At 68.1% G+C, this 113,346-nt stretch carries 99 protein-coding genes, 2 pseudogenes and 2 riboswitches (2 of these 103 running past the window's edge); of the genes and pseudogenes, 34 read left to right on the top strand and 67 right to left on the bottom strand.

Annotated elements, in window-relative coordinates; all coding sequences use genetic code 11:
* The 7 genes from eat to QFZ47_RS22965 all read left to right on the top strand — a co-directional run.
* Positions 1-1,039 carry the 3' portion of an ethanolamine permease gene (gene eat / locus QFZ47_RS22995; RefSeq protein ID WP_307657830.1) on the top strand. It extends 383 nt beyond the left edge of the window, so the window shows 1,039 of its 1,422 coding nt (coding positions 384-1,422); its start codon lies off the left edge, out of view; it ends in the stop codon at positions 1,037-1,039.
* Positions 1,040-1,052: 13 nt separating this feature from the next.
* Positions 1,053-2,447: an ethanolamine ammonia-lyase subunit EutB gene (locus QFZ47_RS22990; protein ID WP_307657829.1), complete on the top strand. Its 1,395-nt coding sequence runs from the start codon at positions 1,053-1,055 to the stop codon at positions 2,445-2,447.
* Entirely contained in the window at positions 2,444-3,235 is a 792-nt protein-coding gene (gene eutC, locus QFZ47_RS22985; RefSeq protein WP_307657828.1) for an ethanolamine ammonia-lyase subunit EutC, read from the top strand. The genes QFZ47_RS22990 and eutC overlap by 4 nt, the downstream gene beginning before the upstream one ends.
* Before the next feature lie 69 nt (positions 3,236-3,304).
* On the top strand, positions 3,305-3,649 hold the full coding sequence (locus QFZ47_RS22980) for a helix-turn-helix domain-containing protein (RefSeq protein ID WP_307657827.1): 345 nt from the start codon (positions 3,305-3,307) through the stop codon (positions 3,647-3,649).
* Positions 3,639-4,901: a type II toxin-antitoxin system HipA family toxin gene (locus QFZ47_RS22975; protein WP_307657826.1), complete on the top strand. Its 1,263-nt coding sequence runs from the start codon at positions 3,639-3,641 to the stop codon at positions 4,899-4,901. The genes QFZ47_RS22980 and QFZ47_RS22975 overlap by 11 nt, the downstream gene beginning before the upstream one ends.
* A 98-nt stretch (positions 4,902-4,999) precedes the next feature.
* Positions 5,000-6,268 carry an HAD family hydrolase gene (locus QFZ47_RS22970; RefSeq protein WP_307657825.1) on the top strand — a complete coding sequence of 423 codons (1,269 nt, stop codon included), beginning with the start codon at positions 5,000-5,002 and terminating at the stop codon, positions 6,266-6,268.
* A gap of 65 nt (positions 6,269-6,333) precedes the next feature.
* Positions 6,334-6,912 (top strand): peroxidase-related enzyme, encoded by a 579-nt coding sequence (locus QFZ47_RS22965; protein WP_307657824.1) that lies wholly within the window; start codon positions 6,334-6,336, stop codon positions 6,910-6,912.
* 13 nt (positions 6,913-6,925) lie between these two features.
* On the opposite strand, the gene QFZ47_RS22960 is transcribed toward QFZ47_RS22965, so the two are convergent.
* The 3 genes from QFZ47_RS22960 to QFZ47_RS22950 are packed head-to-tail and all read right to left on the bottom strand — an operon-like array spanning position 6,926 to position 10,016.
* Entirely contained in the window at positions 6,926-8,677 is a 1,752-nt protein-coding gene (locus QFZ47_RS22960; RefSeq protein WP_307657823.1) for a phosphoethanolamine transferase, read from the bottom strand.
* Positions 8,678-8,734: 57 nt separating this feature from the next.
* Complete coding sequence (locus tag QFZ47_RS22955; protein ID WP_307657822.1) at positions 8,735-9,304, bottom strand: phosphatase PAP2 family protein; 570 nt, start codon at positions 9,302-9,304, stop codon at positions 8,735-8,737.
* Complete coding sequence (locus tag QFZ47_RS22950) at positions 9,291-10,016, bottom strand: phosphatase PAP2 family protein (protein ID WP_370880605.1); 726 nt, start codon at positions 10,014-10,016, stop codon at positions 9,291-9,293. Before QFZ47_RS22950 ends, QFZ47_RS22955 begins: the two co-directional genes overlap by 14 nt.
* Before the next feature lie 150 nt (positions 10,017-10,166).
* Between QFZ47_RS22950 and QFZ47_RS22945 the strand changes: the two genes are divergently transcribed.
* Together QFZ47_RS22945 and QFZ47_RS22940 are read left to right on the top strand one after the other, a co-directional pair.
* Positions 10,167-10,841 carry a winged helix-turn-helix domain-containing protein gene (locus tag QFZ47_RS22945; protein ID WP_307657820.1) on the top strand — a complete coding sequence of 225 codons (675 nt, stop codon included), beginning with the start codon at positions 10,167-10,169 and terminating at the stop codon, positions 10,839-10,841.
* Positions 10,838-12,190 (top strand): sensor histidine kinase, encoded by a 1,353-nt coding sequence (locus tag QFZ47_RS22940; RefSeq protein ID WP_307657819.1) that lies wholly within the window; start codon positions 10,838-10,840, stop codon positions 12,188-12,190. Before QFZ47_RS22945 ends, QFZ47_RS22940 begins: the two co-directional genes overlap by 4 nt.
* A 9-nt stretch (positions 12,191-12,199) precedes the next feature.
* Here QFZ47_RS22940 and QFZ47_RS22935 read toward each other — a convergent pair whose 3' ends face one another.
* Together QFZ47_RS22935 and QFZ47_RS22930 are read right to left on the bottom strand one after the other, a co-directional pair.
* Positions 12,200-12,622, bottom strand: coding sequence for an acyl-CoA thioesterase (locus QFZ47_RS22935; RefSeq protein WP_307657818.1), 423 nt, complete (start codon positions 12,620-12,622; stop codon positions 12,200-12,202).
* A 22-nt stretch (positions 12,623-12,644) separates the two neighbouring features.
* On the bottom strand, positions 12,645-13,427 hold the full coding sequence (locus QFZ47_RS22930; protein WP_307657817.1) for an SDR family oxidoreductase: 783 nt from the start codon (positions 13,425-13,427) through the stop codon (positions 12,645-12,647).
* Positions 13,428-13,532: 105 nt separating this feature from the next.
* Between QFZ47_RS22930 and QFZ47_RS22925 the strand changes: the two genes are divergently transcribed.
* Positions 13,533-15,236: an electron transfer flavoprotein-ubiquinone oxidoreductase gene (locus tag QFZ47_RS22925; RefSeq protein WP_307657815.1), complete on the top strand. Its 1,704-nt coding sequence runs from the start codon at positions 13,533-13,535 to the stop codon at positions 15,234-15,236.
* A 213-nt stretch (positions 15,237-15,449) separates the two neighbouring features.
* Here the strand turns inward: QFZ47_RS22925 and QFZ47_RS22920 are convergent, their stop codons facing one another.
* The 4 genes from QFZ47_RS22920 to QFZ47_RS22905 form a co-directional block, all read right to left on the bottom strand.
* Positions 15,450-19,106, bottom strand: a complete 3,657-nt coding sequence (locus QFZ47_RS22920; RefSeq protein WP_307657814.1) for a hydantoinase B/oxoprolinase family protein — start codon at positions 19,104-19,106, stop codon at positions 15,450-15,452.
* Positions 19,107-19,140: 34 nt separating this feature from the next.
* A complete protein-coding gene (locus tag QFZ47_RS22915) occupies positions 19,141-20,433 on the bottom strand; it encodes an MFS transporter (protein ID WP_307657813.1) in 1,293 nt (430 codons plus the stop codon).
* A 39-nt stretch (positions 20,434-20,472) separates the two neighbouring features.
* A complete protein-coding gene (locus tag QFZ47_RS22910; protein ID WP_307657812.1) occupies positions 20,473-21,288 on the bottom strand; it encodes a putative hydro-lyase in 816 nt (271 codons plus the stop codon).
* 91 nt (positions 21,289-21,379) lie between these two features.
* Positions 21,380-22,285 carry a LysR family transcriptional regulator gene (locus QFZ47_RS22905; protein ID WP_307657811.1) on the bottom strand — a complete coding sequence of 302 codons (906 nt, stop codon included), beginning with the start codon at positions 22,283-22,285 and terminating at the stop codon, positions 21,380-21,382.
* 68 nt (positions 22,286-22,353) lie between these two features.
* Here QFZ47_RS22905 and denD point away from each other — a divergent pair, with 68 nt between their 5' ends.
* From denD to gcvP, 8 genes and pseudogenes are all read left to right on the top strand, one after another.
* Positions 22,354-23,370 carry a D-erythronate dehydrogenase gene (gene denD / locus QFZ47_RS22900; protein ID WP_307657810.1) on the top strand — a complete coding sequence of 339 codons (1,017 nt, stop codon included), beginning with the start codon at positions 22,354-22,356 and terminating at the stop codon, positions 23,368-23,370.
* A 63-nt stretch (positions 23,371-23,433) separates the two neighbouring features.
* Positions 23,434-24,405, top strand: coding sequence for a TRAP transporter substrate-binding protein (locus tag QFZ47_RS22895; RefSeq protein ID WP_307657809.1), 972 nt, complete (start codon positions 23,434-23,436; stop codon positions 24,403-24,405).
* 81 nt (positions 24,406-24,486) lie between these two features.
* Positions 24,487-24,981, top strand: a complete 495-nt coding sequence (locus QFZ47_RS22890; protein WP_307657808.1) for a TRAP transporter small permease — start codon at positions 24,487-24,489, stop codon at positions 24,979-24,981.
* Positions 24,978-26,256, top strand: a pseudogene (locus QFZ47_RS22885) (TRAP transporter large permease). The gene QFZ47_RS22890 and the pseudogene QFZ47_RS22885 overlap by 4 nt, the downstream one beginning before the upstream one ends.
* A 151-nt stretch (positions 26,257-26,407) precedes the next feature.
* Entirely contained in the window at positions 26,408-26,956 is a 549-nt protein-coding gene (locus QFZ47_RS22880) for a hypothetical protein (protein WP_307657807.1), read from the top strand.
* A gap of 32 nt (positions 26,957-26,988) precedes the next feature.
* A riboswitch (glycine riboswitch) is annotated at positions 26,989-27,079 on the top strand.
* A gap of 12 nt (positions 27,080-27,091) precedes the next feature.
* Positions 27,092-27,207: riboswitch (glycine riboswitch) on the top strand.
* 46 nt (positions 27,208-27,253) lie between these two features.
* Positions 27,254-28,432, top strand: coding sequence for a glycine cleavage system aminomethyltransferase GcvT (gene gcvT, locus QFZ47_RS22875; protein ID WP_307657806.1), 1,179 nt, complete (start codon positions 27,254-27,256; stop codon positions 28,430-28,432).
* Positions 28,433-28,479: 47 nt separating this feature from the next.
* Positions 28,480-28,851, top strand: a complete 372-nt coding sequence (gene gcvH / locus QFZ47_RS22870) for a glycine cleavage system protein GcvH (protein WP_307657805.1) — start codon at positions 28,480-28,482, stop codon at positions 28,849-28,851.
* A gap of 50 nt (positions 28,852-28,901) precedes the next feature.
* Positions 28,902-31,808 (top strand): aminomethyl-transferring glycine dehydrogenase, encoded by a 2,907-nt coding sequence (gene gcvP / locus QFZ47_RS22865; RefSeq protein ID WP_307657804.1) that lies wholly within the window; start codon positions 28,902-28,904, stop codon positions 31,806-31,808.
* Between the two features lie 49 nt (positions 31,809-31,857).
* On the opposite strand, the gene QFZ47_RS22860 is transcribed toward gcvP, so the two are convergent.
* The 20 genes from QFZ47_RS22860 to QFZ47_RS22765 all read right to left on the bottom strand — a co-directional run bounded on the left by QFZ47_RS22860 (position 31,858) and on the right by QFZ47_RS22765 (position 52,234).
* A complete protein-coding gene (locus QFZ47_RS22860) occupies positions 31,858-32,106 on the bottom strand; it encodes a hypothetical protein (protein WP_307657803.1) in 249 nt (82 codons plus the stop codon).
* A gap of 129 nt (positions 32,107-32,235) precedes the next feature.
* Positions 32,236-33,183, bottom strand: coding sequence for a DUF3014 domain-containing protein (locus tag QFZ47_RS22855; protein WP_307657802.1), 948 nt, complete (start codon positions 33,181-33,183; stop codon positions 32,236-32,238).
* Positions 33,184-33,309: 126 nt separating this feature from the next.
* Entirely contained in the window at positions 33,310-33,987 is a 678-nt protein-coding gene (locus QFZ47_RS22850; RefSeq protein ID WP_307657801.1) for an alpha/beta hydrolase, read from the bottom strand.
* Positions 33,988-33,991: 4 nt separating this feature from the next.
* Positions 33,992-35,050 (bottom strand): NAD(P)H-dependent flavin oxidoreductase, encoded by a 1,059-nt coding sequence (locus QFZ47_RS22845; RefSeq protein WP_307657800.1) that lies wholly within the window; start codon positions 35,048-35,050, stop codon positions 33,992-33,994.
* A gap of 147 nt (positions 35,051-35,197) precedes the next feature.
* A complete protein-coding gene (locus QFZ47_RS22840) occupies positions 35,198-35,944 on the bottom strand; it encodes a tRNA-uridine aminocarboxypropyltransferase (protein ID WP_307657799.1) in 747 nt (248 codons plus the stop codon).
* A 54-nt stretch (positions 35,945-35,998) separates the two neighbouring features.
* Positions 35,999-37,210: a DUF1501 domain-containing protein gene (locus tag QFZ47_RS22835; protein WP_307657798.1), complete on the bottom strand. Its 1,212-nt coding sequence runs from the start codon at positions 37,208-37,210 to the stop codon at positions 35,999-36,001.
* Positions 37,211-37,361: 151 nt separating this feature from the next.
* Entirely contained in the window at positions 37,362-38,927 is a 1,566-nt protein-coding gene (locus QFZ47_RS22830; RefSeq protein ID WP_307658995.1) for a DUF1800 domain-containing protein, read from the bottom strand.
* A gap of 38 nt (positions 38,928-38,965) precedes the next feature.
* Positions 38,966-39,436, bottom strand: a complete 471-nt coding sequence (locus QFZ47_RS22825) for a hypothetical protein (protein WP_307657797.1) — start codon at positions 39,434-39,436, stop codon at positions 38,966-38,968.
* Positions 39,437-39,559: 123 nt separating this feature from the next.
* A complete protein-coding gene (locus tag QFZ47_RS22820) occupies positions 39,560-40,243 on the bottom strand; it encodes a DsbA family oxidoreductase (protein ID WP_307657796.1) in 684 nt (227 codons plus the stop codon).
* 38 nt (positions 40,244-40,281) lie between these two features.
* The gene (locus QFZ47_RS22815) at positions 40,282-41,691 is read right to left on the bottom strand and encodes an MFS transporter (RefSeq protein WP_307657795.1); all 1,410 of its coding nucleotides are present in this window, start codon (positions 41,689-41,691) and stop codon (positions 40,282-40,284) included.
* Between the two features lie 30 nt (positions 41,692-41,721).
* Positions 41,722-43,614, bottom strand: a complete 1,893-nt coding sequence (locus QFZ47_RS22810) for a bifunctional sugar phosphate isomerase/epimerase/4-hydroxyphenylpyruvate dioxygenase family protein (protein WP_307657794.1) — start codon at positions 43,612-43,614, stop codon at positions 41,722-41,724.
* A 141-nt stretch (positions 43,615-43,755) separates the two neighbouring features.
* A complete protein-coding gene (locus tag QFZ47_RS22805) occupies positions 43,756-44,520 on the bottom strand; it encodes an alpha/beta fold hydrolase (protein ID WP_307657793.1) in 765 nt (254 codons plus the stop codon).
* The gene (locus QFZ47_RS22800; protein WP_307657792.1) at positions 44,517-45,737 is read right to left on the bottom strand and encodes an MFS transporter; all 1,221 of its coding nucleotides are present in this window, start codon (positions 45,735-45,737) and stop codon (positions 44,517-44,519) included. Before QFZ47_RS22800 ends, QFZ47_RS22805 begins: the two co-directional genes overlap by 4 nt.
* A complete protein-coding gene (locus QFZ47_RS22795; RefSeq protein ID WP_307657791.1) occupies positions 45,734-46,174 on the bottom strand; it encodes a carboxymuconolactone decarboxylase family protein in 441 nt (146 codons plus the stop codon). The genes QFZ47_RS22800 and QFZ47_RS22795 overlap by 4 nt, the downstream gene beginning before the upstream one ends.
* The gene (pcaB, locus tag QFZ47_RS22790) at positions 46,171-47,382 is read right to left on the bottom strand and encodes a 3-carboxy-cis,cis-muconate cycloisomerase (protein ID WP_307657790.1); all 1,212 of its coding nucleotides are present in this window, start codon (positions 47,380-47,382) and stop codon (positions 46,171-46,173) included. The genes QFZ47_RS22795 and pcaB overlap by 4 nt, the downstream gene beginning before the upstream one ends.
* A gap of 100 nt (positions 47,383-47,482) precedes the next feature.
* Positions 47,483-48,316, bottom strand: a complete 834-nt coding sequence (locus QFZ47_RS22785; RefSeq protein WP_307657789.1) for a shikimate dehydrogenase family protein — start codon at positions 48,314-48,316, stop codon at positions 47,483-47,485.
* A 15-nt stretch (positions 48,317-48,331) separates the two neighbouring features.
* A complete protein-coding gene (locus QFZ47_RS22780; protein WP_307657788.1) occupies positions 48,332-49,336 on the bottom strand; it encodes a TRAP transporter substrate-binding protein in 1,005 nt (334 codons plus the stop codon).
* 47 nt (positions 49,337-49,383) lie between these two features.
* The gene (locus QFZ47_RS22775; RefSeq protein ID WP_307657787.1) at positions 49,384-50,664 is read right to left on the bottom strand and encodes a TRAP transporter large permease subunit; all 1,281 of its coding nucleotides are present in this window, start codon (positions 50,662-50,664) and stop codon (positions 49,384-49,386) included.
* A 1-nt stretch (position 50,665) separates the two neighbouring features.
* Complete coding sequence (locus QFZ47_RS22770) at positions 50,666-51,274, bottom strand: TRAP transporter small permease (RefSeq protein ID WP_307657786.1); 609 nt, start codon at positions 51,272-51,274, stop codon at positions 50,666-50,668.
* A gap of 36 nt (positions 51,275-51,310) precedes the next feature.
* Positions 51,311-52,234 (bottom strand): shikimate dehydrogenase family protein, encoded by a 924-nt coding sequence (locus tag QFZ47_RS22765; RefSeq protein WP_307657785.1) that lies wholly within the window; start codon positions 52,232-52,234, stop codon positions 51,311-51,313.
* A 200-nt stretch (positions 52,235-52,434) separates the two neighbouring features.
* Here QFZ47_RS22765 and QFZ47_RS22760 point away from each other — a divergent pair, with 200 nt between their 5' ends.
* Together QFZ47_RS22760 and QFZ47_RS22755 are read left to right on the top strand one after the other, a co-directional pair.
* On the top strand, positions 52,435-53,229 hold the full coding sequence (locus QFZ47_RS22760; RefSeq protein WP_307657784.1) for an IclR family transcriptional regulator domain-containing protein: 795 nt from the start codon (positions 52,435-52,437) through the stop codon (positions 53,227-53,229).
* A 77-nt stretch (positions 53,230-53,306) separates the two neighbouring features.
* The gene (locus tag QFZ47_RS22755; RefSeq protein WP_307657783.1) at positions 53,307-54,317 is read left to right on the top strand and encodes a Bug family tripartite tricarboxylate transporter substrate binding protein; all 1,011 of its coding nucleotides are present in this window, start codon (positions 53,307-53,309) and stop codon (positions 54,315-54,317) included.
* Between the two features lie 94 nt (positions 54,318-54,411).
* Here the strand turns inward: QFZ47_RS22755 and QFZ47_RS22750 are convergent, their stop codons facing one another.
* The gene (locus QFZ47_RS22750; protein WP_307657782.1) at positions 54,412-55,053 is read right to left on the bottom strand and encodes a hypothetical protein; all 642 of its coding nucleotides are present in this window, start codon (positions 55,051-55,053) and stop codon (positions 54,412-54,414) included.
* A gap of 196 nt (positions 55,054-55,249) precedes the next feature.
* Here QFZ47_RS22750 and QFZ47_RS22745 point away from each other — a divergent pair, with 196 nt between their 5' ends.
* The gene (locus QFZ47_RS22745) at positions 55,250-55,714 is read left to right on the top strand and encodes a DUF2846 domain-containing protein (RefSeq protein WP_307657781.1); all 465 of its coding nucleotides are present in this window, start codon (positions 55,250-55,252) and stop codon (positions 55,712-55,714) included.
* Positions 55,715-55,846: 132 nt separating this feature from the next.
* Here QFZ47_RS22745 and QFZ47_RS22740 read toward each other — a convergent pair whose 3' ends face one another.
* The 9 genes from QFZ47_RS22740 to QFZ47_RS22700 form a co-directional block, all read right to left on the bottom strand.
* Positions 55,847-57,076: an ROK family transcriptional regulator gene (locus QFZ47_RS22740; RefSeq protein WP_307657780.1), complete on the bottom strand. Its 1,230-nt coding sequence runs from the start codon at positions 57,074-57,076 to the stop codon at positions 55,847-55,849.
* Positions 57,069-57,866, bottom strand: a complete 798-nt coding sequence (locus QFZ47_RS22735; RefSeq protein ID WP_307657779.1) for an ATP-binding cassette domain-containing protein — start codon at positions 57,864-57,866, stop codon at positions 57,069-57,071. Before QFZ47_RS22735 ends, QFZ47_RS22740 begins: the two co-directional genes overlap by 8 nt.
* Complete coding sequence (locus tag QFZ47_RS22730) at positions 57,866-58,825, bottom strand: ABC transporter permease (RefSeq protein WP_145744595.1); 960 nt, start codon at positions 58,823-58,825, stop codon at positions 57,866-57,868. The genes QFZ47_RS22735 and QFZ47_RS22730 overlap by 1 nt, the downstream gene beginning before the upstream one ends.
* Positions 58,826-58,844: 19 nt before the next feature.
* Complete coding sequence (locus tag QFZ47_RS22725) at positions 58,845-59,849, bottom strand: sugar ABC transporter substrate-binding protein (RefSeq protein ID WP_307657778.1); 1,005 nt, start codon at positions 59,847-59,849, stop codon at positions 58,845-58,847.
* A 190-nt stretch (positions 59,850-60,039) separates the two neighbouring features.
* Positions 60,040-61,233: an MFS transporter gene (locus tag QFZ47_RS22720; RefSeq protein ID WP_307657777.1), complete on the bottom strand. Its 1,194-nt coding sequence runs from the start codon at positions 61,231-61,233 to the stop codon at positions 60,040-60,042.
* Complete coding sequence (aroC, locus tag QFZ47_RS22715; protein ID WP_307657776.1) at positions 61,233-62,363, bottom strand: chorismate synthase; 1,131 nt, start codon at positions 62,361-62,363, stop codon at positions 61,233-61,235. The genes QFZ47_RS22720 and aroC overlap by 1 nt, the downstream gene beginning before the upstream one ends.
* A gap of 33 nt (positions 62,364-62,396) precedes the next feature.
* Entirely contained in the window at positions 62,397-62,582 is a 186-nt protein-coding gene (locus QFZ47_RS22710) for a hypothetical protein (RefSeq protein WP_018905556.1), read from the bottom strand.
* Between the two features lie 79 nt (positions 62,583-62,661).
* Positions 62,662-63,129, bottom strand: coding sequence for an SRPBCC family protein (locus QFZ47_RS22705; RefSeq protein WP_307657775.1), 468 nt, complete (start codon positions 63,127-63,129; stop codon positions 62,662-62,664).
* Positions 63,018-63,464: an ArsR/SmtB family transcription factor gene (locus QFZ47_RS22700; protein ID WP_307657774.1), complete on the bottom strand. Its 447-nt coding sequence runs from the start codon at positions 63,462-63,464 to the stop codon at positions 63,018-63,020. Before QFZ47_RS22700 ends, QFZ47_RS22705 begins: the two co-directional genes overlap by 112 nt.
* 129 nt (positions 63,465-63,593) lie before the next feature.
* On the opposite strand from QFZ47_RS22700, the gene QFZ47_RS22695 reads away from it, so the two are divergent.
* Positions 63,594-64,016, top strand: coding sequence for a cupin domain-containing protein (locus QFZ47_RS22695; RefSeq protein ID WP_307657773.1), 423 nt, complete (start codon positions 63,594-63,596; stop codon positions 64,014-64,016).
* A 34-nt stretch (positions 64,017-64,050) separates the two neighbouring features.
* On the opposite strand, the gene QFZ47_RS22690 is transcribed toward QFZ47_RS22695, so the two are convergent.
* The 7 genes from QFZ47_RS22690 to QFZ47_RS22660 form a co-directional block, all read right to left on the bottom strand.
* Entirely contained in the window at positions 64,051-65,163 is a 1,113-nt protein-coding gene (locus QFZ47_RS22690) for an acyltransferase family protein (RefSeq protein ID WP_307657772.1), read from the bottom strand.
* A 50-nt stretch (positions 65,164-65,213) separates the two neighbouring features.
* Positions 65,214-66,176 carry an NAD(P)H-dependent flavin oxidoreductase gene (locus QFZ47_RS22685; RefSeq protein ID WP_307657771.1) on the bottom strand — a complete coding sequence of 321 codons (963 nt, stop codon included), beginning with the start codon at positions 66,174-66,176 and terminating at the stop codon, positions 65,214-65,216.
* Positions 66,177-66,254: 78 nt separating this feature from the next.
* A complete protein-coding gene (locus tag QFZ47_RS22680) occupies positions 66,255-68,045 on the bottom strand; it encodes an acyl-CoA dehydrogenase (RefSeq protein WP_307657770.1) in 1,791 nt (596 codons plus the stop codon).
* Between the two features lie 74 nt (positions 68,046-68,119).
* Positions 68,120-69,052 carry an electron transfer flavoprotein subunit alpha/FixB family protein gene (locus QFZ47_RS22675; RefSeq protein ID WP_307657769.1) on the bottom strand — a complete coding sequence of 311 codons (933 nt, stop codon included), beginning with the start codon at positions 69,050-69,052 and terminating at the stop codon, positions 68,120-68,122.
* A gap of 2 nt (positions 69,053-69,054) precedes the next feature.
* Complete coding sequence (locus QFZ47_RS22670; protein ID WP_307657768.1) at positions 69,055-69,804, bottom strand: electron transfer flavoprotein subunit beta/FixA family protein; 750 nt, start codon at positions 69,802-69,804, stop codon at positions 69,055-69,057.
* Positions 69,805-69,942: 138 nt separating this feature from the next.
* Positions 69,943-71,223, bottom strand: coding sequence for a mechanosensitive ion channel family protein (locus QFZ47_RS22665; protein ID WP_307657767.1), 1,281 nt, complete (start codon positions 71,221-71,223; stop codon positions 69,943-69,945).
* 41 nt (positions 71,224-71,264) lie between these two features.
* A complete protein-coding gene (locus QFZ47_RS22660) occupies positions 71,265-72,218 on the bottom strand; it encodes a histone deacetylase family protein (protein WP_307657766.1) in 954 nt (317 codons plus the stop codon).
* Positions 72,219-72,304: 86 nt separating this feature from the next.
* Between QFZ47_RS22660 and QFZ47_RS22655 the strand changes: the two genes are divergently transcribed.
* From QFZ47_RS22655 to QFZ47_RS22635, 5 genes and pseudogenes are all read left to right on the top strand, one after another.
* On the top strand, positions 72,305-73,225 hold the full coding sequence (locus QFZ47_RS22655; protein ID WP_145747315.1) for an AAA family ATPase: 921 nt from the start codon (positions 72,305-72,307) through the stop codon (positions 73,223-73,225).
* 25 nt (positions 73,226-73,250) lie between these two features.
* Positions 73,251-74,222: a DUF58 domain-containing protein gene (locus QFZ47_RS22650; RefSeq protein ID WP_307657765.1), complete on the top strand. Its 972-nt coding sequence runs from the start codon at positions 73,251-73,253 to the stop codon at positions 74,220-74,222.
* A 46-nt stretch (positions 74,223-74,268) separates the two neighbouring features.
* Positions 74,269-76,290 carry a transglutaminase TgpA family protein gene (locus QFZ47_RS22645; RefSeq protein WP_307658994.1) on the top strand — a complete coding sequence of 674 codons (2,022 nt, stop codon included), beginning with the start codon at positions 74,269-74,271 and terminating at the stop codon, positions 76,288-76,290.
* 52 nt (positions 76,291-76,342) lie between these two features.
* On the top strand, positions 76,343-77,434 hold the full coding sequence (gene mltB / locus QFZ47_RS22640; RefSeq protein WP_307657764.1) for a lytic murein transglycosylase B: 1,092 nt from the start codon (positions 76,343-76,345) through the stop codon (positions 77,432-77,434).
* A gap of 3 nt (positions 77,435-77,437) precedes the next feature.
* Positions 77,438-78,064: pseudogene (locus QFZ47_RS22635) on the top strand (HD domain-containing protein).
* Between the two features lie 31 nt (positions 78,065-78,095).
* On the opposite strand, the gene QFZ47_RS22630 reads toward QFZ47_RS22635, so the two are convergent.
* From QFZ47_RS22630 to glpD, 16 genes are all read right to left on the bottom strand, one after another.
* A complete protein-coding gene (locus QFZ47_RS22630; protein WP_307657763.1) occupies positions 78,096-78,599 on the bottom strand; it encodes a hypothetical protein in 504 nt (167 codons plus the stop codon).
* Positions 78,596-79,675 (bottom strand): beta-ketoacyl synthase N-terminal-like domain-containing protein, encoded by a 1,080-nt coding sequence (locus tag QFZ47_RS22625; RefSeq protein WP_307657762.1) that lies wholly within the window; start codon positions 79,673-79,675, stop codon positions 78,596-78,598. The genes QFZ47_RS22630 and QFZ47_RS22625 overlap by 4 nt, the downstream gene beginning before the upstream one ends.
* On the bottom strand, positions 79,672-79,950 hold the full coding sequence (locus QFZ47_RS22620) for an acyl carrier protein (protein WP_124961133.1): 279 nt from the start codon (positions 79,948-79,950) through the stop codon (positions 79,672-79,674). The genes QFZ47_RS22625 and QFZ47_RS22620 overlap by 4 nt, the downstream gene beginning before the upstream one ends.
* Positions 79,944-81,101, bottom strand: a complete 1,158-nt coding sequence (locus tag QFZ47_RS22615) for an ABC transporter permease (RefSeq protein ID WP_307657761.1) — start codon at positions 81,099-81,101, stop codon at positions 79,944-79,946. The genes QFZ47_RS22620 and QFZ47_RS22615 overlap by 7 nt, the downstream gene beginning before the upstream one ends.
* A gap of 8 nt (positions 81,102-81,109) precedes the next feature.
* On the bottom strand, positions 81,110-82,018 hold the full coding sequence (locus QFZ47_RS22610; RefSeq protein ID WP_307657760.1) for an ABC transporter ATP-binding protein: 909 nt from the start codon (positions 82,016-82,018) through the stop codon (positions 81,110-81,112).
* 338 nt (positions 82,019-82,356) lie between these two features.
* On the bottom strand, positions 82,357-83,337 hold the full coding sequence (darH, locus tag QFZ47_RS22605; protein ID WP_307657759.1) for a BtrH-related acyltransferase DarH: 981 nt from the start codon (positions 83,335-83,337) through the stop codon (positions 82,357-82,359).
* Positions 83,334-83,729, bottom strand: coding sequence for a DarG family dialkylresorcinol biosynthesis protein (locus tag QFZ47_RS22600; RefSeq protein WP_021008035.1), 396 nt, complete (start codon positions 83,727-83,729; stop codon positions 83,334-83,336). The genes darH and QFZ47_RS22600 overlap by 4 nt, the downstream gene beginning before the upstream one ends.
* Positions 83,730-83,764: 35 nt before the next feature.
* Positions 83,765-84,898, bottom strand: a complete 1,134-nt coding sequence (locus QFZ47_RS22595; protein ID WP_307657758.1) for a beta-ketoacyl-ACP synthase III — start codon at positions 84,896-84,898, stop codon at positions 83,765-83,767.
* Positions 84,888-85,868, bottom strand: a complete 981-nt coding sequence (locus QFZ47_RS22590) for a dialkylrecorsinol condensing enzyme (RefSeq protein ID WP_307657757.1) — start codon at positions 85,866-85,868, stop codon at positions 84,888-84,890. Before QFZ47_RS22590 ends, QFZ47_RS22595 begins: the two co-directional genes overlap by 11 nt.
* Before the next feature lie 163 nt (positions 85,869-86,031).
* The gene (locus tag QFZ47_RS22585; RefSeq protein ID WP_307657756.1) at positions 86,032-87,762 is read right to left on the bottom strand and encodes an ABC transporter substrate-binding protein; all 1,731 of its coding nucleotides are present in this window, start codon (positions 87,760-87,762) and stop codon (positions 86,032-86,034) included.
* 100 nt (positions 87,763-87,862) lie between these two features.
* A complete protein-coding gene (locus tag QFZ47_RS22580) occupies positions 87,863-88,171 on the bottom strand; it encodes a DUF2160 domain-containing protein (protein WP_307657755.1) in 309 nt (102 codons plus the stop codon).
* Positions 88,172-88,186: 15 nt separating this feature from the next.
* Complete coding sequence (locus QFZ47_RS22575; protein ID WP_145747294.1) at positions 88,187-88,999, bottom strand: carbohydrate ABC transporter permease; 813 nt, start codon at positions 88,997-88,999, stop codon at positions 88,187-88,189.
* Between the two features lie 330 nt (positions 89,000-89,329).
* On the bottom strand, positions 89,330-90,220 hold the full coding sequence (locus QFZ47_RS22570; protein WP_307657754.1) for a carbohydrate ABC transporter permease: 891 nt from the start codon (positions 90,218-90,220) through the stop codon (positions 89,330-89,332).
* Positions 90,217-91,287, bottom strand: coding sequence for an ABC transporter ATP-binding protein (locus QFZ47_RS22565; RefSeq protein ID WP_307657753.1), 1,071 nt, complete (start codon positions 91,285-91,287; stop codon positions 90,217-90,219). The genes QFZ47_RS22570 and QFZ47_RS22565 overlap by 4 nt, the downstream gene beginning before the upstream one ends.
* A 2-nt stretch (positions 91,288-91,289) precedes the next feature.
* On the bottom strand, positions 91,290-92,363 hold the full coding sequence (locus QFZ47_RS22560) for an ABC transporter ATP-binding protein (protein WP_307657752.1): 1,074 nt from the start codon (positions 92,361-92,363) through the stop codon (positions 91,290-91,292).
* Positions 92,363-94,036: a glycerol-3-phosphate dehydrogenase gene (gene glpD / locus QFZ47_RS22555; protein WP_307657751.1), complete on the bottom strand. Its 1,674-nt coding sequence runs from the start codon at positions 94,034-94,036 to the stop codon at positions 92,363-92,365. Before glpD ends, QFZ47_RS22560 begins: the two co-directional genes overlap by 1 nt.
* Before the next feature lie 121 nt (positions 94,037-94,157).
* Between glpD and QFZ47_RS22550 the strand changes: the two genes are divergently transcribed.
* The 3 genes from QFZ47_RS22550 (at position 94,158) to QFZ47_RS22540 (ending at position 98,616) form a co-directional block, all read left to right on the top strand.
* A complete protein-coding gene (locus QFZ47_RS22550) occupies positions 94,158-94,925 on the top strand; it encodes a DeoR/GlpR family DNA-binding transcription regulator (RefSeq protein WP_018907393.1) in 768 nt (255 codons plus the stop codon).
* A 424-nt stretch (positions 94,926-95,349) separates the two neighbouring features.
* Entirely contained in the window at positions 95,350-96,843 is a 1,494-nt protein-coding gene (gene glpK, locus QFZ47_RS22545) for a glycerol kinase GlpK (protein ID WP_307657750.1), read from the top strand.
* Positions 96,844-96,951: 108 nt separating this feature from the next.
* Positions 96,952-98,616, top strand: coding sequence for a phosphoethanolamine transferase (locus QFZ47_RS22540; protein WP_307657749.1), 1,665 nt, complete (start codon positions 96,952-96,954; stop codon positions 98,614-98,616).
* A gap of 25 nt (positions 98,617-98,641) precedes the next feature.
* Here the strand turns inward: QFZ47_RS22540 and QFZ47_RS22535 are convergent, their stop codons facing one another.
* From QFZ47_RS22535 to QFZ47_RS22525, 3 genes are all read right to left on the bottom strand, one after another.
* Entirely contained in the window at positions 98,642-99,598 is a 957-nt protein-coding gene (locus QFZ47_RS22535) for an alpha-E domain-containing protein (protein WP_307657748.1), read from the bottom strand.
* An 11-nt stretch (positions 99,599-99,609) separates the two neighbouring features.
* The gene (locus QFZ47_RS22530) at positions 99,610-101,106 is read right to left on the bottom strand and encodes a circularly permuted type 2 ATP-grasp protein (protein ID WP_307657747.1); all 1,497 of its coding nucleotides are present in this window, start codon (positions 101,104-101,106) and stop codon (positions 99,610-99,612) included.
* A gap of 91 nt (positions 101,107-101,197) precedes the next feature.
* Positions 101,198-103,675 (bottom strand): DNA internalization-related competence protein ComEC/Rec2, encoded by a 2,478-nt coding sequence (locus QFZ47_RS22525; protein WP_307657746.1) that lies wholly within the window; start codon positions 103,673-103,675, stop codon positions 101,198-101,200.
* Positions 103,676-103,862: 187 nt separating this feature from the next.
* Between QFZ47_RS22525 and QFZ47_RS22520 the strand changes: the two genes are divergently transcribed.
* The 4 genes from QFZ47_RS22520 to QFZ47_RS22505 all read left to right on the top strand — a co-directional run bounded on the left by QFZ47_RS22520 (position 103,863) and on the right by QFZ47_RS22505 (position 111,683).
* Positions 103,863-107,399, top strand: a complete 3,537-nt coding sequence (locus tag QFZ47_RS22520) for a transglutaminase family protein (protein WP_307657745.1) — start codon at positions 103,863-103,865, stop codon at positions 107,397-107,399.
* An 83-nt stretch (positions 107,400-107,482) separates the two neighbouring features.
* Positions 107,483-110,239: a circularly permuted type 2 ATP-grasp protein gene (locus tag QFZ47_RS22515; RefSeq protein WP_307657744.1), complete on the top strand. Its 2,757-nt coding sequence runs from the start codon at positions 107,483-107,485 to the stop codon at positions 110,237-110,239.
* A 2-nt stretch (positions 110,240-110,241) separates the two neighbouring features.
* Positions 110,242-111,228, top strand: coding sequence for a transglutaminase family protein (locus QFZ47_RS22510; protein ID WP_307657743.1), 987 nt, complete (start codon positions 110,242-110,244; stop codon positions 111,226-111,228).
* Positions 111,225-111,683 carry a RidA family protein gene (locus QFZ47_RS22505; RefSeq protein WP_307657742.1) on the top strand — a complete coding sequence of 153 codons (459 nt, stop codon included), beginning with the start codon at positions 111,225-111,227 and terminating at the stop codon, positions 111,681-111,683. The genes QFZ47_RS22510 and QFZ47_RS22505 overlap by 4 nt, the downstream gene beginning before the upstream one ends.
* A gap of 13 nt (positions 111,684-111,696) precedes the next feature.
* On the opposite strand, the gene QFZ47_RS22500 is transcribed toward QFZ47_RS22505, so the two are convergent.
* The gene (locus tag QFZ47_RS22500; protein WP_307657741.1) at positions 111,697-112,722 is read right to left on the bottom strand and encodes a LacI family DNA-binding transcriptional regulator; all 1,026 of its coding nucleotides are present in this window, start codon (positions 112,720-112,722) and stop codon (positions 111,697-111,699) included.
* A gap of 124 nt (positions 112,723-112,846) precedes the next feature.
* A protein-coding gene (locus tag QFZ47_RS22495) for a 2-hydroxyacid dehydrogenase (RefSeq protein ID WP_307657740.1) crosses the window boundary here: on the bottom strand, positions 112,847-113,346 show its 3' portion. The gene runs 484 nt beyond the window's last position; the window shows 500 of its 984 coding nt (coding positions 485-984); its start codon lies off the right edge, out of view; its stop codon occupies positions 112,847-112,849.

Genomic DNA, 113,346 nt, shown 5'->3' with positions numbered 1-113,346 from the left:
CGTGCAGTTCCCGGGCATCAACCCGAAGTGGTTCGCGCTGGGTGCCTACGTGATTTTCATAGCGCTCAACTGGGTCGGCATCGGCATTGCGGCGGCCTTCGAGCTGTTCGTGACGGTGCTGGCCATCGTCGAGCTGCTGGTGTTCATGGGCGTGGTCACGCCGGGCTGGACCATGGCCAACTTCGTTGCCAACGGCTGGGCCGGCGGCAGCGTGCTCAACGGCGCGGCCATCTCGGGCATCTTCGCGTCGATACCGTTCGCGATCTGGTTCTTCCTGGCCATCGAAGGCGCGGCCATGGCCGCGGAGGAAGCGCGCGACCCGCACCGCACCATTCCCATCGCCTACACCACGGGCATCGTCACGCTGGTGGTGCTGGCCTTCGGCGTGATGATCTTCGCGGGCGGCGTGGGCGACTGGCGCAAGCTCGCCAACATCAACGACCCGCTTCCGCAGGCCATGAAGGCGGTGGTGGGCGACAACAGCGGCTGGCTGCACATGCTGGTGTGGATCGGCCTGTTCGGGCTGATCGCCTCGTTCCACGGCATCATCATGGGCTACTCGCGCCAGATCTTCGCGCTGGCGCGCGCGGGCTACCTGCCGCGCTACTTCGCCGGCCTGAGCCCGCGTTTCGACACGCCGCACCGCGCGCTGCTGGCGGGCGGCGTGATCGGCGTGGTGGCCATCTTCAGCGATGAGTGGGTGCAGTTCGGCGGGCAGACGCTCACCGCCAACATCGTCACCATGGCGGTGCTCGGCGCCATCGTGATGTACCTGATCTCGATGGCCGCGCTCTTCAGGCTGCGCCGCACCGAACCGAACCTGCTGCGCACCTACCGCGCGCCGTTCTACCCGGTGTTTCCCGCCATTGCGCTCGGACTCGGCGTGGTCTGCCTAGGCGCCATGGTGTGGTTCAACGCCATGCTCACGCTGCTGTTCCTGGTGCTGATGGCGGCGGCCTACGGCTATTTCCTGCTGACATCGGCGCAGCGCAAGGCGGCGGCGCCCGACGAGATGCTTTCCTCGACGCGTACCCTGTGAAGAAGAAGGAAAGATGCGCTATCGCACCACCATCGCTGGCCAGGTCTTCGTCTTCGACGACCTGAAGCAGGTCATGGCCGTGGCCAGCCCGGCGCGCTCGGGCGACTACCTCGCGGAAATCGGCGCGGCCACCGCGCAGCAGCGCATGGCGGCGCGCCACGTGCTGGCCGAAACGCCGCTCAAGCAGTTCCTGACCGAAGCGCTGATTCCCTATGAGAGCGACAACATCACGCGCCTCATCATCGACAGCCACGACGCGCAGGCCTTCGCGCCGGTCTCGCACCTCACGGTGGGCGACTTCCGCAACTGGCTGCTCTCCGAACAGGCAACCACCGAGTCGCTCACCGCGCTGGCGCCCGGCCTCACGCCCGAAATGGTGGCGGCCGTGTCCAAGCTCATGCGCAACCAGGACCTGGTGTCGGTCGCGAAGAAGTGCAGCGTGGTCACGCGCTTTCGCGACACCATCGGCCTGCCCGGCCACCTGGCCGTGCGCCTGCAGCCCAACCACCCGACCGACGACCTGCGCGGCGTGGCGGCCTCCACGCTCGACGGGCTGCTCTACGGCGCGGGCGACGCGGTGATCGGCCTCAACCCGGTGTCCGACAGCATGCAGGTGCTGGGCCGCCTGCTGCACATGCTCGACGAGGTGATCCAGCGCTTCGAGATTCCCACCCAAAGCTGCGTGCTCACGCACGTGACCAACACGCTCAGGCTCGCCGAAGCCGGCGCGCCGGTGGACCTGGTGTTCCAGTCGATCGCGGGCACCGAGAAGGCGAACCTGTCCTTCGGCGTCACGCCCGAGCTGCTAGCCGAAGCACACGCCGCGGCGCTGGCACTGAACCGGGGCACGGTCGGCAACAACGTGATGTACTTCGAAACCGGCCAGGGCAGCGCGCTCTCGGCCAATGCCAACTTCGGCGTCGACCAGCAGACCTGCGAGGTGCGCGCCTATGCGCTGGCGCGGCGCTATAAGCCGCTTTTGATCAACACGGTGGTCGGCTTCATCGGGCCCGAATATCTTTTCGATGGCAAGCAGATCATCCGCGCCGGGCTCGAAGACCACTGCTGCGGCAAGCTGCTGGGCCTGCCCATCGGCTGCGACATCTGCTACACCAACCATGCCGAGGCCGACCAGGACGACATGGACAACCTGCTCGTGCTGCTGGGCACCGCGGGCATCAACTTCATCATGGGCATTCCGGGCGCCGACGACGTGATGCTCAACTACCAGAGCACCTCCTTCCACGATGCACTGTTCCTGCGCCAGACGCTGGGCCTGAAGCGCGCGCCCGAATTCGAAGCCTGGCTGCAGCGCATGCAGATCACCAATGCGGCCGGGCAGCTCGCGCCGCCCTCGGCCAACCGCCTGCTGGCGGACATGAGCGGGCTGACCGCGCTCGCGCCATGAGCAGCAGCATCGACCCCGTCACGCCGAACCCCTGGGCGCAATGGCGTTCGGCCACGCCCGCGCGCCTGGCGCTGGGCCGCGCCGGCGCCGGCATGCCGACCGACGAAACGCTGCGCTTCGGCTGGGCCCATGCGATGGCGCGCGATGCGATCCATGCGGCGCTCGATGTCGACGCGCTCGAAGCCACGCTGCGCGAACAGCACTGGGAGGTGGCGCGGGCGCGCAGCCGTGCCGAAGACCGCACCACCTACCTGCGCCGCCCCGATCTCGGCCGTCAGCTCGACCCCGCCGATGCGCAGCGCCTGCGGGCCGCCGCGAAAAGCGATTGCGATGTGTGCCTCGTCATCGGCGACGGCCTCTCCTCGCTCGCCGTGGCGCGCCATGCCGCTCCGCTGCTGGCCGCGCTGCGCCCGCAGCTGCCGCCCGAGACGCGCTTTGCCCCCGTGGTCATCGCCACCCAGGCGCGCGTGGCGCTGGCCGACGAGGTCGGCGAGCTGTTCGGCGCGGCGCTCTCGGTGATGCTGATCGGCGAGCGCCCGGGGCTCAGCTCGCCCGACAGCCTCGGCATCTACCTGACCCATTCGCCCAAGCGCGGCCGCCACGATGCCGAGCGCAACTGCATCTCGAACGTGCGCCCCGAAGGCCTGCCCTGCGAAGCCGCCGCGTTCAAGCTGGCATGGCTGATGCGGGAGGCCTTGCGCCGGGGGCTGACCGGCGTCGGGCTCAAGGACGAGAGCGATCTCGCGGTGCTCGAGCCCGGCCGCCGGGGACCGTCCTTGCCTGGCTAGCCCTAGTTTTGCGGCGATAACAAATAGTCAATATAATGGTTATTAAGTGACTTAATGACCATTTTATTGATGCCAAGAAGCAGCAACAGCCTTTCCGCCCTGCCCCAGCAGACCGCTGAGCCCCTGAGGAATCTCGGCCTGCGCCTTCGTGCGCACCGGGTGCATCGCGGCTGGACGATCGCGGAAATGGCCGAACGCCTGCTGTGCTCGCCCACCACCCTGCGCTCGCTCGAATCGGGCAAGCCAGCGACCAGCATCGGCTTGCTGGCCCACGCGCTGTGGCTGTTCGGCGAGATCGACTCGCTCGATGCATTGGCTCCCGCACCCGTGGGCCTGGCAGCCAGGCGCCGCGTCCGCAGGTCTGCTGCACGCGGGCCCGCCGGGGTGATCGCGGAGGACGAGCGTGATTTCTGACGAGGCCGGGGACGAACGGCGCATCTATGTCGGGCTCGCGCGCCACACGGGCGACGAGGTGCAGCCTGCCGGCCTGATGAAGCTCGTTCGCCGCGGCGTCGTGGAGTCGGGCGAATTCGCCTATGGCCGGCGCTACCTCGAAGATCCCCCGGCCATGCCGCTCAACCCTGAGCACCTGCCGCTGCGCGACGCAGCCTTCGCATTGCCGGAGCGGCGCATCCGCGAAGGTGGCGCCATGCCGCTCACGCTGCGCGATGCCCTGCCCGACAGCTGGGGACGCAAGGTGCTCGAGATCCGCCACGGCAACCCCCTGTCGGACGTCGACGCACTGCTGCTGACCAATGAGGACCGCATCGGTGCGATGGTGTTCGCCGAGGCATTGCCCATCCGAAGCGAAGAACCGCCTTCCATGCTCTGGTCGCTGGAGGAGCTTGCCGAAGCGTCGCGCCGCGTCGAGGAAGGCATGGAGATCGGGCCCGACATGCATCTGCTGCTGCGCGGCGGCAGCCTGGGCGGCGCGCGCCCCAAGGCGGCCTTTGCACACGAAGGGCGGCGCTACATCGCCAAGTTTTCCTCACGCGGCGACGACCACGATGTGGAGGTGATCGAGGCGGCCACCCTGTGGCTGGCCAGCGCCTGCGGCATCGACGTGCCTGCGTTCCTGCTGCAGCCCCTCGCGTTCGGCCACGCCCTGCTGGTGGAGCGTTTCGACCGCACCGGCCCCGTGGACGACGAGCAGCGCCATCACTACCTGTCGGCCTCGGCATTGCTCGATGTGCCCTATGAATCCAGCCGCGGCAGCTATGTCGAACTGGCACAGCTGCTGCGGCGCATTTCGGGGCGGCCGCAGGAAGACCTGACCGAGCTGTTTCGCCGCTTGGTGTTCAACCTGGCCGTGGGCAACAGCGACGACCACGTCAAGAACCATGGCGCCTTGCGGCAGGGCGACGGCCTCTGGCGCCTGGCGCCTGCCTTCGATCTCGTCATGCAGCTGGGCGGCCATACCGGCTATCAGGAGCTTGCCATCCTGCCGGGACAGCACGCATCGAGCCTCGCGCTGGCGCGCACCGCGGCGCCCCACTTCGGCCTGGGCGCGGCAGACGTGGACGACATCATCCGCCGGACCGAAGAGACCGTTTCGGTGCAGGCCGCGGCCAGCGTCGAAGCGGCCGGCGGCAACCGCGAGTTGGTGCGCCGCGTGGCGGCCTTCATTGAACAGCAGTACGACCGCATCCGCGCGCAGGGCCTGTGAATCGGGCTGGCATGGCTGATGCGTAGGCCTGCATCGAAGTGTCACGAGCGTTCTCTACGCTCGGCCTTCCATCAACGCCGCACAACAACAGGAAACCCATGCAACGTCGCCTGATTCTTCTCACGCCGCTCGCCGCCGCGCTCGTCGCCACGGGCTGCGCCAGCCTGGCCCCCTCTACGTCCGCGACGCTTTCGCCCGGGCACTGGGACGCCTTCAACCGCGCGCAGATCGAAGGCCTGATCGCCAGCCTCGGCAAGGCGAGCCCGGGCTACAGCGCCGCCCGGCCGCCCTACGTGGTCTTCGACTGGGACAACACCAGCGTGTTCCTCGACATCGAGGAAGCCTCGCTGATCTACCAGCTCGAGAACCTGGTGTTCGGTGCCACGCCAGCGCAGCTCGAAGTGGCGCTGCGCAAGAACATCCCGAAGAAAGACTTCCTGCCGGCGTACAACAGCGCGGCGGGCAAGCCCGTCAACATCGACCTGCTGGTGCCCGACATCGTGGCCAGCTACACCTGGCTCTACCAGAACTACAGCGGCCTCAAGGGCAGCCAGCCGCTGGCCGCGGTGAAGCTGAGCCCGCACTACATTGCCTTCACCACCAAGGTACGCTTTCTCTACGAAGCCATCGGCGACACCTTCGACCACGACACGGCCTACCCCTGGGTGACCTACCTCTTCGTCGGCATGACCGAAGCCCAGGTGCGCAAGCTCACGGCCGCGACCGTGGCCTGGCAGCTGAAGGAGCCCGTGGCCAAGGTGAAATGGACCTCGCCGGCCGCGCTGCCGGGCCAGGCGGGCGTGGTCTCGGTCAGCTGGAAGAACGGCCTGCGGCTGCAGCCCGAGATGCAGGAGCTGTATGCCGCCTTCCGCAACGCGGGCTTCGACGTGTGGGTGTGCTCGGCGTCCTTCGTCGATGTGATCAAGGAGATCTCGTCGAACCCGGCCTTCGGCTACAACAACCCGCCCGAGCGCGTTCTGGCCATGGAGCTGGAGCGCGACGCCAACGGCGTGATCCAGCCCGAGTACCGGCGCGGCTACGACCAGACGCAGGGCCCCGGCAAGACCAAGAACATCCAGCGCTTCCTGGTCAGCAAGTACGGCTACGGGCCCTGCTTCATTGCCGGCGACAGCGAGGGCGACCAGAACATGATGGCCGACTTCGCCGACACGAAGAAGGTGCTGATCGTGAACCGCCTGCGCGACCCGAAGACCGACATCGGCAAGTTCTCGGCCATGGCGGTGCAGAACTACGGCAAGCCCGACACCCGCTACCTGCTGCAGGGCCGCGACGACAACACCGGCCAGTGGGTGGCTTCGCAGCTGCACACTCCTTTGGGTGCTGCCCAGGGGAAAGCGCTGAAGTAGACATCGGGCCCAGTGACGGCGGGCGGTTGCCTATGATCCTGGCATTGCCACCCAGGAGACAGAACATGGCCGACCGCTATCCCCTCGCCGAGCTCAAAGACCTGCCGGAAGACATCCGCACCGCCATCCTCGCGGTGCAGGAAAAAGCCGGCTTCGTGCCCAACGTGTTCCTCGCGCTGGCGCGCCGCCCGGCCGAGTGGCGCGCCTTCTTCGCCTACCACGACGCGCTGATGCTGAAGGAGGAAGGCTCGCTCACCAAGGGCGACCGCGAAATGATCGTCACCACCACCAGCGCGGCCAATCAGTGCCTCTACTGCGTGGTGGCGCACGGCGCGCTGCTGCGCATCTACGAGAAGAAGCCGCTGGTGGCCGACCAGGTGGCGGTGAACTACCGCAAGGCCGACATCACGCCGCGCCAGCGCGCCATGCTCGACTTTGCGATGAAGGTCTGCGAGCGCTCGCATGAAGTCGAGGACGCCGATTTCACCGCGCTGCACGCCCACGGCTTCGACGACGAGGACATCTGGGACATCGCCTCCATCACCGCCTTCTTCGGCCTGAGCAACCGCCTCGCAAGCTTCAGCGGCATGCAGCCGAACACCGAGTTCTTCCTGATGGGGCGGCTGCCCCGCGAGAAGAAATAGACAGCGCGGTGCCTCAGGCCTTGCTCCGGCAGGACGCGAGCGCGTCCAGCGCGGGCTTGTAGGTGGGGTTGCTCACGTCCATCAGCCCCAGCACCGTGTGGTAGAGGTTGTCGTGCGTGAGCGGCGCGTCGAGCTCCGCCTCCATGCACGAGCGCGACAGCTTGCGACGCTCGCTGATGCCGGGGCTGAACCAGGTGACCATGGGCACGTGCTTCTGCGCCTCGGGCGCAAAGCTGTAGGGCACGCCATGCAAAAACAAGCCGTATTCGCCGAGCGACTCGCCATGGTCGCTCACGTAGAGCAGCCCCGGATCGTACTGGCCCGATTGCGCCTTGAGCCAGTCGATGGTCTGGCCGAGGAAATGGTCGGTCTGCGCAATCGAGTTGTCGTAGACGTTCTGCAGCTCCGCATGGCCGCATTCGGCCAGCGCATTGGTCCTGCACTCGGGCAGGTAGCGCTTCACCTCGGGCGCCGAGCGCTTGTAGTAGGCCGGCCCATGGCTGCCCATCTGGTGCATGACCAGCACCACGCCTTTGGCGCGGCGCTCGGCGGGCAGTGCGGCAATGCGCGCGTCCAGCCCCTTGAGCATGACGTCGTCCAGGCATTCCTCGCCGTCGCACAGCGCGCTCTTCTGCGCGGGAGACAGGCTGTCGAAGGCGGAGGCGTTGGGAACGCGCGTGCACACGTCCTTGCAGCCGGCCTGGTTGTCGAGCCACAGCACCGCCAGCCCCGCGGCCTGCAGCACGTCGACCAGGTTCTCGTAGTCGTCGCTGCGCGACTCGTAGCCCTGCTTGCCCAGCGGCGAGAACATGCACGGCACCGAGGCAAGCGTGTTGGTGCCGCACGAATGCACATCGCGCCAGCTCAGCACGCCGCGCGCCGCCAGCTCGGGCGTGGTGTTGCGCGCATAGCCGTTGAGGCCGAAGTGGTCGGCGCGCGCCGTCTCGCCCACCACCAGCACGAACATCGGCGGCCGCGCCTGGCCCGCATAGCTCGCGCCCAGCGCCGTTCCGGCCGTGATGGGAATCAGCTTGCGGCTGCGCTTGAACATCGGCCTGATGACCACCGAGCCGGCCGAATAGAGGCTCGCGACCGGGTTCATCATGTAGCGCAGGTGGACGTTGTTGCGCATCAGCGGCGCGAGCTGCCGGTTCATCGACACCGCGGCCACCAGGGCGAGCGCCACCGCCAGCAGCAGCAGCGCCGCGTTGCGCCAGAGCTTGGAGGCGAAGCGCATCGGCATGATGCGCGCGCGCCAGAGCGCCAGCGCCGGCAGCAGCGCCACCAGCAGCACGTGCCAGGCCATGCGCCAGCTCATCAGGTCGCGCGCCTCGTTCGGGTCGGTCTGCAGCACGTTGGCGATCATGGTCGGGTCCATCACCACCCGGTACTCGAGCATGTAGTGCTGCACGAACGCCGCCAGCAGCACCACCGCGAACCACAACGGCTTCATCCAGCGCGACCAGGCCGTGAAGGACAGCAGCGCCACCGTGGCGCACACCATGAGCACTGCCATGGCGGCGCTCGTGGGCAGGTAGGTGCTGGGTGCCCCGCCGATGCGCGCCAGTTCGTTCCACAGCGGCCAGTTGGCGGCCACGGCAAGGTAGATGGCGAGCCACACCACCACGCGCTGCGCCGAGCGGGGCCGCACCAGCCACAGATCGATGCGCGCCCAGAGAGCGCGCACGGACGCCAGCTGCGGCGCACCGGCTGCCCGCAACTCCACGCCCCGCGCGGGCGCGGGTTCGATTCTTGAAAAAGACATGGACCGACTGTAGGAAGCGCAACTGAAGGCAGCCTGAATTGCGCGTTCAGCCGGTGTTCAGGTTCGCGCCCTTCTCGCCCTGAGCCGGGGCCGCATGAAGGCCCTGAGCGCCAGGTTCAGCGGCCGGCTGACGCCGCGCTCCACCACGATCGACACCAGGGCGGCAAGCACCACCCCGGCAGCCACGTCGAGCGGAAAGTGCAGCCCGAGGAACACGCGGCTCCATCCGACCACCGCGGCCACCGCCAGCGCCGCGAACATCGGCGCGCGCCATGGGAGGCACCAGAGCGAAAACGCCGCCGCGAAGGTGCACGCGGCATGCAGGCTCGGGAAACCCGGCCGTGCGCCCTGCGGCGCCCACTGCACGCCCAGCCCGTAGAAGGCGGGCCGCTGGAACGGCATGGCCGAGCGGAACACGTTCACGAAGATCCAGACCGCCAGCACGCTGACCAGCGCGGTGAAGCAGGCATAGCGCAGGCGCCGGTCGAGCGCCGCCGCGCCGATGATCGCGGTGGCCAGCAGGACCGGCAGCACATCGGAGGCAAAGCGCGCGAAATGAATGCTCCACGCCGGCGCCGCGGCACTGGCGTTGATCAGCGCGAACAGGGCGGCATCAAGGGCCTGCATGCACGACGGCAGGTTCGGCTGCAGGCGATCGGGAGGCGCGAGGCGCGGCGGCCAGGTCGATGGCAAAGCCCACCACCCAGCAGATCCAGGCGGTCCAGAGCGTATGGCTCATGTAGTGCGCGCCGCGCAATTGCTGCGACAGGCCCAGCAGCAGCCCCGCGGCCAGGGACACGCCGAGCCAGACGGTGGCGGCGCGCGGCGACACCCGGCGCAGCGCGAAATAGCCGCCTGCGTAGGCGAATGCCGCGGAGGCATGGCCCGCCGGGAAGCACCCGCCCGAGCCGCCGTCATAGACCTTCCACGCCCAATGCGACACGTGTGTTGCCACGCCGCCGAACTCCTTAAGGTCCCAGGGGCAGCTCGTGTGGCTCGCATGCTTGAGCAGGCTGATGGCGATGACCGAGAGCAGCACGGTGAATGCCAGCTGCGCCCGCGCACGGACGGGCAGCCGCCGCAGGATGCCGAGCGGCCAGCGGATGCCGGCGAACAGCGCCATCACGAACAGCCAGCTCAGATCCTTCGCGCCCTCGTGCATCACGTGAACCAGGAAGGCGTTCTCGCGCCACGGAAAACCCATGGGGGTGCCCGACAGGCGTGCCAGCGCGAGATCGCCCCCCGTGGCGTCCCACGCCAGCAACAGGGCCAATGCAAGGAGGGTCAGGCCTCCCAGGCGGAGATTCGAGGGACTGGGAAGATTCGGGACACGCATCATGGGCGGAAAGAAACAAAGCAAGCCTGAAAACCCCTAGAGCCTACGTTCATGGCCTGAACCGAGCCTGAAGCGGCCCTGAACGGGAACTGACGCCGCCCGGCCCCGCGACAGTCGGCGCTAGACTGCGTTTTTTTGGAAAGACCACATCGCGTGCGCATATTGCTCGTCGAAGATGACACTGCGTTGGCAGACGCCGTCTGCAGCTATCTGCTCGCGAAGGCATTCGTGGTCGACGTGGCGTCCAGCCTCGCCGAGGCCCGCGGCGCCCTGCTTTCGGTGCAGTACGCCGCCGTGCTGCTCGACCTGCACCTGGGCGACGGCGACGGCCTTTCGCTGCTGCCGCAGGTGCGCGCGCTGCGCGAGCCGCCCATCGTCATCGTGCTGACGGCGCGCGACCAGGTCACCGACCGCATCCGCGGGCTCGACGCCGGCGCCGACGACTACCTCATCAAGCCCTACGACCCGGCCGAGCTGCTGGCGCGGCTGCGCGCGGTGGAGCGGCGGCGCAGCGCCGGCAGCTCGCCGGTGCTGCATCTCGGAACGCTGGAAATCGACCTGGCACACGACCGGGTCCGCAAGGACGGCAACCCGGTCGTCCTCACCCAGAAGGAATGGGCGCTGCTGCGCGTGATGGCCACGCGGCCCGAGCGCATCCACACCCGCGAGAACCTGGCCGACGCGCTCTACGGCTTCGGCGACGAGGCCGACAGCAACACGCTCGAGGTGTTCATCAGCCGATTGCGGCGCAAGCTGGGCAAGAGCCACATCCAGACGCTGCGCGGGCTCGGCTACCGGCTGTCGACCTCGGCAGGCGACGACGAATGAAGGCGCCACGCCCGCCGGACGGCCCCGAGACGCTGGCCGGCCGCCTGACGCGCACCCTGATCCTCTGGGTCGGCGGCGTGTGGATGCTGTGCGTGCTGGCGGTGGTCTGGTATGTGGACCGCGAGATCAACCACAACTTCGACAACGAGCTGGTCGAGGTCTCGCACCGCATGTTCGACATGGCGCTGCAGGAGCTCGGCAAGCTGCAGCATCCGGGCGCCACGCCGGACACGCCGATGATCGCGCCGAAGCAGCTGTTCTCCGAGGACGCGGTGATGTACCAGGTGGTGGACATCCACGAGCACGTGCTGCTGCGCTCGGCCGAGGCGCCCACCGATGCCTTCGACGTTCCGCTGGCCGCCGGCTTCGCCAACAACCAGACCTGGCGCATCTATACGGTGCGGCATCCCGCGCAGGGCCTTTACTTCCAGGTGGCCGATCCGCTCGACGAGCGGCGCTCGGCGCTGAACCGCACGCTGTTCGGGCTGATCATTCCGCTGGGTGCCGTGCTGCCGCTGCTGGCGCTGGTGCTGCGCAAGGTGGCGCGCAACGAACTGCGCGTGCTGCAGCAGCTCGCGGGCGAGATCGAGAAGCGCAGCGGCTCCGACCTGCGCCCCATCACGCTGCCCGGCCTGCCGCGCGAGCTACGCTCGGTGGGCGACCACGTCAACAGCCTGCTGGAACGCCTGTCGCACTCGCTCGACGTCGAACGCGCGCTGGCCGCCAATGCGGCGCATGAGCTGCGAACACCGCTGGCTGCCGCCCGGCTGCGCCTGCAGACCGCACTCGAACACGATCTGCAGCGCAACGACGTCCAGGCGGCGCTCGACGCCCTGCAGATGCTCAGCCATCGCACCGAGAAGCTGCTGCAGCTCTCGCGCGCGGAATCGGCCGCATCGCTGGCGCGCGCACGGGTCGACCTGGTGCAGCTGGCCGGCGCCGTGGCGCAGGACTTCTGGAACGACCCGCAGATCAGCGAGCGGCTCGCGCTCAAGGTGCCCGACGACGCCGCGCCGCTCGCCTCGGGCGATGTCGACGCGCTGGCGATCGCGCTGCGCAACCTGGTGGAAAACGCGCTGCGCTACGGCGGCAGCGGCCGGGTGGTGATCGAGGTGATGGCGCCCTGCACGCTCGCGGTGCGCGACTTCGGCGCGGGCGTCAGCGCCGGTCAGCTCGCCACGCTGCAGCAGCGCCATGTGCGCCACAGCTCCGATCGCGCGGGGTACGGGCTCGGGCTGTCGATCGTGAGCACCATTGTCGAGAAGCACAACGCAAAGCTCGAACTGGCGTCGCCACCGCCGGGCGCCGCCAGCGGCTTCGAGGCGCGCATCGTGCTGCGGCCGGCGTAGCGGCCCGCCCTACTCGCTCACTACTGCGCGCAGCCAGTCGGGCAGCGCCAGCGCCTTCTGCTTCGGAAAATCGACCCAGATCGTGGTCGCCCCGCCCGCCGCGCAGACCAGCTCGGGCGCCTCGGCGCGCGCCATGGTGGCCCAGCTCTCGAAAGTGGTGCGGGCCGGGTCGCTCACGTACATCTTGAGCAGCACGTCGCCCGGGTATTCGATCTGGCGGTAGAAATTGCAGAAGGCATTGACGATCACCATGCCCTCGCTGCCCGGTTCGGGCGCGACGCCGAGCGAACGGATCCAGTCGATGCGCGCGGTTTCCAGGTAGCGGAAGTAGGTGCCGTTGTTGAGGTGGCCCATGGCGTCCATGTCACCCCAGCGGATGGGGATCGACATTTCGTACACGAGCTTCTTCTTTTCGGGGATCTCGATTCTCATCGGTGGGCCTGGATGGAGAGGATCAGAGCGCGAACCCGTCGTCGGCCGCAATGACCGCGCCGTTCACGAAGTGGCTCTGGCCGCTGGCCAGCAGCACGATCAGGCCGTCGAGGTCTTCGGGCTTGCCCACGCGCTTGCGCGGCAGCATGTTCACGAGCTTGGCGCCGCCCTCGGAGACCCAGTGGTCCTCGTTGAGCTCGGTCGTGATGTAGCCGGGGCACAGCGCGTTCACGTTGATGCCGAAGCGGCCCCATTCGAGCGCCATGGCCTTGGTCATCTGCACCACGGCGGCCTTGCTCATGCAGTAGGTGCCGATCTGCGGCAGCACCTTGAGCGCCGCCACCGAGGCGATGTTGATGATGCGCCCGCCGATGTAGGTGCCCGGCGCCGATCCATCGGCGCGCGCCAGCATGCGCTTGCCCACCTCCTGCGCGACGAAGAAGGAGCCCTTCACGTTGGTGTCGAAGATGTAGTCGTAGTCGTCGGGCGTGACATCCGAGAGGCGCTGGGTTGTGCTCACGCCCGAGTTGTTGACCAGGATGTCGATCGGGCCCACCTCGGTTTCGGCGCGCGCCACGGCGGCCCTGATGCTGCCGATGTCGGTGACGTCGAGCTCGACGGCATGCGCGTCGCCGCCCTCGCCCTCGATGCGTGCGCGCAGCTCCTTCAATTTCTCGAGCCGGCGGCTCGCAAGCACCACCGCGGCGCCGGCGCGCGCCAGCGTCTTGGCAAACTGCGCACCCAGTCCGCTGGAAGCGCCGGTGACGAAGGCCACGCGGCCCGAAAGATCGATGCTGTAAGCCATGAAAACGGGTCCTGTTGAGTCGCCAGGGCGACGCCCTGCACTCCACATAAAATGTTTCGCGCCCTCGAAGCGTCCGAGCCTCCAATCATTATCGACGAGACCCACATGACCCACGACGAAATCCTCGCCCAGTTCGGCCCCCGCGAATCCATGGAATATGACGTGGTGGTCGTCGGCGGCGGTCCCGCCGGCCTCTCGACCGCCATCCGGCTCAAGCAGCTCGCGGCCCACCACGAGAAGGAAATCTCGGTGGTGGTGCTCGAGAAGGGCTCCGAGCCGGGTGCGCACATTCTCTCGGGCGCCATCATGGACCCGCGCGCGCTCAACGAGCTGCTGCCCGACTGGAAGGAACAAGGCGCCCCGCTGAACCAGCCCGTGACCGACGACGCCATGGTGTTCCTCGGCGAGAAGTCCGGCCTGCGCACGCCCAACGCCTTTTTGCCGGCCTGCTTCCAGAACCACGGCAACTACATCATCAGCCTGGGCGCCTTCACCAAGTGGCTGGCGCAGCAGGCCGAGAACCTGGGCGTGGAGATCTTCCCGGGCTTTCCGGCGGCCGAGGTGCTCTACAACGAGAACGGCTCGGTGCGCGGCGTGGCCACCGGCAACATGGGCGTGGGCAAGGACGGCGAACCCACCGAGAACTTCCAGCTCGGCATGGAGCTGCTGGGCAAGTACACGGTGTTTGCCGAAGGCGCGCGCGGCCACCTCGGCCGCCAGCTGATCGCCAAGTTCAAGCTCGATGAAGGCAAGGATCCGCAGACTTACGGCCTCGGCGTGAAGGAAGTGTGGGAAATCGACCCCAAGCGCCATCAGCCCGGCTTCGTGCTGCACACGGCCGGCTGGCCGATGAAGAGCGACACCTACGGCGGCGCTTTTCTCTATCACATGGAGGACAACAAGGTCACCATGGGCTTCATCACCGGCCTGGACTACAGCAACCCGTACCTGAGCCCGTTCGAGGAAATGCAGCGCTGGAAGCTGCACCCCAACATCCGCTGGTATCTCGAAGGCGACGAGGCCCAGGGCATCAAGCCCGCCAAGCGCATCGGCTACGGGGCGCGCGCCATCACGGCCGGCGGCCTGATGTCGCTGCCCAAGACGGTGTTCCCGGGCGGCGCGCTGGTCGGCTGCGAGGCCGGGTACCTCAACGTGAGCCGCATCAAGGGCAGCCATGCCGCCATCAAGACCGGCATGCTGGCCGCCGAAGCCGCCTTCGACGCCGTGCAGGCCGGCCGCCAGCACGACGAGCTCACGGCCTACCCGGCCGCCTTCGAGAAGAGCTGGCTCTACACGGAGCTGAACAAGGCACGCAACTTCAAGGCCTGGTTCAAGAAGGGGCTGGGCATTGCCACCTTCATGAACGGGATCGAGCAGTGGCTGCTCAAGGGCCATATTCCATGGACCCTGCACCGCCACAAGCCCGACCACCTGTACCTCAAGCCCGCGGCGGAGTGCAAGCCCATCGCCTACCCGAAGCCGGACGGCAAGCTGACCTTCGACCGCCTCTCGAGCGTGTTCATCAGCAACACCAACCACGAGGAGCAGCAGCCGGCCCACCTGACGCTCAAGGATGCGTCGGTGCCCGTGAACATCAACCTGTCGAAGTTCGCGGGCCCCGAAAGCCGCTACTGCCCGGCCGGCGTCTACGAGTTCGTGCCCGACGAAGCCAACGCCGGCAAGGAGCGCCTGCAGATCAATGCGCAGAACTGCGTGCACTGCAAGACCTGCGACATCAAGGACCCGACGCAGAACATCGTGTGGGTCACGCCTGAAGGGGGCGGCGGGCCGAATTACGTGGGGATGTAGTTCTTCCCTTGGGGCGCTGTTGTTCTTGGCGCTCTTGTCCAGGGCGCGTGCACGCTGCTGGTGAACGGCTGATCAACGACCGCTGCGCATAACGCTCCCGTCGATGGGGTGCCTTGCGCAGCGAAATAAAGGAGGAGCCCGAAGGGCGGGGGACATTCGCGGAGCAAGGTACCCCGTCGGCGGGAGCGTGCCCCAGCCGGGAGAGCGCACAGTTCAGCGCAAGACTTCGCCCCACCCGCCCCCACCCGGCGTCTCGATCACGAACACGTCGCCCGGTGCCATCTGCACCTGCCCGATGTGGTCTAGTTCCAGGGCCGTGCCGTCGGCCCGCTCCACGCGGTTGATACCCACCGCGCCGGCCTCGCCGCCCGCACCGCCGAACGCGCCGTGGCGGCGGCCGTTGCTGAGGATGGACGCCGTCATCGGCGCCAGGAAGCGCACGCGCCGCACGCCGCCGTCGCCGCCACGCCAGCGCCCCGCCCCACCCGAGCCGGTGCGCAGGCGATAGCTGTCCAGGCGCACCGGGTAGCGGAATTCGAGCACCTCGGGGTCGGTCAGGCGCGAATTGGTCATGTGGGTCTGCACCACGCTCGTGCCGTCGAAACCCGGGCCCGCGCCCGAGCCGCCCGAGATGGTCTCGTAGTACTGGTGCTCGCCGTCGCCGAAGGTGAAATTGTTCATGGTGCACTGGCTCGCGGCCATTGCGCCCAGCGCGCCGTAGAGCGCATTGGTCACGCAGCTCGAGGTTTCGACATTGCCCGCCACCACCGCGGCCGGCGGCAGCGGGTTGAGCATGCAACCGTCCGGCACGATCACGCGGATGGGCTTCAGGCAACCCGCGTTGAGCGGAATGTCGTCGTCCACTAGCGTGCGGAACACGTACAGCACGGCCGCCATGGTGATGGCCCGTGGCGCGTTGAAGTTGTTGGGCAGCTGCGCGCTGGTGCCGGTGAAGTCGACCGTGGCCGAACGCGCGACGGCATCGACCGTGACCCGCACGCGAATCTGCGCGCCGTTGTCCAGCGGCAGCGTGAACTCGCCGTTCTTCAGCGCCGTGATGATGCGGCGCACCGACTCCTCGGCGTTGTCCTGCACGTGGCCCATGTAGGCGGCCACGGTCTCGCGGCCGAACTGCGCGACCATGGCCTGCAGCTCCTGCACGCCCTTCTCGTTGGCGGCGATTTGCGCGCGCAGGTCGGCCAGGTTCTGTTCGATGTTGCGCGATGGATGGGCGCCGCTGCCCAGCAGCGCGCGCAGCTCGGCCTCGCGCAGGCGGCCGCCCTCCACCAGCTTGAAGTTGTCGATCAGCACGCCCTCGTCGCCGATGGTGGCCGAGAATGGCGGCATCGAGCCCGGCGTGATGCCGCCCACGTCGGCATGGTGGCCGCGCGAAGCCACGTAGAACGACGGCCGCTCATCGCCTGCCTCCAGGTACACCGGCGTGACCACCGTGATGTCGGGCAGGTGCGTGCCGCCGTGATAGGGATCGTTCAGCACGAAGACGTCGCCGGGCTTCATGCCGGGGTTGCCGTCGATCACGGTCTTGATCGACTCGCTCATCGAGCCCAGGTGCACCGGCATGTGAGGCGCATTGGCGATCAGGTTTCCCTCGACGTCGAACAGCGCGCAGGAAAAGTCGAGCCGTTCCTTGATGTTGACCGAGTAGGCCGTGTTCTGCAGCCGCAGGCCCATCTGCTCGGCGATGTTCATGAAGAGGTTGTTGAACACCTCGAGCATCACCGGATCGGCGCTGGTGCCCATGGCCTGCGTGGCCACGCGCGGGCGCACGCGGTGCAGCTCGATGCCGGCCGCGGTGGCGCACGCCTGCCAGCCGGGCTCGATCACCGTGGTGGCGTTGCGGCCCGCGAGGATGGCGGGACCGTCGATGGAAGCGCCGGGCTTGAGCGCCGCTTCGTCGAACAAGGCGGCGTCGCGCCAGCCCGCGGCTTTCTCGTCGGCCTCGCAGTACATGCGGACGGCCGCCAGCGGCTCCGGTGCATGAGGCGCGGTATCGGCCTGCGCGGCCGGCGGCGCGGCGCGCTCGCCGGCGCCCACGGCTTCGACCGTCACGGCCTCGATCACGAGCGCCCGCTCTGCCATCAGGAAGGCAAAGCGGCGGCGATAGCCGGCTTCGAACTCCTCGCGCATCGCCGCGATGGCTTCTTCGGCCGAACCCGCCATGGGCAGTGCGCAGGCCAGCGCGGTGTCGGTGCCTTCGTAGCGCAGCTGCACGCGGTGTACCGCGGCAATGGCCGCATCGGCCACGCCCTGCTCGCGCAGTTCGCCTTTGGCCTGCGCCGCCAGCGAGCCTGCGGCATCGCGCGCCGCCGCCAGCCCCTGCGCATCGAGCCTGCGTTCCAGCGCGAGCTCGCGCATCGCGAGCTGGTCGGCCAGCCCCATGCCGAAGGCCGAGAGCACGCCCGCGAGCGGATGCAAATAGACGCTGCGCATGCCCAGCGCATCGGCCACCAGGCAGGCATGCTGGCCGCCTGCGCCGCCGAAGCACTGCAGCGTGTACTGCGTGACGTCGTAGCCGCGCGCCACCGAGATGCGCTTGATGGCATTGGCCATGCTGGCCACAGCGATGCGCAGCGCGCCGCTCGCCACTTCTTCGGCACTCACGGTGCGGCCCGTGGCCTCCGACATGCGGCGCGCCATGGCGTCGAAGCCGCGCCGCGCCGCGGCCAGGTCGAGCGGTTCATCGGCGTTCGGCCCGAAGACATGCGGAAAGTGCGAAGGCTGGATCTTGCCGAGCAGCACGTTCGCATCGGTGGCGGTGAGCGGCCCGCCGCGCCGGTAGCTGGCCGGCCCCGGGTTGGCGCCGGCCGACTCCGGCCCCACGCGCAGCCGCGCGCCGTCGAAGGCAATGACCGAGCCGCCGCCCGCGGCCACGGTGTGGATGCTCATCATCGGCGCGCGCATGCGCACGCCCGCCACCTGGGTCTCGAAGGAACGCTCGAACTCGCCGGCGTAGTGCGACACGTCGGTGGAGGTGCCGCCCATGTCGAAGCCGATCACGCGCGCGTGGCCGGCGTCGAGCGCGGTGCGCACCATGCCGACGATGCCGCCGGCCGGGCCCGAGAGAATCGCGTCCTTGCCCTGGAAGCGGTCGGCCTGCGTAAGCCCGCCCGAACTCTGCATGAAGAACAGCGGCACGCCCGGCATCTGGCGCGACACCTGCTCCACGTAGCGCCGCAGGATCGGGCTCAGGTAGGCATCCACCACCGTGGTGTCGCCGCGCGGCACCAGCTTCATGAGCGGGCTGGTCTTGTGCGACACCGACACCTGCGTGAAGCCGATGCCGCGCGCAATGCGCTCGGCCGCCAGCTCGTGCGCGGTGTGGCGCCAGCCATGCAGGAAGACGATAGCGCAGGCGCGCAGGCCGGCATCGAAGGCCTGCTGCAGCTCGGCACGCAAGGCGCCCTCGTCGAGCGGTTGCACGACGCCGCCCTGCGCATCCATGCGCTCATCGGCCTCGATCACGCGCTGGTAGAGCAGTTCGGGCAGCACGATGCGGCGGTCGAACAGCCGCGGCCGCGCCTGCGTGGCGATGCGCAGCGCATCGCGAAAACCCGCGGTGGTGACCAGCACCGTGGGCTCGCCCTTGCGCTCCAGCAGGGCGTTGGTGGCCACGGTGGTGCCCATCTTCACGCACTCGACGCGCTCGGGCGTCACGGGCTCGCCGGGCGCGAGCTTCAGCAGGCGGCGAATGCCCTCGACGGCGGCGTCCTTGTATTGCTCGGGGTTCTCCGACAGCAGCTTGAGCGTGTGCAGGCCGCCCTCGGGGTCGCGGCCGACCAGGTCGGTGAAGGTGCCGCCGCGGTCGATCCAGAACTGCCAGCGGGACGGGAGAAGGGAATGCGTGGTCATAAAAAGAAGGGTTCCGAAAAAAGAGCGATACGGATCAGTTCTGGCGCAGGTCGCGTCCGCGCGTTTCGGGCAGGCACAGCGCCACGATCACCACCATGGCGTAGGCCACCGCGGCGCACACGCCGATGGCGGTGCCCAGCGGAAGGTGCGTGCGGTCGCTCAGCACCCCGACCAGCGCCGGAAAGGTGGCGCCGATGCCGCGCCCGAAGTTGTAGCAAAAGCCTTGCCCGGAGCCGCGCAGTTCATTGGGAAAAAGCTCGGCCAGGAAGGCGCCCGCGCCGCTGAAGATGCCCGACATGAAGAAGCCGAGCGGAAAGCCGAGCAGCAGCATCAGGCCGTCGGTGATCGGCAGCAGCGTGTAGGCGTAGACCAGCGATCCGGCGCCCACGGCAAACAGGATGAAGGCGCGGCGCCGGCCGAGGCGGTCCGACAGGTAGGCGCCGCACAGGTAGCCGATGAAGGCCCCGATGATGAACATGAACTGGTAGCCGCCCGAACCCAGCACCGTGAGATGGCGTTCGTTCTTCAGGAAGGTGGGCAGCCAGACGCCGATCGCGTAGTAGCCGCCCTGCATGCCGGTGAACAGCAGGCTCGCGAGCACCGTGGTGCCCAGCATGCCGGGCTTGAAGATCGCGAGGAAATTGCCGCTGCGCTCGCCGCGCGCCACCGCGGCGCGGCTCTGCACGTAGATCTCGGGGTCGCGGATGGAGCGGCGGATGAAGACGATCAGCACTGCCGGCAGCAGGCCCAGCATGAACATCACGCGCCATGAATACTCGGGTGGCAGGAACGAGAACAGCGCCATAGACACCAGCACCGCCGCGCCCCATCCCACGGCCCAGCTGCTCTGCACCAGCCCCACCGCCTTGCCCCGGTAGGCCGGCCGGATCATCTCGGCAATGAGCACCGAGCCCACCGCCCATTCGCCGCCGAAGCCCAGGCCCTGCAGCGTGCGGGCGACCAGCAGCTGCCCGGGCGTCTGCGCCAGGCCGCAGGCAAAGGTGAAGATCGCGAACACCAGGATGGTGAGCTGCAGGATGCGCACGCGGCCGTACCTGTCGGCCAGGATGCCGGCCGCCCAGCCGCCGATGGCCGAAGCCACCAGCGTGGCGGTGCCGATCAGCCCCACCTCGGTCTTGCTCATGCCCCACAGCGACAGCAGGATGGGCGTGACCAGCGGCAGCGTGTAGTAGTCGAAGGCATCGACCGCGTAGCCGCTGAAGGAAGCGGTGAGCGTGCGTTTCTCGTTCGGGTTGAGCGTGCGCAGCCAGCTGCCTTCGGCCGCCGCGCCGTCGCCTGCCTGGGCGGCTTCGAGGGTGGTTTTCATGGGTTTGTCTCCAGGTATGAATGGGTGAAAACGGCGGGCCTAGAACGCGGCCAGGCTGTGATGCAGCAGGTCGGTCACGAGCATCGAGCCCGGCGCATGCGTGATGGCGAACGGCAGCCTGGCGGCGGCCAGCGCGGCCTGGGGCGTGACGCCGCAGGCCCAGAACACGGGCAGCTCATCGGGCATCACCTCGACCGCGTCGCCGTAGTCGGGATTGGCGATCGACCCGATGCCGATCAGCGCCGGATCGCCGATGTGCACCGGCGCGCCGTGCACCGCCGGAAAGCGCGAGGTGATCTGCACCGCGCGAATGGCATCGGCCGCCCGCAGCGGGCGCATCGACACCACCATCGGCCCATGGAAAGGACCGGCCGGCGTGGTGGCGACCGAGGTGCGGTACATCGCCACGTTGCGGCCCTGCGCCACGTGGCGCAGCACGATGCCCTCGGCCATCAGCGCATGCTCGAAGGTGAAGGAACAGCCGATCACGAAGCTCACCATGTCGTCGCGCCATAGCGCGCGCACGTCGGTGGGTTCGTCCACCAGCACACCGTTTCGCCACACCCGGTAGCGCGGCAGGTCGGTGCGGATGTCGATGTCCTCGCCGAGCGCCGGCAGCGCCGGATCACCGGCTTCCGACACGCCGAGCAGCGGACACGGCTTGGGGTTGGCCTGGCAGAAGCGCAGGAAGTCGGCGGCATGCTCGCGCGGCAGGATCACGAGGTTGCCCTGCACGTGGGCGCTCGCGAGCCCGCTGGTGTGGGCGTTCAGCGCGCCGCCGCGGCAGGCATGGCGCACGGCCAGCGCGCTGCTGCCGGCGCCGGGCTGCTCTGCAAAGGTTGGACGGTTCGACATTTGGCGTTCTCGATGCCCGATGCATCGCTGTGGTGTGATGCGCCGGATTGTGGGAATCCGCGCTCACGAACGCCAACGCAAAGTTTCTCGCTCAGCTCATCGATTTTTTCGATGACCCCATGCGGTGCGACGCATGCACCACGGCGGAGCCGAGCGCGGCCTCGGGCAGCGGCGAAGACGGGTCGTCGCGGTAGCTCGCGTAGATGGGCAGCGGCTCCAGCGTGTCGTCGCAGGGCAGCACGCGCAGCGGCAGGCGCCGCGCCAGCGGCTCGACCACCGCGCGCGGCAGCGTGGCCACGCCAAAGCCCGCCTCCACCAGCTGCGCCATCGCCGAGATGGATGAAATCGCATGCACACGCGGCGGCGGGCTGCCGGCGTCGCGGAACATCTCGAGCAACGCCACGTGGGGCTGCGAGCCGCGCTGGAAGGTCAAGAGGTCGAGCGAGAGCAGGTCTGCCATGCGGTAGCGCCGCTTCAGGTGCAGCTCGCGGTGGCCGACGAAGCACATGGGCATCGGCGGCACGGCCCGGGTGCGCACGCCATCGCCGGCCGCCGGCAGCGCGGCAAATACCAGGTCCTGCTTGCCGCGCTGCAGCTGGTCGACCAGCACCGGCGTGGTTTCGACGGTGAGCTCCAGCTCGAAATCCGGATGCGTCGCCTGCATGTGCTTGAGCCACCCCGTGAGCCAGCTGTGCACCACCGATTCGATCGCACCCACGCGCAGCACCGCTTCGCGCACGGTGCCCGAACCCATCTCGGCCTTGATGTGCATCTGCATCTCGAGCAGCTTCTGCGCGAAGGCATGGAAGCGCTGCCCCGCCACCGTGAGGCGGAACTGCTTGTCGCGCCGGTCGAGCAGCAGCACGCCCAACTCGCGTTCGAGCGCCGCGATGCGGCTGGAAAGCGCCGACTGCGTGAGGTGCAGCTTCTCGGCCGCACGGGTGACGCTCTTGAGCGCCACGGCCCAGTGAAAGGCTTCGACGAATCGCAGGTTCATCGTGCAAGTGTCGCCTGAGCCGCCCATCCCGCTGCGCTATGCTCGTTGGCGAAGGAGACAAGACAACCATGCAGATCGTCATCACGGGCGGCGCGGGCTTTCTGGGCGCGCGCCTCGCCCGCACCCTGCTGAAGCGGGGCGGGCTTTCACTGGCCGGTGCGCCAGCGCGCACCATTTCCCGCATCACGCTGGTCGACCGCGCCGCGCCGCCGGCCGATCTGGCGGCCGACCCGCGCATCGGCACCGCGCTCGGCGACCTGAACGAACAACTCGCATCGCCCGACACAGCGCTCTGGCGCGAGGCCGACGCCATCTTTCACCTGGCTGCCGCGGTCAGCGGCGAATGCGAGGCCGATTTCGACCTGGGCATGCGCAGCAACTTCGCCGCCACGCATGCCCTGCTCGAAAAGGCGCGCGCCGTGGGCACCCGGCCGCTGCTGGTGTTTGCCAGTTCGCTCGCGGTGTTCGGCGACTCGCCCGAGCAGCCGCTGCCGCCGGTGATCGAAGACCACACGCTGCCGACGCCGCAGACCAGCTACGGCGTCCAGAAGTTCATCGGCGAGCAGCTGATGGCCGACTACACGCGCAAGGGCTTCATCCGCGGCCGCAGCGTGCGGCTGATGACGGTGAGCGTGCGCCCCGGCCGGCCCAACGGCGCGGCTTCGGGCTTTTTCAGCGGCATGATCCGCGAGCCGCTCGCGGGCATCCGCGCCGCCTGCCCGGTGCCCGACGAGACGCCCGTGGCCATCGCATCGCCGGCGCGCACGGTCGAAGGCATCCTGCGCGCCGCAGAGGCCAGCGACGCCGACTGGGGCCCGCGCACCGCGCTCAACCTGCCCTCGCTTTCCACCACCGTGGGCGAAATGGCCGCCGCGCTCGAACGCGTGGCCGGCAAGGCCGCCACCGCATTGCTCGACCGCACGCCCGACCCAGCCATCCAGCGCATCGTGAAGACCTGGCCCGGGCGCATAGCAACCGTTCGAGCCAAGGGGCTGGGACTCTCCGCCGACGCCAGCTTCGAGGCGGTGATCCGCGATTACGTCCGTGAAAATCCCGACGCGGTCAAACTGGTTATTGCGGCATAGTCATCGGTTGCGCGCGAAGCCGACGCTTTGTGACACCCCCTTTCCATCTCAGGAGACAGAAGAATGAAATTGACCCGACTGGCCGCCGGCCTGGTTCTGGGCATGGGCATGGCCTGCGCGGCCTTTGCGCAGACGACCATGAAGATCAGTATCTCGACCTCGCAGAACTCGCACCAGGGCGTGGCCATCGACACCTTCGCCAAGGAAGTCGAAAAGCGCACGGGCGGCCGATACAAGGTGCAGACCTTCTACAACGGCGCGCTCGGCGGCGAACGCGAATCGATCGAGGCGGTGCAACTGGGCACGCAGGAACTCGCTTTCTCCTCGACCGGCCCGGTGCCCAACTTCGTGCCCGAGACCAAGATCCTCGACGTGCCCTTCCTGTTCCGCGACAAGGCCCATGCGCGCGCCGTGCTCGACGGCCCCATTGGCCAGGAGCTGCTCACCAAGTTCGACGCCAAGGGCTTCAAGGCGCTGGCCTGGGCCGAGAACGGCTTCCGCCACATGACCAACAGCAAGCGCGACGTGAAGGGGCCGGAAGACCTCAAGGGCCTGAAGATGCGCACCATGGAGAACCCGGTGCACATTGCCGCCTACAAGGGCTTTGGCATCATCACCACGCCCATGGCCTTCCCCGAGGTGTTCACCGCGCTCCAGCAGGGCACGGTCGACGGCCAGGAGAACCCGCTGCCGGTGATCATCTCCGCCAAGTTCGACCAGGTGCAAAAGCATCTTTCGCTCACGGGCCACGTCTATTCGCCCTGCATCTTCCTGATGAACAAGGCCTCGTTCGACAAGCTCAGCGCGGCCGACAAGCAGGCCTTCCTGGAAGCCGCCAAGGAAGGCACCAAGGCTAACCGCGCCCGCGTGGACGAGGACGACGCCAAAGGCGTGGCCGACCTGCGCGCCAAGGGCATGACCGTGATCGACAACGTCGACAAGGCCAAGTTCGTTGCCGCGCTGGCACCGGTGAACGCGCAGTTCGAAAAGGACTTCGGCAAGGCCAACCTCGACAAGATCCGCGACTACAAGTAACCCGGCTGCCGTCGCCCGACGGCATGCCCCCGCCCGCCCAGACCGGTCTGGCGGGCTTTTTTGTTTTGAACGCGAGTGCAGATGAAAGAAAAATTCCTTGGCATCGAACGCTGGACCACCGGCTTCTCGATGCTTGCCGCCTGCCTGATGCTGGTCATTGCATCGGCATTGGGCGTGTTCCAGATCGTGACGCGCTTCGTGCTCGAGCAGCCCGCCGAGTGGAGCGAGATCCTGATCCGCGTGAGCCTGATCTGGATGGTGTTCCTCGGCATCCCGATGGCGTTTCGCCAGGGTGCGATGGTGAGCGTGGACGTGCTCTACCGCTGGAGCCCGCCGCGCATCAAGCGCGTGCTCGATGCCGTGGTGAGCATTGCCGCGCTGATCCTGATGCTGGTCATTCTCTGGTGGGGCTGGGACTACGCGATGCGCGGCCGCGTGCAGTCGATGGCCGGGCTCGAAAGCCTGTCGATGATGTGGTCGTACCTGGCGCTGCCGGTGGGTTCCGTTTTCTGCCTGTTCGGCATTGTTGGCAATTTTCTCGACCCCAAGCGGCTTGAGTTGGAGACCGCGCAATGACGCCCGTGATGGTTGCAACGATGGTGCTGTGTTTTGCACTGTCGGTTTCGGTGGCGGTGTCCATCGGGCTCGCGTCGATCCTGGGTATCCAGGTGGCCAATGTCCACATGCTGATCTCCGTGAAGGAGATGTTCAATTCGATCAACAAGTTTCCGCTGGCGGCCATTCCGTTCTTCATCCTGGCCGGCAACCTGATGGAAAACCGGCGGCATCTCGCGGCGGCTGGTCGAGTTTGCCAAGAGCATCGTGGGCGGTGTGCAGGGCGGCCTGCCGATGACCTGCGTGCTCACCTGCATGATCTTCGCGGCGGTGTCGGGCTCGTCGGTGGCCACCACCTTCGCCATTGGCGCGATCCTGATTCCGGCGCTCATCAAGCACGGCTACCCCACCGCGTACGCGGCGGCGCTGCAGGCCACCAGCGCCGAGCTGGGCGTGATCATTCCGCCCTCGATCCCGATGATTCTCTATGGCGTGAGCGCCGAGGTGTCGATCGGCGAGCTGTTCATTGCGGGCTTCGGCCCCGGCATTCTGATCAGCCTGGCACTGATGCTGTTCGTCTGGGTCTACTGCAAGTGGAAGGGCTGGGGCAAGAACGACGGCGACGGCCGCATGCCTTTCCTCAAGGCGACGTGGCGGGCCGGCTGGGCGCTGCTGATGCCCGTCATCATCCTGGGCGGCATCTACGGCGGCATCTTCACGCCCACAGAAGCCTCGGCCGTGGCGGTGTTCTATGCGCTGGTGGTGGGCGTGGTGATCTACCGCGAGATCAAGCCCAAGGACCTGTACGTCATCTTGCGCAAGTCGGTGCTGTCGTCGGCGGTGATCATGTTCATCATCGCCAACGCGGGCCTGTTCGCTTTCCTGATCACGCGCGCGGGCGTGCCCGACGCCATCGGCCACTGGCTGCAGGAGGTGCTCAAGTCGCCCGCAATGTTCCTCTTGGGCGTGAACGCGGCGCTGTTCGTCATCGGCATGTTCATCGAGACCAGCGCGGCCATCATCGTGCTCGCGCCCATCCTGGCGCCGGTGGCGGTGCACTTCGGCATCGACCCGGTGCACTTCGGGCTGATCATGGTGGTGAATCTCGCGCTCGGCATGATCACCCCGCCCTTCGGCGTGAACCTGTTCGCGGCCTGCACGGTAGCGCGCATCTCGCTCGACCGGATCGTGAAATACCTGGTGCCCTTCGTGCTCGTGATCCTGGCCTGCCTGCTGGTGATCACCTATGTGCCCTGGATATCGCTCGCACTGCGAGACCTGGCGTACGCCAAATAGCGGAAACAACGCGAAGAAAAAGAAGAAACGGCAGCCTGTTCGCAGGCTGCTTTTTTTTGCGCGGCAATGCCCCTTCAAGGCAACCGTTTCACCAAGATGTCACCGCTTGCAACGATGCTGCAGCCCTCGATCCCCGAAAGCTGTGGCCGCCATGTTTCCCACCAAGACCGACAAGGCACGCGACGAACTCCAGGGCCGCCAGCGCACGCTGAGCCAGCGCGAGCGCGCATTGCTGCTGATGGCCGACGGCCGCCGCTCGCTGACCGATTTCAGCCCGCTGTTCGCAAGCCGCACCGAGGCCGAGCAGGCGATCCAGGCGCTGGTGCTCAAGGGCTATCTGCAGGACGCGAAGGCTGCAGCCGCCGCCCAGCCGGCTGCAGCACCCACGCAGCCCGCCCCGGCGCCCACGGCCGACCCGATCCAGATCAGCACATCGGCCGACAACTTCGACGGCAAGCGCTCGCTGGCCACCACGCGCATGTTCCTGTTCGACATCTGCGAGCGCATGTTCGTGCGCCGCGACCCCAAGTTCGCGCTGCAGATGCGCGATGCGCTGCGCGAAGCCCGCGACCGCCAGGTCATGCTGACCATCGCCGCGCTGATGCTCAGCGAGATCGAGAAAACCGCCGGCCCCGAGCGCGCCGAGTCGCTGCGGGAACGCATCGAGCGGCTGCTGCCGCTGGCCGAAACTGTGCACTGAGGCTGCAGACCCCGGGCCCGCGATCCACTACACTCCCATGGTCAGGAGAGAGCCCCGCCAGCCGGGGCCGCCGAAGGCGCAGGGGGTTCCCGAACGCTCAGGCAAAAGGACTGACACAGCGCTGGTGAATGCCGGCGTTTCCTTGCTGGAGAGAGGCTGTTGCTGGCATCAACGCGATGCGACGGCCCACCGAAGGAGCAAACCCCGATCGTGGGGCGAATCTCTCAGGTAAAGCGGACAGCAGGGGTGGCCCATGGCTCGCGCCATGGAATTCGTCTGCCCCTTTTGGAGTGCCCCGTGGCTGCTTCCTCCGACTCCTCTTCCGCCGAACAACTCCTGAAGACCCCGCTGTACGGCCTGCACGTGGAGCTTGGCGCCCGCATGGTGCCGTTTGCCGGCTATTCGATGCCGGTGCAGTACCCGGCCGGCCTGATGGCCGAGCACAGGCACACGCGCGACGCCGCCGGCCTGTTCGACATCTCGCACATGGGCCAGCTGCGCCTGGTCGGTCCGGACGCCGCGGCGGCCTTCGAGACCCTGATGCCGGTCGACGTGATCGACCTGGCCCCCGGCAAGCAGCGCTACGGCCTGCTGCTGAACGACGAGGGCGGCATCCTCGACGACCTGATGTTCTTCAACGAGAACCACGGCTCGATCTTCGTGATCGTGAACGGCGCCTGCAAGGTGGCCGACATCGCCCACATCCAGCAGAAGATCGGCGCGCGCTGCGAGGTGCAGCCGCTGCCCGATCACGCGCTGCTCGCGCTGCAGGGGCCGCAGGCGGCCGCGGTGCTGGCGCGGCTGTCGCCCGGCACCGAGCGCTTCGTGTTCATGACCGGCGGCGCGGTGCAGATCGGCGGCATTCCGGCCTTCGCCACGCGCAGCGGCTACACCGGCGAAGACGGCTTCGAGATCTCGGTGGCCGGCCAGAATGCCGACGCGCTGGCCCGCCTGCTGCTGGCGCAGCCCGAGGTCAAGCCCATCGGCCTGGGCGCACGCAATTCGCTGCGGCTGGAAGCCGGGCTCTGCCTCTACGGCAACGACATCGACACCGCTACCACGCCGGTCGAAGCCTCGCTGAACTGGGCGATCCAGAAGGTGCGCCGCACGGGCGGCGCGCGCGAAGGCGGTTTTCCGGGCGCGGCCAGGGTGCTGGCGCAGCTCGCCGCCGCCACGGCCGGCGCCGCGGGCCACACCGACCACGACACGCTCAAGCGCAGGCGCGTCGGCCTCGTGGCGCTGGAACGCATTCCGGTGCGCGACGGCACGGTGCTGCAATCCTTCGAAGGCCACGACATCGGCTTTGTCACGAGCGGCCTGCTCGGCCCGACGGCCGACCGCCCGATTGCCATGGGCTACGTGGCCACCGCGTTTTCCGAGCCCGGCACGCGCGTGCAGGCCATCGTGCGCGGCAAGCCGGTGCCGATGGAAGTCTCGACGCTGCCTTTCGTGCCCACGCGCTATTACCGCGGCTAGGCGCTGCGCTCCCCAATCATCATTTTTTCCACGAGGAGTTTTCCACCATGAGCATCAAGTACACCAAGGACCACGAATGGGTTTCGGCCGAAGGCAGCGCGGCCACCGTCGGCATCACCGTGCATGCGCAGGACGCGCTCGGCGACGTGGTCTTTGTCGACCTGCCTGAAGTCGGCAAGATCTTTGCCCAGGGCGAAGTCGCCGGTGTCGTCGAATCGGTCAAGGCCGCGGCCGATGTGTTCATGCCCGTGTCGGGCGAGATCACCGAAGTGAACGAAGCGCTGCGCGCCGATCCGTCGCTCGCCAACACCGACCCGCTGGCCGCCGGCTGGTTCTTCAAGGTCAAGCTCAGCGAACCGGCGCAGCTCGACGCGCTGCTCGACGCCGCCACCTACGACAAGTTCGCCGCCGAGTCCTGATCCGCCGAGTTCTCCAGCCGCTTTTTCCTCATCCCCGAGCCTTCACCGCCATGCCGATTCCCGCCCTTCCCTCTTTGCAACAACTGGAGAACGCCGAAGAATTTCTCGCCCGCCACATCGGCATCGATGCGGCGGACGAGGCGCGCATGCTGCCGGTGATCGGCTCGGAAACGCGCGCGGAGCTCATCGACGGCATCGTGCCCGCGGCCATCCGCCGCGCCAAGCCGATGCGGCTGCCGGCGCCCATCACGGAGGCGGATGCGCTGGCCGAATTGAAGGCGATCGCGGCGAAGAACAAGGTCTTCAGGAGCTTCATCGGCCAGGGCTACTACGGCACGCACACGCCGGGCGTCATCCTGCGCAACGTGCTCGAGAACCCGGCCTGGTACACGGCCTACACGCCCTACCAGGCCGAGATTTCGCAGGGCCGCATGGAAGCGTTGCTCAATTTCCAGACCATGGTGTGCGACCTTACCGGCATGGCCATCGCCAATGCGTCGATGCTCGACGAAGCCACCGCCGCGGCCGAGGCCATGACGCTCGCCAAGCGCAGCGTCAAGAGCAAGAGCAACGTGTTTCTGGTGTCGGGCGACTGCCATCCGCAGACCATCGAGGTCATCAAGACACGCGCCGCGCCGCTGGGCATCGAGGTCAAGGTCAGCACCGTGTCCGAAACGCTGCCGCACCTGATGGTGAGCGGCGAATTCTTCGGCGTGCTCGCGCAGTACCCGGCCACCACCGGCCACGTGCATGACCTGCGCCCACTCGCAGGCCATGCGCACCAGTGCGACGCCGCCTTCTGCGTGGCCGCCGACCTGCTGGCGCTGACGCTGCTTGCGCCGCCCGGCGAGTGGGACGCCGACATCGTCTGCGGCACCACGCAGCGCTTCGGCATGCCGATGTGCAATGGCGGCCCGCACGCGGCCTACCTGGCCTGCCGCGACGAGTTCAAGCGCTCGCTGCCGGGCCGGCTGGTGGGCGTGAGCGTCGACACGCACGGCCAGCCTGCCTACCGCCTGGCGCTGCAGACGCGCGAACAGCACATCCGCCGCGAGAAGGCCACCTCCAACATCTGTACCGCGCAGGTGCTGCCGGCCGTGGTAGCCAGCATGTACGCCGTGTACCACGGCCCCGACGGCCTCACGCGCATTGCGCAGCGCGTGGCCGCACTCACGGCCATCCTCGCGCAGGGCCTTGCACAGATGGGGCGCGAGCCGGTCAACGCCAGCGCCTTCGATTCGCTGACCATCCGCACCGGCGACGACACGCCGAAGATCATCGAGCGCGCCACCGCCGCGGGCGTCAACCTGCGCCAGCGGCTGCAGCAGCACCTGGGCATTTCGCTCGACGAGACCACCACGCGCACCGACGTCGAAACGCTCTGGGCGCTGTTCGTGCCTGCCGGCACACCGATGCCGCGCTTCGACGACCTGGCCGGCACCGCGCCGCGCCTGCCCGAGGACCTGCGCCGCACCAGCGCCTTTCTCACGCACCCGGTGTTCAACACCCACAAGAGCGAAACCGCGATGCTGCGCTACATCCGCAGCCTGTCGGACAAGGACCTGGCGCTCGACCGCAGCATGATCCCGCTCGGCAGCTGCACGATGAAGCTCAACGCGACCAGCGAGATGATCCCGATCACCTGGCCCGAGTTCGCCAACATCCATCCCTTTGCGCCGCCCGAGCAGCTGGTGGGCTACGCCCAGCTCGACGCGCAGCTGCGCGCCTGGCTCTGCGAAGCCACTGGCTACGCGGGCATCAGCCTGCAGCCCAACGCGGGTTCGCAGGGCGAGTACGCGGGCCTCTTGGCCATCCGCTCCTTCCACGAAGCCAAGGGCCAGGGGCACCGCAACATCTGCCTCATTCCTTCGTCGGCGCACGGCACCAACCCCGCAAGCGCGCAGATGGTGGGCCTGCAGGTGGTGGTGACGGCCTGCGACGCGCAGGGCAACGTCGACATGGACGACCTGAAGCGCGCTTGCGAGAAGCACAGCGCCAGGCTCGCGGCCGTGATGATCACCTATCCGAGCACGCACGGCGTGTTCGAAACCCGCGTGAAGGAACTCTGCGAACTCGTGCATGAACACGGCGGCCGCGTGTACGTGGACGGCGCCAACATGAACGCGCTGGTGGGCGTCGCCGCACCGGGCGAGTTCGGCGGCGACGTGAGCCACCTGAACCTGCACAAGACCTTCTGCATTCCGCACGGCGGCGGCGGCCCGGGCGTGGGCCCGGTCTGCGTGGTGGAAGACCTTGTGCCCTACCTGCCGGGCCATGCGACGGCCGGCATCGCATCGAATGGCGTCGGTGCGGTTTCCGCGGCGCCGCTCGGCAATGCCGCGGTGCTGCCAATCAGCTGGATGTACTGCCGCATGATGGGCGCCAAGGGCCTGCAGGCCGCGACCGAAATCGCGATCCTGAGCGCCAACTACATCAGCGCGCGCCTCAAGGACCACTACCCCACGCTGTACGCGAGTCCCAACGGCCACGTCGCGCACGAGTGCATTCTGGACCTGCGCCCGCTCAAGGACACCAGCGGCGTCACCGCCGAGGACGTGGCCAAGCGGCTGATCGACTACGGCTTCCATGCGCCCACGCTGAGCTTCCCGGTGCCCGGCACGCTGATGGTGGAACCCACCGAAAGCGAGCCGCTGGCCGAGCTCGACCGCTTCATCGACGCGATGATCGCGATCCGCGGCGAGATCCGCCGCGTCGAGGAAGGCGTCTGGCCGAAGGACGACAACCCGCTCAAGCACGCGCCGCACACCGCGGCCAGCCTGCTCGGAACGGAGTGGCCGCACCCCTACTCGCGCGAACTGGGCGCGTTCCCGCTGGCTGAACTCAAGCAGGCCAAGTACTGGCCGCCGATCGGCCGCGTCGACAACGTGTACGGCGACCGCAACCTGTTCTGCAGCTGCGTGCCGGTGGGCGACTACAAGGAAACCGAAGAGGCCTGAGGCCGCAGCAGGAAGCGCGGCGGCCCGGCGCCGTAGCGCTCCTCCCCGCTCAGGCTTCGCGGCGGTAGATCGCCCATTTCACGGTGAGGATGTCCGCGGCGATCTTCGCGGCGTTGACGCCCGCATAGCTTTCGGACGGATCGAATTCGAAGCCTTCCTTGTAGCGCCTGACATGCGCGTAGTCCTGGTCGAAGGTCATCGGACCCATGAGCTCGGCGGGGTCGGTGTCCGCGGGAAGCGCCAGGAATTTGTCGGGATCGGTGGCGCTCTGGTAGAGGTCGACGCTCATCAGGTTCATACGGGTGTCCTCGAAATCTTTCTTGGGAATCGAAGCCGGGCGAACCGCGGGCACTGCCGGCGGGCTCGGCGAATCATCCCCGGCATCGGCGCTGCATGCAATCGGCCCGCGCCTACACGGCGCACCCGGTCAGCGCTGCTGCTGCTGTTGTTTCTTCTTCGCCAGCTCGCCCGTGGCGATCTGCTCGCGGAAGCCGCGCAGGCTGGCCTTCAGCTTGCGCTCGTTCTCCAGCCCCACGCGCACCATGATCTTCTGGCCCGACGAGAGCGACTCGAGCTGCGGATCGGCGTACTCGTAGCGCACCCAGGGCCGCTGCGACGGCACGTTGCCCTTCACCTCGACGAGGCGGACCTGCACCGGGCCGGCGGGCTCGGGCGCCTGCAGCAGATGGTCGATCACGGCAACGAGCCGGTCGTTGAAGTAGCGCCCCGGATAGCCGAGCTCCTCGTAGGCCTGCTGGAACAGCGGATAGAGCCGCGCATATGTCTTGGCGGCCTTGGCCGGATCGATCGACTCGGCCAGCGTCACGATGGGGTTGTAGCGCGCGGCATTGTTGGGCGAAATGGTCTCTTTCTCGCCCTTGCCCTGGGTGGTGAAGTGCTGCTTCGTCGGCTGAACCGGCCAGGTGCTCGCGGGCGACTGCTCGCGCGCGAGGTTGTCGACCGTGGCCACGAAGCGGCGCACGATGCCTTCGAACTGCAGGAAGTCCGCCACGTTCTTGCTGCCCATCAGGTCGACCAGCGCCTTCATCACGCGCGAATCGGAATCGCCGACCTTGGGCAGCCCCGAGTCGGGCAGCGCGATCGCATCGATGGGGTTCTGCGGTTCCGGCAATTCGGGCAGGGGCGCGGGCGGCGTGGGCGCAATCCCGTCGTTCGGCGCGGCGGCCACCGGCGGCGATTCAGCCGGGAGCGGCTGTTGCTGCTGGTACCAGCGCCAGCCCAGGAATCCGGCCGCGATCGCCAGCAGCACGATGACGATGATGGTTCCGGTCGACGTCTCGCGCCGCGGCCTGTACGCGGGGGCATCGCGCGAATCGTGCACGTCGGGAATCTCGGGGGTGTCTCGGTCGGACATGTCTGCGGTTTCCTTTTGGGAGGATTGCAATGGGAGACGAGCAGCTATGGTGCACCAGATCGGCGCCCGGCCGCGGCGTCATCCCGTAACGCCCTGTGACGCGCCCGCGATGCGAAAGTTCAGCCGCTAGGACGCGCCGGCCGTCCCGCCGAGCGACTGCAGCCACGCCAGCGTGCCCTGCAGCTCGGCCGGTCGGATCTCGTGGCCGCCCGGAAAATCGGCGCCCGACAGCGCCAGCGGCAGGCCGCGCGCCAGTTCACGCGTGGCCTGTGCGGCGCTCGGCGGAATCACGTTGTCGGCGCTGCCATGGCTCACCCACAGCGCCTTGCCCTCGAAGGCCTCGGGCGACGCGATGTGCGGCAGCACCTCCGACAGCAGCCGCCCGTGCCACACCATCGCGGCGCGCACTTTTGCAGGCTGCGTCAGCAGCAGCGACAGCGCCATGATGCCGCCTTGGCTGAAGCCGCCGACCACCACGCGTTCCGGCGGCACGCCGAGCTGCTGCGCCGCCGAGGCCACCATCTCGCCCACCAGGAAACGGCTTTCGCGCTCCTGCTCCTCGTTGATGCGCCGCTGGCCATCGGCCAGCACCTGGAACTCGAACCACGCATAGGCATCGGGCGACAGCACATACGGGGCGCGCAGGCTCAGCACGTGAAACTGCGGCGGCATGAGCCGCGCGAGGCCGAACAGGTCTTGCTCGTTGCTGCCGACGCCGTGCATCAGCACCAGCAGCCAGGGCTCGCGCACGTTCGGCCCTGCGGCCTGCTCGAGAAACTTGAAAGGCAGGTGGAGTTGCGTCATGGCGTCAGGCCGTTGAAGATTGAAACCCCTGCGCCAAGGCGCGCGTGATTTCGGCGGCCGGCAGCTCGCGGCAGCCGGTTGCGTTCTGGCCCGACCACAGCGGAGAAAAATCGCCGCTGCCCTGCGCCTCGGCCTTGGCGCGCAAGGGCGCAATGCCCGAAGTGGCCAGCGGAAACTCGGGCGCCGCCGAGCCGATCGGCCCCAGCTCGCGCATCACGCGGTTGACGATGCCGCGCGCCGGCCGGCCCGTGAAGAGATTGGTGAGCGCCGTATGGCGCGCAGCTTCGCTCTTCAGCGCCGCGCGGTGCACGGCGCTGGTGGTGGCCTCGGGCGCCAGCATGTAGGCCGTGCCCACCTGCACGCCCGCGGCACCCAGCGCCATGGCCGCGGCCACGCCGTTCGCATCGGCAATGCCGCCGGCCGCGATCACAGGCAGCCGCACCGCGCGCACCACCTGCGGCAGCAGCGCGAAGGTGCCGGGCTGCACCGTGAGATCGTGCGAGAGAAAGTGCCCGCGGTGCCCGCCCGCCTCCAGGCCCTGCGCAATGACCGCATCGACGCCGTGCGCTTCGAGCCACAGTGCCTCGTCGACCGTGGTGGCCGATGCCAGGATCTTCGAGCCCCATCCGCGCACCTGCGCCAGCAGCGGCTCGGGCGGCAGCCCGAAATGGAAACTCACCACCGGCGGGCGGAACGCGGCCAGCACCTCGGCCACCTCGGCGCTGAAGGGGTTGCGCCCCGGGCCGGTGGGTATGGCCGCCGCATCGATGCCGAATTCGCGGTAGTACGGCGCCAGCGCATTGCGCCACACCGCTTCGCGTTCGGCGCTGGGCTGGGGCGGCACGTGGCAGAAGAAGTTGAGGTTGTAGGGCTTGCCGGTGCCCTCGCGGATCGCAGTGACTTCGCTGCGGATGGCGTCGTTGCCGAGCATCGCGCACGGCAGCGAGCCGAGCGCGCCCGCGTTGCTGACCGCAATGGCCATGGCGCTGCCCTGCACGCCCGCCATGGGCGCCTGGATCAGCGGCAGATCGATGCCGAGGAGTTGCTGCAATGAAGTGGTCATTGGTAGATGTTCCTTTTTTTTGGATGTGAGGCGCATGCCAGCGCCTATTCTGCGGCGAAGCCCAAAGCCCTTGCGCTCAGCCGGCAGGCGCTGCGGGAAGTGCCGCAAGCCGAGGCCAGACAATGATCGCGGGCAAGTTCGACGACATTAGGCCGGCGGTCGGATGGACACTTCGCGCAGCCGCCGATGCGCCGCACTGTCCCAGGCAATGGGCTGCTGGTTCTTCGCACGCAGATAGTGGTGCGTGAACACCGCGAGGTACGCCTCCAGCGTCTGTTCGGCAACGTTTTCGCCCGCCAGGTTCATGCACATCGCGGCCACCTCGCTGGTGCAGAAGTGGTCGTCGCGGCCAGAGTTGCGCAGCTTGTATTGCGTGATCTGCTCCGGCTGCAGGCTCAACACCGGCAGCCGGTCGAGGTAAGGGCTTCTGCGAAACATTTTGCGTGCCTCGGCCCATGTCGCGTCGAACAGGATGAAGAGCGGCCGTTTCACGCAGCCGCTGCCGTCCGGTCCAGGCACTGGAACGGCCACGACCACGCGCTCGGGCGCCGCATATTGCCCCGGGAACACCACGTAGGGCTGCCATTGCGGGTCGTTCAACAGCGCCAGCAGCGCGGGATCGGTTTCGGTGCGGGCCCAGCCGAAGGCGAAGGTATCGGCCACCACGTCGGCGACCAGCCACCCCGTGTTGGTGGGCTTGAGCGGCTCGATGTCGGCCATGAGCAGGCACACTCCCGCGCGCGTTGCCACCGAAGGGCGCACGGCGCACATGCAATGGCTGGGCACCAGGCGGCAGCCCGCGCAGCGCTCGCGCTTGAAGCCACCACGGGCGAGAAAGGGTTTGGCGCTTCGAGCCAGGCGCGCGGCGCGAAGGAAGGAGACGGCGTGAGGCATGTGCCGATTCTCGGCTGCTCTCGAACGCCCGGTGCGCTGGAATGCGCCGAGCAGCTAAACCAGCTGCAGATCCTTCGGCGTCACCCCGTCGAACACCCGCGCGAGCTGCGCCGGCGAGAGGCCGTACATCCGCCTGAACAGGCCGCCGAACACCGCGCGGTATTCGTTGAGCACCGGGTAGTCGCGGTTCTGGAACAGCGTAGCCTGCGCCACGTCCTGCTGCTCGCCCACGATGCGCCCGCCCGCCTGCGCCGAGAGGCCGCCGCCGAGCACCCAGTACACGGTGCCGTGCCCATGGTCGGTGCCGCGGTTGCCGTTCTCGCGGAAGGTGCGGCCGAACTCGCTGATGACCACCACCACGGTCTGGCGCCATGCGTCGTCGCCCATCTCCTGCGCGAAGCCGGCCACGCCGCGGCCCAGTTCTTCAAAACGGTTGGCGAGGTAGCCGATGGCGCCGCCCTGCCCCACATGCGTGTCCCAGCCGCCGACGTCGACAAAGCCGAGGTCGAAGCGCTCCCGCATCAGCAGCGCCATGCGGCGCGCCACCAGTTCGAAGCCCTTGGCGGTCATGGCGTTGCGGCTGGCGGCGTCCATCTCGGCCTGCACCGCGCGCGCCACCTCGTCGCGCAGCTCGAAGCCTTCGGCCACCGGCCCGGCCAGCGGGGTGTTGCGGTACATGGCCGCGATGACCTGGCTCTGCCGCGCATCGATGCCCGCACGCGCATTGCCCGCCAGCGCCATGTTGGCGGCCCTGGCGCCGCCGCGCAGCGAAAGGGGCAGCTGTTCGGTGAAGGCGATGGGCGACACGCCGGCCACGGGTCCGGCGCCGAGCACGCCGGCCAGCCGGTTGAGAAAACCCGAGCGGTAGTCGCGTCGCTTGTCGAGTGCCTGGCCGAGCTCGATGGAGTCCTGCGTTTCGAAGTGGCTGCGCGTGAGGTCGTCGGTGCCCGCAAAGGCGATGAAGGCAGCCTGCTTCTGCTGGAACATCGGCATCACGCTTTGTGCCAGCGCGGGGTGCAGGCCCCAGTTGCCGTCCAACGGCAGCGCACCGCCGGGCATGCCGGGCCGGGCGATGGCGATGTTGGGGCGCGAGGCGTAGTAGAAGTCGCTGGCCGTGGGCACGAGCAGGTTGCAGCAGTCGTACGCGCCGCGCAGGAACACGACCAGCAGCTTGGCGCCTTCGGCCCCGGGCGCGGCCATCAGCTGGCCGGCGGCGCCCGCGAGTGGAACGGCGGCCATGAGCTTGAGCAGTTCTCGACGTTGCATGACAGGGTGTCCTTTCTGCTTGCCTTGCTCCTTCCCCTTCCGGGGGAAGGTTGGGATGGGGGCAAGCGGCGCTTGTCTCGCCTTGTGCGTCATCGAACGCCGCTTGCCCCCACCCCTGCCCTCCCCCGGAGGGGAGGGAGAAAAACCTCGATCAGCGGCGCATCAGCTCGGGCGACGCCAGCAGGAAGGTGTTCCACTCCTGCGGGTTGTTCGCCTGCGCGAGCGCCTCGCGCGTGTCCGCACTCAGGCCGGCCTGCATTGTGCGCACCGCGTGCGAATCGGCCAGCGGCGGGAATGCGGGCTTCTCGAGCGGCGCCTTGTCGTCCGCCCGGAACAGCACGGCGCCGTTCGCACCGATGGCGCGGGCGATCTCGAAACGCGTGTTCATCTGTCCCGCGCTGGCCCAGGCGGCCTCGTTGAGCGGATAGCCGTCGGGCGTCTCGTGGCCGTACAGCTGTTCGCCCATGCGGTTGATCCAGCCGATCATCGGGTTCACGTTGGACACCACGCGGTCGCCGTACGCGAGCCGCACGCCGGCAATCACGTAGTGCACCGGGTCGCGGAACTTGCGCCCGAGCGAAGCGGCGAATTCGGGCGCCTCGAACATCGCCTTCAGCGTGACGGCGATGTCGCCGTCGCTGCGCGTGAAGGCCGCGGCCATGCGCTCGACCAAGGCCTGCGGCGGATCGTCGGAGACGAAGTACACGGCGAGCTTGCGCGAGATGAAGCGCGCGGTGGCCGGCGCGCGCGCCAGGCGATCGAGCGCTTCGCCGGCCTCGGCGAGGCCACGGCTCTCGATGGGCTGGCCCAGCAGCGTCTTCGGGCCGTAGTCGTGCCGGTTCGGGTTGAACTCGAACAGGCCCCGGCGCACGTAGTCGTCGCGCAGGGCCGGCCGCACGTTGGGCGGGGCCGCATCGAGCGGCTGGTAGCTCACACCCACACCGGTGAGCACGCGCGCCAGCTCCTGCACGTCGGTTTGCGAATAGCCGCCGCCCACGCCCAGCGTGTGCAGCTCCATCAGCTCGCGCGCGTAGTTCTCGTTGATGCGGTTGGCGGCGTTCTGCGCGTTGTCGAGATAGCGCAGCATCGCGGGGTGGTGCAGCGTGGCGCCGAGCAGGTCGCGGAACCTGCCAAGCGCATGCGGGCGGATCGCGTTCTCTTCGTAGTCGCCCACCATCGCGCGGATGTTGTCCTTGCGCAGGTTGACGTTGAAATGGTTCATCCAGAACCACGTCATCTGCTCCTGCAGCTGGTTGGGCGAATAGAGCGCGCGCAGCACGAAGCGCTGCTGCGCCTCGCGCACCAGCTCGTTGAGCCGCTGCTGGTAGGCCTGGCGCGCGGCCTTCTTCTGGTCTTCGTCGGGCAATGCATCGGCCGCCTTGCGCTGCGCGTCGAGTTCGGTCACGAGCTGGTCGAGCGACGTGCGCGAAATGGCCATGGCATCGACCTGCGCCTGCGCGGCCGGCGGCAGCGGCGCGGGCCGCGGATTGAGCTGGTCGCGCATCCACAGCGGCAGGCCGCGCTGTGCCAGCTGCGCCTCGCTGCTTGCATTGACACCCCAGCTCACGCGGTCGAGCCAGCGCAGGCGGCTGGCGTCATCGAGCGGCGCAGAGGGCAAGGACACCGACACCACCGCGCGCCGATCGCCCGGCGCGCTCGTGCAGGCTGCGAGCAGCGCCAGTGCGCATGCGCCCAGCGCCAACGACACGCGGCGCATGGAGAACAACCACGGCGAAGCGGCGGCCGGCACCGCGTTCACTCCCTGCGCATGTCGTGGCGGCGCACGTCGCCGATGGCGTGCTGCGCGGTGTCGAGCGCCACGTCGACGTGCGCCAGGCCGCGCTGCTGGAACGGCCGCGAGCGCGGGTCGTCTTCTTCGCGCGCCACGTCGGAGCGCACCTTGCGCAGCAGGTCGACCGCCGCATGCAGGCGGCCCTGGCGCGGCAGCCACGCATCGGTGGGCTCGCGCCATTCGACGGGCTTGCCGTCCAGCCATGCCGCGTGCTGCAGGTCGCCGATGGCGGCGTGGATCTCGTCGACCACCACCTGCTCGTCGCGCGAGACCTGTCCGTCTTCGGGACGGCGGTGCTCCACCTTCCAGGCGGCCGTGCGCAGGTCGGACAGGGCGTGCAGGTAGAACGGGTGCCTGCCGTATTCGTCGGCCCATGCGGGCAGCGACGCTGCGGCCATGAGAACGAGTGCGGCGATGAGGCTTTTCTTCTTCATCTTCGGAGCTCCTGTGAGTGACGACGGTTCGAGGACGCTTCCTCAACCGCCGTGCCCCGCTCCGCGTTGACGCTCTTTACCTTCGCAGCGCCGCGCAAAGGCGGCGCCTAAGCGCCGGCTAAGTCAGGCTACCGACAGGCTGGAAGGCGCAGCGCCGGCAATCTGCCTCAGTGCGCGCTCGAACACCTCGACCGGCTGGCCGCCCGAGATCAGGTGCTGGTCGTTGATGATGATCGCGGGCACCGAATGGATGCCGGCATCGGTGTACATGCGCTCGCGCTCGCGGGTTTCCTGCGCGAACTCGTCGCTGGCCAGGATCTCGCGCGCACGGACTGCATCGAGCCCCGCTTCGGTGGCTGCGCGCACCAGCACCTCGGGGTCGGAGGGATTCTGGCGGTCGGTGAAATAGGCCTTCAGCAGCAGCTTCTTGAGCGCCGCCTGCCTGGCCGGGCTTTCGAGCTCGGCCCAGTGCAGCAGGCGGTGGGCGTCGAAGGTGTTGTAGATGCGCGGCCGGCCCTCGGGGCTGAACTCGAAGCCCACCTCGGCCCCGCGCTGGCGGATCATCTCGCGCGATTGCGCCTGCTGTTCACGCGTGGAGCCGTATTTCTGGTTCAGGTGCTCGAAGGTGTCCTGGCCTTCGGGCGGCATCTGCGGGTTCAGCTCGAAAGGCTGGAAATGCAGTTCCGCCGTGACGTCGGGCGCGACGCGCCGCAGCGCCGCCTCGAGCGCGCCCAGGCCGACGGCGCACCAGGGGCAAGAGACATCGGAGACGAAATCGATCTTGAGATGGGAGGTCATGCCCGCCATTCTTCATCGCCCCGGCGCCCTTGGTGCGCGCAAGGTCTTCAGGCGGCGGCCTTGGCCAGGCGTGCGGTTGCGAGCGTCTGTTCGCGCAGCCGGTCGTACTCGGGCTTGTCGACCGGAACCGCGTCGGGCTTGCCCAGGTCGTTCATGTGCACGCGGTAGGTTTCGCGGGCGGTCCAGGCCGAGATCGCGGCAATGGCGCAGATCGCCAGCGTGATGGCGCCGACGGTCAACGGGATGTTGGCAGCGCCGGGAGGGGCGACCGCCACGAACAGCGCCGGCAGCAGCGCAGTGATCGCGGTGCCGATGTTCTGCGAGATCGCCATGCCCGAGACGCGCGTGCGCGTGGGGAACATCTCCGGATAGAAGCTCGGGAACACGGCGTTGTAGCCCTGGTAGACCACGCCCCACATCAGGAGCGACATTACGATGGCCAGCGGCACGTTGTGGATGCTGATGGCGTACAGGTAGCCGAACGACAACAGGCCCGAACCGATGGCACCGACGACGATCGGCAGGCGGCGGCCGACCTTGTCCGACAGGTTGCCGACGAACGGGATCACGATCACGGCCAGGATGTTGCCCATGACCGGAATCCAGAGGTAGATGTCTTTCTCGAAGTTGATGCCGTAGCCCGGCTGCACCGCGTAGGCGGCGCCGAAGATGGTCGCGACCACCGGGATCACGTTCATCAGCGAGCACAGCAGCACGCGCAGCATGTCGCCCCAGCTCTCGGTCACGGCCTGGACCACCGGCGCCTTCGGCACCTTGGCGCTCTTGTCTACTTCGGCGAACGCAGGCGTCTCGTCCACTTCCCGGCGGATGATGTAGCCGGCCACGATGACGATGAAGCTCAGCAGGAACGGAATGCGCCAGCCCCACGAGTTGAAGGCGTCCTTGTCCATGTAGTGCGCGAGCGGCAGGAACACGGCGGCCGCCATGATCTGGCCGGCCTGCACACCCTGCAGCGTGAAGCTCGCGAAGAAGCCGCGGCGTCCGAACGGCGCGTGCTCCAGGATCATCGAGCTCGCGCCCGAAATCTCGCCGGCCACCGCAAAGCCCTGGATCAGGCGCAGCAGCACCAGCAGCGCGGGTGCCCACAGGCCGACCTGGTCATAGGTCGGCAGCAGGCCGACGGCGACGGTGGAAAAGCCCATCAGGAACATGCACAGGATCAGCACCGTCTTGCGGCCGTGCGTGTCGCCCCAGTGGCCCAGCAGCAGTGCGCCGATCGGCCGTGCGACGTAGCCCACGCCGTAGGTTGCGAGCGAGGCGATGATCGCGATCTGCGGGTCGCCCTTTGGAAAGAAGATCTGCGGAAAGATCAGCGCCGCCGCGGTGGCGTAGATGAAGAAGTCGTAGTACTCCAGCGCCGAGCCGATCCAGCCGCTCGCGGTGGCTTTCTTCGACTGGTGCTTGCCTTGCGGCTCGTGGGCCGTGATGGTTGCCATGGTTTGTCTCCGGGTTGACGAAAAAAATCTTTATTGCTGCGCCTGCGATGCCATGCGCGCGGGTGCGTTGAGCGCACCGTAGGCGTCGTAGCCCGCAGTGCGCTGTGCCAGTTCGAAGAAGAGCCCGCCTTCGATGTTCTCGGTGTAGATGTGCAGGTAGTCGCCCGCGGACGAACGGTCGAACAGCACGCCGGCCGCGCGCAGGCGTGCGAGCAGCGCAGGGTCCAGGTCGATGCGCGTGGCCAGGTCGTCGTAGTAGTTGTCCGAGATGGGCACGAAGCGCGTGCCGTTGGCGCGTAGCCGCGCCACGCTCTCGAAGATGTCATTGCAGCGCAGCGCGATGTGGTGCACCGCGCCGCCGCCGGTCACGCTCAGCGTGCGCGCGGTGCGGGTGCGCTGGCTCAGCGACACGTTGAGCACCAGCCGCACGCTGCGCTCGGCATTGGCCACGCCGCGGCTGCGGATCAGGCCGAAGGGATCGGCCAGCTCCAGGCTTTCGCCCGGCTCCAGCCCCAGCACGGCGCGCGTGAACAGCACCCAGGTGTCGAGCTGGTCCAGCGCCAGGCCCAGTGCCACGTGGTCGATCTGCGTGAGGCCGGCGCTGCCGGTATCGGCTGCCGCGTCGTCCTCGAGGATGAAGTCGGCTTCGTACAGGCCGTTGGTGCCCAGCGCCTCGGGCACGAAGTGGATCAGGTTGCCGCCTGGCGCCACGATGGCCGGCACGCGCAACTCGTTCGGGCCGACCGGGCTGTCGTGGCGCTGCGAGCGCATGGCGGTGGCGCGTTCCACGGCCGCCAGTGGATCGGCGCAGCGCACGCCCAGCGCACACACCGAGGTGCCGTGCGCCTCGAAGCGGCTGCGCGCGAACGAATCCGGCTGCGCGTTGACGATCAGGTTGATCTCGCCCTGGCGGTACAGCACCACGGCCTTGGAGCGGTGCCGCCCGACCCGGCGGAAGCCGAGCTGCGCCAGCAGCGCGCCGAGCGTCCTGCCCGAGGCTTCATCCGCCGCGAACTCGATGAACGACAGGCCCGAGAGCGCCGGCACGGGCGGCGGGCTGAACAGTTCGACGGGCGGCGTGCGCGCCGGCACATCGGCCGCCGACGCCAGCCGCCGCTGCGCCTCGCTTTCGAGGTACAGCAGCGAACGCATCGCGTCCACCGCGGTGCGGCGGTTGGGCGTCTCGCGGAACAGGTCGTTGAAGATTTCCAGCGACAGCGGGCCGGTGTAGCCCGCGCGCAGCACCTGCTCGAACAACCCGATCACGTCGAGATCGCCCTGCCCCGGGAACGAGCGGTGGTGGCGGGCCCACTGCAGCACGTCCATCGAGAGCAGCGGCGCGTCGGCCATCTGCAGGAAGAAGATCTTCTCGCCCGGGATGGCGGCAATGCCCGTGACATCGTCCTTCAGCGACAGCGTGTGGAAGCTGTCGAGGATCAGTCCCAGGTTCGGATGGTCGGCCTGCCGCACGATGTTCCAGGCCTGGCCGTAGAGCGAGGTGTGGCGTCCCCAGGCCAGCGCCTCGAAGCCCACGCGCAGGTTGCGGCGTGCCGCGCGCTCCGCGAGTTCGTGCAGCTGCGCGGCGGCCAGCGCCGGGTCGTTCACCGAAAGCGGCGAGGTGTTGGAGCAGCACAGCATCAGCGGTGCGCCCATGGCCTCCATCAGATCGAACTTGCGCTCGGCGCGCTCCAGGCTGCGGCGGAACTGCGCCTCGGGCATGCCTTCGAAATCGCGGAACGGCTGGTACAGGTCGATCGAGAGGCCGAGGTCCGCGGTGATGCGGCGCAGCTCGGCGGCGCTGCCCTTGAAGTTGACGAAATCGGCCTCGAACAGCTCGATGCCGTCGAAGCCTGCAGCCGCAACGGCTTCGAGCTTCTGGCGAAGCGTGCCGCTGAGGGAGACGGTGGCAATGGAGCGATGCATGGGGGTGACTGTAGGAACACCCGACGCCGCCCACAACGTTTCCCATCGCTCGCCGTTCGATGATCGAACGCATGCGTGCACTATTCGCACGAAATAGGGGTTAGACCTAGGCCTGCCCCCACGGCCCGAAGGCCGGGTTTCTCAAAGATTACGCCAGTAATCGATCAGCAACTGAGTGAACTCGACCGGCCGCTCCACGGCACTCAGATGCGCCGCATCGATGGTGGCCAGGCGCGCGCCCGGAATGGCGGCCGCGATGGCCTCGGACATGGCGAGCGGCGTGGCCTCGTCCTGCAGGCCCGCGATCACCAGCGTGGGCACGGCGATGCGGCGGTTGCTCTCGCGAAAATCGATGGCGGCCACCGCATTGCAGCTGTCGATGTAGGCCTGCGCATCGGTGCGCACCAGCACGTCGTGCAGCACCTGCGCCGCGGCCTTGCCCTCCTGCGTGGTGACATAGCCATGCGTGAGCCAGCGCGACACCGCACCGGACGCAATGGCGGCCACGCCCTTGGCGGCCACCGTCTCGGCGCGCGCGCGCCACGGCGACTGGTCCGGGTAGTGGGCCGACGAATTCGCGATCACCACGCTGCGCAGCAGCTCGGGATGGCGCACCGCCAGTGCCTGCGCGGTCATGCCGCCCATCGACAGGCCGACGAAGTGCACCGGCTCCCCGCCCGCCTCGCGCTGGATGAGCTCGGCCACGTCGTGCGCCAGCGTCTCCACGCGCAGCGCGCCCGGCACCACCTCCGAGCCGCCATGGTTGCGGTGGTCGTATCGGATCACGGTGTGGCCGCGCGCGAGCTGCTCGGCCACGCCGTCCCACATGTGCAGGTCGCAGCCGAGCGCATGGCTCAGCACGACGAAGGGGCCGCTGCCTTCGCGGACGACGTTCAAACGGGTCATGGTGATTCCTTTTCTTTCATCGGATGCTGAAGACGCGGCAGCCAGAGGAACGCAATGGCCAGCAACCCGCAGCCCGCGAGCAGCATCGGAGCGACCATCGGCCAGGCGCCGTTCGAAAAACCGGTGTCGACGAACTGCGCCGCGATCTGCCCGGCGCTGAACGCCACCATCATCATGCCGAAACCCGACCACGACACCGCCCGCCCCGCCAGGTGCGGCAGGTCGCCCACGGCACCGGCCTGGCCGCAGGGCTGGTGGATGCCGTGGCCGAGGCAATAGAACGCGTGGCCCGCGAGCAGCGGCACGGCGCTGTGCGGCGCCAGCCAGCAGCCCAGCGCCTGGATCGATGCGCCGGCCATGCTCAGCGTGGCGCCCAGCTGCACGGTGCGCACCGGCCCGCGCTTGCGCAGCAGCCGCCGGCACAGGGTGGTGCTGAAGATGTAGACCAGCGAACCGCCGGCCGGAATCCAGCCGTACATCGCGGGCGACCAGCCCAAGTAGCCGATGTAGACCATCGGCGACAGCAGCAGAAAGCAGAACAGGCCGCCGTAGGTCGTTGCGGCCAACGAGGCCCAGGCGCGGAAGCTGCGGCTCGCGAACACGGCGCGGGCGCTGCCGCGCGGCGCAGAAAGATCGCCCGCCAGCGGCCGCCGCGTTTCGCCGAACGAACGCCAGCACAGCGCAAGCAGCAGCAGCGCGTAGAGCGCCATCCACGCCATCACCCAGCGCCAGCCTGCTCCCTGCACCAGCCATGCGCCCAGAAGCGGCGCCAGCAGCCCGACCACGCCCAGGCCCGTGAGCCCGCGCGCCATCACGTGCGGGCCTTCATGCGCTGGATAGAGATCGCGCACCGCGGCACGTGCGCACACCAGGATGGCCGCCATCGAAAAGCCCTGCAGCGCGCGCCAGCCTGCGAGCACCGCCACGCTGCCGGCGAAGGCGCCGCCCAGCGCCGCGATTGCATAGCAGCCGAGGCCCGCCAGCAACACCGGCCGGCGGCCGAAGCGATCGGCCAGCGGGCCGCACAGCAGTTGCGCAAAGCCGAAGGCCAGCACGAACAGCGTAAGGCTGGTGCTGGCCGAGCCGAGTTCGCTGGCGATGGCGGGCAGCGCGGGCAGGTAGCTGTCGGTGGCCACGGGCTGCGCCGCCAGGAGCAGCGGCAGCAGCAAGGTGAAAGTGACGTCGAACCGGCCCTTCCGGGCGACCGGCGCGCTCACCGGGGTTCGGACTGGGTTGCCGCGGGCAGCAGGCCCTTCTCGCGCAGGATGCCGGCGGCAATGCCGAAGGCGTGGTTGGCCACCGGCACGCCGCAGTAGATGGCCGCCATCATGATGACTTCCTTGATGTCATCGGGCGCGAGGCGCGACTCGGGCGGACCGTCGAGCGCGGCGCGCACATGCATCGCGAATTCTTCGTACGCGTGGATGCCCAGCATCATCGACAGCACCATGTAGCGGCGCGTCTTGTCGCCCAGCGCGGGGCGGCCCCAGATGTCGTTCCACGCATGGCGGGTGATGAGCTCCTGGAACTCGGCGTTGAACCCGTTGCGGTTGGCCAGCGACTTGTCGACCCAGGCATCGCCCAGCACGCGGCGGCGGTTGACGAGGCCGGCTTCGTAGTCGTTCGCGGGAGAGGTGCTTGCTTCGTCGGTCATCGGGATGTGTCTTTCGCAGTCAGTTGGGCGCGCAGGGCCGCCACTTGCCGCAGCGCGGTTTCGCCGGCGGGCCCGGCGAGGGCGGGGTCGAACCATTCGTCCGCGGCCTCGCGCGGCAGCTCCGCGCGCAGGGTGTCGAGGTTGGCACGCATGCGCGCCGTGTCGATCTGCAGGCCGGGCAGCGCACCGGCCAGCGCGCGTGCGCTTCCGTGTGCCGACATCAGCAGCTGCGGCCATTCGGCCAGTTCGGCCTGCCAGCCGCCGAGCGCGCGCTCGTGTTCCTGCGGCATGGCGGCCAGCAGCGCGGCCACGCGCTGCGGCGCACGCTGGGCCGCGGCCAGCGCAACCATCGCCGCCACGGGGTTGCGCTTGTGCGGCATGGCCGAGGAGCCGCCGCGGCCCGGCTCGGTGGGTTCGGCCACCTCGCCGACCTCGTACTGGCCCATGAGCGAAATGTCGCGCGCGATCTTGCCGAGGCTGCCCGTGAGCAGCCCCAGCTCGCAGCCGAGCGCGACCCATTCGTCGCGCTGCGTGTGCCAGGTGGCACCGGCATTGCCGAGGCCGAGCTCGTCCGCCACGCGCTGCACGACCGCCGGCCCCTGCCCCTTCATCTGCGCCAGCGTGCCGACGGCTCCGCCGAGCTGCACGCTCAGCGCATGGCGCGCGGCCTCCCGCAGGCGGGCGCGGCTGCGCACCAGCGGCGCGGCCCAGCCGGCGCACTTGAGGCCGAAGCTCGTGACCGACGCGGGCTGCATCAGGGTGCGCGCAAGGATCGGCGTGGCCGCATGCTGCGTGGCGTGCTGCAGCAGCGCCTCGATGGCGCGGTCGACATCGGCTTCGATCAGCGCGATGCCTTCGCGCGTGACCAGCGCCATGGCGGTGTCGATCACGTCCTGGCTGGTGCTGCCGAAATGCACGAAGGGCACGGCCGCGGGATTGAACAGGCCCACGGCCTCCCTCAGGGCCTTGACCAGCGGGATCGCGACGCTGCCGGCGCGGCCGCTGTCGCGCACGATCTTGGCCACGTCGAACAGCTCGACCTTGCAGCTGCCGACGATCGAATGCGCAGCCGCCTCCGGCACCAGCCCGAGCGCGGCCTGCGCGCGGGTCAATGCGGCCTCGAAACGCAGCATCGCGCCGACGAAATTGTGGTCGCTGAAGGCGGAAAGCGTCTCGGACGTGGAAAGGAAGCCTTCGAAAATACTCATGGTGAATGTCTTCTTGCGTCAAAAAATTCGAGTGAGCGCAACAGCATTACACCGCGTCTTCTCCCGCCCCGTACGGAGGCGGGCCGGCGTTGCACATTGCTCAGTAGCTGATCTTCGCCTCGGCCCGCAGCGCATCGGCCGTGGCGGTGCCGAAGCCGAAGAATTCGAGATACGCGGGAATCATCTCGAACAGCATGTCGGTGCCCACCTGCACGGCGCAGCCCTTGTCGCGGGCGGCGCGCAGCAGCGGCGTGTATTCCGACTTCATGACCACCTCGCCGACGAAGGTCGAGGCCGCAATGCGGTCCACGTCGAAAGGCAGCGGGTCGTCTTCCTTCATGCCCAGCGGCGTGGCGTTGACGATGAGGTCGAAGCCGGCCGAGTCGTTCGAGCCCGTGGACACGGCCAGCGCCGGATAGTGCGTGCGCAGGCGCGTGGCCAGCGCTTCAGCCGAGGCCGCGTAGGCATCGAAGAGCGCAATTTCCGCAACGCCGGCCGCCGCCAGCGAGGCCGCGATCGCCGAGCCGACGCCGCCGCTGCCGGAGACCAGCACGCGCGCACCCTCGAGCGCGCAGCCCTTGCGCAGCACGCCGCGCACGAAGCCGGCGCCGTCGAACTGGTCGCCCACCAGCGTGCCGTCGGCGCGCTTGAGCACGGCGTTGCAGGCGCCGGCGATCTTTGCGGTGGGCGTCACCTCGTCGACCAGGCCCATGGTCGTGATCTTGTGCGGCATGGTCACCAGCGCGCCACGGATGTTGGTGAGCCGGAACAGCGCGGCGAAGGCCGCGGGATAGTCCTCGGGCTTCACGCCCATCGGCACCACGACGGCGTCGATGCCCTGCTTCTCGAACCAGGGGTTGTAGATCATCGGCGCCTTGAAGCTTTCGGTGGGAAAGCCCAGGTGCGCGACGAGGGTGGTCTTGCCGGAGATCATGTCGGTCGGCCGTCCTTATTTGCGAACCTTGGCGATTTCCGCCATCAGTTCCTTGACGGTCGGCTCGCCCACCGTGGCCGTGTACTTGTCGATCACCGGCTTGACCTTGTCGCGCAGCTTGGCCATTTCGGCGGGCGGCAGTTCGGTGACGGTCATGCCGGCTTTCTTGAGCGCGTCCAGCGCGGTGTCGGCCGCGGCGCGGGACACATCGCGCTGGAATTTGGTGGCTTCGGCCGCGGCGTCGCCGATGATCTTCTTCTCTTCGGCGCTCATGCCGTCCCAGGCCTTCTTGCTGATGATCAGCGCCTGCGGGTTGTAGATGTGGCGCGTCTGCGTGATGTGCTTCTGCACCTCGGCGAACTTCGACGATGCGATCACGGTGTTGGGGTTCTCCTGGCCGTCGACCGCCTTCTGGTCCAGCGCCGAATACAGCTCCGGGAAGGGCATAGGCGTGGCATTGGCGCCCAGCGTGTTGAACAGGTCGATGTAGATCGGCGACTGGATCACGCGGATCTTCAGGCCCGCAATGTCCTCGGCCTTGGCGATCGGGCGCTTGCTGTTGGTCAGGTTGCGGAACCCCAGGTCCCAGTAGCCGAGGCCGTGCAGGTTCTTCTCGTCGAGCCTGGCGAGCAGCTTCTGGCCGAAGGGGCCGTCGGTCACCGCGTCGGCTTCCTGCGCGTTGTTGAACAGGAAGGGGAAGTCGTAGGCGGCAAACTCCTTGACCTGCGCGGTCAGGATGCCGGCGTTGAGCACCGTGATCTCGACAGTGCCGCCTTGCAGCGCAGAAACCGTCTGCAGGTCGCCGCCGAGCGTGCCGCCCGGGAACAGCTTGACGGTGATCTTCTTGCCCGACTTCTCGGCGACGAGGTCGGCGAACTTCTGCGCGCCTTGCGCCTGCGGGTGGCCGGTCTGGTTCTGGAACGCGAACTTGAGCGTGCGTTCCTTCACCTGGGCCGCGGCGCCGCCCATGGCCGCGAGCGCGACGATGGCGACCAGTGTCTGTTTGAAAAAGCTGTTCATTTTGAAAGTCTCCTTGGGTTGATCTGGGGAAAGGAAAAGGTGAGTGGTCAGCCGCTCAGCAGCCGGGCCGGCCAGATGACGAGCTGGGGGAACATGACCATCAGGAACATCATTCCGAACTCCGCGACGGCAAAGGGCCACACGCCGCGCGTGACCTCGTCCATCTTCATTCGACCGACGCCGGCTACCACATTGAGCACCGTGCCCACCGGCGGCGTGATGAGGCCGATCGAGTTGTTGATGATGAAGAGCACGCCGAAGTAGATCGGGTCGATGCCCGCCGCCTTGATGACCGGCATCAGCACCGGCGTGAGGATCAGGATGGTGGGCGTCATGTCCATCGCGGTGCCGACCGCCATCACCAGCACCATGATCACGACCATCAGCAGCATCGGGCTCGCGATCAGCGGTTCGAGCAGCGCGACCAGCTTGGCCGGCAGGTCGGCCACGGTGATGAGCCAGGCCGACACCATGGCCGCCGCGACCAGGAACATCACGATCGCGCTGGTCTTGGCCGCCGAGACGAACATGGCATAGAACTGCGAGGGCTTGAGCTCGCGGTAGACCACGGTGGCGACGAAGATCGCGTAGACCGCGGCCACCACCGCTGCTTCCGTGGGCGTGAAGATGCCGAAGCGCAGGCCCACCAGGATGATCAGCGGCAGCATCAGCGCCCAGGTCGCTTCGCGCAGCGCGGTGAGCATCTCGGCGCTGGACTTGCGCGGCGGCGGCAGCACCTTTTCCTTGCGCACCAGCCACCACCATGTGAACCAGAGCGAAGCCCCGATCAGGATGCCCGGGAAGATGCCTGCAAGAAACAGCTTGGAGATCGACACGTTGGCGGCGACCCCGAAGATCACGAAGCCGATCGAAGGCGGGATGATCGGACCGATCACGCCCGAGGCGGCGATCAGGCCGCCCGAGCGCGCCTTGTCGTGGCCGGCGGCCACCATCATCGGAATGAGCAGTGCCGACAGCGCGGCCGCATCGGCCACCGCCGAACCCGACAGCGCCGAGAGAATGCAGGCCGCCACGATCGCGACGTAGCCGAGGCCGCCGCGGACATGGCCCACCACCGCCAGCGCCAGGTTCACGATGCGCCGGGACAGGCCACCCTGGTTCATGGCCTCGCCGGCCAGCATGAAGAAGGGCACGGCCAGCAGCGGAAAGCTATCGGCGCCGTTGATCACGTTCTGCGCCAGGATCTGGGCATCGAACAGGTCGAGGTGCCACATCAGCGCGACACCGCACAAGAGCAGCGAATAGGCGATCGGCACGCCGATGGCCATGGCGCCCAGCAGGGCACCGAGGAAGATGGCGATCGTCATGTCAGCGGCCCCGCGTGTTGTTGTTGTTGCCGCCGCCTTGGCGGGCGAGTGCCTCTTCGGCATCGCGGCGCGCCAGCTCGGCGTTGATCCTGTCGATGTCGCCCTGCTCTTCCGACTCGTGCACCATCACGAGTTCGGCGTCGCTGAGCTTGCCGCTCAGCGCCAGCCACAGGTCGTACAGCAGGAACACGATGGCCGAGACGCCGAACACCACGCCGACGAAGTAGAAGATGCCGACCGAGGCGCCGGTGGTGGGTGCGCTCACGTCCCAGTTGATCAGCGTCTGCTGCCAGCTGCCCGTGAGCAGCAGGTACGAGGCGAACAGCATCAGCCCGTGCGACAGGTACAGGCACAGCTTCTTGCCCCAGGTGGGCAGCTTCGAGATCAGCATGTCGGTACCCAGGTGGCCGTGCTCGCGCACCGCGACGATGGCGCCGAGGAAGGTCATCCAGACGAAGAGCCAGCGCGACACTTCCTCCGACACGGTAATGCCCGAATTGAAGCCGTAGCGCAGGACGACATTGCCGAACACCATGACCACCATGATGGCCAGCATCAGCGCCATGAGCCCTTCGAGCCCCCGGCAGTACCACGAGAAAATTCTTGTCATTGTTTGCCTCCTGTTGAAATTTTTCTGATCGCGCTTCTAGGCGACGCTGTCGGAGCGGTAGCGCAGCGGAGCCGCGATCTCCGCGCTCATGGCGGCCGGATAGATCAGCTCGCGCAGGAAATCGGCGTTGTCACGCACGCCCTGCGCCGCATCCTTGTGGCCGAAATACCCCAGGTAGTGCGGCATCTGCTGGATCAGCATCTCGAAGCCGGCCTGCGCATTGAGGCCGCGCGCGCGCGCCGCGCGCACCAGTGGCGTCGGCTGGTTGCGCAACAGGATGTCGAACAGCGCGGCATGGCCGTCCATGCGCGCGACGTCCACGGGCAGCGCGTCGGCCTCGTCCAGGCCGAGCGGCGTGGCGTTGATGACGAGGTCGTAGCCTTCGGGCGCATTGCTGTCGACCGCCACCACGTTGGCATCGAAGAAGGCATCGAGCTTGGCCGCCACGCCGGCCGCCTTGCCGGCCGAGGTGTCGTGGAACGCGATGTGCTCGGCGCCATCGACCGTGCCGCCTTCGGCCAGCGCCACGCCAATGGCCGCGGCGCTCACGCCGGCGCCCAGGATCAGCACCCGCTTGCCGCGGAACGGAATGTTGAAGTGGTCCAGCGCACCCAGCAGGCCTTCGCCGTCGAACAGGTCGCCCTCCAGCTCGTTGTTCTCGATGCGGCGCACCACGTTCACCGAGCCCGCCACGCGGCCGAACAGGCCGCAGCCGTCGAGCAGGTCGACCGCCATCGGCTTGTGCGGCGGCGCAATCACCATGCCGCGCACGTTGCGCGCGAGGAAGGCCGACTTGAAGAACACCGCAAAATCGCGCAGCGGCACCTGCACCGGCACCAGCACCGCGTCGATGCCGAAGCGCTCGAAGGCGGCGTTGAACATCCTGGGCAGGCGCACGTTGCGCACAGGGTCGCCGGGAATCAGGTACGCCAGGGTGCTGCCGCTGATGGAGGTGGTCATGTCTTGCCTCTTTTTGTACGGCAATCGCCCCAGGGCCATTGCCAAGGCGAACTTTAGCCACCTCGCCGTGGATTTCACTCAGGAATCAAGCCCCAATCGATCGACAATCATCCTTATTCGTTCGATGATCGTACATAAACAGGGTTTGTCCTGATCGAGCCGAGCCGCCGCGCCGGCTGCCGCACGGCACACTTCGGGCCATGAGCACCGATGCGACCGATCTTTCCCCCGCGCCGGCCGGCCTCGACAAGCGCGACTGGATCGCCGGGCTGGAGCGCGGCGTGAGCATCATCGAAGCCTTCGACGACGCCCATCCGCGCCTCACCGCCAGCCAGGCCGGCGAACGCACGGGCATGACGCGCACGGCCGCGCGGCGCTACCTGCTGACGCTGCAGCACATGGGCTACGTGGCGAGCGACGGCAAGCTGTTCTGGCTCACACCGCGCGTGCTGCGGCTCGGGCAGTCGTACCTCGACTCGGCGCGGCTGCCGCGCATCGTCCAGCCCTTCCTGCAGCGCGTGGCGGCCGGCACCAGCGAGATCGCCTACCTCAGCGTGATGGATGGCGACGAGGTGGTCTACATCGCGCGCAACGGCCCCAACCGCAGCATGAGCACCGGCTACGTGCTGGGCGCGCGCGTGCCGGCGCAGGTCACGGCGGCGGGCATGCTGATGCTCGCGCTGCGCAGCGACGCCGAGCTGGCCGACTGGCTCGCCACGCGGCAGCTGCGGGTGTTCACCTCGCACACCATCGCGAGCATGGAACGCATGAAGCTCGAACTCGCGCGCATCCGCGCGCAGGGCTGGGCGCTGTCGGAGCAGCAGCTCGACCTCAATTCGCGCGGCATTGCGGTGCCGCTGCGCGACCGGCACGGCACGCTGGTGGGCGCGCTCAACATCACCATGCCGATGGGCCATGAAAGCTCCGAAGACGCGGTGGCGCGCGTGCTGCCGGTCTTGCGCGAAACCGCGCAGGCCATGCGCAACCTGATCTGACTGACAGCTTTCCGACAGCATGCGTCAGGCAGGATGCGGGCTTTCTTTCTTTCACAAAAGCAATGGAGACGAGCACCATGTCCGACGATCACTTCCTGAACGAATACCAGGCCACCCGCCGCCAATGGCTGCAGGGCGGCGGCGCGCTGGCCCTGGGCGGCCTGCTGCCTTCGCTGGCCTCGGCGCAGGCCGGCTGGCCGAGCAAGTCGGTGCGCTTCGTCGTGCCCTTCGCACCGGGCGGCAGCTCGGAGATCGTCGCGCGCTCCACCGCCGCCGAGCTTTCGCGCACGCTGGGCCAGAGCGTCTTCGTCGACAACAAGCCCGGCGCGGCCGGCAACATCGCGATGAGCGAAGTGGCGCGCAGCACCGACCAGCACACGCTGATCCTCGGCCATATCGGCACGCTGGCGGTCAACCCCTACATCTTCGCCAAGCTGCCCTATGACGCGAACAAGGACTTCAAGCCCGTGAGCCTGCTGGCCAAGGTGCCCAGCCTCTACGTGGTGCACCCCGACGTGCCCGCGAAGAACCTCAAGGAGTTCATCGCCTATGCCAAGTCGAAGCCGGGCAAGCTGAGCTACGGCTCCGCGGGCAACGGCAGCGCGGGCCACCTGGCTTTCGAATACCTGAAGATGACCGCGGGCGTGTTCATGCTGCACGTGCCCTACCGCGGCACCGGACCGATGGTGACCGACCTGCTCTCGGGCCGGCTCGACGCCTCGGCCATCGGCGCCGCGGCCATCATTCCGTTCATCAAGGCCGGCAAGGTGCGCTGCATCGCCACCGGCTCGGCCAAGCGCCTGGCGCAGCTGCCTGACGTGGCCACGGTGGCCGAGCAGGGCTTCCCCGGCTTCGAAATGACGCAGTGGTACGGCATGCTCGCGCCGGCCAACATCGAGCCCGCGAACCTGGCCAAGCTCTCGGCCGAAACGATGAAGGCCGTGAAGTCGCCCGATTCGATGCAGCGGCTGACGGCCGATGCGGCCGAGGCCATCGGCGGCACGCCCGAGCAGTTCGCGCAGTTCATTGCGGCGGAGCAGGCGCGCTGGCAGAAAGTCATTGCAAGGGCAAACATCAAGCCGGACTGATTGCGCAGTCGTCTGGCCGACTGTGCGCGGCCTGTACCGACAGCTGAGGGGCGTCATGCGTGCGGCGCTGGCGCCGCCGCCCTCGGGGGCGTACTCATGCCGATGAGCGCGACAGCGTGGCCAGCTTCTTCTTCGCGCTTTGCAGGAGCCCGACCCGCTCGACGGGCAATTGGGCCTTCGTGTCCCCAAGCTTGATGATCTCGAGCGCCGAGGGCTTCGGCATGAGCGCGTCGCGCGGCGTGAGGCTGTTGAACCTGGCGTTCGAGATGACGTGCATCTTCAAGTGGCGGTGGATGTTCTTCGAGAGTTTCCGGCACGCGGCCGTCATGGCGGCTTCGTCGGGCATCGACTGGCCATGCACGACGAGCAGCTCCAGGGTGCCGTCCTTGTCCTCGCGCAGGATGAAGGCGCGCAAGACCGAGTCCTTGAACTTGGCCCGCAGCATCGAGCGAACCGGCTCGGCGGCGGCAAACGACTTCAGCGCGATGCTGCGCAGCTCGTCATGAAAGAGAAACGCACGGTCGATCGAGACGGTCTCGGCCTCGTCTGCCTCGGGCTTGTGCCGCTTCAGGATGCCGCTGCCGGCGAGGTGCGCCAGGGTACGCGCCACGGTGTCGGGGTCGAGCTTGGAACGCTGGGCCAGCTCGCCGGATGAAAACTGTTGGTCGGGCGCCGCGTAGGCGACCATCAGGAGCTTTTGCACCTCGGGGGCGAAAAGAAAATCTGCGGCACTCATTTTTTTCCGGGGTCTCTGGAGGGGACCGCATTATCGGGACACGACTTCACCGCGCTCGACACGCCGGCGCCGCATTCGGTGTGCAGATTTACATCTTGAAGCAAAAAAGCATAATCACGCCGCTCGCGACACTCTGCCGCGAGCGGCCGGGTCCAGGGAGTGCCCGGTCTTCTGTGCACAACCGATATCCACAAAAATGAAATTCAATCACAAGAGCATCACCGTCGTCCTGTCGGCGCTGCTGATGACAGGATGCGCCTCCGTCAATATGGCCAGCAAGGAGGAGAGCGACAAGGCCAAGCAGTTCAGCGCCCCGGACACCGGGAAATCCGGCCTTTATGTCTATCGCAACAGCTTCGGCGGGAAGTCTTTGAAGAAGGACATCTGGGTCAACGGCAACTGCCTGGGCGAGAGTGCATCCGACGTGTTCTTCTACACGCAGGTCGACGGCGGCAAGAAGAACAAGATCGAAACGGAATCGGAGTTCTCGCCCAATTCCATGGAACTGTTCATGGAAGCCGGCAAGAACTACTTCGTCCGGCAGTTCATCAAGATGGGCGCTTTCGTGGGCGGCGCCGACCTGGAGCAGATTTCGGAAGCGCAGGGCAAGGCCGACGTAGCCAAGCTCGGCCTGGCGCAACCGGGCACCTGCGGCAAGTAAGCGGTGCCCCCTGGGGAAGCGATCGCAAGCGGCGGATCGCCGTCCCCAGGTAATTTCCACACCGGACTTCGCCCGAAGAACGGTCCGCCACCCAGGCGTGCGTGAGGCGCGTTGCGACGCCAGCGGCCTCTCTCAACCCGCCTTCAGGAACACATCATGATCGGGCGCGAAATTGGCATGCAACGGCAGCATCGCCCCGCCTAGCGCACAAGCCTGCGCCCCTACCCTGCCCCCGTGCAGCCGGGGCGGCCACAGGCCCTCCCAATTGCACTGCGCGAGCGCCGCGCGCGTCTGGTCGAGCAGCGCCTGCAGCAATGCGCGCGACATCGACCCGTCCATCACCACGTCGGCAAGATCGAGCACCGCCGTGCTGCTCACGATGGCGTGCGCCAGCGCCAGCGATGCGGAGCCGAGCCAGGCCTGCGTGGCCGCGGCAAAGGGCGCCTGCAGCGCGCGGTCGTCATAGGCCGCGGTGGTGTCGAGGCCCTGGGCCTGCAGGCGCTGCTCCAGCTCCCACAGCGAAGCCTCGGCCATCACCTGTGGCGGCAGCGCCGCGCCCGCACCGGCCCGTGCCGGCTGCATCGGCAGCGACGCCAGTGCGCCCGCATTGCCATGCGCGCCGGTGTGCAGGTGCGAGTCGATGACCAGCCCGCCGCCCACGAAGGTGTCGACGAAGATGTACAGGAAGCTCTTCAGGTCATGGCCGCGCCCGCCCACCAGCTCGGCCACGCAGGCCGCCACCGTGTCGCGCGCGAAGCTCACGGGCACGTCGGTGCGCGCGCGCACCTCCGCCGCCAAGTCCATCTGGTTCCACAGGTCGGCCTGTGCCTTCGACAGGCCCAGCGTGCGGTGCCAGCCGCCGAGCTGGAACGGCGCGGCCAGCCCCGCGCCCACGTTGCGCACCGCGAGCGGCCCCAAGCCGTCGCGCAGCCGGTGGATGTGCTGCGCGATGGCGGGCAGCAGCTCGTCCGCATCGGGAAAGTCGTAGCTGATCGCAAGCCGCTCGCGCACCTGCGTGGTGAAGTCGATCAGCAGCCATTCGGCGCCGCGCCGGCCCACCTTGATGCCGATGGCAAAGGCCCCGTCGGGGTTGAGCGCCAGCGGCACCGAAGGCTGCCCGATGCGGCCGCGCACGCGGCCCTGCTTGACGATGAGCCCGTCTTCCTCGAGCCGCGCGGTGATGAGCCCGATGGTCTGCGCGCTGAGCCCGGTCAGCCGTGCGAGATCGGCCTTGGGCAGGCTGGTGTGAACGCGCAGGGCCTGCAGCACCGTGCGCTCGTTGAACTGGCGCATGCCGACCTGGTTGGAGCCGCGGGGCCGCAACAGGTCGGGCGGGCGCGCAGGGGCTTCTGCATCAGGCATGCGCCTCCGCGGGCAGCTGGTCGGCGGTCATGGCGCCGGTCATCACGGCCACCGTGTCGCTCATGCTGATCTTCTTCGGATTGAGCACCGCCGCGCGCTTGCCCAGGCGTGCCACGTGGATGCGGTCGGCCACCTCGAACACGTGCGGCATGTTGTGGCTGATGAGCACCACGGGCAGGCCGCGGTCGCGCACGCGGCGGATCAGCTCCAGCACCATGTTGCCCTCCTTCACGCCGAGCGCCGCGGTGGGCTCGTCCATGATGACCACGTGCCGCGCGAAGGCCGCGCTGCGCGCCACCGCCACACACTGGCGCTGGCCGCCCGAGAGCGTTTCCACCGCCTGCGTCATCGACTGGATGCCGACCTTCAGGTCCGCCATGCGGGCCGCGCTTTCGTGCAGCATCTTCTTCTTGTCGAGCATGCGCAGCACGTTGCCCAAAAAGCCGGGGCGGCGCAGCTCGCGGCCGAGGAAGAGGTTCTCGTAGATGGTCATGGCCGGTGCCACGGCCAGATCTTGGTAGACCGTCTCGATGCCCGCGCGCCGTGCGTCGAGCGGATTGCGAAAGTGCACCGGTGCGCCGTCGAGCAGGATCTCGCCCTCGTCGGGAATGGTGGCGCCCGACAGCGCCTTGATCAGCGACGACTTGCCCGCGCCGTTGTCGCCGATCACCGCGAGGATCTCTCCTTCGCGCAGTTCGAAGTCGACACCGTCGAGCGCCGTGACCTGGCCATAGCGCTTCACCAGGCCCCGGGCCTGCATCACGATCTTGGGGTTTGCCACGGTATTCATCAGCGGGCTCCCCGGCGCGACAGCTGGTCGGCCGCCACCGCCAGAATCACCAGCACGCCCGTCACCAGCACCTGGTAGATCGACGACACGCCCATCAGCGTGAGCCCGTTGCGGAACACGCCCACGATCAGCACGCCGATTAGCGAGCCCAGCACCACGCCGCGTCCGCCGAACAGGCTGGTGCCGCCGAGCACCACGGCCGTGATGGCGTCGAGGTTCTCGGTCTGCCCCGCGTTCGGGTCGCCCACGCCGGTGCGCGCCACCGACAGCAGCGAGGCAATGCCGTAGAGCGCACCCGCCGCCACGTACACGCCCAGCAGCACGCGCTGCGTCGGAATGCCGACCAGCCGCGTGGCCTCGGCGTTGTTGCCCACCGCATAGATGTGCCGCCCTGCCGCCGTCTCGCGCAGCACGAACCAGGCGAGCGCATAGAGCACCAGCATCAGCACCGCGCCCCAGGCCACCGCGGCGCCGCCGACGGCGAAGGTGGTGCCCAGCCCCGTGAGGCCGGCGGGCAGGTCGGTGATGGTCTGCGACGACGAATACAGCTGCGTGATCGCGAACGCGATGTTCAGCGTGCCCAGCGTCACGATGAAGGGCGGCAGCTTGATGCGCGTGACCAGGAGGCCGTTGACCAGCCCGAACAGCGTCGTCACGCCCACGCCGCAGAGAATGGCCACCGGCACCGGCAGCCCGAGCTCGGTCGCGAACTTGCTCATGATGATGCTGCCCAGCGCCATCACCATGCCGCACGACAGGTCGATGCCCGCCGTGAGGATGATCAGCGTCTGGCCGATGGCGATCACGCCGACCACCATCACCTGCTGCAGGATCAGCGAGAGGTTGTCCCCCGTCAGAAAACGGTCGGACTGGGTCGCAAAGAAGATGCATGCGCCAAGCAGGGCCAGCCACGGCCCCAGGGCGCCCCACGGAATGTGGTGCGTTGGAGATTTCGCCATCAGGACGCTCCGGGCCTTCTTACTTCTTGCCCCAGCACAGTTCGGCGCCGGTCTTGGTGTCCTTGCTGTCGACGCCGGCCACGCTCTTGCCGGCGATCAGGGTCACGCCCGTGTCGACGTAGCCCGAGGCCTTCTTGCCCGTCTTGGCAAACTCCACGCCCGCCGCCACGCCCATCGCGGCCATCTTGAGCGGGTACTGCTGCGAGGTGGCGGCAATGATGCCGGCGTTGGTGTCCTTGATGCCCTGGCAGCCGCCGTCCACCGAGACGATCAGCACGCCCTTCTCCTTGCCCGCGCGCTTGAGCGCGTTGTAGGCACCGGCCGCGGCGGGTTCGTTGATGGTGTAGACCAGGTTCACCTCGGGCGCCTTCTGCAGGCAGTTTTCCATCGCCGTCTGCGCCTTGGCCTGGTCGCCGAAGCTGTCGGCCATGCAGACGATCTCGGGCGACTTCGACAGCTCGTTCGACTTGGCGTCGTTCGCCGGCAGGCCGAAGCCCTTCATGAAGCCGTTGTGCCGCTGCGCGCCCACCGGATGGCCCGGCAGCAGGTCGAGCGCGACGATCTTCGGCGGCTTGCCGGCCATCGCGGCCTTGGCATATTCGCCGATCAGCACGCCGGCCGTGTAGTTGTTGGTGGCGAAGAGCGCGTCGGTCGCATCCGGCGGATCGGCCGGGCTGTCGAGCGCGATCACCATCACGCCCTTGTCGCGCGCCTTCTTGATGGCCGGCACGATGGCCTTGGCGTCGCTCGGCGTGATGAGGATGGTCTTGGCGCCCGCGGCAATCATGTTTTCCATGGCGGTGATCTGGCCCGCGTTGTCGCCGTCGGCCTTGCCCGAGCCGGAGAGAAGCTTGGCGCCGAGCTTCTTGGCTTCTTCCTGCGCGCCCTCCTTCATCTTGACGAAGAAGGGGTTGGTTTCGGTCTTGGTGACCAGGCCGATGACGGGCTGGTCGGCGGCAAAAGCGGCAGACGATGCGGCCAGGGACATGGCCGCCATGGCCAGGATGGAGCGGGAGCTGAACATTGGTTTGTCTCCGTACGTTCGTTGGCGGGCGGCGAGCGCCCGCGGGGCTTGATAACCGGCCGCGAGCCCTTTGTGCAAAGGAGCGCGGCGGCCGGACGCAGGGAGACTATCGATGAGGGAAGCGACTAAATCAAGTGGTTTTAGTTATCGAAAACCCGGGGTTTGCACATCCTGCGACCGGCGTTGGCATTCAGGTAGCGGTCGGGCGTCTTCCCTGCTCCAGCCTCACCACCCGCCAAGCGCACAAGCTCCCCGCCACCGCCAGCACGGCCGCCAGCGCGAACATGGTCCGGTAGCCGAACTCCTGCGCCACCGCACCGCCCAGCAGCACACCCAGCACGCCGCCGAAGCCATAGCCGATCACGGTGAAGAGCGCCTGTCCCCGCCCGCGCAGCCGGCCGGGAAAGCGGCGCGACACCACGGCGATGCAGGTGGTGTGGTGCGCCGCGAAGCTCAGCGCATGCAGCCACTGCGCGATGACGAGCGCCGCGATCGAGCCGCCCAGCCCGGCGGTCAGGCCCAGCCGCGCCACGGCGGCAATGCCGCACACCAGCATCCAGCGCGGCATCGGCAAGAGGCCGATGAGCCGCCCCTGCAGGAAGAACCAGACGATCTCGGCCACCACCGACAACGCCCACAGCAGGCCGATGACGCTCTTGCCGTAGCCCAGCGAATCGAGGTACAGCGAGAAGAAGGCGTAAACCGAAAAGTGCGACATCACCTGGAAGAACAGCGACGCGAAGAACCACCGCACCGCCGGAATGCGCAGCACCGGCCCGATGGGTTCCTTGACGGCATCGTGCGCCGCTACCGGCTCGCGGATGTCGGGCAGCTTCATGGTCGCGACCAGCACAATGGCCAGCGTGCCCGCGGCCCAGGCTGGAAAGTGCTTCATGCCGAAACGCTCGAACCACTCGCCCGCAAAGAACACGGTCACCAGGAAGCCGGCCGAGCCGCAGAGCCGGATGCGCCCGTAGCGCCCCCAGTCGCCCGCCACCAGTTGCGCCATGGCGGCCTCGGTGAGCGACATCATCGAACTGGTGTGGGTGAACATCACCAGCAGCACCAGCGCCAGCCACCAGGCGCCGCCATGCCACCAGAGCCCGAAGGAGCTGGCCAGCGCCACCGCGGCGCTGAAGCGCAGCAGCTTCACGCGCTGCCCCGTGTGGTCGCTGAGCGCGCCCCAGGCATAGGGCGCGAACACGCGCGTGATCGATTGCACCGAGGCCAGCAGGCTGATCGTGAAGATCGGCAACCCCAGGTCCTTGAGCCACAGCGGCAGGTACGGGTTGAAGAAACCGATGTGCGCGAAATAGCTGGCCGACAGGCCAGCGAATGCCAGCAGGTGGCCGCGCCCGGCGGCCACGGGTGGCGGCACGGACACTAGAGGAAAGACGCCTGCGGCGAGGCGGATTCGGTCTGGTCGTCCTGCGTTTGCTGACGATGCTGTTGCTGCACATCACCGCACTGCGCGCGGTTGCGCAGCACGTGCTCCATGACCACCAGTGCGAGCATGGCCTCGGCGATGGGCGTCGCCCGGATGCCGACGCACGGATCGTGGCGGCCCTTGGTGACCACCTCGACCGGGTTGTTGTGGATGTCGATGGACTGGCGCGGGCTGATGATCGAACTGGTGGGCTTGATCGCGATGGTCACTTCGAGGTCCTGGCCCGAACTGATGCCCCCGAGGATACCGCCCGCGTTGTTGGTGACGAAGCCGGTGGGCGTGATCGAGTCGCCGTGCGTGGTGCCGCGCTGCGTGATGCTCTCGAAGCCGGCGCCGATCTCGACCGCCTTCACGGCGTTGATGCCCATCATCGCGTAGGCGATTTCGGCGTCGAGCTTGTCGAACAGCGGCTCGCCCAGGCCGATGGGCACGTGGGTGGCCGTCACGCGGATGCGTGCGCCGCAGGAGTCGCCGGCCTTGCGCAGGCGGTCCATGTAGGCCTCGAGTTCGCTCACGTCGGCCATGGGCGCAAAGAAGGGGTTGTTGGGCACGTGGTCCCAGCTCTCGAACGGAATGGCGATTTCGCCGATCTGCACCATGCAGCCGCGAAACACCATGCCGTATTTTTCGGCCAGCCACTTCTTGGCGACTGCACCGGCGGCCACCATGGGCGCCGTGAGCCGCGCCGAAGAGCGCCCGCCGCCGCGCGGATCGCGGATGCCGTATTTCTTCCAGTAGGTGAAGTCGGCGTGGCCCGGGCGGAACTGCTGGGCGATCTGGCCGTAGTCCTTGCTGCGCTGGTCGGTGTTCTGGATCAGCAGCGCAATCGGGGTGCCGGTGGTCTTGCCTTCGTAGACGCCGGAAAGGATCTGCACCGCGTCGGGCTCGTTGCGCTGGGTGACGTGGCGGCTGGTGCCGGGGCGGCGGCGGTCGAGGTCGCCCTGGATGTCGGCTTCGCTCAATGCCATGCCCGGAGGGCAGCCGTCGATCACGCAGCCGATGGCCGGGCCGTGCGACTCGCCGAAATTGGTGACCGCGAAGAGAGTTCCGAAGGTGTTGCCGCTCATGGTGGGGGATTATCCCTACAAAGCGGCGGCCACTCAGTCCGTCGTGTTTTCCATGCGCCGGGTGAGCGTACCCAGCTGCAGTTCGATGGCGAAGAGCCGTTCGTTCAGCACGGCCGTCTGCAGCCGTATGGCCTCGACGATGGCCTTGGTCTGCGGGTCCGAGGTGTTGTCGGCCAGTTCCGCCAGGTCGTGCAGCTTCTTGCGAAGTTCGTTGCTCATGAGGGGCTCCGTTCGTCGTCTCGTCGTGGAGGCCCCAGTATGGGTCTTCGCCAGCGCGCCGGCAATGCGTGAAAGCCGGTCAAGCGCCCTGCGGCTGCGCCAGCCACTTCCCGAGCTTGCCCATGGCGCCGGTCCAGCCATGGCTGTGCCCTTCGCGCGCGGCTTCGTCGAAGAACTGCTCGTGCAGCAGGACCAGTTCGCAGCCGGTGCCGTCGGGCTCGATACGCACCGTGACGCGCGACTCGCGCTCCGGCGTGCTGCGCCAGGCCCAGCTGAAGACCAGCTTGCGGTTGGGCACGAGCTCCTGGTAGACGCCGCTCACGTCGTGCGTCTCTCCGTCGGCCGCAAGCATGGCCACGCGAAAGCGGCCGCCCACGCGCAGGTCGACTTCGGCCAGCGGCACGGACACGATTTCCTCGGGGCCGAACCAGGCCTTCAGCGCTTGCGGGTCGGTCCACGCGCGCCAGACTTTTTCGGCGGCGACGGGGTAGTGCCTGCGGAGGGTGAGCGAGGGGCGCTCGGTGGCGGGGGCGGCAGGTTTTGCCATTCGGTCTCCTCTTGGTGATAGAGAAAGCGCGCCAGTGCATCGAGGCGCCCGGTCCAGAATTTCTCATAGCGCGACAACCACACGGCAGCCTCCTGCATGGGGCGCGGCGAGAGTTCGCAGCGCACGATGCGGCCCTCTTTCGTGCGCGAGATGAGCCCGGCGTCCTCCAGCACCCGTAGGTGCTTCATGAAGCCGGTCAGCGACATGCCATGCGGTTCGGCCAGCTCGGTCACGCTGAGGCTGCGCTCGCCCAGCGTCTCCAGCACCGTGCGGCGCGTCGGGTCGGAGAGCGCGGCAAACACGGCGTCGAGGGTGGCATTGTCTGAGTGAACCATGTGGTTGAGTATCCCGATGCACACCGGAGGCGTCAAGCGGTGCCCGCATCGGCCCTTCGCGGCGGATGTCTTTGGGAACGCTTTATGCGTGCTGCGCCCCAGCACCACCCCCCTGCGAAGGAGCGCCCCATGCTGGACCGAACCGTCACCCAATTCTCCCACGTCAAGCCCGGAGACACCGCGTACGTCTCGGGCGGCCTGCGCGATTTCTTCCTCTACCGCGACCTCGGCATTGCGGAGGCCACCAACGGCAAGGTCATCGCGCACCTGGTCAAGGCCAACATGGCACCGGAAACGGGCACCGGCTGGCACCGCCACGAAGCCGACTTCCAGATCGTGATCATGCTCAAGGGCTGGGCCCGCTTCATGTACGAGGACAAGGAAACGCTGGTCGAGGCCGGCGACGTGGTGCATCAGCGCCCCGGCATCCGGCACTTCCTGTTCGACTACTCGCCCGACATGGAATACCTGGAGATCGTCTCGCCGGCCGACTTCAAGAGCATCGACGTCGAGCCGGTGTGCGAGATTCCGCCGCCCACGCCGTGGGTCTAGCCTCGGAAAGGGGCGATGCAGCGCGCAGTCCGGGTCATGACGCGACGAGCATCCCGCTGACCAGCAGCGCCGCGAACAGTGCCGCGACCGCGCGCCATGACGCCGGCCGCACCTCGACCGCGCGGTACAGCAGCAGCGCGGCGCCCACGGAAAGCCCGAAGGTAGCGGCCATGCCCAGCGCATCGATCCAGGCGGCGTGCGGCCCCAACTGCTCCACCGCCGCGTTGGTGGCCAGGAGCACCGGAAAGTGGATCAGGAACAGTGAATACGACATGCGGCCCAGGCGCTGCAAGGGCATGGCCACATCCGGCCAGCGCCCGAGCGACAGCCAGCCCCGCCGCTGCGCAACGGCAATCAGCAATGCGCCCACGAGGGCGGTGGCGATGCGGCTGCGCCAGTCGATGGCGAGCGCAGCTGCACCGGTGAGCGCCAGCAGCACGATGGCACTGCGCCAGGTGCTGGCCCGCGTGGCGCGCCCGATCCAGAACGCCAGCATGCCGAGCCCGTAGGCACCGAAGAAATAGAACGCCGTGCCGTCGAGATCGGCATTGCGGTTGAAGAGCACCAGCGAGGTGGTGGCCACCGCCAGTACCAGCGCCACCGGCGTCCAGCGCTCGCGCGAGACCGCCGCGGCCGGCACCGGCGCCCGCCGCAGCATGGCGGGAAGCCCCATGAGCGTGAGCGCGAGCACGAACAGCTGGAAGTCGATGGCCACGTACCAGACGCCCGTGGACAGCGCCTCGTAGCCCAGCAGGTCCTGCATCAGCAACCCGTGCGCGAGCAGCTGGCCGATGCTCGGCGAGGCCGGCACGTCGTCGCCTGCCATCCAGGGACGCACGAAGGCCGCCACCAGCACGCACACCGTGAGCGCCGCCATGTAGGGCATGACCAGGCGGCCGTAGCGCTGCAGGATGCGCGCGATCGGCCGATCGACGCGCAGCACGCCGTCGGGCGCCAGGCTGGCCGCCGCAAGGAAGCCGGCAATCACCAGGAAGACCTGCACGGCGAGCCGGCCGTCATCGGCCAGCCAGCCCAGCAAGCCCGGTGCCAGCAGAAAGGCACCCACCGGCATCGTGCCGTAGCGCGACAGGTGGTGCCCGACGATCAACGCACAGGCAATGCCCTTGGCGATGTCGAGCAGCGGCATTCGCCCGCGCTGCGCGAGCCCTGCGGCAGGCGCCGGTTTGCAAGCGCCGTTCAAAGTGCGAGCCGCTGCCTTGCTTGCTGGTACTCGCGCTTGAGCTTTTCGATGAAGGCGGCGGCGCTGGCCACTTCGGTGACGGCGCCGATGCCCTGGCCCGAACCCCAGATGTCCTTCCAGGCCTTGGCCTTGCTGCCCTCGCCGCCGCCGAAGTTCATGGTCTTGACGTCGCCTTCGGGCAGGTTGGCGGGGTCCATGCCGGCCTTGACAATGCTGGGCGCCAGGTAGTTGCCGTGCACGCCGGTGAAGAGGCTCGAATAGACGATGTCGTCCGAAGTGCCCTCGACGATGGCCTGCTTGTAGTCGTCGCTCGCGCGCGCTTCCTCGGTGGCGATGAAGGCGGTGCCGATGTAGGCGAAGTCGGCGCCCATGGCTTGCGCCGCGAGCACCGCACCGCCGGTGGCGATGGAGCCCGACAGCGCAATGGGGCCGTCGAACCACTGGCGGATCTCCTGCACCAGCGCGAACGGGCTCTTCACGCCCGCATGGCCGCCGGCGCCGGCCGCCACGGCAATGATGCCGTCGGCGCCCTTCTCGATCGCTTTCTGCGCGAACTTGTTGTTGATGATGTCGTGCAGCGTGACGCCGCCGTAGCTGTGCACCGCATCGTTCACGTCGGTGCGCGCGCCCAGCGAGGTGATGACGATCGGCACCTTGTACTTCACGACCATCTCCATGTCGTGCTCGAGGCGGTCGTTGCTCTTGTGCACGATCTGGTTGATGGCGAACGGCGCGGCGGGCCTGTCCGGATGGGCCTTGTTGTAGGCCGCGAGTTCCTCGGTGATCTCGGCCAGCCAGTCTTCGAGCTGCGCCGCGGGGCGCGCGTTGAGCGCCGGCATGGAGCCGACCACGCCGGCCTTGCATTGCGCGATCACGAGCTTGGGGTTGCTGATGATGAACAGCGGCGAGCCGATGATCGGCAGCGGCAGGTTCGCCAGGACGGGGGGCAGCTTGGACATGGTGTCTCCGGAAATGGGTTCAGCTTTTATAAGAGAGAGAGCCTCTGCCGCCCGTCAGATGGGCGACAGAGCTGTGGCTCAAAACGCGTCGAGCGCCAGCGCCGTCACGCTCTCGGCGCCCTCGACGATGCTGTCGCGCAGGCCGGGCGCCTTGTTCAGGATGTGCTCGGCATAGAAGCGCGCGGTCGCGATCTTGGCCTGCATGAAGTCCACGTCGACGTTGTGCGACGCCAGGTCCTCTGCAATGACCAGCGAGCGCGCCAGCTGCCAGCCGGCCACGAGGTTGCCCGCGAGCATCAGGTAGGGCACGCTGCCCGCGAAGACCGCGTTCGGCGCTGCCTTGGTCTGGCCCGCGACGAAATCGACCACCTCGACGAAAGCCTCGCGCGCGGCCTTCAGGCGCTTGCGGACGGCGGCGGCGGCGGGGCTGCTGCTCCTGGCCAATTCGGCCTCGGTCTTTTCGATCTGCGCCGCAATCGCCTTGGCGGTCTGGCCGCCGTCGCGCGCGGTCTTGCGGCCCACGAGGTCGTTGGCCTGGATCGCGGTGGTGCCTTCGTAGATCGTCAGGATCTTGGCGTCGCGGTAGTACTGCGCCGCGCCGGTTTCCTCGATGAAGCCCATGCCGCCATGCACCTGCACGCCGAGCGAAGTCACTTCGAGGCTCATCTCGGTGCTGTAGCCCTTGACCAGCGGCACCATGAATTCGTAGAAGGCCTGGTTCTGCTTGCGGGCTTCCGCATCGGGGTAGTGGTGCGCGGCGTCGTAGGCGGCCGCGGCCACGCTGGCCATGGCACGGCAGCCTTCGGTGTAGGCGCGCATCGTCATCAGCATGCGCTTGACGTCGGGGTGGTGGATGATGGGTGCGCTCGCGTTCATCGAGCCGTCGACCGGGCGGCTCTGCACACGGTCTTTCGCATAAGCCACCGCGTGTTGGTAGGCACGCTCGGCAATCGCGATGCCCTGCATGCCCACGGCGTAGCGGGCCGAGTTCATCATGATGAACATGTATTCGAGCCCGCGGTTCTCCTGCCCCACCAGATACCCGACGGCGCCGCCATGGTCGCCGTACTGCAGCACGGCGGTCGGCGAGGCCTTGATGCCCAACTTGTGCTCGATGCTCACACAGTGCACGTCGTTGCGCTCACCCAGCGATCCATCCTTGCCGACCATGAACTTCGGCACCACGAACAGGCTGATGCCCTTCACGCCTTCGGGCGCGCCGGTCACGCGCGCCAGCACCAGGTGCACGATGTTCTCGGCCATGTCGTGCTCGCCGTAGGTGATGAAGATCTTGGTGCCGAAGACCTTGTAGGTGCCGTCGGGCTGCGGCTCGGCGCGGCTGCGCACCAGCGCAAGGTCGCTGCCGGCCTGCGGCTCGGTGAGGTTCATGGTGCCGGTCCACTGCCCGCTCACCAGTTTTTCGAGGTACACCGCCTTGAGCTCGTCGGAGCCGGCCGTGAGCAGCGCCTCGATGGCGCCGTCGCTCAAGAGCGGGCACAGCGCAAAGCTCATGTTGGCCGAATTGAGCATCTCGCCGCAGGCCGCGCCGATGGTCTTGGGCAGGCCCTGCCCGCCGAAATCCGCCGGATGCTGCAGGCCCTGCCAGCCACCCGACACGTACTGCGCGAAGGCCTCCTTGAAACCCGGCGTGGTCGTGACCTTGCCGTCCTTGAACAACGAGGGGTTGCGGTCGCCTTCGACGTTCAGCGGCGCGACCACGTCCTGGTTGAAGCGCGCGCATTCCTCGAGCACGGCCTGGGCGGTTTCGAGGCCGGCATCCTCGAAGCCGGGCAGCCTGGCGATCTCGCCGATGTTGGCCAGGTGCTCGATGTCGAACAGCATGTCCTTGAGGGGGGCGGTGTAGCTCATCTTTTGTCTCCAGATACAGCGGATACGAAAAGGGCATCGCGAACGATGCCCTTCGGCTCAGTGCGGCAATGCGGTCAGAGCGCCTTCACCAGTTCCGGCACCGCCGTGAACAGGTCGGCCACGAGACCGTAGTCGGCCACCGAGAAGATCGGCGCTTCCTCGTCCTTGTTGATCGCGACGATCACCTTGGAGTCCTTCATGCCGGCCAGATGCTGGATCGCGCCCGAGATGCCGCAGGCGATGTACAGCTGCGGCGCGACGATCTTGCCGGTCTGGCCCACTTGCCAGTCGTTCGGGGCGTAGCCCGCGTCCACCGCGGCGCGGCTCGCGCCCAGGCCCGCGTTGAGCTTGTCGGCCAGAGGCGCCATCACTTCGGTGAACTTCTCGGCGCTGCCGAGTGCACGGCCACCCGAGACGATGATCTTGGCGGCGGTCAGTTCGGGGCGCTCGCTCTTCGTGACTTCGCGGCCCACAAAGCTCGACTTGCCACTGTCGGCCACGCCCTCGGCGGTTTCGACGGCTGCGCTGCCACCGGTGGCGGCTGCGGCGTCGAAGCCGGTGGTGCGCACGGTGATCACCTTGGTGGCGTCGCTGCTCTGCACGGTGGCGATCGCATTGCCGGCATAGATCGGGCGCTCGAAGGTGTCGGGGCTGACAACCAAAGTGATGTCGCTGATCTGCGCCACGTCCAGCTTGGCGGCCACGCGCGGCGCGACGTTCTTGCCGTTGGCGGTCGAAGGGAACAGGATGTGGCTGTAGTTGGCGGCAATCGCCAGCACCTGGGCCGCGACGTTCTCGGCGAGGTTTTCAGCGAGGCTCGGGCTGTCGGCCACGATGACCTTGGCCACGCCCACGATCTGCGCGGCGGCCTTGCCGGCTTCGGCGGCATTGGCGCCGGCCACGAGGACGTGGACGTCGCCGCCGCAGGCCAGTGCCGCGGTCACGGTGTTGAGGGTCGCGGGCTTGACGGTCGCGTGGTCGTGTTCGGCAATAACAAGTGCGGTCATGTTCAGATCACCTTCGCTTCGTTCTTCAGTTTGTCCACCAGCGTTGCAACATCAGGCACCTTGATGCCGGCGCCGCGCTTGGGCGGCTCGCTGACCTTGAGGGTCTTCAGGCGGGGCTTCACGTCCACGCCCAGGTCTTCGGGCTTGAAGACGTCTAGCGTCTTCTTCTTGGCCTTCATGATGTTGGGCAGGGTGACGTAGCGCGGCTCGTTCAGGCGCAGGTCGGTGGTGATGACGGCCGGCAGGCTGAGCGTGATGGTCTCCAGGCCGCCGTCGACTTCGCGCGTGACGGTGGCCTTGCCGTCGGCCACTTCGACCTTGGAGGCGAAGGTGGCTTGCGGCAGGTCGGCCAGCGCGGCGAGCATCTGGCCGGTCTGGTTGGCGTCGTCGTCGATGGCCTGCTTGCCGAGGATGATGAGCTGGGGCTGTTCCTTGTCGACCAGTGCCTTCAGGAGCTTGGCCACGGCCAAGGGCTGCAGCTCCTCGGTGGTCTCGACCAGGATGCCGCGGTCGGCGCCGATGGCCATGGCGGTGCGCAGGGTTTCCTGGCACTTGGCATCGCCGCAGGAGACGGCGATGACTTCGGTGACCACGCCCTTTTCCTTCAGGCGCACGGCTTCTTCCACCGCGATCTCGTCGAAGGGGTTCATGCTCATCTTGACGTTGGCAATGTCCACTCCGGTGCCGTCGCTCTTCACGCGCACCTTGACGTTGTAATCGACGACCCGTTTGACAGGCACTAGAACCTTCATTGACTTGACTCCATTGGGATTGCAAAAAGGGGGCTTCGAGGGCAGCCGGTCATTTTAGGGTCCGGCCTTTGCCGCACCTGCGCCCATGGCGACTGGCGCTGCGGGGCAACAAAAACGAACGACCGTGCTTTTTCGTGATTATACGGCAGGGTCGCGCGTGGCGGAAACGCCCGGCGGCAGCGACTCCACCCGCAGCACGCGCTGCGGATACGGAATGTCCACGCCCGCGCTGCGCAGGCCCTCGAGAATGGCGATGTTGATGGCCGAGCGCACGTTGTCCTTGCCCTTGTCGGGGTCGGCCACCCAGAAGTTCAGCGTGAACTCCAGCCCGTCGGGCGCAAAGCTGGCGAGAAAGGTCACCGGCTCGGGGTCGGTCATGACGCGCGGCTGCGCCTTGGCGGCCGCGCACAGGATGGACTGCACCTGCGCCACGTCGCTGTCGTAGCCCACCACGATGCTGGTCGTGATGTTGAACTTGCGGTCCGCCATCGAGAGGTTCTCGACGCGGCTGGTGATGAGCGACTCGTTCGGCACGATGGCCTCGCGCCCGTTGCCCGCGCGGATGAGCGTGTAGCGGGTCTTGATGTCGGTGATGCGGCCCTCGAAGGTGTCGACCTTGACGTTGTCGCCGATGCGGATGGAGCGCTCCAGCAAAATCACGAAGCCGCTCACGTAGTTGGCCGCCAGCTTCTGCAGGCCGAAGCCCAGGCCCACGCCCAGCGCGCCGCCCAGCACCGAGAGCGCCGTGAGGTCGACCCCCACCGCCGACAGCGCGAACAGCAGGCCCACCAGCAGCAGGAAGGCGCGCACCGCGTTCGACGCGACCTTGCGCATCGAGAGATCGGTCACGGCCTCGCGCAGGATGCGTTTCTCGATGGTGGCGGCAATCCACAGCGCGATCACCAGCACCAGCCCGGCCGACAGCACGCCCTGGACGATGGTCTGCAGGCTGACGCGCGTCTTGCCGAAAGCCAGCGTGATGCCGTCGAGTTCGGCCAGCACCGGCGGCAGCAGGCCGACGATCCAGAGAATGGCGGCAATCCAGGCCAGCCACGAGATCGTGCGCTCGAGCAGCCGGACCAGGTTGGAGGCGGGAAAGACCGCCCGCATCACGCGCGCGAACAGGCGGATGACCGCCAGCGACAGGAACACCGACACCCCGATGCGCAGCACCAGCACGGGCTGGAAGTCGCTCACCAGGCGCCGGGCCAGCTCGGCGAAGACCAGCGCCAGCAGCGGGAACAGGAGCCCATCGAAGGTGCGCTCGCCGAACCAGATGGAATCCTTCGGCTGGTCGCGCCCGAACCAGCGGGCGGCAATCCAGGCCAGCGCCACGCAGCCCACCAGCGCCGCCAGTTCGATGCCCAGGCCGCGCGCGTCGACCTGGGCGAGGCGTTGTGTGAAATCGTTGAAATTCATCTCTTGGGAAAACATGGCGCCGTGTTCGCGCCGGCGGCTTTTTACAGATCGGCAAGAACGCGGATATGGGCTTCGACGCTGCGCGCGAGGGCGTCGAGGTTGTAGCCCCCTTCGAGCATCGAGACGATGCGCCCGCGCGCATGGCGGCTGGCAACGTCGCGGATGCGGCCCGTGATCCAGGCGAAGTCGTTCTCGGTGAGGCCGAGCTGGCCCAAGTCGTCCTCGCGGTGGGCGTCGAAGCCCGCGCTCACGAAGACCATCTGCGGCGCAAACTCTTCCAGCCGGGGCATCCAGGCGGCCTCGATCAGCTCGCGCACGTCCATGCCCTTGGTGTAGGCCGGGATCGGCAGGTTGAGCATGTTCGAGGCCGGGTGCTCGGTGCCGCTGTACGGATAGAACGGATGCTGGAAGAAGCCCACCATCAGCACGCGCGGATCGTTCGACAGGATGTTCTCGGTGCCGTTGCCATGGTGCACGTCGAAGTCGACGATGGCAACGCGCTCCAGGCCGTGCACCTCGAGCGCATGCCGCGCCGCAATGGCCACGTTGTTGAGGAAGCAGAAGCCCATGGCCTGCTCGCGGCAGGCGTGGTGTCCGGGCGGGCGCACCGAGCAGAACGCGTTCTCGATCTCGCCGGCCATCACCGCATCGGTGGCGGCAATGGCGGCGCCCGCGGCGCGGCGCGCGGCCAGCAGGGTGAAGCGGTTCAGAATGGTGTCGGGGTCGAGCTGGGCATGGCGCGGGCCGCCGGCCGGCTCGTCGGCCACCAGGCGCTGGTGCAGCGATTCGAGGTGTTCGAGGTGCGCCTCGCTGTGCGCCCGCGTGATCTGGGCCAGGGTGGCCAGCGGCACGTCGCGGTGTTCGAGGGCATCGCCCACGCCGGTGAGCAGCAGTCTGTCTTCGATGGCGTCGAGCCGCTCGGGACATTCGGGATGGCCCCGGCCCATGTCGTGCTTCCAGCAATCGCGATGTGTGAAGTAGCCGGTCTTGCCCATGTGTTTGCCGTGTCTCTGTCGTATCTAGACCTCACACGGCATGGGGCCGCGCAGTCTTACGGTATCGTTTGCATATGGATACAAATATGGACGTTGCTGCGAAGCTTGCCACTTTGCTGAGTCAGCTTAACACGGTGATCGTGGGCAAGGAGCCCCAGGTGCGCGACTGCGTGGCCTGCCTGCTCGCGGGCGGGCACCTGCTGATCGAGGATGTGCCGGGGGTCGGCAAGACCACCCTCGCCCATGCGCTGTCGCACACCTTCGGGCTGCAGTTCTCGCGCGTGCAGTTCACCGCCGACCTGATGCCGGGCGACCTGTCGGGCGTGGCCATCTACGACCGCGGGCAGCAGGCCTTCGTGTTCCACCCGGGGCCGATCTTCGCGCAGGTGCTGCTGGCCGACGAGATCAACCGCGCCAGCCCCAAGACGCAGAGCGCGCTGCTCGAGGCCATGGAAGAAAAGCAGGTCACCATCGAGGGCGAGACGCGGCCCCTGCCCACGCCCTTCTTCGTGATTGCCACGCAGAACCCGCAGGACCAGCTCGGCACCTTCGCCTTGCCCGAATCGCAGCTCGACCGCTTCCTCATGCGCATCTCGCTGGGCTACCCCGACCGCGCCGCCGAACGCGAGCTGCTCTCGGGCGCCGATCGGCGCGAGATGCTGGCCACCCTGCCCGCGATGCTGACCGCCGGCGAGCTCACTGCGCTGCAGCAGCGCGTGCAGCAGGTGCATGCGGCCGAGCCGCTGCTGAACTATGTGCAGGACCTGATCGCCGCCACGCGTTCCGGCCGCTGGTTCCTGCAGGGCCTCTCGCCGCGTGCCGGCATTGCCGTGCTGCGCGCCGCCAAGGCGCAGGCGCTGCTGGCCAACCGCAACTACGTGGCGCCGGACGATGTGCAGTCGATCCTGCCGCAGACCATTGCGCACCGCCTCACGCCGGTGGGCGACGCCGGCCGCGGCGCCGTGGAGCAGGTGCGCGCGATGATCGCGGACGTGCCGCTGCCGTGAAAACGAGCACGCCTGCCGGCCACCGATGATCGCGTCGCTACGCTCGCGCATCGACGGCTGGTTCCTGTCGCGCCGGCCGCCTTCTGACACGCTGGAGCTCACGCAGCGCAACGTCTACATCGTGCCCACGCGCGCCGGCTGGACGCTGGGCGCCACGCTGCTGGTGCTCTTGATCGCGTCGATCAACTACCAGCTCAACCTCGGCTACCTGCTGACCTTCCTGCTCGCGGGCAGCGTGGCCGTGGGCATGCATGTGTGCCATGCCACGCTGCGCGGCCTGGCCATGCACCTGATGGCGCCCGAGGCGCACTACGCGGGCGCCGCGGCGGTCTTTCGCGTGGTGCTGCACAACACGCGGCGCAGCGTGCGCTACGGCATCGGCATGGCCGTGCGCGGCAGCGGCCAGTGGGCCTGGACCGACGTCCCGGCCGAGGGCAGCGCCACCGTCGAGATCGCATTCAAGCCCGAGCGGCGCGGGCTCCACCCGGTGCCTGCGCTCACCGCCGAAACGCGCTTCCCGCTCGGCACCTTCCGCGTCTGGACGGTGTGGCGGCCGGCCGCGAAGATGCTGGTCTACCCGACGCCCGAGGCGCATCCGCCACCGCTGCCGCCGGGCGAGCCGCTGTCGGGTCCGGCCGCCACCTCGGCCGCCCTGCGCGCCCAGGCCGCCGGCGAGTACGACGGTCTCAGGGCCTACCGGCGCGGCGATCCGCTCAAGCTCGTGGTCTGGAAGAAGGCGGCGCGCGCGCAAGCCACCGGCTCCGAAGACCTGGTGAGCCGCGACACGCAGCAGACGCAGCGCGAAGAGCTCTGGCTCGATGCCCAGGCCACCCAGCTGGCCGACACCGAGGCCAGGGTGTCGCGGCTTTGCGCCTGGGTGCTGATGGCGGACCGGCTGGGCGTGGACTACGGCATCCGCGTGGCCGCACGCGTGGTGCAGCCCTCGCAGGGAGAGGCCCACCGCAGGGCTTGCCTGGAGGCGCTGGCGCTATGTTGAATCTTCCGAACGCCGCTCGTTCCTTCGGCCGGGAGCAGTGCACATGATGAACAAGTTCATGCGCGAAATCTCGGCGCTGCCAAGGGACGCCCGGGACACGCTGTTCCTGCTCGCGGTGATCGCGCTTATCGTCCTGCCGCAGGCCGGGAACCTGCCCTGGTGGTGCACCGCCATCACGGCGATGGTGCTGGTGTGGCGCAGCACGCTCGCCGTGGAAGCCCGTCCGCTGCCGGGCAAGTGGGCGCGCGTGGGCCTGCTGGTGCTGGCGCTGGCCGCCACCTTCGCCACCCATCGCACCCTGCTGGGACGCGACGCCGGGGTGACGCTGGTGGTGATCCTGCTGGCGCTCAAGACGCTGGAGCTGCGCGCGCGCCGCGACGCCTTCGTCATCTTCTTCCTGGGCTTCTTCGCGATGCTCACGAACTTCTTCTATTCGCAGTCGCTCATGACCGCGGTCACCATGCTGCTTGCGCTGCTGGGCCTGCTCACCGCACTGATCAATGCGCACATGCCGGTGGGCAAGCCGCCATTGATGCAGGCGGCGCGCACCGCCTGCTGGATGGCCCTGGCAGGCGCGCCGGTCATGCTCGCGCTGTTCCTGCTGTTCCCGCGCTTCGCGCCGCTGTGGGGCACGCCCGCCGATGCGATGGCCGGGCGCACGGGCCTGTCGAACACCATGCGCGTGGGCACCATCGCCGAACTGGCGCTCGACGACAGCATTGCAGCGCGCATCAAGTTCGAGGACGACCGCGCGCCGCCGCAAAGCCAGCTGTACTTCCGCGGCCCGGTGCTCGCGCAGTTCGACGGGCGCGAGTGGAGCGCGCTGCCGTCCTGGGCGCGCGGCGCGCCGGCCTCGGGCAACCTGCGCACCAGCGGCCAGCCGGTGCGCTACGAGGTCACGCTCGAGCCCAGCCACCGCCCCTGGCTGCTCACGCTCGATGCGGCGCCAGGGGCACCGCAGGCGCCCGGCTTCGAGGTCACGGGCACGCCCGACCTGCAATGGATCGCGAACCGCCCCATCTCCGACCTGGTGCGCTACCGCGCCGAGAGCTACACGCAGTTCCACAGTGGCCCGCTGCGCCAGACGGCCGCGCTGCGGCCCTATCTCGCGCTGCCGCCCGGATCGAACCCGCGCACCGCCGCGCTCGCCGCGGACATGCGCGCCCAGCCCGCGCTGGCCAACGCCGGCACGCAGGCCTTCATCCGCGCCGCGCTGCAGCGCCTGCGCACGGGCGGCTATACGTACACGCTGGAGCCCGGCGTCTACGGCAACGACACGGCCGACGAATTCTGGTTCGACCGCAAGGAAGGCTTCTGCGAGCACATCGCCTCGGCCTTCGTGGTGCTGATGCGCGGGGCGGGCATCCCGGCGCGCATCGTGACCGGCTACCAGGGCGGCGAACTCAACGGCGTCGACAACTACTGGGTGCTGCGCCAGAGCGATGCGCATGCCTGGGCCGAGGTCTGGGAGGACGGCACGGGCTGGGTGCGCGTCGATCCCACCGGCGCGGTGTCGCCGGGCCGGGTCGGCCAGCAGCAGCGGCTCGTGCCGCAGCCGGGCCTGTTCGCCGGCGCCATCGGCGCGATGAGCCCCACGCTGGCGCAGAACCTGCGCGCCGCGTGGGAAGCGGTGAACAACGGCTGGAACCAGTGGGTGCTCAACTACACGCAGAGCCGCCAACTCAACCTGCTCAAGAGCATCGGCTTCAATGCACCGAGCCTCGAGGACCTGGCCTACGTGCTGCTCTACCTGCTGGTGGGCGCGAGCCTTGCCGGCGCGGGGTGGGCCTTGTGGGAACGCAGCCAGCACGACCCGTGGCTGCGGCTGCTGGGCCAGGCCCGCGCGCGCCTCGCCAAGGCCGGCCTCGAGGTGCCCGATACGGCGCCGCCGCGCCAGATGGCCGCGCAGGCCGAGGCACGCTTCGGCCCCGCGGCACAGGCGCTGCGCGAATGGCTGCTGAAGCTGGAGGCCCAGCGATACGCAGAGGCCTCCCCGGCTTCGCTCGCGGCCCTGCGCGCCGAGTTCCGTCGCCTGGACTGGCCCGCTGCGCTGAACTCCGGGCGTTGAAATCGCACGTGTCCCGCGGAGGCGGGCTCGCGCGAACGGCACAATCGGCGCCATGCGATTTTTTCTTCCCGCGCCGCGCCGCGCCGCCGCCGTCGCCCTCCTCGCCGCCTGCTGCGCAGGGTCCATGGCCGCGCAGGCCCAGAAAGCCGCCAGCGCCCGCAGCGTGAAAACCGTGGCCGGCAGCACGCCCTACGCCACGCGCGACGAGGCCATGCGCTTTGCCGACGAGGTGGCCGAGCGCCGCGGCCTCGACCGCGAATGGGTGCGCGCCACCATCGGCAGCGCGCGCTTTTTGCCGAACGTGCCGCGCCTCATGCTGCCGGGTCCTGCCGGCACGGTGAAGAACTGGCAGGCCTACCGCAGCCGCTTCATCGACGCAACGCGCATTGCCGCGGGCGTGCGCTTCTGGCGCAACAACGCCGACACGCTCGCGCGCGCCGAAGCGACCTACGGCGTGCCGGCCGAGATCATCGTGGGCATCGTCGGCGTGGAAACCATCTACGGCCGCAACATGGGCAACTTCCGCGTGATCGATGCACTGGCTACGCTGTCGTTCGACTTCCCGCAGGCCCATCCGCGCGCGGCCGAGCGCGAAGCCTTCTTTCGCGGCGAGCTCGAGAGCTTCCTGAGCACCGAAAGCCGCACTTCAGACAACCCCCTGCTGCCCGTGGGCAGCTATGCGGGCGCCATGGGCATGCCGCAGTTCATGCCCAGCAGCATCGCCAAGTACGCGGTCGATTTCGACGGCGACGGCCGCATCGACCTGGTCGACAACCCCGCCGACGTGATCGGCTCGGTGGCCAACTACTTCAAGGCCTTTGGCTGGACGCCCGGCATGCCCGCGATCTACCCGGTGCACTTCGAGGAGACCCGCCTCAAGAAGGCGCTGCTGCTGGCGCCCGACATCCTGCCGAGCTTCAGCACCGACAGCTTCGTGGCGGCCGGGGCAGTGCCCGAAGGCGAAGGCCTGCGCCACAAGGGCCTGCTCGCGCTGGTCGAGCTGCAGAACGGCGCCGATGCGCCGCCGACCTACGTGGCCGGCACGCGCAACTTCTACGTGATCACGCGCTACAACTGGAGCAGCTACTACGCGATGTCGGTGCTCGACCTTGGCCAGGAGGTCAAGGCCGCCATGGAGCAATAGCCGATGGCGCCCGAGGCACTGCGGGACAACTGGAACGCCGCCTGGCGTGCGCTGGGCGTGGCCGATGCCGACGAAGCGCTGTGCGTCGAGCTGCAGCGCCGCTACGGCGAGCCGCAGCGCCACTATCACACGCTGCAGCACCTCGGCGAATGCCTGGCCTAGTTCGAGTGCGAGCAGCAAGCGGCCGAGCGCCCCGGCGAAGTGGCGCTCGCGCTGTGGTTCCACGACGCGGTCTACGACGTGCATGCGCATGACAACGAGGCACGCAGTGCCGAATGGGCGCGCGCCGCCATCCTTTCGGCCGGCGCACCGGCCGATGCGGCCGAACGCGTGCATGCCCTCGTGATGGCCACGCGCCACGACGCCGAGCCCGAAGGCCGCGATGCCGAGCTGCTGATCGACATCGACCTGTCGATCCTCGGTGCGGACCCCGCGCGCTTCGACGAATACGAACGGCAGGTGCACGCCGAATATGCGTTCGTGCCCGACGAAGTGCGCCTGCCGCGCCGCCGCGCGATCCTGCAGCGCTTTCTTGCGCGGGAGGCGATCTACGCCACGCCGCGGATGCACGCGCTGCTGGAGGCACGGGCCCGCGCCAACCTGGCCCGGTCGATCGCAGCGCTCGCCTGATCACTCCGCCCCGAGGCGGCCCTGCAATGCTTCAGGCCGGCACCAGCCGCCACCATTCGGAGCGCGGCTTCTCGCCATTGCGCTCCTCTTCCACCACGCCGACCAGCAAGCCGGCGCTTCCGGCGCCCAGCTTCGAGAGCTGCAGCAGCTGCTGCGGATCGCGGCTGAGCGCAAAGCTCGCATCGCCCTGCCATTCGAGGCAGCGGCCGACCTCCGCCAGCATCAGCGCAGGCTGGCCCTGCATGAAGGTGAACGGCATCAGCATGCCCGCATCGAGCTGCGCCAGGCCCGCATGCGTCACGCCCCAGGCGCCGCGCAGGCTCGATACGCGCAGGCGGGCACCCGCGGGCAAGGCCGCCTCGCCCGCGGCATCGAGGCACTGCCGGGCCCCGAACATCGCGAGTTCGGTCCAGAGGCCGACGCGCCGCGGCCGCCGGCCGAGCCGGTGCGCGAGCTGGTCGCGCCAATCAACGGGCAGCGGCTCGGCCGAGAAGTGGGCGACGGTGCGCCATGCCTGGGCGGAACCAGCCTTCATCGGCCATCCTCCAGCACCAACGAGGCATGCCCGCCGCCGAACCCGACCACGTTGAGCAGGATGTTGCGCAGCACTGCTGGCGCCTGCGTGCTCAGGGCAATGCCGAGCTCGTCATCAATGGCATAGCCGGCCGACGGCCACACGCCAGCTTCGATGCAGCCAACGAGCAAGGCCAGCTCGGCGGCACCCGAGGCGCCCAGCGTGTGGCCGATCGCCGACTTGAGCGACACCAGCGGCGGCAGCGGATCGAAGACCTGCTTCAACGCCAGCGCCTCGATCGCATCGTTGGCCGGGCTGCCCGCGGCCTGCACCTTGATCAGGTCGATGTCCTGCGGCCGCAGCCCGCTCTGCGCCAGCGCCTGATGGCACATGGCGAGCACTGCGCTGGCCTCGGTGCCCGAGGGATTGCGCCCGTCGACCACATTGGCCCCGCCCGCGATGCGCCAGCGCGCCGCGCGCGAGCCCAGGCGCAATGCGGCCACCGCCTCGCCGAGCACCAGCCCGTTGCGGCCGGCGCCGAAGGGCTGCGCGCCGTCGGACGAGAGCAGCTGCATCGCGCCGAAGCCGGCCACCGTGAAGCGGTTGCCCAACTCGGCACCGATCACCAGCGCCTCGTCGGCCTGCCCGCTCCGGATGAGATCGCAGCCCGCGAGCACCGCGTTGAGCGCCGAGGTGCAGGCCGTGGAGATGGTGAAGACCGGCCCGCGCCAGTCGAGCGCAGCGGCCACGAGGCCGGCAAAGTCCTGCAGGTCGCCGCCCAGCCGCAGATCCTGCACCGTGTGCTCCATGCCGCCGATGTCCAGCGAGGACGATGCGACGAAGAGCGGACCGGACCGCGCTGCCGCCGTTCCTTCGTACGCCTGCGCGGCCACGCTGCGCACGACGCGCTCCAGCCGCTGCTTCCAGTCGCCCTCCTGCGGCGGCAGCATGTGGACCGGCCACTGCACGCCTTCCGAGACTGCCACCGGCACGGGCCGCACGCCGCCGCGCGCCAGGGCCGCCACGGCGGTCGGAAGATCGTTGCCCAGCGTGCAGGCTAGGCCCATGCCGGCCAGGTACACGCTCCCACCGCTCATGCCTTGCCCGCTTGCACCAGGTGGTCGGCCAGATGGGCGATGGAGGTGAGCGCGCGGCGCGTTTCCTTGCTGTCGGGCATGCGCACGCCGAAGCGCTGCTGGATCGTCATCGAAACCTGCAGCGCGTCGAGCGAATCGAGGTCGAGCCGGGCCTCGGGCCCGAACAGCGGCTCGTCGTCGCCAAGGCCGCCCGGCGGCGCGTCTTTCTCGACGGCCTCGAGCACCATGGCCTTCAGGCTGGCGATGAATTCGGCGGAATGGGAGTGGGTCACGATGCGGGCCTGCGAAACAGAAAGACGGCGAGAAGGAACATGGCGGCCGCAAACATCACGAGCCGGCCGACCTGCGGCAGCGTGTCGGCCATGCCGCCGCCGCGCAGCAGCACGGTGAGCAGCGCCTCCAGGCCCCAGTTCATCGGCGAGATCTCGACCAGCCGCTGCATGAAGCCCGGCATGACGAACTTCGGCACCATGATGCCGCCGGCCGCCGCCATCAGCACGTTGACCATCGGCCCGATGGTCGCTGCCTGCGCATGGCTGCGCACCGCGCACGCAAGCGCCAGCGACAGGCTCACCGCGGCCAGGCTCACGGCCGCGAGCGCCAGCACCAGCGCGCCCCAATGGATGCCCGCGAGCGAGAGCGCGTCGCCGCCGATCAGCGGCATCAGCCAGATGCCGGCGGCCAGCATCAGCACGGCCTGCAGCGCGTTCACGCCAAGGTAGGGCAGCGCCTTCGACATCAGCAGCATGAAACGCGACACGCCCAGGCTGCGCAGCCGGCCCAGCGCGCCCGAGCTGCGCTCCTGCACGAACAGGCTCGAGAGCGAGGCAACCACGAAGAACATGCCGAACACCAGCCACGCCGGCACGTTCTGCTGCACCGAGGTGGGCCGCGGCCCGGCGGTGGAATAGCGCTCGGCCTTCACCAGCGCCTGGATCGAGGCGCCCGGCGGCGGGCCCGAGGTGCCGGGCACCGCCAGCGCCAGGCGCGCCTTCAGTTCGCCGGACGCTCCGACGAGTTCGGCGCGCAGTGCGTTGAACAGGTTGGCGTCGATGCCGGGCTCCGTCAGCAGCCGGATGTGGGCCTGGGTCGACAGCGCGGCCGATTCGAGTTCCGCCGACAGGCCGGGCTCCAGCACGATCACGTACTTGAGCGCGCCGCTGCGCAACTGCGCCTGCCAGTCGGCGTCGAGCGCCTTGGGTGCGCCGTGGCTGCGCTGCCAGATCTGCTGCAGCCATTGCGCCGGCGTCTCGGTGTCGCGCCGGTCGACCGCATAGCTCAGCTCCGCGAGCGGCGGGCGGTAGATGTCCTTCAGCGTGAGCGACATCAGCACGATGAAGACCATCGGCATCAGGAACAGCGCCGCCAGCCCGTGCATGTCGCGCACGAGCGCGAGCAGTTCCTTCTTGATGAGCGCGAAGAGCATGGGGTTCCTCAGTCGCGCAGCGAGCGATGGGTGAGCGACATGAAGAGCTGCTCGAGGTCGTGCCGGCCGAACTCGGCATGGCGCACCTCGATGCCTTCGGCCTCCAGAGCCTGCAGCACCGGACCGGGCCCGGTGCCTTCGCGCAGGTGAATGCGCCAATGCACGCCGCCCTGCTCCACCGTGCCGAAGCGCGAGAGCCTCTGCGCGTCGAGCCCGTCGGCCGCCAGCGTGAGCAGCATGGCGCTCTTCGAGAGCAGTTCCTCGAGCGAGCCTTCGCGCAGAACGCGGCCATGGTCGAGGATGGCCACGCGGTCGGCAATGGCCTCGATCTCTTCCATGTAGTGCGAGGCATAGATCACCGCCGCACCCTGCTGCGCCAGGCTCTTGATGGCATCGAGAATGAAGGCGCGCGACTGCGGATCGACGCCCACCGTGGGCTCGTCGAACAGCATCAGCTCGGGTTCGGGCAGCAGCGCGATCGCCAGGTTGAGGCGGCGCCTGAGGCCGCCCGAGAGCCGCTCGGCACGCACGCCGGCAAACTGTTCGAGCTGTGAGAAGCGCGTGCAGGCCTCGATGCGTTCCTTCTTGCGCGCGCCGGCGAGGCCGCCCGCCGCGGCGAAGCAGGCCAGGTTCTCGGCCACGGTGAGCATCGGATAGAAGGCCTGGTCCTGCGGCGCGACCGCGATGCGCGTGGGGGCCTTGGCGCGCACCTGCTGCAGCGGTTGTCCGTCGATGCGGATCTCGCCCGACTGCACCGCGAGCGCGCCCGAGAGGTGCGAGATCAGCGTGGTCTTGCCCGCGCCGTTGGGGCCTAGCAAGCCCATCACGCAGCCTCGGGGCACCGCGAGCGAGACGTCGGCCAGCGCGGCGGCGTCGGCGTGCGGATAGCGGTAGCCGAGGTTCTTCAGTTCGAGCATCGGGCTGCGGCTGAGCGCTGTTGTTCTTGTTCGGGGTGCTGCTGTTCGGGGCGCGTGCACAGGCCACCGGGTACTCCCCTCCGCGAATGTCCCCCGGCTTCGCCTCCTCCTTGATTTCGCTGCGGGGAGCACCCGATGCCCTGTGCACCTGGGCACGCGGCCGGTTCGCGGCTGATCAACCACCGCTCTGAAAATCGCTTCCGTCGATGGGGTGCTCTGCGCAGCGAAATAAAGGAGGAGGCCGCAGGCCGGGGGACATTCGCGGAGCAGAGCACCCCGTCGGCGGGAGCGCGCCCTGAATGCCCTCCAGCGCAACGAACAGAAAGACAAGATTCCATTCAGGCGACAGCGGCCTTGAGGTCGCGAAAGAATGTCTCTTCCTGCTGTGCCTGCTCCCGCAGCTTGCCAGCCAGCGCGGCGGGATCGACCGGCTCGCGGCCCTTCACCATGCGCGCCGCTTTCAGAGCGAAGGCACGCCAATCGTCGCCAATGGCGATGAGCCGTTCGGACATCTGCTGCAGCTGCGGCTTGTCGAGCAACTGCGCCGCCTCCTGCAGGAAGCCCGCGTAGATGAAGCGGAAGCCTGCCCCACCCGTGCCGATCTCTTCCTGCATGCGCACCACGTGGCCGATGAAATCGACGCTGCGCGGATCGGCCGGCGACAGCTTCTGCATGCGCCTGGCCAGCGTGCGCATGCCGCGCACGCCGACGATCGGAACCGGCGCGAGCATGGTGCGCACCGTCTTGCGGATCGCCTTGGTCACCGACGCCGCATCGACCGTCTTGCGCTCGATGGCCTGCGGGTAGTACATGAGGCCCTTGGGCGCGAGCACGCCCTTGGCGAAGCGCGCACGCGAGAGGTCGGCGCTGGCGCAGCGCACCGGCTCTTCGAACACCGGGTCGCTGATCAGGTAGTCGTCGCCCTCCTTGCCGTACACCAGCAGGTTGTGCGCGTTGAAGTGAAAGCGCATGTTGGGCGGAAAGTACGGCAGCCAGTAGACCGAGGTCTGCAGCCCCACGATCTGCCCGCTCGCAAGCAGTGCATCGAGGCGCTGCGCGCCGGCCTCGGGGCTGCGGAAGGTCTCGAAGCGAAAGCGCGCGGCCATTGGCGCCAAGAGGCCCTTGATGATCGCCTTGGGCGGCATGCGGTACGAGATGAGCGGCAGGCCCGAGAGCTTGATGAACGGCAGGTAGGCGAACGACAGCGCCGACGACAGGCCGAGCGCCATGCTCTCGGTCATGGGCACGCCGTGGTGGCGCATGAGGTTCGAGATGACGCCGCTTTCGCAATGCGCCGCCTGTTGGTGTTCGAATTTCACGGCAGGCCCTGCAAGGTGGAAACGGGGAGGCCCAGCGCCTCCGAATAGCGCGCCAGGTGCTTCTGCGGCAGCGCCGCGAAGTGCTTCGGCTTCAGGTGGCGCCGCACGCGCCATTGCCAGAAGCCGCTGGTCTGCGAAAGCAGCGCCACGTCCATGCGGCGCTCGTACATCCAGTATTCGAGCGGCGACGCGAGCCCCCGGGCCACGCGTTCCTTCGCGTCCCGGGCCTGCTCGACGAGCACGTCGACCGCATGGCTGGTGACGATTTCCTCCGCCTCCCAGCCGCGCGAGCGGGTGGTGACCACGCGGCCCTGCGCGTCGCGCGCGTACATGAGCTTGGCGTGGCCGTCGAGCGTGGCGTTGCCTTCCTGCGGAACAGCGTCGAGGTCCATGTCAGTCTTTCCGGCGGGCTGTGGCGGGGTTCATGTCACACGGCTTCCATGTAGATGAAGCCGCTCGAGAAGCGGCCGCTTTCGGGCACGAACATCAGCAGCTTGTGGCCGGGCTCGATGCGGCCTGAGCGGAACAACTCGTCGAGCATGATGTAGGGCGATGCCGACCCGGTGTTGCCCTTGGTCGCGAGGTTGCTGAACCAGCGCTCGCGCGGAATCGCAAAGCCCATCGCCTCGAGGCAGCGGCTCACGGGTTCGACGAAATAGCCGGACGACAGGTGCGGCAGGAACCAGTCGATGTCGGCCGCCTTCAGGCCGCGCTTCTCGACGATGGCCGCCAGCGGCTCGCCCAGCGTGGCGCGCACGATGTTCTCGTTGAGCAGGCGTACGTCCTGCTTGACCGCGAAGGTCGACTCGCGCCGCCAGTCTTCGGGGGCGGTGCGCGCCCAGCCGTCGAGCCCGCCCTCGGCATTCTTGTCGGCGCCTGCATACATGCACACCGGCAGCTCGTGCGCGGCGGAAGACAGGTCGATCCATTCCACGCGCAGCGACAGCGGGCCGCGCGGCTCGCGCTCGAGCAGCACGGCGCCGGCGCCGTCGGACAGCATCCAGCGCAGGAAGTCTTTCTCGAAGGCGAGCTCCGGCCGCTCTTCGAGCGCCTGGAGCTTGTGCTCGAGCTCGGCCTCGAACCTGGAGCCGCGCATCACGGCGGAGGCCAGTTCCGAGCCGGTGGCCACCGCGCGCCGCGCATCGCCCGAACGCACCGAGAGCCACGCGTGCTTGAGCGCCGTGGTGCCCGCCAGGCAGATGCCCGCGCAAGCCACCACCTCGAGGCGCGGCCAGCCGAGCTCGCCATGCACCATCACCGCGTGGTTGGGCATGAGCTGGTCGGGCAGCGAGGTGCCGGTGGCGAGGCAATCCACCGGGCCGATGTCGCCGAGCGCCCGGATGGCCGAGGCGGTGAGCTGCGCATTGCTCATCGCGAGCCGGCCGGTGGCCCGGTCGATGGCGTAGTGGCGCGACTGGATGCCGTTGCTGCGAAGAATCAGCCGCCGCGCGCGCGAGGCCTTGCCGCCGATGCGGCCGAGGACGTCTTCGATGTCTTCATTGCTGACCGGGGAAAAGGGCAGAAAGGCGGCGGTGCGGGTCAGGAAGACTTCAGTCGTCATAGAGGGGGGAACGGTCCGTGGCCGAGCCCGAAGGGCGTTCGAAGCTGGCTGTCATTTTAGTCAGCCATCCCTTGAACAACGGCCGCAGCAGCGCCTGGAGGCTCAAGCTCACCGGGACGACCGTGACGATGAGCACGAGCAGGAACACCACGTAGAGCAGCAGCAGCGGCTTGCGCTGCCAGGCGCCGGGCCGGCCCGCCGCCATGATGAGCTTGCCCCAGAGGAAAAAGCTGCGCGTGCCGGCCTTTTCGCTGATGAGAAGCCGCGCATCGGCCCGCACCGCGCCCAGGCCCGCGAGCAGCGGCTGCAATCCGCGCTCCAGGTCGTTGCGGAGCGCCTCGCGCAGCGCCCGGCCGAAACGGCCCGCGCCCCGGATCTGTGCCTCGCTCAGGCCGGCATCGGGCATGCCCCAGAAACCGCGCTTGCGGCCCCAGATCAGCCAGGCCGGCGTGGTGAAGAAAGTGGCCAGCGTCGGGCCGGGATCGGTGAGCACCACGTTGTCGATGAGGCGCGCGCCCACCGCGTCGAGCAGGCCCTTGAGCTTCTCGTGAGCCAGCAGCCACATGTTGCGGCAGGCGATGACCGTGACCACCGGCTTGCCCCCGAGCAGGCGCTGCGCCAGAGGGTGCTTCAGGAAGGCGACGACCGGCTGCGACGGCGCCAGGAACCAGACCTGGTACGGCAGGATGACGAGGTCGAAATCTTCGTCGCCCGTGAGCGAGAGCGGCGCGAGCGGCGGCGGCTTCATGTGGGCCGACTCCGGAAACGCGTCGAAGAAGGTCAGGAACGGCCAGGGGAACGGGAAATCCGCCTGCGGGCGCAGGGTTTCGACGTGCACGGAGATCCCCGGATCGGCCCTGAGTGGCGCGACGATCTGCTCCGCGACGCTGCCGAGCTGGCCGGTCTGCGAATAGTGGATCACCAGGACACGTTTGATGCGCGCGGCGGGGCTGGAAATGCTTGAGTTCACTTGCTGGGGCGAGGCGGGGGCCGTCGAATGTAAGCCAACCGTCGCACTGGCGCATCTGCCATTGGTCATGCCGTCGCGTCGATCCCACGGATGGACGAAAAAAAAGGGCCGCACCCTTCGGCGCGGCCCCTCGAGAGAACGCTGTCCTGCGAAAAGCAGCCGCTCAGCGCGCCTTGCCTTCCTTCCAGGCCGTCAGCATCTTGCTGTATTCGATGGTCTCGCCCTTGGGCTTCTCGTTGGCCAGCTTCTTCCACGGGGCGTGCTGGTCGCTGAGCCACTTGTTCGGATCGCCCTTGGCGTTGAGCTTGGGCGCGCAATGGGCCATGCCCGCGCGCTCGAGGCGGGCCATCACGTTGTCCATCTCGTCGGCCAGGTTGTCCATTGCCTTCTGCGGGGTCTTCTCGCCCGTCACGGCCTCGGCCACGTTCTTCCACCAGAGCTGCGCGAGCTTCGGGTAGTCGGGCACGTTGGTGCCGGTGGGCGTCCATGCCACGCGCGCGGGGCTGCGGTAGAACTCGACCAGGCCGCCGAGCTTGGGCGCCATGTCGGTCATGGCCTTGCTCTGGATGTCCGATTCGCGGATCGGCGTCAGGCCCACGATGGTCTTCTTGAGCGAGACGCTCTTGGACGTGACGAACTGGGCATAGAGCCAGGCGGCGGCCGTCTTGTTGGCGTCGTGGCCGTTGAAGAACGACCACGAACCCACGTCCTGGTAGCCGTTCTGCATGCCCTGCTTCCAGTACGGGCCGTTCGGGCCGGGCGCCATGCGCCACTTGGGCGTGCCGTCCTCGTTCACCACGGGCAGGCCCTTCTTGGTCATGTCGGCCGTGAAGGCCGTGTACCAGAAGATCTGCTGTGCGATCTGGCCCTGCGCCGGCACCGGGCCGGCTTCGCCGAAGGTCATGCCCATGGCTTCCTTGGGCGCGTACTTCTTCATCCAGTCGATGTACTTGGTGAGCGCGTACACGGCGGCCGGCGAATTGGTGGCGCCGCCGCGCGACACCGCAGCACCCACGGGCGTGCACTTGTCATCGGCCACGCGGATGCCCCATTCGTCGATCGGCATGCCGTTGGGGTTGCCGATGTCGGCGGTGCCGGCCATCGAAAGCCAGGCGTCGGTGAAGCGCCAGCCCAGCGACGGGTCCTTCTTGCCGTAGTCCATGTGGCCGTAGATCGGCTTGCCGTCGATGGTCTTCACGTCGACGCTGAAGAACTCGGCGATGTCCTCGTAGGCGCTCCAGTTGAGCGGCACGCCCAGGTCGTAGCCGTACTTGGCCTTGAACTTGTCCTTCAGGTCCTTGCGGTCGAACAGGTCGGCGCGGAACCAGTAGAGGTTGGCAAACTGCTGGTCGGGCAGCTGGTAGAGCTTGCCGTCGGGCGCGGTGGTGAACTTGGTGCCGATGAAGTCCTTGATGTCCAGGCCCGGGTTGGTGAACTCCTTGCCCGCGCCGGCCATGTAGTCGGTCAGGTTCATCATCTTGCCGTAGCGGTAGTGCGTACCGATCAGGTCGGAGTCGGAAATCCAGCCGTCATAGATCGACTTGCCCGACTGCATCGAGGTCTGCAGCTTCTCGACCACGTCGCCTTCCTGGATCAGGTCATGCTTCACCTTGATGCCGGTGATTTCCTCGAAAGCCTTGGCGAGCGTCTTCGATTCGTATTCATGCGTGGTGATGGTTTCGGACACCACCGAGATCTCCTTCACGCCCTTCGCCTGCAGCTTCTTGGCCGCATCGATGAACCACTTCATCTCGGCGGTCTGCTGGTCCTTGCTGAGCGTGGATGGCTGGAACTCGCTGTCGATCCATTTCTTGGCCTCGGGCTCTGCGGCCCATGCACCGTGCGCGGCAAACATCGCCGCTGCCATTGCCAATGCCGTGTAGCGCATCTTCATGAATGTGTCTCCTCGGTTGAAAGCTTCCCCGGTTTTTTCGATCGCGGCTCCGGGGAGGCGGAGAGCCGGTCGCGTCTGAAAAGAAATCGTTGGTCCTGGCTTAGCCCTTGCGCATCACCAGCGCGAGCAGCCCCATCGACAGCACGAAGCTGATCCAGATCGAAGGCTCGGCGCCGAGGCTCATCCATTCCTGGAACTTGCCGGCCAGGCCGATGAAGACCAGGTTCAGGTAGGCCGCGGCAAGCAGCCCGATGAAGAGCCGGTCGCCGCGCGTGGTGGCAATGGGCAGCCAGCCGCGCCGCATGGTGGTGGGCGACTTGAACTCCCACACCGTCATGCCAACCAGCATGAGCGCGATGCAGATGAAGAAAACAGCCACCGGGGTGGTCCAGACCATCCAATCGAACATGTTTCCGCCCTCCTCTTAGACCCGGCCCATCGCAAAGCCTTTTGCGATGTAGTGGCGCACGAACCAGATCACGATCGCGCCCGGCACGATGGTGAGCACACCCGCGGCGGCCAGCGTGGCCCAGTCCATGCCGGAGGCGCTCACGGTGCGCGTCATGGTCGCGACGATGGGCTTGGCGTTCACGCTGGTGAGCGTGCGCGCGAGCAGCAGCTCGACCCAGCTGAACATGAAGCAGAAGAACGCCGCCACACCCACGCCGGCCTTGATGAGCGGCAGGAAAATCTTCACGAAGAAGCGCGGGAACGAGTAGCCGTCGATGTACGCCGTCTCGTCGATCTCGCGCGGAATGCCGCTCATGAAGCCTTCGAGGATCCACACCGCCAGCGGCACGTTGAACAGCAGGTGCGCGAGCGCCACGCCCAGGTGGGTGTCCATCAGGCCGACGGTGCTGTAGAGCTGGAAGAACGGCAGTAGGAACACCGCGGGCGGTGTCATGCGGTTGGTCAGCAGCCAGAAGAAGACATGCTTGTCGCCCAGGAACGAATAGCGCGAGAACGCATAGGCTGCCGGCAGCGCCACGGTGAGCGAGATCACGGTGTTGATGGCCACGTAGATCAGGCTGTTGATGTAGCCCGAGTACCACGACTCGTCGGTGAAGATGCGCGCGTAGTTGGCCCAGGTGAGCTCGTGCGGAAAGAACGAGAAGCTCGAGACGATTTCCTCGTTCGTCTTGAAGCTCATGTTGACCATCCAGTAGATGGGCAGCAGCGCGAACAGGATGTAGAGCACCAGGAAGATGCTGCGTTTGCGGAATCTCTTTTCGTTCATGTCAGTGGCTCCAACGCGCGTGTTCGGGGTGCTTCTGTTCAGGGCGGGTGCACAGGCCACCGGGTACTCCCCTCCGCGAATGTCCCCCGCCTTCGGTTCCTCCTTGATTTCGCTGCGGGGAGCACCCGATGCCCTGTGCACCTGGGCACGCTCGGGGTGTACGGCCGATCAACGACCGCTGCGCATAACGCTCCCGTCGATGGGGTGCCTTGCGCAGCGAAATCAAGGAGGAGGCCGCAGGCCGGGGGACATTCGCGGAGCAAGGTACCCCGTCGGCGGGAGCGCGCCCTGAATAGCGGCGTCCCCCATTGCACCTAGAAGAAAGCTCGCTCATTTCTCCACCTCCGCTTCCTGCGTACCCACGCGCTGCATCCAGTTGTAGAGCACGAAGCAGAACAGCAGAATGATCAGGAAATAGATCAGAGAAAAGGCAGCAGCCGGCCCCAGGTCGAACTGCCCCACGGCCTTCTGCGTGAGGTACTGGCTCAGGAAAGTGGTGGAATTGCCCGGACCGCCGCCCGTGAGGACGAAGGGCTCGGTGTAGATCATGAAGCTGTCCATGAAGCGCAGCAGCACCGCGATCATCAGCACGCCGCGCATCTTCGGCAGCTGGATGTAGCGGAACACCGCGAACTTGCTCGCGCCGTCGATGCGCGCGGCCTGGTAGTAGGCGTCGGGCATCGAGCGCAGGCCGGCAAAGCACAGCAGCGCCACCAGCGGCGTCCAGTGCCACACGTCCATCACCAGCACCGTGAGCCACGCGTCCGCCGCACTGCCCGTGTAGTTGTAGTCGACGCCCAGCTTCTGCAGCGCGTGGCCCAGAAGGCCGATATCGGCGCGGCCGTAGATCTGCCAGATGGTGCCGACCACGTTCCACGGGATGAGCAGCGACAGCGCCACCACCACCAGCACCGCCGAAGACTTCCAGCCCTTGGCCGGCATCGACAGCGCCAGGCAAATGCCCAGCGGAATCTCCACCAGCAGCACCGACAGCGAAAAGCCCAGCTGGCGCCAGAGGGCCTGGTGCAGCTCGTCGTCGCGCATCACCGAGGCGAACCATTCGGTGCCGACGAACACGCGCCGGTCGGGCGAGATGATGTCCTGCACCGAATAGTTGACCACCGTCATCAGCGGCACGATGGCCGAGAAGGCCACGCAGATCAGCACCGGCAGCACGAGCCACCAGGCCTTTTGATTGATGGGCTTGTTCGTAGCGTTCATGCGACCAGCTCCTCGTCCTTGTAGTAGCAGGTGTGGGTGTCGAGCACCCGCAGCCACACGGTGTCGCCCACGGCCGGCGGCTGGTCGTCCGAGTGCAGCCGCACCTTGACCACGCCACCGCCGACCTCGGCGCTCAGCATGGCGTGCGTGCCGACGTCCTGCACCTGCTTCACCACGGCCGGCACGGCGCCGGCGGCGCCCGCGTTCGACAGGCGCAGGTACTCGGGCCGGATGCCGATCTTGAGCGCGCCCTGCGGCAGTTCGCGCGTCGGCACGAGCGGCGTGCCCGCCACCTCGAGCGTGCCGCTCGCGCTCTTCGCCGAAAGAAAGTTCATGCCCGGCGAGCCGATGAAGTGACCGACGAAAGTGTGCGCCGGCCGCTCGAACAGCGCCTCGGCGCTGCCCACCTGCACGGCCTTGCCGCGCGTCATCACCACCACCTCTTCGGCGAAGGTGAGCGCCTCGACCTGGTCGTGCGTGACGTAGATCAACGTGAGCTTGAGCTCGCGGTGGATCTGCTTGAGCTTGCGGCGCAGCTGCCACTTGAGGTGCGGATCGATCACCGTCAGCGGCTCGTCGAACAGCACGGCCGAGACGTCGCTGCGCACCAGCCCGCGGCCGAGCGAGATCTTCTGCTTGGCATCGGCCGCGAGGCCCGAGGCGCGCTGGTTCAGCTGGCCGCTCATGTCGAGCATCTCGGCAATCTCGCCCACGCGCTTTTTGATCTGGTCTTCGGGCACCTTGCGGTTGCGCAGCGGGAACGCGAGGTTCTCGGCCACGGTCATGGTGTCGTAAATCACCGGAAACTGGAACACCTGCGCAATGTTGCGTTCCTGCGGCGTGGCGCGCGTCATGTCGCGGCCGTCGAACGTCACAGTGCCCTGCGACGGCACCAAGAGGCCCGAGATGATGTTGAGCATGGTCGTCTTGCCGCAGCCCGAGGGGCCGAGCAAGGCGTACGCGCCGCCGTCGCGGAAGCTCATCTTGAGCGGCAGCAGCGCGTAGTCGCTGTCCTGCGCGGGGTTGGGCCGGTAGGCGTGGGCCAGGTCGAGATCGATGCGAGCCATAGCTAGTTTCCTTTGCGCCATGCCGGCGCCAGCGCCAGCTTTTCGCCGGCATCGAACACATAGGCTTGCGATGCGCTGAAGTACAGCGTGATCGGCGTGCCCAACTCGAAGCGGTGCACACCGGTGAGCTGCGCCACCAGTTCGCCCACCGCCGTCTCGACGTGAACGAAGGTGTCGGAGCCCGAGATTTCGGCCAGCTCCACCTTGCCGGGCAAGGCGATGTCGCCCTCCCCCGCGCCCACGTTCAATGCACTCGCGCGCAGGCCCACCGTGATCGCGCCCGAGACGCTTTCAGGCACGGCCAGTGCCAGCGACGGGCCGCCCGCAAGCTGCACGCGGCCGGCCGCTGCGGTGCCGGCCAGCAGGTTCATCGGCGGATCGCTGAAGGCGCGCGCCACGCGCAGCGACTGCGGCGCATGGAACACCTCGGCGGTCGGGCCGTACTGCAGCAGCTCGCCCTCGTCCATCACGGCCGTGTAGCCGCCCAGCAGCAGCGCCTCGCCGGGTTCGGTGGTGGCGTAGATCACCGTCGAATCGCCGGTGGCGAACAGCTGCGTGAGCTCTTCGCGCAGGCCTTCGCGCAGCTTGTAGTCGAGGTTCACCAGCGGTTCGTCGAGCAGCATCAGCGGCGCGTTCTTGGCCAGCGCGCGCGCCAGCGCCACGCGCTGCTGCTGCCCGCCCGACAGCTCGGCCGGCAGGCGGTCGAGGAACATGCCGATGTGCAGCTTGTCGGCCAGTGCCTTCACGCGCGCCTCGATGTTCTTCTCGCCGCGCAGCTTGAGCGGCGAGGCGATGTTGTCGGCCACCGAGAGCGACGGATAGTTGATGAACTGCTGGTACACCATGGCCACGTTGCGCTCGCGCACCGGCATGCCGGTCACGTCCTTGCCGTCGACCAGCACGCGGCCGGTGCTGGGCGTGTCGAGCCCCGCCATCAGGCGCATCAGGCTGGTCTTGCCGGCCTGGGTGGCGCCCAGCAGCACGGTGACGGCACCACTCTTGGGCGCGATGCCCTGTTCGTAGAGCCAGGTCTGCGCGCCGACCTTCTTGGTGACGCGCTCCAAAGTCAATTGCATCAGCGCTTCCCGTTGATCATGTAGAGGTTGTTCGTTGCGCCCGCCTGCAGCCAGGCGGCCACCTGCAGTCGCTCCTCGGCCGTGTAGCGCAGGCCGAGCTTCGACCGGCGCCAGAGCACGTCGTCGGCGCTCACGGCCCACTCGTCCTGCTGCAGGAAGCGCAGCTCGCGCTCGTGGAGCCCGGGCGCCACGGCGTCGCCCATGTCGGCCATGGACTGCGCATCACCGAGCAGCTCGGCCACGCGCGCACCGTAGGCGCGCGCCAGCCGTCGCGCGAGCCTGGCGTCGAGCCATGCATGGCGCGCCTGCACCGCGGCCACGAAGCGTTCGAAATCGTCGTCGGGCCGCGTGGCGGCGCCGATCCATGCGGAAAGATCGCCGCCGGCCAGAAAGGCGCCATCGGTCCAGGGCGGGCGCTGCGCGCTCGACTGCCCGAGCATCTTGCCGACCTCGTCGGCCGCGTCCTCGGCCAGCTTGCGGAAGGTGGTGATCTTGCCGCCCCACACCGACAGCAGCGGCGCCGCCGCGGTGTTCGATTCGAGCATGTAGTCGCGCGTGACGGCCGATGGGTCGCCCGACGCATCGTCGAGCAGCGGACGCACGCCAGAGTAGGTCCAGACCACGTCGGCCGGCTTGATGGGCTTGTCGAAATAGCGGCTCGCCTGCATGCAGAGGTAGGCGATTTCTTCCTCGGCAATGCGCGCCGCGCCGGGGTCGTCGCCATTCAGCTCGATGTCGGTGGTGCCGATCAGCGTGAACTCGTCCTGGTAGGGAATCGCGAAGATGATCCGCTTGTCGGGGTTCTGGAAGATGTAGGCATGGTCATGCTCGAACAGGCGCGGCACCACGATGTGGCTGCCCTTGACCAGCCGCAGGTGCCGCGTGGCCAGCGCCTCGCCCCTGGCCGATTGCGCCACGCCGCGCAGGAACGATTCCGCCCACGGGCCCGCGGCATTGACCACGGCGCGCGCGCGCACCACGCGGATGCCGCCGTCCGCGGCTTCGAGCGTGGCGGTCCAGCCGTCGGCGTCGCGCTGCGCATGGACGCAGCGGGTGCGCGTGAGTATCTCGGCGCCGCGCGCCCTGGCGTCGATGGCGTTGAGCACCACAAGCCGCGCATCGTCGACCCAGCCGTCGGAATAGACGAAGCCGCGCTTGAACTGCGGCTTGAGCGGCGCGCCGGCCGCATGGCTGCGCAGATCGATGCTGCGCGAGCCCGGCAGCACTTCGCGCTTCGCGAGATGGTCGTACATGAACAGGCCGATGCGGATCATCCAGGCCGGCCGCATCGAAGGGTCGTGCGGCATCACGAAGCGCAGCGGCCACATGATGTGCGGCGCGCTCTTGAGCAGCACCTCGCGCTCCTGCAGCGCCTTGCGCACGAGCGAGAACTCGTAGTACTCCAGGTAACGCAGCCCGCCATGAATGAGCTTGGTGGACGAGGACGAGGTGTGCGAGGCCAGGTCGTCCTTTTCGCACAGCACCACGCGCCAGCCGCGGCCCGCCAGGTCGCGCGCAATGCCGCAGCCATTGATGCCGCCGCCGACGATCAGCACGTCGCAATCGGTTGCCGGCGAGGGCGGATTGGAGGAGAAATCGCTCACAGAAGATGGACCCGTTGGTTCGTGACTTCGATCACGGAAGGGCGCCATTGTATTTTCGCGTCTTTTCATTTGGATTCCTTTTGGCGCGATTTTCCCCCGAGTTTTCCCTTAGTTGTCTTCGTTTTCTTTCGTTTTAAAGTGGCGCGGCCTGTACTCTCTGGAGAGTCTTCACGCTTTCCACGACGCCCCTGTGAACTCCAATCCGCGCCAGATCAATCTTCTCGATACCGTGCGCACGCGCGGCTCGGTCACTGTCGAGCAGCTGGCCGACATGCTGGGCGTCACGCTGCAGACGGTGCGGCGCGACGTGCAGCGGCTGGCCGACCAGGGGTTGCTCACGCGCTTTCACGGCGGCGTGCGCGTGCCGAGCTCCACCACCGAGAACATCGGCTACCAGCAGCGCGAAACGCTGCATGCGGAAGGCAAGGCGCGCATCGCGCGGCGCGTGGCCGAGCTGGTGCCCAACGACTGCTCGCTGATCCTCAACATCGGCACCACCACCGAGGCCATCGCCAAGGCGCTGCTGCGCCACACGGGGCTGCGCGTGATCACCAACAACCTGAACGTGGCGACCATCCTGAGCGGCAACACGTCGTGCGAGGTGATCGTGGCGGGCGGTTCGGTGCGTCCGCGCGACCGCGCGATCGTGGGCGAGGCGACCATCGATTTCATCCGCCAGTTCAAGGTGGACATTGCGCTGATCGGCGTGTCGAGCATCGAGCCGGACGGGTCGCTGCGCGATTTCGACCTGCGCGAGGTGAAGGTGGCGCAAACCATCATCGCGCAGGGGCGCGAGGTGTGGCTCGCGGCGGATGCGAGCAAGTTCAACCGGCCCGCGATGATCCAGCTGGGCACGCTGTCGCAGATCGACCGCCTCTTTACCGACGCGGAGCCGCCTGCGCCTTTTGCCGATCTGCTGCATGCGGCGCAGGTTCGGCTCGAGATCGCGCGCGACTGAAAAATGGCCCGTTCGTTTTCTGTTCGTCCCATTGTGCGTTTGGCGCTTTGTTCAGGGCGCGCTCCCGCCGACGGGGTACCTTGCTCCGCGAATGTCCTCCGGCCTGCGGCCTCCCCCTTGATTTCGCTGCGCAAGGCACCCCATCGACGGGATCGTTGGCCAGAGCGGTTGTTGATCAGCGGTTCACCAGCAGCGTGCCCAGGTGCACAGGGCATCGGGTGCTCCCCGCAGCGAAATCAAGGAGGAGGCCGCAGGCCGGGGGACATTCGCGGAGGGGAGTACCCGGTGGCCTGTGCACGCGCCCTGAACAACAGCGTCCTGAACAACAGCGCTCTGAACAACAGCATCGAGAACAACAGCGCCAAGAACAGCAACGCCAAGAAAAGACAAGCCTCATGACCAGACCCCGAGGAACACCCAAGCCATGACCTACCTGCTCGCCCTCGACCAGGGCACCTCCAGCTCGCGCAGCATCGTGTTCGACCGCGAAGGCCGCATCGTCGCCATCGCGCAAAAGGAACTCACCCAGATCTATCCGCGGCCGGGCTGGGTCGAGCACGACCCGATGGAGATCTGGCAGAGCCAGCTTGCCACCGCACGCGAAGTGCTCCTCAAGGCGAAGCTGCAGGCCACCGATATCCACGCCATCGGCATCACCAACCAGCGCGAAACCACCCTGCTGTGGAACCGCAAGACCGGCCAGCCGGTGCACCACGCCATCGTCTGGCAGGACCGGCGCGCCGAGCCGCTGTGCGCGCAGCTGCGCGACCAAGGCATGACCGGCACCATTCAGGAGAAGACCGGGCTCGTCATCGATGCCTATTTTTCCGGCACCAAGCTGCGCTGGCTGCTCGACAACGTGCCCGGCGTGCGCGCGCAGGCCGAGCGCGGCGAGCTCGCTTTCGGCACCGTCGACAGCTGGCTCATGTGGCAGCTCACCGGTGGCAAGGTGCATGTGACGGACGTGAGCAACGCCTCGCGCACGATGCTCTTCAACGTGCACCGCAACGAATGGGATGCGGACCTGCTCAAGGCGCTCGACATTCCCGCCGCGCTCATGCCCAAGGTGCAACCGTCGAGTTCGCACTTCGCCGACACCGATGCCGCGCTGCTCGGCCGCGCGCTGCCCATCGGCGGCGTGGCCGGCGACCAACAGAGCGCCCTCTTCGGCCAGGCCTGCTTTGCGGCCGGCATGGCCAAGAACACCTACGGCACCGGCTGCTTCCTGCTGATGCACACGGGCGGCGAGTTCCAGCCCTCGCACAACGGCCTGCTCGTGACCAGCGCCGCGCAAACCGACGCGACACCGCAGTACGCGATGGAAGGCAGCGTGTTCGTCGGCGGCGCCGTGGTGCAGTGGCTGCGCGACGGCCTGAAGGCCATCAAGGGCAGTGCCGAAGTGCAGTCGCTCGCCGAAAGCGTGCCCGACGCGGGCGGCGTGATGATGGTGCCGGCCTTCACCGGCCTCGGCGCGCCCTACTGGGATGCTGACGCGCGCGGCACCATCACCGGCCTCACGCGCGGGACCACGGTGGCGCACATCGCGCGCGCCGCGCTCGAGAGCATCGCCTACCAGAGCGCCGCGCTGCTGCAGGCCATGAGCCGCGATGCGGTGGCGGCCGGCGGCACGCCCGTCGCCGAACTGCGCGTGGACGGCGGCGCCAGCGTGAACGACCTGCTGATGCAGTTCCAGGCCGACCTGCTGGGCATTCCCGTGGTGCGGCCCGAGGTTATCGAGACCACCGCGCTCGGCGCGGCCTACCTTGCGGGCCTGTCGACCGGCGTCTACAGCGACGCGCGGCAGCTCTCGAAATTGTGGAAGGTGGAGCGGCGCTTCATGCCGACCATGGGCCGCGCGCAGGCCGAGGAATCGATGGCGCGCTGGGAGCGCGCGGTGCGGCAGGCCACGGCGACCTGAGGCCGCAGCCCCAAAGACCCCGGGCCGGCGGGGACACTGGGCCCCAGCCGCGTGTGTGCCGGGGCAGAATTCGGCCGCCCTCCGACTTGCCTTGCTGTCCGCTTGACCTTGCCTTTCACCGAAGCGTCCGCGCCCCGGAACGACTCCCGCCAGAACGTCCTGCTTGCCTGCGGCGCGGTCGGCGCCACGCTGTTGGCACTTATCGCGCTGGGCCATGACGGCCGCCGCATCGCCCAAGTCGCGGTGCTTGCCGCGCCGATGGTGCTGTGGCTCGCATGGCCGTTGCGCAGAGCCCGGCTGCGGCGCGTGCGCGCGGCGCTCGTCTGGCTCTGGGTCATGGGCTTCGCGCTCGACGGCGTGATGCGTGCCTACCTGCTCGACACCTACCAAGCGGCCCCCGATGGGGCCATGGTGTTGGGCGCCGTGGCCAACACCAATGCACGCGAAGGCACCGAATACCTGAGGATGCATTGGCGATCCGCCGTTGTCTGGTCGGCGGTGGTGCTGGCCGCCGGCATGCTGGCGGCCGTGTTCGTGCGGCGCGGCGCGGTGGCGGCTTCAGCTTCGGCGGCACCCGCCACCCGCCCGCGCCTTCCGTTCTGGCTGAGATCGCTGCTGCTCGCCGTGCTGCTGCTGGCCTGCCTGGCCTATGCGAGCAAGCCGTGGCGCCGCCTTCATCCCGCGCTCTTCTGGACCCAGTGGTCGCATTCGGTCCACACGCTGCGCGCCGCATGGGCCGATCAGCAGCAGATGCGCGACCGCATGATGGCGCACGCCAGAGCCATCGCGCCCGTGCCGCTGGAAGCCGGCCCGTCGACGGTGGTGCTGGTGATCACCGACAGCATCAATCGCGACAACATGGCGCTCTATGGCTACGGCCGCCCCACCACGCCCCGCCTGCTGGCGCACAAGGCGCAGGCCGGCGGCCAGATGGCCGTGCTGCAGAACGCGTGGTCGGCGGATGCGAGCACCCTGCCCGCGCTGCGCAACATGTTCCATTTCGGCCTGCCCGAAAGCGAGAACCCGCCGCACCTGCTGGCACTGGCGCGCGCCGCCGGCTACAAGGTCTGGTGGATCAGCAACCACGACGACCTGGCCATCGAGCAGCAGCATGCGCGCTTCGCCGATGTGGTGGACATGGTGAACCGCACGCCCGGCCGCGCCAGCGCCTCGCTCGACGGCGAGATCCTCGACTGCGTGCAGGAAGCGCAGCGGGACGCGAGCGCCGAACGCAAGCTGATCGTGGTTCACCTCATGGGCGCACATCCGCACTACAGCCTGCGCTTTCCCGAGAACGCCAATCCGTTCGACGACGACATCGACGCGGTCGAGACGGGCCTGGTGAAGAACGGCCGGTCGGCCTGGGTGCGCCGCTTCCGCCAGGAGTACGACGCCGCGCTGCTGTATCACGATTTCGTGGTGTCCGAGCTTTTGCAGCAGACGCGCAGCACGGGCAGGCCGGACGACTACCGCGCCTGGATGTACCTGTCGGACCACGGCCAGGAAGTGGGGCATGGCAGCGACCGCGCGGGCCACAGCCCTTCGACCGCTTCGGGCTACCGCATTCCGGCCGTGATCTGGCGCAACCGCGAAGCAATGCCGCACGGCGCTGCGCAGCAGCAGCCCTTTCGTGCCGACTGGACAGCCTGGACCCTGATGGATCTGCTCAAGATTCGCTGGAGCCACCAGATGCCGGAGCGCAACGTGCTGGACGCTGCGTACCGCTGGCAACCGCCGAAGATCCCGGTGGCCGCCGAGTCGTTCTCGCGCTGAAGACGGGCCGCTGCGGCACCCTTGCTCAGTGCGCCGGGACGAGAAAGTCCTGGCTGATCCGCCCGCCGAGTTCGTTCACCCGGTCGAGGAACTGCGTGAGGTAGGCGTGCAGCCCGGTCGCAAGAATCTCGTCGACGCGCGCGTACTGCAGGTCGGCCAGCAGCTTGCCGGCGCGGCGCTGGGTTTCTGCGCTCTGCTCGTTCTGCACCTTGGCGAGGTTGTTCACCACTTCGGCCAGGCTCGCATGCAGCGAACGCGGCATGTCGGCGCGAAGAATGAGCAGCTCGGCCACGCGCTCGGGCTTGATCACGTCGCGGTACACCTTGCGGTACACCTCGAAGGCCGAGACGCTGCGCAGGATGGCGCTCCAGTGATAGAAGTCGTACTCCTGGTCTTCCTCCGTGGCGGTACCGAAGAACTCGCTGTTGAGCGCGTGGAACTTCACGTCCACCAGCCGCGCGGTGTTGTCGGCGCGCTCCAGAAAGGTGCCAAGGCGCGAGAAGTAGAACGCCTCGTCCTGCAGCATGGTGCCGAGCGTGACGCCGCGCGACAGGTGCGAGCGGAACTTGACCCATTCGAAGAACTGGGCCGGATCGCGTTCGAAATCGCCGGCGCGCAGCATGCGGTTGACTTCGAGCCAGGTGGTGTTCTGCGTTTCCCAGGCCTCGGTGGTGAGCGCGCCGCGAACCGCCCGCGCGTTCTCGCGCGCGGCCTTGAGGCAGGAAAGGATCGAAGATGGATTGCTCTCGTCCTTGACCATGAACTCCATCACGTCGTGCGGCGTGATCTGCTCGTACTTCTTGTTGTACGAGGGCAGCAGTTCGCTGATGGACAGCACGCCCTGCCAGCCGTACTTGGCCACTTCGGCCGATTGGGGCAAGAGCGAGGTCTGGTAGTTGACGTCGAGCATGCGCGCGGTGTTCTCCGCGCGCTCGGTGTAGCGGGACATCCAGTAGAGATGATCTGCGGTGCGTGACAGCATCGTTTGTGCTCCTACGATTGGCTTTGCGACTGCGTGGCGGCCGCCTTGGGCCTGGGCGCGCGGTCGGCTTCGAGAATCCAGGTGTCCTTGGTGCCACCGCCCTGCGACGAATTGACCACCAGCGAGCCCTCCTTGAGCGCCACGCGCGTGAGGCCGCCGGGCACCATCTGCACCTCGCTGCCCGAAAGCACAAAGGGGCGCAGGTCGATGTGGCGCGGCGCAATGCCGGCGTCCACGAAGGTCGGCGAGGTCGACAGGCTCAGCGTGGGCTGCGCGATGTAGCCGTCGGGCTTGGCGATCACGGCCTTCTTGAAGTCCTCGATCTCGGCCTGCGTGGCGGCCGGGCCGATCAGCATGCCGTAGCCGCCGGCGCCGTGCACCTCCTTGACGACCAGATCCTTCATGTTGTCGAGCGTGTACTGCAGCTCTTCCTTGTTGCGGCACATGTAGGTGGGCACGTTCTTCAGGATCGGCTTTTCGCCGAGGTAGAACTCGACCATCTTGGGCACATAGGGATAGATCGACTTGTCATCGGCCACGCCGGTGCCCACCGCATTGCAGATGACGACGTTGCCATCGCGGTAGGCGCGCATCAGGCCCGCGCAGCCGAGCGTGGACGTGGGGCGGAACACCTCGGGGTCGAGAAAATCGTCGTCGACGCGGCGGTAGATGACATCGACCCGCCGCGGCCCGCGCGTGGTGCGCATGTAGACGAAGTTGTCCTTCACGAACAGGTCCTGCCCCTCGACCAGTTCCACGCCCATCTGCTGGGCCAGGAAGGCATGCTCGAAGTAGGCGCTGTTGTACATGCCGGGCGTGAGCACCACCACCGTGGGCTCGGCCGTGGCGGCGGGCGCGCTGGCGCGCAGCGTTTCGAGCAGCAGGTCGGGGTAGTGCGCAACCGGTGCGATGCGGTTCTGGTTGAACAGCTCGGGAAAGAGCCGCATCATCATCTTGCGGTTCTCCAGCATGTAGCTCACGCCGCTGGGCACGCGCAGGTTGTCTTCGAGCACGTAGTACTCGCCGTTGCCCTGGGCATCGGGGGCGCGAACGATGTCGATGCCCGAGATGTTGGAGTAGACGTTGTGCGGCACGCTGACGCCCATCATCTCGGGGCGGAACTGCGCGTTGTTCAGGATCTGCTCGGCCGGAATGATGCCGGCCTTGATGATTTCCTGGTCGTGGTAGACGTCATGCAGGAAGCGGTTGAGCGCCGTGACGCGCTGCACCAGTCCCTTTTCCATGCTCTCCCACTCATGGGCGGGAATGATGCGCGGCAGCAGGTCGAACGGGATGAGCCGCTCGGTGCCGGAACCGTCCTCGTCCTTGGCGCCGTACACCGCAAAGGTGATGCCGACCCGGCGGAAGATCATTTCCGCCTCTTCGCGCCGCGATCGCATCACCTCGCCGGGTTGCTTCGCGAGCCATTGGTCGTAGCGCTTGTAGTGCTGTCGGATTGCAGCCCCCGCATAGGGCAACTGCTCATACATCTCATCGAATTTGTGCATGGAACGACCAATCTCCTTGAGCCATAGCTTAGCAAGTTCGAGGCCAGTGAAAGCCCTATGTTGAGGCGGAACGCCGCGCCGCCGCCCGCTTTCACGGCAGGCGGTGGTGCCAATAGCGGGCATTGCGCTCCCGTTCGCAGCCGACTTCGGCCGGTTCCCGGCTGCGCCACAGCATGGCGCCGCAGGGCACGCTCTCGACCAGCTTCACGCCATGCGCGGCATAGCGTTCGACCACTTCCGGGGCCGGGTGGCCGAATCGGTTGCGGTAGCCCGCCTGTACCAGCGCGACGCGCGGGCGCACCGCCTCGAGGAAAACGGCGCTCGACGAGCTTTTGCTGCCATGGTGCGGCGCGAGCAACACGTCAGCGCGCAGCTGCGGGGTTCGCGCCACCAGCGCGGCCTCCTGCAGGCGCTCGATATCGCCGGCCAGCAGCACCGTGGCGCGGCCGTTGGCGATGCGCAGCACGCAGGAAATGGCATTGGGCTTGGTGAAAGACAGATAGTCGGCTGGGGCCGGGTGAAGAATCTCGAATTCCACGCCGTCCCAGGTCCAGCGCTGGCCCGCCTCGCAGCGCCTGGCCGGCCGCACCGACTGCAGCGGGTGCGCGGCTTCGATCGAGCTCAGCAGCGCGGCCTGCGGCTGCATCGCGAGCACCGCGGCCGCGCCGCCGGTGTGGTCGCTGTCGCGGTGGCTCAGCACCAGCATGTCCAGCCGCTCGTCGAAGGCGCGCAGCAGGGGCACGAGCACGCGATGGCCGGCGTCGCTCTCCAGGCTGTAGCGCGGACCCGCGTCGTACAGCAGGCTGTGCGTTGCCGTGCGCACCAGCACTGCGTTCCCCTGCCCGATGTCCGCGGCCAGCAGTTCGAACTGCCCCGCGGCCGGCCGGGGCGCGTGCCAGAGCAGCACCGGCAAGAGGAGCGGCAGGCCCAGCGTGCGCAGCGACCACGGCAGGCGCATGGCGAGCAGCACGCCGCCCGCCACCCCGCAGGCCGCCATCCACACGGGCGGCGCCGCCATCGAGAGCGTGGCATACGGCAGTGCGGCCAGCCACCGCAGCAGCAGGGCCAGCACCTGCACGGCCCATGCAGCAAGATCCCAGAGCGGCGGCGCCACGGCACCCAGCATGGCCAGCGGCGTGACCACCAGCGTGACCCAGGGGATCGCCACCGCATTGGCCAGCAGGCCCACCACCGACACCTGCTGGAAAAGCAGCAAGCTCAGCGGGGTGAGCGCGAGCGTGATCACCCATTGCTCGCGGAAGAACGCCAGCAGCCGGGCCGATTTTCCCGCCGTCTCCTCGGCCGGCCGCATGAAGCCGGTCGCGAACAGGATGCCGACCGCGACAAAGCTGAGCCAGAAGCCGGCCTGCATCAGCGCCCACGGATCGACGGCCACCACCACCGCCGCGATCAGCAGCCAGACATGGGGCCATGGCCAGCGCCGCCCCGTGAGCCGCAGCAGCGCCGCCGTGGCCAGCATCCAGACCGTGCGCTGCGAAGGCACGCCCCAGCCGCTGAACAGCGCATAGAGCCCGGCCAGCAGCACCCCGCCGGCCAGCGCGGCCTGCGGCGCGGGAATGCGAAGCATCAGCCGCCCGCTGCGCCGCCACAGCGCGCCCACCGCATGCGCGGCAAGCCAGGCAAACATCGTGATGTGCAGCCCCGAGATCGACATCAGGTGCGCGACGCCGGTGGCGCGAAACACATCCCAGTCGCTGCGGTCGATGGCGCCCTGGTCGCCGGTGACAAGGGCAGCGATGACACCGGCCTGCCGCGCGTCGGCCACGCGTTCGAACACCGCGTCGCGCACCGCTTCCCGTGCACGCTCGACGGGATGCAGCCATGTGGACTGCAGGCGTGCCGGTGCGGCATCGCGGGCACCCGTTCGCACATAGCCGCTGGCATGCACGCCCTGCTCCCACAGCCACAGCTCGTTGTCGAAGCCGTGCGGATTGAGATTGCCGTGCGGCGCCTTGAGCCGCACCGTGAGGCGCCAGCGTTCGCCTGCATGCAGCGCAGCCGCATCGCCGGCGGTCGCCGTCGCAGCAGCACGGCTCTCCGGAGCACGCCCCCAGAGACTCGTGTCGTCGCGGTACCAGCCGAGCGTGATGCGTGCCGGAACGCGCGGTGCGGACGCAAGCCGTTCATCGGCCCAGCGTGCCGATTCGACGTCGAGCCGAAAGCGCGTGCCGCCCTCGTTGCGCTGGGGCATCTGCGCGACCACGCCCACCACTTGCAAGTCGCGGCCTTCGAGGGCCGGATCCAGTGCGCCCTCTGCATAGGCCGCCGCGCGCCAGCCCGCGAGCCCGCCGGCGGCCAGCGCACCGCAGGCCAGGGCCACGGCCATCGCGAGCGCCGCCGGCATGCGCCAGACGCGAAGCGGCGGCCGCCATCGCCGCGACAGCCCCGCCAAGCCGGCCAGGCCTGCAAAGAGCAACGCCGCATAGGCCCCCGCGCTCCACAGCCTCGGCTGATGCAATTGCAAGGCCGCGCCGAGCAGCGATCCGCCCAGCGCGGCAAAGGCCCACGACGCCGCCGCGGCGCCGCCGGACGCGCGCGCCGGCCTCACCGGCAAACTCCAGAACACATGGTGCAAACCCTCCCCGGACTCACGCTCAGTGGCGCGTTAATTGCTTTGCTTCCAGGGCCTGCCACCAATTCTCAAGGGCGCTTAATTGGTGACAGGCCCTAGGCTAGTATGCGTCTCACAAGAGACATCTTCTCGATGCAATCTCGCAGTACTGCACACAAAACGCATGTCCATTCACGCCGCACTCCACCACGTCACCCACTACAAATACGACCGCCTGGTGCAGTTGGGCCCGCAGGTCGTGCGCTTGCGTCCCGCGCCGCATTGCCGCAGCAACGTCATCTCGTATTCGCTGCAGGTCGAGCCGGCCGAGCACTTCGTCAACTGGATGCAGGACCCGTTCGCCAACTACCAGGCGCGGCTCGTGTTTCCCGAGAAGACACGCGAATTCAAGGTCACGGTCGACCTCGTGGTCGAGATGGCGGTCTACAACCCCTTCGACTTCTTTCTCGAACCGCAGGCCGAGAACTTCCCGTTCAAGTACACCGCCTCGCAGGCCGAGGAACTCGCGCCCTACCTCGTCACCGAAGAACCCACGCCGCTGCTCGCGGCTTACCTCGACAAGATCGAGCGCAAGGAACAGCGCACCATCGACTTCCTGGTCGGACTCAACCAGCAGGTGCAGCAAGACGTCGACTACCTGATCCGCATGGAGCCCGGCGTGCAGACGCCGGAAGAAACGCTCACCAACGGCAGCGGCTCCTGCCGCGACTCGGGCTGGCTGCTGGTGCAGCTGCTGCGCCATTGCGGCCTGGCCGCGCGCTTCGTCTCGGGCTACCTGATCCAGCTCACGCCCGACGTGAAGGCGCTCGACGGCCCGAGCGGCACCACGGTCGACTTCACCGACCTGCATGCCTGGTGCGAGGTCTTCCTGCCGGGCGCGGGCTGGGTCGGCCTCGATGCCACCTCGGGCCTCCTGGCCGGTGAAGGGCACATTCCGCTCGCCTGCACGCCCACGCCTTCGAGCGCCGCGCCCATCGAGGGCGCCGTGGACGAAGCCGAGGTCGAGTTCGGCCATGAGATGAAGGTCACGCGCATCTACGAATCGCCGCGCGTCACCAAGCCCTACACCGAAGAGCAGTGGGCCGAGGTGCTCGCGCTCGGCGATGCGGTCGATGCGCGCCTGGCGGCCGGCGACGTGCGGCTCACGATGGGCGGCGAGCCCACCTACGTGGCCACCAGCGACCGCGACGCGCCCGAATGGAACACCGATGCGCTCGGCCCCACCAAGCGCGGCTATGCCACCGAGCTCGTCCACAAGCTGCGCGCCGAATACGGCCATGGCGGCTTCCTGCACTTCGGCCAGGGCAAGTGGTACCCGGGCGAGCAATTGCCGCGCTGGGCGCTGTCCATCTTCTGGCGCGCCGACGGCCAGACGCTCTGGCACGACCCCGAACTCTTTGCCGACGAGCGCGTGCCCACGCACTACACGAGCGAAGACGCGCGCCGCTTCACCACCGTGCTGGCGCACAAGCTCGGCATCACGGAGCGCTACGCCCAGCCCGGCTACGAAGACACCTACTACTACCTCTGGCGCGAACGCCGCCTGCCGGTCAACGTCGACCCCTTCGAATCGAAGCTCGACGACGAGCTCGAGCGGGTTCGCCTGCGCCGCGTGTTCACGCAAAAGCTCGATGCGGTGATCGGCTACATGCTGCCGCTCGAACCCGCCAACGCCGATGCCGACGCACCGGCGCTCGAAGGCCCGGGCTGGAAGACCGGCCCCTGGTTCCTGCGCGACGACCGGCTCTATCTGATTCCGGGCGATTCGCCCATGGGCTATCGCCTGCCGCTCGATTCGCAGCCCTGGGCCAGCAAGGGCGACTACCCGTACCTGGTCGAGCGCGACCCGACCGCGCCGCGCGCCGCGCTGCCGAGTTCGGCCGACTACCGCGCGCGCTACGCCGTGCCGGCCGGCGGCACGACGGGCGCCGATCTTGGCGCCGTACCCTATGAATTCGGCGCGCCACCGGTGGTGCCTGCCGCCCTTCGCATGCAGGCGCCGGGCGATGCGGCAGCCGCGAGCGGCAATGCGGCAGCAGCCGACGCAACGGCATCGGCCGATGCGGCCGATCGCTCCGCCACGCCGGCCACGCGCCTGCCTCTGCGCGGCGAGTCGGCCCACTGGGTCACGCGCACCGCGCTGTGCGTCGAGGTGCGCGACCCGCGCCGCGCCAATGGCCCGTCGGCCGAGAAAAAGGGCAGCGCCTCGGGCGTGCTCTACGTCTTCATGCCGCCGCTCGCGCGCCTGGAGGACTACCTCGATCTGGTCGCGGCTGTCGAAGCCACGGCTCGGCAGCTCGGCATGCGCATCGTGATGGAAGGCTATCCGCCGCCGCGCGATCCGCGCCTGAAGATGCTGGCCGTCACGCCCGACCCCGGGGTGATCGAAGTCAACATCCATCCAGCCCACAGCTGGAAGGAACTGGTCGCCCATACCGAGTTCCTCTACAACGCCGCGTTCGAAACCCGCCTCTCGGCCGAGAAGTTCATGACCGACGGACGCCACACCGGCACCGGCGGCGGCAACCACTTCGTGATGGGCGGCGCCACGCCGGCCGACAGCCCCTTCCTGCGCCGGCCCGAGCTGCTCGCGAGCCTCTTGCTCTACTGGCACAACCATCCGTCGTTGAGCTACCTGTTCTCGGGCATGTTCATCGGCCCGACCAGCCAGGCGCCGCGCGTGGACGAGGCGCGCAACGACCAGGTCTACGAGCTCGAGATCGCGCTGAAGGAAATCGCCAGGAACCGCGAGATCCACGGCGCCAACATGCCGGCCTGGCTGGTCGACCGCACGCTGCGCAACATCCTGATCGACGTGTCGGGCAACACGCACAGGAGCGAGTTCTGCATCGACAAGCTCTACTCGCCCGACTCGAGCACCGGCCGCCTCGGCCTGCTCGAGCTGCGCGCCTTCGAGATGCCGCCGCATGCGCGCATGAGCATTGCGCAGCAGCTGCTCATTCGCGCGCTGGTGGCACGCTTCTGGGACGAGCCCTACAAGGCGCCCGTCACGCGCTGGGGCACCGAGCTGCACGACCGCTTCCTGCTGCCGACCTTCGTCAGGATGGATTTCGACGACGTCATCAGCGAGATGCGCCAGGCCGGCTTTGCCTTCGATGCCGACTGGTTCGCGCCGCACTTCGAGTTCCGCTTTCCGCTGGTGGGCCAGGTGCAGGCCATGGGCGTGGAGCTGTCGCTGCGCAATGCGCTCGAGCCCTGGCACGTGATGGGCGAGGAAGGCTCGGCCGGCGGCACGGTGCGCTATGTCGATTCGTCGCTCGAGCGCATCGAGGTGCGCGTGACCGGCCTGAACGAAAGCCGCCACGTGGTCACCGTCAACGGCAAGGTGCTGCCGCTGCAGCCCACGGGCACCGTCGGCGAGTTCGTGGCGGGCGTGCGCTACAAGGCCTGGAACCCGCCTTCGGCGCTGCATCCGAGCATCGGCGCCCATGCGCCGCTGACCTTCGACATCGTCGACACCTGGATGAAGCGCTCGCTGGGCGGCTGCCAGTATTTCGTGGCCCACCCGGGGGGACGCAACTACGACACCTTCCCGGTCAATGCCTACGAGGCGGAAAGTCGGCGCATGTCGCGCTTCACGCAGATGGGCCACACGCCCGGCCTGATGCGCACGCCGCCAGCCACCATCGAGCTCGCGGGCAGCCGCGAGTTTCCGTTCACGCTCGATTTGCGGCGGTAAGAGAGTCTGAAAAGCCCGCAAGAGGACATTCAGCACATCGCCCGTCGGCCAACCGGTGACGGCAATGTGACAATCCACCTCCTGTGGAACCTCTGAACGAATCCCTGTTCGACGCCCAGGCGCTGGAATTTCCAGCCGCCCTGGCGTCGGCGCTCGCGCCGGCCGCCCTGCCGGGCCACTTCGACGAACTGCGCGGCCAGGCCACGCCGGCGGTACCGGCGCGGCCGGCCGCCGGCGCAGCAGCGATGGCACCAATGGCGCCGATGCTCTACGACGCTGCGGCCGAGCCGCCGGCGGTCGCGCCGAGTCCGTTCCCGGCCCAATCCCAGACGCAAACGCAGACCCAGGTTCTTCAGCAACCGCATCCCTCCTCCAGCGACAGCCCGCCCCTCACGCCCGCCTGGAACGCCTTCTTCGAGCAGCTCGGCCCGGGCGGATTCAACGACCTGCCAAGGCGCGCGGTCAGCCTCGAGCGGCAGATCCGCGACAACGGCGTCACCTACAACGTCTACGCCGACGCCAACGGCCCGCAGCGCCCGTGGTCGCTCGACCTGTTCCCGCTGATCGTCTCGCCCGAGAGCTGGAGCCAGATCGAAACCGGCGTGCTGCAGCGCATGCGCGTGCTCGACCGGGTCATGGCCGACGTCTACGGCCCGCAGCAGCTGCTGGCCGAAGGCCTGCTGCCCGCGGCGCTGGTGCGCGGCCATCCCGGCTACCTGCGCGCGCTGCACGGCGTGAAGCCGCCGGGCGACACATGGCTGCACATTGCGGCCTTCGACCTGGCCCGCGGGCCCGACGGCAACTGGTGGGTGGTGTCGCAGCGCACCCAGGCGCCCTCGGGACTGGGCTATCTGCTCGAGAACCGCCTGGCCATCACGCGCCAGTTTCCCCAGGCTTTCGAGGCCCTGCACGTGCAGCGCCTGGCCGCCACCTACAGCGCCATGATGGACGGTCTGCAGCGCATGTGCCCGGCCGGCGTGCCGCCGCACATCGCGCTGCTGACGCCCGGCCCCTACAACGAAACCTACTTCGAGCACGCATACCTCGCGCGCTATCTCGGCCTGACGCTGGTCGAGGGCAGCGACCTCACGGTGCGCGACCAGCGCCTCTACCTCAAGACCCTGCAGGGGCTGCGGCCGGTGCATGGGCTCATCAAGCGGCTGGACGACCAGTTCCTCGACCCGCTCGAGCTGCGCCCCGATTCCACGCTGGGCGTGCCCGGCCTGCTGCAGGCGATTCGCGCCGGCAATGTGCTGGTGGCCAACATGCCGGGCTCAGCGTTCCTCGAATCGCCCGCACTGCTGGGCTTCCTGCCCGGGCTCGCGCGCCGCCTCATCGGCGAAAAACTCAAGCTACCGGCGCTGCCGACCTGGTGGTGCGGCGAACGCGCCGCGCTCGAGGCGGTGCTGCCGCAGCTCGGCGACTGCGCCATCAAGCCCACCTATCCCGGATCGGACGGGCAGACCAGCTTCGATGCCGTGCTCGGCAGCCAGCTGAGCCGGCGCCAGCTCGACGAATGGGCCGGCCGCATCGTGCGCGAGGGCGAGGCCCACACGATCCAGAGCTACTTGCCGCTGTCGCAGATGCCCACCTGGGCCAATGACACGGGCCCCGGCCACATTGCGCCGCGCGCGATGCTGCTGCGCGTTTTCGCGGTGAGCGACGGGCCGCAGTCCTGGCGCGTGCTGCCGGGCGGGCTGGCACGGCTGGCGGGCCGCGATGCGCAGATCGCCTCCATGCAGCGCGGCGGCAGCAGCGCCGACGTGTGGGTGCAGACGCATGGCGAAGTCGACCGCACCACGCTGCTGCAGCCGCATGCCACGCCGGCTTCGCTCGCGCGGCACCGCGCGCCCGTGACCAGCCGTGCGGCCGAGAACATGTTCTGGCTCGGCCGCTACACCGAGCGCGCCGAGAACGCGGTGCGCCTCGCGCGCCTCACGCTCAACCTGCTGGGCAGCGAAGACCAGTCGTCGCGACCGCTGCTCGACTGGCTGCACCGCATGGCGCTGCGCAATGCGCTGGTGCCGGCCGAAGTGCCCAGCGCGCCGCAGTCGCGCCGCGTGTTCGAACGCGTGCTGATCGCCGAGCTCGGCGATGTGGAGCGCGGCGGCAGCGTGGGTTTCAGCCTGCGCTGCATCCGGCAGGCGGCGGCCGCCGTGCGCGAACGGCTTTCGCAGGACACCTGGAACCAGATCGTGCGCGCCGAGACCGACTTCCTGCGGCGCACGGCCGAGCAGGCCGGCGAAGGCAGCTTTGCCACCGGCGCCGCGCTGCGCGCGCTCGAATCCGCAAGCACCGCGCTCGCCGCCATGACCGGCGCGCAGACCGACCGCATGACGCGCGACGACGCCTGGCGCCTGCTGTCGATCGGCCGCCACATCGAACGGCTGGGCTTTCTCGCGAGCGCGCTGGAGGCCGGCTTCGAGAACGGCGCCGTGCATGAGGTGAGCGGCTTCGAAGCCATGGTGGCGCTGTTCGACAGCACCATCACCTTCCACGCCCGCTACCAGCAGCGGCGCGACGTGGCTACGCTGGTCGACCTGCTGGTGCTCGATGCCGAGAACCCGCGCTCGCTCGCATGGGTCACGCAGACGCTGCGCGGGCGCATTGCGCGCCTGGCCGGCAGCGCGCCCGGCAAGCTCACCGCACTGTCGTACGAGTTGTCCGATCCCGCCGACTGGACGCTCGAGCATCTCTGCGCCGCGGGCTCCGGCGCGGACTACCCGGCGCTGGTCGAGCTTCTGGCCAATTGCGAGACGGCGGCCTACCATGTGTCCGACGCCATCGGCACGCGCTACTTCACGCTCACCTCCGAATCGCTGCGCTCGGTGGGTGCCTGACCATGCTGCTCCACGTTACCCACGAAACCCGCTACGAATATTCGCCCGCGGTTGAAACGGCACAGCACCTGGCCCACCTGAAGCCGCTGGCCACCGGCTCGCAGCGGCTCGTGAGCCACCAGCTGGCCATCGAGCCGCAGCCCGCGCAGCGCAGCGAAGTGCCCGATGTCTACGGCAACACGCGCGCCTTCTTCGCGCTCGAGGCCACGCACGACAGCCTCGTCGTCACGGCCGAAAGCGTGGTCGAAACCTCGACGCCGCAGCTCGCGCCCGGCATTGCGCGCGAGCTGCCCTGGGAGGCTGTGCGCGAACGCTTCCGCTACCGCAAGGACGCTACCTTCGACCCGGCTTCGGAGTTCGTATTTCCCTCGCCCTACGTGCCGCGCCACGACGACTTCGCGGCCTATGCGCGCGCGAGCTTCGCGCCCGAGCGGCCCACCTTCGACGTGGCCATGGACCTCACCGAGCGCATGTACCGCGACTTCGCCTACGACGCCGACAGCACCGAGATCAACACGCCCGCCGTCGAGGCGCTCGCGCAGCGCAAGGGCGTGTGCCAGGACTTCGCCCACATCATGATCGCCTGCTTCCGCGTCATGGGCCTGCCGGCGCGCTACGTGAGCGGCTACCTGCTCACGCAACCGCCGCCGGGCCAGCCGCGGCTGGTGGGCGCCGATGCCTCGCATGCCTGGGTGTCGGTCTACCTGCCCGGCGAGGGCGACGGCGACGGCCATGAAAGCGCCGGCGGCTGGGCCGAATTCGACCCCACCAACGGCCGCCAGCCCGGCGAAGACTACGTCGCACTCGCCATCGGCCGCGACTATTCCGACGTCTCGCCGATGCGCGGCGTGCTGCACGGCGGCGCGCGCCACACGCTCAAGGTGGGCGTGACGGTGCGCCCGATCGAAGAGCTGCGCGCGCAGGCCGTGGAAGCGGCGCAGTCACAATCGCAGATTCAATCGCAACCTTCGGACAAGGATCTCCAATGAGCGTCTACGACAAGCTTTCCAGCCTCGGCATCACCCTGCCTCCGGTCGCCGCACCGGCCGCAGCCTACGTGCCCTTCGTGCGCACCGGCAATCTCGTTTTTCTTTCGGGCCACATCGCCAAAAAGGACGGCAAGGTCTGGGCCGGGCAACTCGGCGCCGGCATCGGCACCGAAGAAGGCAAGCAGGCCGCGCGCGCGATCGCCATCGACCTGCTCGGCACGCTGCATGCGGCCGTGGGCGACCTGAACAAGGTCACGCGCATCGTCAAGGTCATGAGCCTGGTCAACTCCGTGGGCACGTTCACCGAACAGCACCTGGTGACCAACGGCGCGAGCGAGTTCTTCGCCGAAGTGTTCGGCCCCGAGAAGGGTGCACACGCACGCAGCGCGTTCGGCGTGGCGCAAGTGCCGATGGGCGCCTGCGTCGAGATCGAGCTGATCGCCGAAGTCGGCTGACCGATCGGAGCCGCTACGCCGGCTGCGACGAGCCCCGCACCACCAGCTGCCCCGGCAGCAGCAGCTGGCGCGGCGCCGAATCCAGGCCCTGCAGCCGTTCGATCAGGCAGTTGGCGGCACTGCGGCCGATGGCGTCGGTCGGCTGCGCCACGGTGCTCAGGCCAGGGCCGATCAGCGACGCCCATTCGGGATCGTCGAAGCCGACAAAGCCCAGGTCCTGCCCGAACTGCCAGCCCAGCCGCGCCATCGACTGCGCCACGCGCAGCGTGACCACCGCATTGCCGGCCACCACCGCCGCCCGGCGCCCCCGCTTGGCGCGCTGCCGCAACGCACGCAATGCCTCGTCGAGCGCATCGCTGTCGCCCTCCACGCTTTCGAACACCCCGCCCGCCACGCGCGGCTCGTGCGCGGCCACGCAGGCCCCGAAGGCGGCCGTGCGTTCGCGCCGCGAGCTCACGCCCTTCTGCGGCTCCGTCACATAGAGCAGTTCGCGATAGCCGCCCTCGACCAGGTGGCCGCAGGTGTCGCGCATGGCCGAATGGTTGTCGAGCGAGACGAAGTCGGTGTGCATGCCGGTGTGGCGGCGGTCCACCAGCACCGCAGGCTTGCCGTGCAGCGTGACCGCGTCGACCACGTTGCTGCCGCGGCCCAGCGTGTTGAGGATGAAGCCGTCGACCTGGTAGCCCGCGAGCGCATCGATGGCCTCGCGCTCGCGTTCGCTCTCGTTGCCCAGGTTGAACAGCATCACCAGGTAGCCGGCGTCCTGGCAGGCCTTCTCGGCGCCGCGCAACACGGCAACGGAATACGGGTTGGTGATGTCGGCCACGATCAGGCCGATCAGGCGCGAGCGTCCGCGACTCAGCGCCTGCGCCATCGGGCTCGGCGAATAGGCCAGCGCCGCGATGGCGACTTCGACGCGCGCGGCGATGTCGGGGCTCAGCAGGCGCTCGCGGTGGTTGAGAAAACGCGAGACGGTGGCCTTGGACACGCCCGCCGCCTTGGCGACATCGGCGATGGTGGCGCGACCACTCGGGTTCATGGATTTGCTCCTTCCCCTTCCGGGGGAAGGTTGGGATGGGGGCAGGCAGAGCGCTCGATGGTTGCGCCGCTTGCCCCCACCCCTGCCCTCCCCCGGAAGGGGAGGGAGAAAATCCTCGGGGGATTCATACAGCCGCCGTGTCGTACGGCGCGGTCGGTTTCTCGCCGGCCAGCACTTGCAGCAGATTGGTGGTTGCGAGTGCCGCCATCGCATGCCGCGTCTCGTGCGTCGCCGAGCCGATGTGCGGCAGCGGCGTCACGCGCGGATGCGTGCGCAGCGGCGAATCGGCGGGCAGCGGCTCCTTCGCGAACACGTCGAGTCCGGCGGCGCGCAAGGTGCCGTGGTCGAGCGCGTCGAGCAAGGCCGCTTCGTTCACCGTGGCGCCGCGGCCGCCGTTGATGAAGGCCGCTCCGGGCTTCATGCGCGCGAAGAAGGCGGCGTCGATCATGCCGTGCGTGGCGTCGGTCAGCGGCAGCATTGCCAGCACGATGTCCGACCGCGCGAGCAGCCCGTCGAGCGGCGTGTGCGTGGCGCGGCCCTGCAGCTCGGGCGCCTGCGCGGCCAGGTCGACCGGCCGGCGCGCGTGGTAGAGCACCGGCATGCCAAAGCCCAGCGCGGCGCGCC

Source organism: Variovorax paradoxus, assembly GCF_030815975.1.
Classification (GTDB): Bacteria; Pseudomonadota; Gammaproteobacteria; order Burkholderiales; family Burkholderiaceae_C; genus Variovorax; species Variovorax paradoxus_N.
This window is presented reverse-complemented; position numbering and strand designations above follow the sequence as displayed.

What these genes read in the sequence shown, in the direction of transcription:
- QFZ47_RS22785 (WP_307657789.1), bottom strand. Translation starts at nt 48,316, where the DNA reads ATGATCTCCGGCAAGACCACCCTCGTCGCGCACCTGGGCTTTCCCACC.
- QFZ47_RS22895 (WP_307657809.1), top strand. Translation starts at nt 23,434, where the DNA reads ATGAAATTGACCCGACTGGCCGCCGGCCTGGTTCTGGGCATGGGCATG.
- QFZ47_RS22840 (WP_307657799.1), bottom strand. Translation starts at nt 35,944, where the DNA reads ATGCCTCACGCCGTCTCCTTCCTTCGCGCCGCGCGCCTGGCTCGAAGC.
- glpD (WP_307657751.1), bottom strand. Translation starts at nt 94,036, where the DNA reads ATGAAAAGACGCGAAAATACAATGGCGCCCTTCCGTGATCGAAGTCAC.
- QFZ47_RS22755 (WP_307657783.1), top strand. Translation starts at nt 53,307, where the DNA reads ATGTCCGACGATCACTTCCTGAACGAATACCAGGCCACCCGCCGCCAA.
- QFZ47_RS22775 (WP_307657787.1), bottom strand. Translation starts at nt 50,664, where the DNA reads ATGACGATCGCCATCTTCCTCGGTGCCCTGCTGGGCGCCATGGCCATC.
- QFZ47_RS22570 (WP_307657754.1), bottom strand. Translation starts at nt 90,220, where the DNA reads ATGAACGCTACGAACAAGCCCATCAATCAAAAGGCCTGGTGGCTCGTG.
- QFZ47_RS22965 (WP_307657824.1), top strand. Translation starts at nt 6,334, where the DNA reads ATGGCCGACCGCTATCCCCTCGCCGAGCTCAAAGACCTGCCGGAAGAC.
- QFZ47_RS22685 (WP_307657771.1), bottom strand. Translation starts at nt 66,176, where the DNA reads ATGTCCAAGCTGCCCCCCGTCCTGGCGAACCTGCCGCTGCCGATCATC.
- denD (WP_307657810.1), top strand. Translation starts at nt 22,354, where the DNA reads ATGCAGATCGTCATCACGGGCGGCGCGGGCTTTCTGGGCGCGCGCCTC.
- QFZ47_RS22745 (WP_307657781.1), top strand. Translation starts at nt 55,250, where the DNA reads ATGAAATTCAATCACAAGAGCATCACCGTCGTCCTGTCGGCGCTGCTG.
- mltB (WP_307657764.1), top strand. Translation starts at nt 76,343, where the DNA reads ATGCGATTTTTTCTTCCCGCGCCGCGCCGCGCCGCCGCCGTCGCCCTC.
- QFZ47_RS22860 (WP_307657803.1), bottom strand. Translation starts at nt 32,106, where the DNA reads ATGAACCTGATGAGCGTCGACCTCTACCAGAGCGCCACCGATCCCGAC.
- QFZ47_RS22705 (WP_307657775.1), bottom strand. Translation starts at nt 63,129, where the DNA reads ATGGCAAAACCTGCCGCCCCCGCCACCGAGCGCCCCTCGCTCACCCTC.
- QFZ47_RS22980 (WP_307657827.1), top strand. Translation starts at nt 3,305, where the DNA reads ATGCCAAGAAGCAGCAACAGCCTTTCCGCCCTGCCCCAGCAGACCGCT.
- QFZ47_RS22615 (WP_307657761.1), bottom strand. Translation starts at nt 81,101, where the DNA reads ATGCTCTTCGCGCTCATCAAGAAGGAACTGCTCGCGCTCGTGCGCGAC.
- QFZ47_RS22600 (WP_021008035.1), bottom strand. Translation starts at nt 83,729, where the DNA reads ATGGACCTCGACGCTGTTCCGCAGGAAGGCAACGCCACGCTCGACGGC.
- QFZ47_RS22560 (WP_307657752.1), bottom strand. Translation starts at nt 92,363, where the DNA reads ATGCAATTGACTTTGGAGCGCGTCACCAAGAAGGTCGGCGCGCAGACC.
- QFZ47_RS22695 (WP_307657773.1), top strand. Translation starts at nt 63,594, where the DNA reads ATGCTGGACCGAACCGTCACCCAATTCTCCCACGTCAAGCCCGGAGAC.
- QFZ47_RS22920 (WP_307657814.1), bottom strand. Translation starts at nt 19,106, where the DNA reads ATGACCACGCATTCCCTTCTCCCGTCCCGCTGGCAGTTCTGGATCGAC.
- QFZ47_RS22520 (WP_307657745.1), top strand. Translation starts at nt 103,863, where the DNA reads ATGTCCATTCACGCCGCACTCCACCACGTCACCCACTACAAATACGAC.
- QFZ47_RS22660 (WP_307657766.1), bottom strand. Translation starts at nt 72,218, where the DNA reads ATGGGCAAGACCGGCTACTTCACACATCGCGATTGCTGGAAGCACGAC.
- QFZ47_RS22725 (WP_307657778.1), bottom strand. Translation starts at nt 59,849, where the DNA reads ATGTTCAGCTCCCGCTCCATCCTGGCCATGGCGGCCATGTCCCTGGCC.
- QFZ47_RS22675 (WP_307657769.1), bottom strand. Translation starts at nt 69,052, where the DNA reads ATGACCGCACTTGTTATTGCCGAACACGACCACGCGACCGTCAAGCCC.
- QFZ47_RS22805 (WP_307657793.1), bottom strand. Translation starts at nt 44,520, where the DNA reads ATGACCCGTTTGAACGTCGTCCGCGAAGGCAGCGGCCCCTTCGTCGTG.
- QFZ47_RS22890 (WP_307657808.1), top strand. Translation starts at nt 24,487, where the DNA reads ATGAAAGAAAAATTCCTTGGCATCGAACGCTGGACCACCGGCTTCTCG.
- QFZ47_RS22950 (WP_370880605.1), bottom strand. Translation starts at nt 10,016, where the DNA reads ATGATGCGTGTCCCGAATCTTCCCAGTCCCTCGAATCTCCGCCTGGGA.
- QFZ47_RS22780 (WP_307657788.1), bottom strand. Translation starts at nt 49,336, where the DNA reads ATGAACAGCTTTTTCAAACAGACACTGGTCGCCATCGTCGCGCTCGCG.
- gcvH (WP_307657805.1), top strand. Translation starts at nt 28,480, where the DNA reads ATGAGCATCAAGTACACCAAGGACCACGAATGGGTTTCGGCCGAAGGC.
- QFZ47_RS22845 (WP_307657800.1), bottom strand. Translation starts at nt 35,050, where the DNA reads ATGACCACTTCATTGCAGCAACTCCTCGGCATCGATCTGCCGCTGATC.
- QFZ47_RS22505 (WP_307657742.1), top strand. Translation starts at nt 111,225, where the DNA reads ATGAGCGTCTACGACAAGCTTTCCAGCCTCGGCATCACCCTGCCTCCG.
- aroC (WP_307657776.1), bottom strand. Translation starts at nt 62,363, where the DNA reads ATGAGCGGCAACACCTTCGGAACTCTCTTCGCGGTCACCAATTTCGGC.
- QFZ47_RS22765 (WP_307657785.1), bottom strand. Translation starts at nt 52,234, where the DNA reads ATGACCACCTCCATCAGCGGCAGCACCCTGGCGTACCTGATTCCCGGC.
- QFZ47_RS22855 (WP_307657802.1), bottom strand. Translation starts at nt 33,183, where the DNA reads ATGTCCGACCGAGACACCCCCGAGATTCCCGACGTGCACGATTCGCGC.
- QFZ47_RS22960 (WP_307657823.1), bottom strand. Translation starts at nt 8,677, where the DNA reads ATGTCTTTTTCAAGAATCGAACCCGCGCCCGCGCGGGGCGTGGAGTTG.
- QFZ47_RS22750 (WP_307657782.1), bottom strand. Translation starts at nt 55,053, where the DNA reads ATGAGTGCCGCAGATTTTCTTTTCGCCCCCGAGGTGCAAAAGCTCCTG.
- QFZ47_RS22680 (WP_307657770.1), bottom strand. Translation starts at nt 68,045, where the DNA reads ATGAGCTACACCGCCCCCCTCAAGGACATGCTGTTCGACATCGAGCAC.
- glpK (WP_307657750.1), top strand. Translation starts at nt 95,350, where the DNA reads ATGACCTACCTGCTCGCCCTCGACCAGGGCACCTCCAGCTCGCGCAGC.
- QFZ47_RS22655 (WP_145747315.1), top strand. Translation starts at nt 72,305, where the DNA reads ATGGACGTTGCTGCGAAGCTTGCCACTTTGCTGAGTCAGCTTAACACG.
- QFZ47_RS22955 (WP_307657822.1), bottom strand. Translation starts at nt 9,304, where the DNA reads ATGCAGGCCCTTGATGCCGCCCTGTTCGCGCTGATCAACGCCAGTGCC.
- QFZ47_RS22735 (WP_307657779.1), bottom strand. Translation starts at nt 57,866, where the DNA reads ATGAATACCGTGGCAAACCCCAAGATCGTGATGCAGGCCCGGGGCCTG.
- QFZ47_RS22575 (WP_145747294.1), bottom strand. Translation starts at nt 88,999, where the DNA reads ATGAACGAAAAGAGATTCCGCAAACGCAGCATCTTCCTGGTGCTCTAC.
- QFZ47_RS22915 (WP_307657813.1), bottom strand. Translation starts at nt 20,433, where the DNA reads ATGAAAACCACCCTCGAAGCCGCCCAGGCAGGCGACGGCGCGGCGGCC.
- QFZ47_RS22905 (WP_307657811.1), bottom strand. Translation starts at nt 22,285, where the DNA reads ATGAACCTGCGATTCGTCGAAGCCTTTCACTGGGCCGTGGCGCTCAAG.
- QFZ47_RS22850 (WP_307657801.1), bottom strand. Translation starts at nt 33,987, where the DNA reads ATGACGCAACTCCACCTGCCTTTCAAGTTTCTCGAGCAGGCCGCAGGG.
- QFZ47_RS22625 (WP_307657762.1), bottom strand. Translation starts at nt 79,675, where the DNA reads ATGAGCGGTGGGAGCGTGTACCTGGCCGGCATGGGCCTAGCCTGCACG.
- QFZ47_RS22815 (WP_307657795.1), bottom strand. Translation starts at nt 41,691, where the DNA reads ATGGCAACCATCACGGCCCACGAGCCGCAAGGCAAGCACCAGTCGAAG.
- QFZ47_RS22795 (WP_307657791.1), bottom strand. Translation starts at nt 46,174, where the DNA reads ATGACCGACGAAGCAAGCACCTCTCCCGCGAACGACTACGAAGCCGGC.
- QFZ47_RS22565 (WP_307657753.1), bottom strand. Translation starts at nt 91,287, where the DNA reads ATGGCTCGCATCGATCTCGACCTGGCCCACGCCTACCGGCCCAACCCC.
- QFZ47_RS22825 (WP_307657797.1), bottom strand. Translation starts at nt 39,436, where the DNA reads ATGAAGAAGAAAAGCCTCATCGCCGCACTCGTTCTCATGGCCGCAGCG.
- QFZ47_RS22690 (WP_307657772.1), bottom strand. Translation starts at nt 65,163, where the DNA reads ATGCCGCTGCTCGACATCGCCAAGGGCATTGCCTGTGCGTTGATCGTC.
- QFZ47_RS22930 (WP_307657817.1), bottom strand. Translation starts at nt 13,427, where the DNA reads ATGGCTTACAGCATCGATCTTTCGGGCCGCGTGGCCTTCGTCACCGGC.
- QFZ47_RS22610 (WP_307657760.1), bottom strand. Translation starts at nt 82,018, where the DNA reads ATGCTCGAACTGAAGAACCTCGGCTACCGCTATCCGCACGCCGACGCC.
- QFZ47_RS22585 (WP_307657756.1), bottom strand. Translation starts at nt 87,762, where the DNA reads ATGAAGATGCGCTACACGGCATTGGCAATGGCAGCGGCGATGTTTGCC.
- QFZ47_RS22880 (WP_307657807.1), top strand. Translation starts at nt 26,408, where the DNA reads ATGTTTCCCACCAAGACCGACAAGGCACGCGACGAACTCCAGGGCCGC.
- QFZ47_RS22770 (WP_307657786.1), bottom strand. Translation starts at nt 51,274, where the DNA reads ATGACAAGAATTTTCTCGTGGTACTGCCGGGGGCTCGAAGGGCTCATG.
- QFZ47_RS22710 (WP_018905556.1), bottom strand. Translation starts at nt 62,582, where the DNA reads ATGAGCAACGAACTTCGCAAGAAGCTGCACGACCTGGCGGAACTGGCC.
- QFZ47_RS22970 (WP_307657825.1), top strand. Translation starts at nt 5,000, where the DNA reads ATGCAACGTCGCCTGATTCTTCTCACGCCGCTCGCCGCCGCGCTCGTC.
- QFZ47_RS22810 (WP_307657794.1), bottom strand. Translation starts at nt 43,614, where the DNA reads ATGCATCGCTCCATTGCCACCGTCTCCCTCAGCGGCACGCTTCGCCAG.
- QFZ47_RS22665 (WP_307657767.1), bottom strand. Translation starts at nt 71,223, where the DNA reads ATGAATTTCAACGATTTCACACAACGCCTCGCCCAGGTCGACGCGCGC.
- QFZ47_RS22820 (WP_307657796.1), bottom strand. Translation starts at nt 40,243, where the DNA reads ATGGCGGGCATGACCTCCCATCTCAAGATCGATTTCGTCTCCGATGTC.
- QFZ47_RS22760 (WP_307657784.1), top strand. Translation starts at nt 52,435, where the DNA reads ATGAGCACCGATGCGACCGATCTTTCCCCCGCGCCGGCCGGCCTCGAC.
- QFZ47_RS22740 (WP_307657780.1), bottom strand. Translation starts at nt 57,076, where the DNA reads ATGCCTGATGCAGAAGCCCCTGCGCGCCCGCCCGACCTGTTGCGGCCC.
- QFZ47_RS22595 (WP_307657758.1), bottom strand. Translation starts at nt 84,898, where the DNA reads ATGACGACTGAAGTCTTCCTGACCCGCACCGCCGCCTTTCTGCCCTTT.
- eutC (WP_307657828.1), top strand. Translation starts at nt 2,444, where the DNA reads ATGAGCAGCAGCATCGACCCCGTCACGCCGAACCCCTGGGCGCAATGG.
- QFZ47_RS22835 (WP_307657798.1), bottom strand. Translation starts at nt 37,210, where the DNA reads ATGCAACGTCGAGAACTGCTCAAGCTCATGGCCGCCGTTCCACTCGCG.
- QFZ47_RS22535 (WP_307657748.1), bottom strand. Translation starts at nt 99,598, where the DNA reads ATGCTGTCACGCACCGCAGATCATCTCTACTGGATGTCCCGCTACACC.
- QFZ47_RS22830 (WP_307658995.1), bottom strand. Translation starts at nt 38,927, where the DNA reads ATGCGCCGCGTGTCGTTGGCGCTGGGCGCATGCGCACTGGCGCTGCTC.
- gcvP (WP_307657804.1), top strand. Translation starts at nt 28,902, where the DNA reads ATGCCGATTCCCGCCCTTCCCTCTTTGCAACAACTGGAGAACGCCGAA.
- QFZ47_RS22650 (WP_307657765.1), top strand. Translation starts at nt 73,251, where the DNA reads ATGATCGCGTCGCTACGCTCGCGCATCGACGGCTGGTTCCTGTCGCGC.
- QFZ47_RS22910 (WP_307657812.1), bottom strand. Translation starts at nt 21,288, where the DNA reads ATGTCGAACCGTCCAACCTTTGCAGAGCAGCCCGGCGCCGGCAGCAGC.
- QFZ47_RS22580 (WP_307657755.1), bottom strand. Translation starts at nt 88,171, where the DNA reads ATGTTCGATTGGATGGTCTGGACCACCCCGGTGGCTGTTTTCTTCATC.
- QFZ47_RS22670 (WP_307657768.1), bottom strand. Translation starts at nt 69,804, where the DNA reads ATGAAGGTTCTAGTGCCTGTCAAACGGGTCGTCGATTACAACGTCAAG.
- QFZ47_RS22530 (WP_307657747.1), bottom strand. Translation starts at nt 101,106, where the DNA reads ATGCACAAATTCGATGAGATGTATGAGCAGTTGCCCTATGCGGGGGCT.
- QFZ47_RS22510 (WP_307657743.1), top strand. Translation starts at nt 110,242, where the DNA reads ATGCTGCTCCACGTTACCCACGAAACCCGCTACGAATATTCGCCCGCG.
- QFZ47_RS22940 (WP_307657819.1), top strand. Translation starts at nt 10,838, where the DNA reads ATGAAGGCGCCACGCCCGCCGGACGGCCCCGAGACGCTGGCCGGCCGC.
- pcaB (WP_307657790.1), bottom strand. Translation starts at nt 47,382, where the DNA reads ATGAGTATTTTCGAAGGCTTCCTTTCCACGTCCGAGACGCTTTCCGCC.
- QFZ47_RS22990 (WP_307657829.1), top strand. Translation starts at nt 1,053, where the DNA reads ATGCGCTATCGCACCACCATCGCTGGCCAGGTCTTCGTCTTCGACGAC.
- QFZ47_RS22500 (WP_307657741.1), bottom strand. Translation starts at nt 112,722, where the DNA reads ATGAACCCGAGTGGTCGCGCCACCATCGCCGATGTCGCCAAGGCGGCG.
- QFZ47_RS22700 (WP_307657774.1), bottom strand. Translation starts at nt 63,464, where the DNA reads ATGGTTCACTCAGACAATGCCACCCTCGACGCCGTGTTTGCCGCGCTC.
- QFZ47_RS22925 (WP_307657815.1), top strand. Translation starts at nt 13,533, where the DNA reads ATGACCCACGACGAAATCCTCGCCCAGTTCGGCCCCCGCGAATCCATG.
- QFZ47_RS22645 (WP_307658994.1), top strand. Translation starts at nt 74,269, where the DNA reads ATGAACAAGTTCATGCGCGAAATCTCGGCGCTGCCAAGGGACGCCCGG.
- QFZ47_RS22630 (WP_307657763.1), bottom strand. Translation starts at nt 78,599, where the DNA reads ATGAAGGCTGGTTCCGCCCAGGCATGGCGCACCGTCGCCCACTTCTCG.
- QFZ47_RS22935 (WP_307657818.1), bottom strand. Translation starts at nt 12,622, where the DNA reads ATGAGAATCGAGATCCCCGAAAAGAAGAAGCTCGTGTACGAAATGTCG.
- QFZ47_RS22730 (WP_145744595.1), bottom strand. Translation starts at nt 58,825, where the DNA reads ATGGCGAAATCTCCAACGCACCACATTCCGTGGGGCGCCCTGGGGCCG.